Annotated in this window: 105 protein-coding genes, 3 tRNA genes and 1 pseudogene (2 of these 109 cut by a window edge); 76 read left to right on the top strand and 33 right to left on the bottom strand. The window is 59.0% G+C overall.

What is annotated here, in order from left to right; genetic code table 11:
- Together PSPTO_RS20095 and PSPTO_RS20090 are read right to left on the bottom strand one after the other, a co-directional pair.
- On the bottom strand, nt 1-348 hold the 5' portion of the coding sequence (locus PSPTO_RS20095; RefSeq protein ID WP_046463458.1) for an alkaline phosphatase family protein. 459 nt of this gene lie to the left of the window's left edge; only the first 348 of its 807 coding nucleotides appear in the window; it begins with the start codon at nt 346-348; its stop codon lies off the left edge, out of view.
- A gap of 77 nt (nt 349-425) precedes the next feature.
- A complete protein-coding gene (locus PSPTO_RS20090; RefSeq protein ID WP_011104766.1) occupies nt 426-1493 on the bottom strand; it encodes an ABC transporter substrate-binding protein in 1068 nt (355 codons plus the stop codon).
- 357 nt (nt 1494-1850) lie between these two features.
- Between PSPTO_RS20090 and PSPTO_RS20085 the strand changes: the two genes are divergently transcribed.
- The gene (locus PSPTO_RS20085; protein ID WP_011104765.1) at nt 1851-2570 is read left to right on the top strand and encodes a UTRA domain-containing protein; all 720 of its coding nucleotides are present in this window, start codon (nt 1851-1853) and stop codon (nt 2568-2570) included.
- A gap of 57 nt (nt 2571-2627) precedes the next feature.
- Here the strand turns inward: PSPTO_RS20085 and PSPTO_RS20080 are convergent, their stop codons facing one another.
- The 5 genes from PSPTO_RS20080 to minC all read right to left on the bottom strand — a co-directional run bounded on the left by PSPTO_RS20080 (nt 2628) and on the right by minC (nt 7051).
- Nucleotides 2628-3917 (bottom strand): M18 family aminopeptidase, encoded by a 1290-nt coding sequence (locus tag PSPTO_RS20080; RefSeq protein WP_011104764.1) that lies wholly within the window; start codon nt 3915-3917, stop codon nt 2628-2630.
- Nucleotides 3918-4288: 371 nt separating this feature from the next.
- Entirely contained in the window at nt 4289-4924 is a 636-nt protein-coding gene (locus PSPTO_RS20075; RefSeq protein ID WP_005770474.1) for an RluA family pseudouridine synthase, read from the bottom strand.
- A gap of 90 nt (nt 4925-5014) precedes the next feature.
- A complete protein-coding gene (gene minE, locus PSPTO_RS20070; protein WP_002552653.1) occupies nt 5015-5269 on the bottom strand; it encodes a cell division topological specificity factor MinE in 255 nt (84 codons plus the stop codon).
- Nucleotides 5269-6081, bottom strand: a complete 813-nt coding sequence (gene minD / locus PSPTO_RS20065) for a septum site-determining protein MinD (protein WP_003382726.1) — start codon at nt 6079-6081, stop codon at nt 5269-5271. Before minD ends, minE begins: the two co-directional genes overlap by 1 nt.
- Before the next feature lie 229 nt (nt 6082-6310).
- Nucleotides 6311-7051 carry a septum site-determining protein MinC gene (gene minC / locus PSPTO_RS20060; protein ID WP_011104763.1) on the bottom strand — a complete coding sequence of 247 codons (741 nt, stop codon included), beginning with the start codon at nt 7049-7051 and terminating at the stop codon, nt 6311-6313.
- Nucleotides 7052-7171: 120 nt separating this feature from the next.
- On the opposite strand from minC, the gene PSPTO_RS20055 reads away from it, so the two are divergent.
- Both PSPTO_RS20055 and PSPTO_RS20050 read left to right on the top strand, forming a co-directional pair.
- Nucleotides 7172-8104: a lipid A biosynthesis lauroyl acyltransferase gene (locus PSPTO_RS20055; RefSeq protein WP_007245818.1), complete on the top strand. Its 933-nt coding sequence runs from the start codon at nt 7172-7174 to the stop codon at nt 8102-8104.
- Nucleotides 8105-8136: 32 nt separating this feature from the next.
- Nucleotides 8137-9318, top strand: a complete 1182-nt coding sequence (locus PSPTO_RS20050) for a patatin-like phospholipase family protein (protein WP_007245819.1) — start codon at nt 8137-8139, stop codon at nt 9316-9318.
- Nucleotides 9319-9380: 62 nt separating this feature from the next.
- Here the strand turns inward: PSPTO_RS20050 and PSPTO_RS20045 are convergent, their stop codons facing one another.
- From PSPTO_RS20045 to PSPTO_RS20025, 5 genes are read right to left on the bottom strand one after another with little or no spacing between them, the layout of a single operon-like run.
- Nucleotides 9381-9617, bottom strand: a complete 237-nt coding sequence (locus PSPTO_RS20045) for a Rieske (2Fe-2S) protein (protein ID WP_005770478.1) — start codon at nt 9615-9617, stop codon at nt 9381-9383.
- The gene (locus PSPTO_RS20040) at nt 9601-10458 is read right to left on the bottom strand and encodes an iron-containing redox enzyme family protein (RefSeq protein ID WP_011104762.1); all 858 of its coding nucleotides are present in this window, start codon (nt 10456-10458) and stop codon (nt 9601-9603) included. Before PSPTO_RS20040 ends, PSPTO_RS20045 begins: the two co-directional genes overlap by 17 nt.
- A complete protein-coding gene (locus tag PSPTO_RS20035) occupies nt 10458-11255 on the bottom strand; it encodes a dihydrodipicolinate synthase family protein (RefSeq protein ID WP_011104761.1) in 798 nt (265 codons plus the stop codon). Before PSPTO_RS20035 ends, PSPTO_RS20040 begins: the two co-directional genes overlap by 1 nt.
- Complete coding sequence (locus tag PSPTO_RS20030) at nt 11245-11763, bottom strand: DUF6190 family protein (RefSeq protein ID WP_024668316.1); 519 nt, start codon at nt 11761-11763, stop codon at nt 11245-11247. The genes PSPTO_RS20035 and PSPTO_RS20030 overlap by 11 nt, the downstream gene beginning before the upstream one ends.
- Before the next feature lie 7 nt (nt 11764-11770).
- A complete protein-coding gene (locus PSPTO_RS20025) occupies nt 11771-12967 on the bottom strand; it encodes an aminotransferase class I/II-fold pyridoxal phosphate-dependent enzyme (RefSeq protein WP_007245823.1) in 1197 nt (398 codons plus the stop codon).
- Between the two features lie 219 nt (nt 12968-13186).
- Here PSPTO_RS20025 and PSPTO_RS20020 point away from each other — a divergent pair, with 219 nt between their 5' ends.
- Entirely contained in the window at nt 13187-13921 is a 735-nt protein-coding gene (locus tag PSPTO_RS20020; protein ID WP_011104760.1) for an acyl-homoserine-lactone synthase, read from the top strand.
- Here the strand turns inward: PSPTO_RS20020 and PSPTO_RS20015 are convergent.
- On the bottom strand, nt 13853-14596 hold the full coding sequence (locus PSPTO_RS20015; protein ID WP_011104759.1) for a helix-turn-helix transcriptional regulator: 744 nt from the start codon (nt 14594-14596) through the stop codon (nt 13853-13855). The two genes, PSPTO_RS20020 and PSPTO_RS20015, sit on opposite strands and share 69 nt — an antisense overlap.
- Nucleotides 14597-14886: 290 nt before the next feature.
- Here PSPTO_RS20015 and PSPTO_RS20010 point away from each other — a divergent pair, with 290 nt between their 5' ends.
- Nucleotides 14887-15990: a transketolase-like TK C-terminal-containing protein gene (locus tag PSPTO_RS20010; RefSeq protein WP_005770657.1), complete on the top strand. Its 1104-nt coding sequence runs from the start codon at nt 14887-14889 to the stop codon at nt 15988-15990.
- 2 nt (nt 15991-15992) lie between these two features.
- On the opposite strand, the gene PSPTO_RS20005 is transcribed toward PSPTO_RS20010, so the two are convergent.
- Nucleotides 15993-16445 carry a MarR family winged helix-turn-helix transcriptional regulator gene (locus PSPTO_RS20005; RefSeq protein ID WP_005770656.1) on the bottom strand — a complete coding sequence of 151 codons (453 nt, stop codon included), beginning with the start codon at nt 16443-16445 and terminating at the stop codon, nt 15993-15995.
- A gap of 144 nt (nt 16446-16589) precedes the next feature.
- Here PSPTO_RS20005 and aceE point away from each other — a divergent pair, with 144 nt between their 5' ends.
- A complete protein-coding gene (gene aceE / locus PSPTO_RS20000; RefSeq protein WP_011104758.1) occupies nt 16590-19259 on the top strand; it encodes a pyruvate dehydrogenase (acetyl-transferring), homodimeric type in 2670 nt (889 codons plus the stop codon).
- Between the two features lie 102 nt (nt 19260-19361).
- Here the strand turns inward: aceE and PSPTO_RS19995 are convergent, their stop codons facing one another.
- The 3 genes from PSPTO_RS19995 to PSPTO_RS19985 form a co-directional block, all read right to left on the bottom strand.
- Nucleotides 19362-20216 carry a pirin family protein gene (locus PSPTO_RS19995; RefSeq protein ID WP_005770654.1) on the bottom strand — a complete coding sequence of 285 codons (855 nt, stop codon included), beginning with the start codon at nt 20214-20216 and terminating at the stop codon, nt 19362-19364.
- Nucleotides 20217-20409: 193 nt separating this feature from the next.
- Nucleotides 20410-20820 (bottom strand): PA2817 family protein, encoded by a 411-nt coding sequence (locus PSPTO_RS19990; protein WP_005770653.1) that lies wholly within the window; start codon nt 20818-20820, stop codon nt 20410-20412.
- Nucleotides 20821-20896: 76 nt separating this feature from the next.
- Complete coding sequence (locus tag PSPTO_RS19985; protein WP_011104757.1) at nt 20897-23344, bottom strand: acyl-CoA dehydrogenase; 2448 nt, start codon at nt 23342-23344, stop codon at nt 20897-20899.
- Nucleotides 23345-23519: 175 nt separating this feature from the next.
- Between PSPTO_RS19985 and PSPTO_RS19980 the strand changes: the two genes are divergently transcribed.
- The 3 genes from PSPTO_RS19980 (at nt 23520) to PSPTO_RS19970 (ending at nt 26028) form a co-directional block, all read left to right on the top strand.
- The gene (locus PSPTO_RS19980; RefSeq protein WP_011104756.1) at nt 23520-24143 is read left to right on the top strand and encodes a glutathione S-transferase; all 624 of its coding nucleotides are present in this window, start codon (nt 23520-23522) and stop codon (nt 24141-24143) included.
- Nucleotides 24144-24310: 167 nt separating this feature from the next.
- The gene (locus PSPTO_RS19975) at nt 24311-25243 is read left to right on the top strand and encodes an ABC transporter ATP-binding protein (RefSeq protein ID WP_011104755.1); all 933 of its coding nucleotides are present in this window, start codon (nt 24311-24313) and stop codon (nt 25241-25243) included.
- Nucleotides 25240-26028, top strand: coding sequence for an ABC transporter permease (locus PSPTO_RS19970; RefSeq protein ID WP_011104754.1), 789 nt, complete (start codon nt 25240-25242; stop codon nt 26026-26028). Before PSPTO_RS19975 ends, PSPTO_RS19970 begins: the two co-directional genes overlap by 4 nt.
- A 33-nt stretch (nt 26029-26061) precedes the next feature.
- Here PSPTO_RS19970 and PSPTO_RS19965 read toward each other — a convergent pair whose 3' ends face one another.
- From PSPTO_RS19965 to PSPTO_RS19945, 5 genes are read right to left on the bottom strand one after another with little or no spacing between them, the layout of a single operon-like run.
- On the bottom strand, nt 26062-26961 hold the full coding sequence (locus PSPTO_RS19965; RefSeq protein ID WP_011104753.1) for a DUF6708 domain-containing protein: 900 nt from the start codon (nt 26959-26961) through the stop codon (nt 26062-26064).
- A complete protein-coding gene (locus PSPTO_RS19960) occupies nt 26958-27845 on the bottom strand; it encodes a hypothetical protein (protein ID WP_044392855.1) in 888 nt (295 codons plus the stop codon). Before PSPTO_RS19960 ends, PSPTO_RS19965 begins: the two co-directional genes overlap by 4 nt.
- Nucleotides 27842-31156, bottom strand: a complete 3315-nt coding sequence (locus PSPTO_RS19955; RefSeq protein WP_011104751.1) for a toxin VasX — start codon at nt 31154-31156, stop codon at nt 27842-27844. The genes PSPTO_RS19960 and PSPTO_RS19955 overlap by 4 nt, the downstream gene beginning before the upstream one ends.
- Entirely contained in the window at nt 31153-32004 is an 852-nt protein-coding gene (locus PSPTO_RS19950; RefSeq protein ID WP_011104750.1) for a DUF4123 domain-containing protein, read from the bottom strand. Before PSPTO_RS19950 ends, PSPTO_RS19955 begins: the two co-directional genes overlap by 4 nt.
- A complete protein-coding gene (locus tag PSPTO_RS19945; protein WP_005770647.1) occupies nt 32001-34028 on the bottom strand; it encodes a type VI secretion system tip protein VgrG in 2028 nt (675 codons plus the stop codon). Before PSPTO_RS19945 ends, PSPTO_RS19950 begins: the two co-directional genes overlap by 4 nt.
- A 237-nt stretch (nt 34029-34265) precedes the next feature.
- On the opposite strand from PSPTO_RS19945, the gene PSPTO_RS19940 reads away from it, so the two are divergent.
- The 7 genes from PSPTO_RS19940 to murB are packed head-to-tail and all read left to right on the top strand — an operon-like array spanning nt 34266 to nt 40683.
- On the top strand, nt 34266-36482 hold the full coding sequence (locus PSPTO_RS19940; RefSeq protein ID WP_011104749.1) for a DNA internalization-related competence protein ComEC/Rec2: 2217 nt from the start codon (nt 34266-34268) through the stop codon (nt 36480-36482).
- A 43-nt stretch (nt 36483-36525) separates the two neighbouring features.
- Nucleotides 36526-37242, top strand: a complete 717-nt coding sequence (locus PSPTO_RS19935) for a MotA/TolQ/ExbB proton channel family protein (RefSeq protein ID WP_007245835.1) — start codon at nt 36526-36528, stop codon at nt 37240-37242.
- Nucleotides 37239-37670 (top strand): ExbD/TolR family protein, encoded by a 432-nt coding sequence (locus PSPTO_RS19930; RefSeq protein WP_005770645.1) that lies wholly within the window; start codon nt 37239-37241, stop codon nt 37668-37670. The genes PSPTO_RS19935 and PSPTO_RS19930 overlap by 4 nt, the downstream gene beginning before the upstream one ends.
- On the top strand, nt 37670-38665 hold the full coding sequence (gene lpxK / locus PSPTO_RS19925) for a tetraacyldisaccharide 4'-kinase (RefSeq protein WP_005770644.1): 996 nt from the start codon (nt 37670-37672) through the stop codon (nt 38663-38665). The genes PSPTO_RS19930 and lpxK overlap by 1 nt, the downstream gene beginning before the upstream one ends.
- 17 nt (nt 38666-38682) lie before the next feature.
- A complete protein-coding gene (locus PSPTO_RS19920) occupies nt 38683-38868 on the top strand; it encodes a Trm112 family protein (RefSeq protein ID WP_003381112.1) in 186 nt (61 codons plus the stop codon).
- Nucleotides 38865-39629, top strand: coding sequence for a 3-deoxy-manno-octulosonate cytidylyltransferase (kdsB, locus tag PSPTO_RS19915; protein WP_005770642.1), 765 nt, complete (start codon nt 38865-38867; stop codon nt 39627-39629). Before PSPTO_RS19920 ends, kdsB begins: the two co-directional genes overlap by 4 nt.
- 34 nt (nt 39630-39663) lie before the next feature.
- Nucleotides 39664-40683 carry a UDP-N-acetylmuramate dehydrogenase gene (gene murB / locus PSPTO_RS19910; RefSeq protein WP_005770641.1) on the top strand — a complete coding sequence of 340 codons (1020 nt, stop codon included), beginning with the start codon at nt 39664-39666 and terminating at the stop codon, nt 40681-40683.
- A gap of 282 nt (nt 40684-40965) precedes the next feature.
- Here the strand turns inward: murB and rne are convergent, their stop codons facing one another.
- Nucleotides 40966-44295, bottom strand: coding sequence for a ribonuclease E (gene rne, locus PSPTO_RS19905; protein WP_005770639.1), 3330 nt, complete (start codon nt 44293-44295; stop codon nt 40966-40968).
- Between the two features lie 726 nt (nt 44296-45021).
- Between rne and rluC the strand changes: the two genes are divergently transcribed.
- Genes rluC through PSPTO_RS19890 form a run of 3 tightly spaced genes read left to right on the top strand, consistent with a single transcriptional unit; the run spans nt 45022 to nt 47652 of the window.
- On the top strand, nt 45022-45978 hold the full coding sequence (gene rluC, locus PSPTO_RS19900; protein ID WP_005619727.1) for a 23S rRNA pseudouridine(955/2504/2580) synthase RluC: 957 nt from the start codon (nt 45022-45024) through the stop codon (nt 45976-45978).
- Nucleotides 45968-46630, top strand: coding sequence for an HAD-IA family hydrolase (locus PSPTO_RS19895; RefSeq protein ID WP_005770637.1), 663 nt, complete (start codon nt 45968-45970; stop codon nt 46628-46630). The genes rluC and PSPTO_RS19895 overlap by 11 nt, the downstream gene beginning before the upstream one ends.
- A gap of 23 nt (nt 46631-46653) precedes the next feature.
- On the top strand, nt 46654-47652 hold the full coding sequence (locus PSPTO_RS19890; RefSeq protein ID WP_005770635.1) for a S49 family peptidase: 999 nt from the start codon (nt 46654-46656) through the stop codon (nt 47650-47652).
- 52 nt (nt 47653-47704) lie between these two features.
- On the opposite strand, the gene PSPTO_RS19885 is transcribed toward PSPTO_RS19890, so the two are convergent.
- Nucleotides 47705-48283: a Maf family protein gene (locus PSPTO_RS19885; RefSeq protein WP_011104746.1), complete on the bottom strand. Its 579-nt coding sequence runs from the start codon at nt 48281-48283 to the stop codon at nt 47705-47707.
- 106 nt (nt 48284-48389) lie between these two features.
- Between PSPTO_RS19885 and PSPTO_RS19880 the strand changes: the two genes are divergently transcribed.
- The 33 genes from PSPTO_RS19880 (at nt 48390) to PSPTO_RS19720 (ending at nt 77940) form a co-directional block, all read left to right on the top strand.
- A complete protein-coding gene (locus PSPTO_RS19880) occupies nt 48390-48917 on the top strand; it encodes a YceD family protein (RefSeq protein ID WP_011104745.1) in 528 nt (175 codons plus the stop codon).
- A 13-nt stretch (nt 48918-48930) separates the two neighbouring features.
- The gene (rpmF, locus tag PSPTO_RS19875) at nt 48931-49113 is read left to right on the top strand and encodes a 50S ribosomal protein L32 (RefSeq protein ID WP_002552688.1); all 183 of its coding nucleotides are present in this window, start codon (nt 48931-48933) and stop codon (nt 49111-49113) included.
- Nucleotides 49114-49117: 4 nt separating this feature from the next.
- A complete protein-coding gene (plsX, locus tag PSPTO_RS19870) occupies nt 49118-50140 on the top strand; it encodes a phosphate acyltransferase PlsX (RefSeq protein WP_057443174.1) in 1023 nt (340 codons plus the stop codon).
- Nucleotides 50141-50256: 116 nt separating this feature from the next.
- Nucleotides 50257-51195 carry an ACP S-malonyltransferase gene (gene fabD / locus PSPTO_RS19865; RefSeq protein WP_007245842.1) on the top strand — a complete coding sequence of 313 codons (939 nt, stop codon included), beginning with the start codon at nt 50257-50259 and terminating at the stop codon, nt 51193-51195.
- A gap of 15 nt (nt 51196-51210) precedes the next feature.
- Nucleotides 51211-51954 carry a 3-oxoacyl-ACP reductase FabG gene (gene fabG, locus PSPTO_RS19860; protein WP_005770626.1) on the top strand — a complete coding sequence of 248 codons (744 nt, stop codon included), beginning with the start codon at nt 51211-51213 and terminating at the stop codon, nt 51952-51954.
- Between the two features lie 192 nt (nt 51955-52146).
- Nucleotides 52147-52383: an acyl carrier protein gene (gene acpP / locus PSPTO_RS19855; RefSeq protein ID WP_003381096.1), complete on the top strand. Its 237-nt coding sequence runs from the start codon at nt 52147-52149 to the stop codon at nt 52381-52383.
- A gap of 113 nt (nt 52384-52496) precedes the next feature.
- Nucleotides 52497-53741: a beta-ketoacyl-ACP synthase II gene (gene fabF, locus PSPTO_RS19850; protein ID WP_011104743.1), complete on the top strand. Its 1245-nt coding sequence runs from the start codon at nt 52497-52499 to the stop codon at nt 53739-53741.
- Complete coding sequence (gene pabC / locus PSPTO_RS19845) at nt 53741-54556, top strand: aminodeoxychorismate lyase (protein WP_007245844.1); 816 nt, start codon at nt 53741-53743, stop codon at nt 54554-54556. The genes fabF and pabC overlap by 1 nt, the downstream gene beginning before the upstream one ends.
- Before the next feature lie 3 nt (nt 54557-54559).
- Nucleotides 54560-55699 carry an endolytic transglycosylase MltG gene (gene mltG, locus PSPTO_RS19840; RefSeq protein ID WP_005770618.1) on the top strand — a complete coding sequence of 380 codons (1140 nt, stop codon included), beginning with the start codon at nt 54560-54562 and terminating at the stop codon, nt 55697-55699.
- A 19-nt stretch (nt 55700-55718) separates the two neighbouring features.
- Nucleotides 55719-56351: a dTMP kinase gene (gene tmk / locus PSPTO_RS19835; protein ID WP_005770616.1), complete on the top strand. Its 633-nt coding sequence runs from the start codon at nt 55719-55721 to the stop codon at nt 56349-56351.
- Nucleotides 56344-57330, top strand: coding sequence for a DNA polymerase III subunit delta' (locus tag PSPTO_RS19830; protein ID WP_005770613.1), 987 nt, complete (start codon nt 56344-56346; stop codon nt 57328-57330). Before tmk ends, PSPTO_RS19830 begins: the two co-directional genes overlap by 8 nt.
- Before the next feature lie 34 nt (nt 57331-57364).
- Nucleotides 57365-57721, top strand: a complete 357-nt coding sequence (locus tag PSPTO_RS19825) for a PilZ domain-containing protein (RefSeq protein ID WP_003381088.1) — start codon at nt 57365-57367, stop codon at nt 57719-57721.
- Between the two features lie 14 nt (nt 57722-57735).
- Nucleotides 57736-58521: a TatD family hydrolase gene (locus tag PSPTO_RS19820; RefSeq protein ID WP_011104742.1), complete on the top strand. Its 786-nt coding sequence runs from the start codon at nt 57736-57738 to the stop codon at nt 58519-58521.
- 329 nt (nt 58522-58850) lie between these two features.
- Nucleotides 58851-59513, top strand: coding sequence for a LysE family translocator (locus PSPTO_RS19815; protein WP_011104741.1), 663 nt, complete (start codon nt 58851-58853; stop codon nt 59511-59513).
- A 119-nt stretch (nt 59514-59632) separates the two neighbouring features.
- On the top strand, nt 59633-60292 hold the full coding sequence (locus tag PSPTO_RS19810; RefSeq protein WP_005770607.1) for a TetR/AcrR family transcriptional regulator: 660 nt from the start codon (nt 59633-59635) through the stop codon (nt 60290-60292).
- A gap of 126 nt (nt 60293-60418) precedes the next feature.
- The gene (locus tag PSPTO_RS19805; RefSeq protein ID WP_005770603.1) at nt 60419-61021 is read left to right on the top strand and encodes a DUF4823 domain-containing protein; all 603 of its coding nucleotides are present in this window, start codon (nt 60419-60421) and stop codon (nt 61019-61021) included.
- Nucleotides 61022-61040: 19 nt separating this feature from the next.
- Nucleotides 61041-61601, top strand: a complete 561-nt coding sequence (locus PSPTO_RS19800) for a DUF1285 domain-containing protein (protein WP_011104740.1) — start codon at nt 61041-61043, stop codon at nt 61599-61601.
- A gap of 85 nt (nt 61602-61686) precedes the next feature.
- Nucleotides 61687-62700, top strand: a complete 1014-nt coding sequence (locus PSPTO_RS19795) for an aspartate-semialdehyde dehydrogenase (RefSeq protein WP_011104739.1) — start codon at nt 61687-61689, stop codon at nt 62698-62700.
- 109 nt (nt 62701-62809) lie between these two features.
- Nucleotides 62810-65653, top strand: coding sequence for a FimV/HubP family polar landmark protein (locus PSPTO_RS19790; protein WP_011104738.1), 2844 nt, complete (start codon nt 62810-62812; stop codon nt 65651-65653).
- Between the two features lie 160 nt (nt 65654-65813).
- Nucleotides 65814-66638: a tRNA pseudouridine(38-40) synthase TruA gene (gene truA, locus PSPTO_RS19785; RefSeq protein WP_005770596.1), complete on the top strand. Its 825-nt coding sequence runs from the start codon at nt 65814-65816 to the stop codon at nt 66636-66638.
- 60 nt (nt 66639-66698) lie between these two features.
- Complete coding sequence (locus PSPTO_RS19780) at nt 66699-67319, top strand: phosphoribosylanthranilate isomerase (protein WP_005619689.1); 621 nt, start codon at nt 66699-66701, stop codon at nt 67317-67319.
- 252 nt (nt 67320-67571) lie between these two features.
- A complete protein-coding gene (accD, locus tag PSPTO_RS19775) occupies nt 67572-68492 on the top strand; it encodes an acetyl-CoA carboxylase, carboxyltransferase subunit beta (RefSeq protein ID WP_005770594.1) in 921 nt (306 codons plus the stop codon).
- On the top strand, nt 68489-69793 hold the full coding sequence (gene folC / locus PSPTO_RS19770) for a bifunctional tetrahydrofolate synthase/dihydrofolate synthase (protein ID WP_011104737.1): 1305 nt from the start codon (nt 68489-68491) through the stop codon (nt 69791-69793). The genes accD and folC overlap by 4 nt, the downstream gene beginning before the upstream one ends.
- A complete protein-coding gene (locus PSPTO_RS19765; RefSeq protein ID WP_011104736.1) occupies nt 69777-70427 on the top strand; it encodes an SPOR domain-containing protein in 651 nt (216 codons plus the stop codon). Before folC ends, PSPTO_RS19765 begins: the two co-directional genes overlap by 17 nt.
- Nucleotides 70428-70545: 118 nt before the next feature.
- Complete coding sequence (locus PSPTO_RS19760; RefSeq protein ID WP_005770588.1) at nt 70546-71133, top strand: CvpA family protein; 588 nt, start codon at nt 70546-70548, stop codon at nt 71131-71133.
- A 12-nt stretch (nt 71134-71145) separates the two neighbouring features.
- Nucleotides 71146-72654 carry an amidophosphoribosyltransferase gene (purF, locus tag PSPTO_RS19755; protein ID WP_003381064.1) on the top strand — a complete coding sequence of 503 codons (1509 nt, stop codon included), beginning with the start codon at nt 71146-71148 and terminating at the stop codon, nt 72652-72654.
- A 20-nt stretch (nt 72655-72674) separates the two neighbouring features.
- A complete protein-coding gene (locus tag PSPTO_RS19750) occupies nt 72675-73886 on the top strand; it encodes an O-succinylhomoserine sulfhydrylase (protein WP_005770586.1) in 1212 nt (403 codons plus the stop codon).
- A gap of 50 nt (nt 73887-73936) precedes the next feature.
- Nucleotides 73937-74701, top strand: a complete 765-nt coding sequence (locus PSPTO_RS19745) for an SDR family oxidoreductase (protein ID WP_161633151.1) — start codon at nt 73937-73939, stop codon at nt 74699-74701.
- A 161-nt stretch (nt 74702-74862) separates the two neighbouring features.
- Nucleotides 74863-74938, top strand: a tRNA-Val gene (locus tag PSPTO_RS19740).
- 68 nt (nt 74939-75006) lie between these two features.
- Nucleotides 75007-75083: transfer RNA gene (locus tag PSPTO_RS19735), tRNA-Asp, on the top strand.
- A gap of 114 nt (nt 75084-75197) precedes the next feature.
- A tRNA-Asp gene (locus tag PSPTO_RS19730) sits at nt 75198-75274 on the top strand.
- 134 nt (nt 75275-75408) lie between these two features.
- On the top strand, nt 75409-76833 hold the full coding sequence (locus PSPTO_RS19725; RefSeq protein ID WP_054082654.1) for an IS1182-like element ISPsy6 family transposase: 1425 nt from the start codon (nt 75409-75411) through the stop codon (nt 76831-76833).
- A 282-nt stretch (nt 76834-77115) separates the two neighbouring features.
- Complete coding sequence (locus PSPTO_RS19720) at nt 77116-77940, top strand: DUF2242 domain-containing protein (protein WP_005760710.1); 825 nt, start codon at nt 77116-77118, stop codon at nt 77938-77940.
- Between the two features lie 209 nt (nt 77941-78149).
- On the opposite strand, the gene ilvA is transcribed toward PSPTO_RS19720, so the two are convergent.
- The 3 genes from ilvA to PSPTO_RS19700 form a co-directional block, all read right to left on the bottom strand.
- A complete protein-coding gene (ilvA, locus tag PSPTO_RS19715) occupies nt 78150-79664 on the bottom strand; it encodes a threonine ammonia-lyase, biosynthetic (protein ID WP_032645112.1) in 1515 nt (504 codons plus the stop codon).
- 566 nt (nt 79665-80230) lie between these two features.
- The gene (locus tag PSPTO_RS19705; protein ID WP_005769073.1) at nt 80231-81271 is read right to left on the bottom strand and encodes an AraC family transcriptional regulator; all 1041 of its coding nucleotides are present in this window, start codon (nt 81269-81271) and stop codon (nt 80231-80233) included.
- Nucleotides 81272-81273: 2 nt separating this feature from the next.
- Nucleotides 81274-82407 (bottom strand): hydrolase, encoded by a 1134-nt coding sequence (locus PSPTO_RS19700; protein ID WP_007245153.1) that lies wholly within the window; start codon nt 82405-82407, stop codon nt 81274-81276.
- A 205-nt stretch (nt 82408-82612) separates the two neighbouring features.
- Between PSPTO_RS19700 and PSPTO_RS19695 the strand changes: the two genes are divergently transcribed.
- The 6 genes from PSPTO_RS19695 (at nt 82613) to arsB (ending at nt 91508) form a co-directional block, all read left to right on the top strand.
- Nucleotides 82613-84652 (top strand): NADPH-dependent 2,4-dienoyl-CoA reductase, encoded by a 2040-nt coding sequence (locus PSPTO_RS19695; protein WP_011104734.1) that lies wholly within the window; start codon nt 82613-82615, stop codon nt 84650-84652.
- A gap of 25 nt (nt 84653-84677) precedes the next feature.
- Nucleotides 84678-85622: a 1-aminocyclopropane-1-carboxylate deaminase/D-cysteine desulfhydrase gene (locus PSPTO_RS19690; protein WP_011104733.1), complete on the top strand. Its 945-nt coding sequence runs from the start codon at nt 84678-84680 to the stop codon at nt 85620-85622.
- Nucleotides 85623-85769: 147 nt separating this feature from the next.
- Entirely contained in the window at nt 85770-87107 is a 1338-nt protein-coding gene (locus tag PSPTO_RS19685; RefSeq protein ID WP_011104732.1) for an MFS transporter, read from the top strand.
- A gap of 258 nt (nt 87108-87365) precedes the next feature.
- Complete coding sequence (locus tag PSPTO_RS19680; protein WP_011103120.1) at nt 87366-88388, top strand: IS110-like element ISPsy7 family transposase; 1023 nt, start codon at nt 87366-87368, stop codon at nt 88386-88388.
- A 631-nt stretch (nt 88389-89019) separates the two neighbouring features.
- Nucleotides 89020-90228 carry an MFS transporter gene (locus tag PSPTO_RS19675; RefSeq protein WP_005769084.1) on the top strand — a complete coding sequence of 403 codons (1209 nt, stop codon included), beginning with the start codon at nt 89020-89022 and terminating at the stop codon, nt 90226-90228.
- On the top strand, nt 90228-91508 hold the full coding sequence (arsB, locus tag PSPTO_RS19670) for an arsenical efflux pump membrane protein ArsB (RefSeq protein ID WP_005769085.1): 1281 nt from the start codon (nt 90228-90230) through the stop codon (nt 91506-91508). The genes PSPTO_RS19675 and arsB overlap by 1 nt, the downstream gene beginning before the upstream one ends.
- On the opposite strand, the gene PSPTO_RS19665 is transcribed toward arsB, so the two are convergent.
- A complete protein-coding gene (locus tag PSPTO_RS19665; RefSeq protein ID WP_011104731.1) occupies nt 91474-92457 on the bottom strand; it encodes a DUF1853 family protein in 984 nt (327 codons plus the stop codon). The two genes, arsB and PSPTO_RS19665, sit on opposite strands and share 35 nt — an antisense overlap.
- Nucleotides 92458-92854: 397 nt before the next feature.
- Between PSPTO_RS19665 and PSPTO_RS19660 the strand changes: the two genes are divergently transcribed.
- Entirely contained in the window at nt 92855-93922 is a 1068-nt protein-coding gene (locus tag PSPTO_RS19660) for a GGDEF domain-containing protein (protein WP_011104730.1), read from the top strand.
- 92 nt (nt 93923-94014) lie between these two features.
- Here PSPTO_RS19660 and PSPTO_RS19655 read toward each other — a convergent pair whose 3' ends face one another.
- Both PSPTO_RS19655 and PSPTO_RS19650 read right to left on the bottom strand, forming a co-directional pair.
- The gene (locus PSPTO_RS19655) at nt 94015-94215 is read right to left on the bottom strand and encodes a hypothetical protein (protein ID WP_046463340.1); all 201 of its coding nucleotides are present in this window, start codon (nt 94213-94215) and stop codon (nt 94015-94017) included.
- A gap of 278 nt (nt 94216-94493) precedes the next feature.
- The gene (locus PSPTO_RS19650) at nt 94494-94706 is read right to left on the bottom strand and encodes a hypothetical protein (RefSeq protein WP_046463339.1); all 213 of its coding nucleotides are present in this window, start codon (nt 94704-94706) and stop codon (nt 94494-94496) included.
- 242 nt (nt 94707-94948) lie between these two features.
- Here PSPTO_RS19650 and PSPTO_RS19645 point away from each other — a divergent pair, with 242 nt between their 5' ends.
- The 17 genes from PSPTO_RS19645 (at nt 94949) to PSPTO_RS19565 (ending at nt 113407) form a co-directional block, all read left to right on the top strand.
- On the top strand, nt 94949-95839 hold the full coding sequence (locus PSPTO_RS19645; protein ID WP_003382947.1) for an NAD(+) kinase: 891 nt from the start codon (nt 94949-94951) through the stop codon (nt 95837-95839).
- On the top strand, nt 95839-96810 hold the full coding sequence (locus PSPTO_RS19640; protein ID WP_011104727.1) for a metallophosphoesterase: 972 nt from the start codon (nt 95839-95841) through the stop codon (nt 96808-96810). The genes PSPTO_RS19645 and PSPTO_RS19640 overlap by 1 nt, the downstream gene beginning before the upstream one ends.
- Complete coding sequence (locus PSPTO_RS19635; RefSeq protein WP_046463338.1) at nt 96807-97679, top strand: rhomboid family intramembrane serine protease; 873 nt, start codon at nt 96807-96809, stop codon at nt 97677-97679. Before PSPTO_RS19640 ends, PSPTO_RS19635 begins: the two co-directional genes overlap by 4 nt.
- Nucleotides 97680-97707: 28 nt before the next feature.
- Nucleotides 97708-97968, top strand: coding sequence for a YeaC family protein (locus PSPTO_RS19630; protein WP_003382943.1), 261 nt, complete (start codon nt 97708-97710; stop codon nt 97966-97968).
- Entirely contained in the window at nt 97965-98798 is an 834-nt protein-coding gene (locus tag PSPTO_RS19625) for a DUF2797 domain-containing protein (protein WP_010208878.1), read from the top strand. Before PSPTO_RS19630 ends, PSPTO_RS19625 begins: the two co-directional genes overlap by 4 nt.
- Nucleotides 98799-98810: 12 nt before the next feature.
- On the top strand, nt 98811-101477 hold the full coding sequence (gene pepN / locus PSPTO_RS19620) for an aminopeptidase N (protein WP_011104725.1): 2667 nt from the start codon (nt 98811-98813) through the stop codon (nt 101475-101477).
- Nucleotides 101478-101735: 258 nt separating this feature from the next.
- Nucleotides 101736-102389: a YjfI family protein gene (locus PSPTO_RS19615; RefSeq protein WP_005769102.1), complete on the top strand. Its 654-nt coding sequence runs from the start codon at nt 101736-101738 to the stop codon at nt 102387-102389.
- Nucleotides 102390-102415: 26 nt separating this feature from the next.
- Nucleotides 102416-103123 (top strand): PspA/IM30 family protein, encoded by a 708-nt coding sequence (locus PSPTO_RS19610; protein ID WP_011104724.1) that lies wholly within the window; start codon nt 102416-102418, stop codon nt 103121-103123.
- Nucleotides 103124-103153: 30 nt separating this feature from the next.
- Complete coding sequence (locus tag PSPTO_RS19605) at nt 103154-103711, top strand: rhomboid family intramembrane serine protease (RefSeq protein ID WP_007245166.1); 558 nt, start codon at nt 103154-103156, stop codon at nt 103709-103711.
- 87 nt (nt 103712-103798) lie between these two features.
- Nucleotides 103799-104824, top strand: a complete 1026-nt coding sequence (locus PSPTO_RS19600) for an ion channel (protein WP_005769107.1) — start codon at nt 103799-103801, stop codon at nt 104822-104824.
- Nucleotides 104821-105477 (top strand): YjfK family protein, encoded by a 657-nt coding sequence (locus tag PSPTO_RS19595; protein ID WP_011104723.1) that lies wholly within the window; start codon nt 104821-104823, stop codon nt 105475-105477. Before PSPTO_RS19600 ends, PSPTO_RS19595 begins: the two co-directional genes overlap by 4 nt.
- 13 nt (nt 105478-105490) lie before the next feature.
- Nucleotides 105491-105916 carry a DUF350 domain-containing protein gene (locus PSPTO_RS19590; RefSeq protein ID WP_003382929.1) on the top strand — a complete coding sequence of 142 codons (426 nt, stop codon included), beginning with the start codon at nt 105491-105493 and terminating at the stop codon, nt 105914-105916.
- A 27-nt stretch (nt 105917-105943) separates the two neighbouring features.
- Nucleotides 105944-106690, top strand: coding sequence for a DUF1190 domain-containing protein (locus PSPTO_RS19585; RefSeq protein WP_046463337.1), 747 nt, complete (start codon nt 105944-105946; stop codon nt 106688-106690).
- A gap of 11 nt (nt 106691-106701) precedes the next feature.
- Complete coding sequence (locus PSPTO_RS19580) at nt 106702-107859, top strand: glutathionylspermidine synthase family protein (RefSeq protein WP_011104720.1); 1158 nt, start codon at nt 106702-106704, stop codon at nt 107857-107859.
- Between the two features lie 520 nt (nt 107860-108379).
- A complete protein-coding gene (locus PSPTO_RS19575) occupies nt 108380-109735 on the top strand; it encodes a DUF1329 domain-containing protein (RefSeq protein ID WP_011104719.1) in 1356 nt (451 codons plus the stop codon).
- Nucleotides 109736-109966: 231 nt separating this feature from the next.
- Nucleotides 109967-110989 carry a WD40/YVTN/BNR-like repeat-containing protein gene (locus PSPTO_RS19570; RefSeq protein WP_011104718.1) on the top strand — a complete coding sequence of 341 codons (1023 nt, stop codon included), beginning with the start codon at nt 109967-109969 and terminating at the stop codon, nt 110987-110989.
- 27 nt (nt 110990-111016) lie between these two features.
- Nucleotides 111017-113407, top strand: a complete 2391-nt coding sequence (locus PSPTO_RS19565) for an efflux RND transporter permease subunit (RefSeq protein ID WP_011104717.1) — start codon at nt 111017-111019, stop codon at nt 113405-113407.
- 299 nt (nt 113408-113706) lie between these two features.
- Here the strand turns inward: PSPTO_RS19565 and PSPTO_RS19560 are convergent, their stop codons facing one another.
- From PSPTO_RS19560 to PSPTO_RS19550, 3 genes and pseudogenes are all read right to left on the bottom strand, one after another.
- Nucleotides 113707-114147 carry a hypothetical protein gene (locus PSPTO_RS19560; RefSeq protein WP_074846395.1) on the bottom strand — a complete coding sequence of 147 codons (441 nt, stop codon included), beginning with the start codon at nt 114145-114147 and terminating at the stop codon, nt 113707-113709.
- Nucleotides 114144-115070 (bottom strand): annotated as a pseudogene (locus tag PSPTO_RS19555) (DUF6402 family protein). Before PSPTO_RS19555 ends, PSPTO_RS19560 begins: the two are co-directional and overlap by 4 nt.
- 6 nt (nt 115071-115076) lie before the next feature.
- Nucleotides 115077-115343 carry the 3' portion of a PAAR domain-containing protein gene (locus PSPTO_RS19550; protein ID WP_011104714.1) on the bottom strand. It continues 318 nt past the right edge of the window, so 267 of the gene's 585 nt are visible here — the last part of the coding sequence; the start codon falls outside the window, past its right edge; it ends in the stop codon at nt 115077-115079.

Here is a 115343-nt window from a genome sequence, read left to right as displayed (position 1 = left end):
GTCGGTGTGGCGGTCGCGTGCCGTGTCGAACGGCGTGCGGTTGTACAGTTCGCTGACCCAGTGATAAGCCGCCGCTGCCGTGCTCAGCCCGGCGTCGCGGGCATAGTGAAAGATGCTGCGTCCGCGGGACAGGCGCGAGACGTTGTTATGCACGACACCGCTGTCGATAGGCGCGACCCCGGTCAATATGCATTCATACAGCGGGCGGGAGAGGGCGGGCAACTCGCACTCCAGTTTGTACAGCGCTGCCCGGCCGGCATCATGCCAGGCCTGAAGATGGCCCATCGCGTGGCGCGCCACGTCGTAGTTGAGGCCATCGAGCACGATCAGGATGACGTTGTGTTTCATGGGCGACTCGCTTAGGCAAAACGGGCGAGACTCGCTCGCCCGGTGGACACGACTCATCCTTGAGTCGCAGTGGAGGATCAGTTCATCTCGATGATGACTTGTTCGTTCCACTTCTGAGGCAGGGCCTTGGAAGTCTTTTCCCAGGCTGCTGCATCTTTGATCGGTGTTACGTTCTTGTACTGTTCGTGCGGCAGCAACTTGGCTTGTACGTCTTCAGGAAGCTTGATGTGCTCGGCACGAATCGGGCGTGCATGACCACGGGCCAGGTTGATCTGACCGGCATCGCTGAAGGTGTATTCACGCGCCAGTTTGGCGGCGTTCGGGTGCTTGGCGTATTTGTTGATGATGGTGGTGTAACCGGAAATCACCGAACCGTCCGACGGGATCAGCACCACGTAGTCATCCGGTTTGGCCATCTTGGTCCGGTAGCTCAGGCCGTTGAAGTCCCAGACCACGCCGACTTCGATTTCGCCTTTTTCGATGGTCTGAATGGTCGGGTTGGCCAGCGACAGGCGTTTCTGCTTGGCCAGATCGGTGAACAGTGCCAGGCCTGGCTCTATGTTGCTTTCATCGCCTTTCATGGCGAAAGAAGCGGCCAGCACGCCGTTTGCGGCTTGCGCGGCGGTGCTCACGTCACCAATCGAGACTTTGTATTTGCCGGTTTTCAGGTCAGCCCAGCTTTTTGGAATTTCAGAGCCGTGCAGCAGGTTCTTGTTGACGATAAAGGCGATGGTGCCGGTGTAGGCCAGCGCCCAGTGGCCTTCCTTGTCCTTGGCCCAGTCCGGAATCTGCTCCCAGGTGGTTGGCTTGTAGGGTTGGGTCACACCTTTTGCGGTCGCTATGGGACCGAACGCAGCGCCGACGTCGCCGATGTCACCGCTGGCGTTGTCTTTCTCAGCCTCGAACTTGGCGATCTCCTGGGCCGAACTCATGTCTGTGTCCATGTGCTTGAGGCCGTATTTGGCTTCCAGGTCTTTCCAGATGCCGCCCCAGTTCGCCCAGTCATCCGGCATGCCGAGGCTGTTGACCGCGCCTTCGGCCTTGGCCGCCGCTTCCAGCGTTTTAAGATCTGTGTCCGCAGCCATGACCAAAGAACTCATTGCCATGGCTGAACCGAGGAGTGATGCCAACAAAAGATGTTTCATTCGGAGCTCCTAGTGCACTTCATTTTTGCCAGAAGTGTTCGTTGCGGATTGTTTGGTCTAGATCAGCAATACCTGAGCCAACTTAGGCCTGTTGCATGACATTTTCGTGTCGGATGCAGTAGGGAAGGACCTTTTTCATGCGGCTAAGGGTTGCCTGGCGCTAAGCGTAGACCATGGGCAAGTGCTTGCTTTGCAGGGCTTTGAGAGCAATTTTCAGCGCAGTTGGCATGGTTCGTGATTCGTTCTGTCACACGACAGTCATCTGGCCAGCCTAGGCTTGCGGCGATGGAGTCAAGGGCGGTTGTCGCACTGAGGTGTGCTCCGCAAGAGGGCTGGTCTAGTCCAGGCAGGTACAGAATGCGCGAAGATGTGCCACGAGCGGTAACGACGATCTGCAGTGCCTTGCAGGAGCAGATCGAACATGGCCTGTTGCCGCACGGCAGCAAACTGCCTGCCGAGCGCAAGCTCAGTGAGGTGTTCGACACCACCCGCATCACCCTGCGCGAGGCCCTCCTGCAACTGGAGGCTCAGGGGCTGATCTATCGGGAAGAACGTCGCGGCTGGTTCATCTCGCCGCCGCGTCTGGCCTATGACCTGATTCGGCGCAGTCATTTTCACGCGATGGTCTGCGCGCAGGGAAGGGTGGCGCACACTCAGTTGCTGTCGGCGCGTCTGCAACCGGCTTCAGCGATGATCTGCGAAATGCTGGAGCTGCCTGCACTGTCGAGCGTGATTCAGATCTGCCGCGCCCGGCGTATCGATCAGCGGCTGGTGCTCTACGTCGAGCATTACCTGAGGCCGGAATTATTCCCCGGTATCCTTGATCACGACCTGAACGAGTCACTTATCGAGCTATATGCCCGCTGTTATGACGTGCATTACGGGCCGGTACGTTTTGATGTGGTGCCGACCGCGTTGCATGCCGACGCGGCTGCCGCCCTGAAGGTTTCGCTTGGCAGCCCGGGCCTGCGCATTGCACGTGTCAATTATGATCGCAAAGATCGGTTGATCGACTGTGACCTCGAATACTGGCGCCATGATGCGATTCATGTGCGCGCGATGGTCCGAGACAACTGAAACAGGCGTTGCGGGCACCTGATGTCGCCCGCAACTCAGGTGTTTCAACGTTGCGGGTTATGGCAGCTCGTGACTGGCATAGAACGCGCCCAGCACTTTGACCAGATGCGCCAGATCATGGCTGCCGGCCAGTTCGCGAATCGAGTGCATGGCGAACGTCGGCAAGCCGATGTCTACCGTGCGAATACCCAGATGACTGGCAGTGATCGGTCCGATGGTCGAGCCGCAACCCATGTCACTGCGCACCACAAAGCTCTGCACCGGGACTTCTTCGGCCATACACAGATGGCGGAAGAAACCGGCGGTTTCGCTGTTGGTGGCGTAACGCTGGTTGCTGTTGACCTTGATCACCGGCCCGGCGTTGAGCTTGGGACCATGATTGGCGTCGTGCTTGTCAGCGTAGTTGGGATGAATGCCGTGGGCGTTATCGGCCGAGATCAGCAGCGACTTCTGAATCGTGCGCACGTAATCTTCGCTGCTTGGCAACAGGCGCTGAACGATCTGCTCGAGCATCGCACCGTCTGCGCCACAAGCGGAAGACGAGCCGACCTCTTCGTGATCGGTGCACACCAGCAGGGCGGTTTCGTCGCTCTCGGTGTTGAGCAGTGCCTGCATCCCGGCGAAGCACGACAGCAGATTGTCCAGACGAGCGCCCGCCAGGAAATCACCGTTGAGGCCGACCACCGCTGCGCTCTGAGTGTCGTAGAAGCTCAACTCGTAATCGAGCACCACATCGGCGTTCAGGCCATGTTCGCGTGCCAGTTGGTCAGTCAGAAGAGCGCGGAAGTCTGCGCGCTCGTCACCGGCCACCTGCGCAAGAATCGGCGGCAGTTCGTTCTGCGGATTGATCGTCCAGCCTTCGTTGGCCGTACGGTTCAGGTGGATGGCCAGATTGGGAATGACCGCAATTGGCAGCTTGAAGTCGATCAGCTGGCTTTCAACCTTGCCATCGCGACGGAACGTGACACGCCCGGCCAGCGACAGGTCGCGGTCGAACCACGGTGCCAGCAGCGCACCGCCGTAGACTTCGACACCCAGTTGCCAGAAGCCCTGGCGTTGCAATTCCGGCTGCGGCTTGACCCGCAGGCACGGGCTGTCGGTGTGCGCGCCGACCATACGGATGCCGCCGGTCAATGGCGACTGGCGACCCATTCTGATGGCGACAATGGAAGAATCGTTACGGGTAACGTAATAGCGGCCGCCGGTCTCGATGGCCCAGGTGTCGCGTTCGTCCAGACGCTGAAAACCCGCGGCTTCGAAGTGTTGCACAAGGGTGGCGGTGGCATGAAAAGGGGTAGGTGAGGCCTTGAGGAAATCGATGAGGCCTTTGTTCAACTCGTCGCGCATAAATAGCTCCAGACAGCAATGGCGCGAGTTTACCGCATTGGCTCATTTGCTGCCTTGGGTTGCGTTCGTCGTTATGCACGCGTCTCGATGATCCCGGAAAACGGAGCGGGGATTTTGCTGACTTTGATCCTTCAAAGTCAGTCGCCGAGGGGCGAAAAGGTGACTTGAGTCTTATTGAAATCTACCTGACATCGCAGAACCCTTGTGTGACGCGGAGCGCCACAAAGAGGACGCAGAGCGTCGGTACGATAATCAGTCAGATTTGCGTATAAAGATGAGCGTTGGAGTGCGCGGGACGAGAGGTGACTGGGCCGAACGCTTACCTTGTGAGCGCGTTTGCATGAGAGCCAGTCCGGGTGTTTAGCAACCCCTCAAAACGGCGCGGGGCATTCAAACGTCAAGCGTTCGCCAGTCCCAGGATGCGTAAAGCTCAGCATGCTGGCATGCAGGCACAGGCGTGGATACGCGGCCAGCGCCTCGGGATGTGCATACAGGCCATCGCCCAGCAGCGGATGCCCGATCGACAACATGTGCACACGCAATTGATGCGAGCGGCCGGTAATCGGCGTGAGTTCCACCCGGCAATGACTGTCATGCCGCTCTACAACCTTCCAGAACGTCAACGCGTGCTTGCCTGCTTCGTGATCCACCACATGTCGCGGCTTGGTCGGTGGGTCGTAACGCAACGGCAAGTCTATGCTGCCGCTGTCCAGCGACGGCTGGCCCCAGCACAGCGCTGTATAGGCTTTCTCGGTTTCGCGATCGTGAAACTGACGCGACAGTTCGCGATGCGTGTCAGCATCACGGGCCAGCAGGATGATGCCGGACGTTTCCCAGTCCAGACGATGGACAATTCGGGCTTCGGGGTAGCCGTTTTCCTGCAGGCGGGTAATCAGGCAATCCTTGTTGTCATCGGCGCGGCCGGGGACGGAAAGCAGCAGGGTAGGCTTATCGATCACCAGAACGGCAGCGTCCTGATGAATGATGCGGATGTTCGACAACGGCATGCAACGGCCTCGAAGCGCTAGAAACGCCAACGGCGGTAAAGGCGCAGCCCCATGAGGAGTGCACCGATACCGCCGCAAGCGATTGCCTGATCAGCGATCTGGCAGGGTGATATTGAGTTCCAGAATCGAACAGCTGCCCTGGCTTTCCAGAGCAACCTGAACCTGATCGGACTCGATATTGACGTATTTACGGATCACTTCCACCAGCTCTTTCTGCAGTGCAGGAAGGTAGTCCGGGGTACTGCGCTGGCCGCGTTCGTGCGCAACGATGATCTGTAGACGCTCTTTCGCTACCGAAGCCGTGCTTTCTTTTTTGCGGTCACGAAAGAAGTCAAAAATATTCATCAGTTACCCCCGAACAGACGTTCAAAGAATCCTTTTTTCTGTACATCCAGGAAGCGATGCTCCCGGTCCTTGCCCAGCAGGCGGTCAACGGCATCGCTGTAGGCCTGACCGGCGTCGCTCTGGTCGTCCAGAATAACCGGAACGCCCTGGTTGGAGGCCTTGAGGACAGCCTGCGACTCCGGGATCACGCCGAGCAGGGTAACGGCAAGGATTTCCTTGACGTCTTCAACGCCGAGCATCTCGCCTTTGCTGACTCGCTCAGGGTTGTAACGGGTCAGCAGCAGGTGTTCCTTGATCGGGTCTTCGCCACGCTCGGCGCGACGCGACTTGCTGGCCAGCAGGCCCAGCATGCGATCGGAGTCACGTACCGACGAGACTTCCGGGTTGGTCACGACGATGGCTTCATCAGCGAAGTACATCGCCAGATGAGCACCGGTTTCGATACCCGCCGGCGAGTCGCAGACGATGTATTCGAACGATTCCTTCAGCTCCATGAGGACTTTTTCAACGCCCTCCTTGGTCAGTGCATCCTTGTCCCGGGTCTGGCTGGCGGCCAGTACGAACAGGCCTTCGATCTTCTTGTCCTTGATCAACGCCTGTTGCAGGTTGGCTTCGCCATTGACCACGTTGACGAAGTCATACACGACACGACGCTCGCAACCCATGATCAGGTCGAGGTTACGCAGGCCGACGTCGAAGTCGACGATGACTGTCTTGTGGCCGCGCAATGCGAGGCCTGTACCGATAGCGGCGCTGGTGGTGGTCTTGCCCACACCACCCTTGCCGGATGTAACTACGAGAATCTTGGCCAAGGTGAATCACCCCTAGAGGAAAAGGACGTTTAGTCCCTGAAGAGCATCTCCTGGCGCAGCGTTTGTCGAAGAACTGGAAATCACGAGGCTTGATCCTGGAAAGGTAGCGTTAAGCTATTACTTTCGACTCATATACCGACTGCCAAGCAGTGCTTGTCAGAATTTCCTACAGCCTTCACGACATTTTCGCGACGAATCAGAGATGCTTTGAAAATTGCGGCAGTATCCGTTAAAGACGAATGATGTTCAACACATCACCGGACAGGCTGACCTGCACGGGCGAGCCCCATAACGGGTCTCGGCGCAGGTCTTCGGAAACCTTGTATTGCCCGGCAATGGAAATCAGCTCGGCGCTCAGTTGCTGACAGAAGATGCGTGCCTTGGTGTCGCCCTTGATTCCTGCCAGTGCTCTGCCGCGCATCGGGCCATACACATGGATGTTGCCATCGGCGAGAAGTTCCGCACCTGGGCTGACAGGCGCGACGACAACCAGATCGCCGCCCTGAGCATAAATCTGCTGGCCGCCACGCACCGGGGAGGTAATCACCCGGGTAGGCTTGATGAGCGGCTCGGGCGGTTTTTCCGGAAGTTTCTTCGGCGCTTCGGCTTCAATCGGGTCGATAACGCGCTCACGTGCGCCAGACGGCGGAAGTACCGGAAGATCGACGGCAATGGCCGCTGCGATGTCTTCGATCCGGTTGGCGCGGATGGCCAGCGTGCGCAGGCCGTGCTGGCGACAGATGCGCACCAGTCCCGGCAGGTCCACTGGGCCTTCGTTGGGCGCGAGCTTGTCGAGGGCCAGGATCAATGGCGTATTGCTGAAGAAATTGGGGGCCTGGGCCACTTTCGCGGCCAGTTGCCTGTCGAGCGCTTCAAGGTTGCTTCGGGCCAGCTCCATCACGGTGATGGCAAGCATGCTGCCCTTGAGCTGAAATACAGGTTCAGGGTTTGGCGATTCAATCTGGCTCATGGTTGATATACACAACAGCTTGTCGCTAAAAGTGCCGTGACTTATAGCGAGAACGCCCGCGAGCCGCAAGCGGGTAGAACCGTTGTAGAATGCTCGGCCTTTGTTCTGACGGAAGCCCAAATGGATCGCCCGCGCTTTAAAGCCAGTTTCCTTCACCCTCGTTTCTGGCCATTGTGGCTGGGGCTGGGGCTTTTGTGGCTGATCGTCCAGTTGCCGTTTCGCGTTCTGCTGATCATCGGCAGGGCGCTGGGGGCAGTCATGTATCGCGTGGCCACTGATCGAAAAAATATTGCGTCGCGCAATCTGGAGCTGTGTTTCCCTCATTTGTCTGCGGCCGAGCGCAAGCGCTTGCTGAAGGAAAACTTCGCTTCTACAGGCATCGCCTTCTTTGAAATGGCCATGAGCTGGTGGTGGTCCAGATCGCGTCTGGCGAAGCTCGCCCATGTCGAAGGGCTCGAGCACCTGCAACATGCCCAGCAGAAGGGCGAGGGCGTGATTCTCATGGCGCTGCACTTCACCACGCTTGAGATCGGCGCAGCGCTGCTGGGCCAGCAGCACACCATCGACGGCATGTACCGCGAACACAAGAGCCCGCTGTTCGACTTCATCCAGCGTCGCGGGCGCGAACGGCACAACCTTGACTCACTGGCTGTCGAGCGCGATGACGTACGTGGCATGCTCAAATTGCTGCGTGCCGGGCGTGCAATCTGGTACGCGCCGGATCAGGACTACGGCGCCAAACAGAGCGTCTTCGTGCCGCTGTTCGGCATTCAGGCGGCAACCGTGACCGCGACCAGCAAGTTTGCCCGACTGGGGCGCGCCCAAGTGGTGCCGTTCACTCAGCAGCGCCTGGCCGACGGCAGCGGCTATCGGTTGGTGATTCATCCGCCGCTGAAAGATTTTCCCGGTGAAAGCGACGAAGCCGATTGCCTGCGCATCAATCAATGGGTAGAAAGGGCTATCACAGAATGCCCGGAACAGTATCTTTGGGCCCATCGACGTTTCAAAAGTCGCCCGGCCGGTGAACCGAAGCTATACAAGAAACATAAATAAAAAGCGTCGTTGATCACCGAGGTCAGTTGTAGATGCCAGATCCCGCAGTAGTGACCCGTGCTGTAAGTGATGTCGAGCCTGTGACCGGGCTCATTTTGTCAGGTGGCGGTGCTCGTGCCGCTTATCAGGTGGGCGTACTTGCAGGCATTGCCGACCTGTTGCCGCCCGGGTCGCCGAACCCCTTTCCAGTCATCGTCGGCACCTCTGCCGGGGCCATCAACGCCGTCAAGCTGGCCAGTGGCGCCCTGCATTTTCGGATTGCCATTCACCAGTTGACCGAGTTCTGGCAGTCATTTCGCAGCCATCAGGTTTTACGCAGCGACTGGGGCGGGGTCATTCATCAGGCCAGCCGGTTTTTTGGCCGCAGCCTGATGGGCTTCGGGCGCAATATTCCGGTTGCCCTGCTCAATAGCTCGCCGTTGCGGGACCTGCTCAACGAGCGGCTGGACCTTTCCGGTATCGAAGCCGCCATTGACGCTCATCATTTGCGCGCCGTGGCGGTGACCGCATTTGGTTACGAATCAGGCCAGGCGGTCACGTTCTATCAAGGCCGCGGCACCATCGAACCCTGGCTGCGCCATCGGCGCATTGGTCGACCGACACAACTGACCGTGGATCACCTGCTCGCCAGCTCAGCCATTCCGTTGCTGTTCGCCCCGGTGATGCTGGACGATGAATACTTTGGTGACGGTGCGGTACGTCAGTCGGCGCCGATCAGCCCGGCGCTGCACCTGGGGGCCAATCGTGTTCTGGTCGTGGGCGTCAGTGGCAACCCGCGCGGGCTTAAAACCGAACGACCGGCACCGCGCCTGCCCGTTGGTGTGCAGCCAACGCTGGCACAGATCAGTGGCCATATGCTCAACAGCACGTTCATTGACAATCTGGAAAGCGATATCGAGTTGCTGGAACGCCTGAACATGGCCAGTTCGTTGCTGCCCGATGATCAGATCAGGCAACCGGGCATGGAGCCGGTCGAAGTGCTGGTCATTTCACCGAGCCGCCCACTGGACGAAATCGCCGCCCGGCACCGCCGCGAATTGCCCCCCGCACTCCGAACCTTCATGCGCGGTCCGGGCGCGACCAAGAGCAGTGGTGCCAGTGTGCTGAGCTATTTGTTGTTCGAGTCGGGCTACTGCAGCGAGCTGATTGAACTGGGCCGTCACGACGCCGTTGCCCAGGGTGCAGAATTGAAACGCTTCCTGCGCCTGAAATAACGCCTGCGCGGCAGAAGCAAACTCTGCCGCAAGGCGCTGTTATTCAGCCGGTACTCAAGGTGTTACTTGAGCCGCTGCACCTGTAACCGGCCACACGGCGGGCCACTCAACTGCTCGCCGGTTTCCAGGCTGAACACCGAAAAGTGCAGGGGGCAGGTGATGGACCTGCGCTGTTCATTGACCACCCCATGCTCCAGCCATCCTTCACGGTGCGGGCAGTTGCTCGGCACGCGATACTCCTCCTGATCGATGCGCACGGTGAAGGCCTCTGGGCGTCGAAACTCAGCAGGCTCGTTCAAGGATCGCCTCCTTGTTGAAATGCTTGAGACGACGGGCCTTGTCTACGGCCATGTCGAACGCCGAATTGGTGATCTCGCGGCCCATACAGATACCGCGCCAGGCTTTCACCGGGTCCAGATCTCCGCTGACGTCCATGGCCTTGAGCAGGCGCTGACCCTCGATGGCACGGAAAACGTCGATATGAACGTGTTCCGAATAGTAAGTGTGAGCCTGTATCTGCAAGCGCTCGCAGAGCTGGGTGTAACACTCGAAAAAGAACGGCACCACAGTCTCGAAGTATGTGATGACCCCAGCGAACCATGACGGGTCGTCGGCGCGCATCGCCAGCCAGCAGAACATATTGGGAAACGTGAAGCCGGCGCTGGAATTGGCCTCGACGTAGAACGGCAGGTCCAGCGGCATTTCCAGTTCGCTCAGCAAGTCTTGATAGAGCGTGGTATGCGAGCGTTTGAGATTTCCCGAGCCGAACTCGTCAATCATCATGCGCAGCATGGGCATCTGCGCGGGCAGGCTGAGTCTTGGCATCAGGTGGTAGAAGACCTGCGCTTCGGTCAGGCCATCCAGGGCAAACTCCTGAACCAGAATCCGGAACTCGTCGAGCGTCATGTCAGTGGCGACGTACTGGGCGCTGGGCGGTACTTCGCTGCTCTCCAGTTCGACCAGTTCAACCAGCTTCCTGCGCAGGCTGGCGAGGTCGGCCGGAGCATCCGCTGTCATGCTGCGTTCGATGGCGTCGTCGATCCAGCCTTGCTCGAAAGCAAGAATTTCCCGGGGGATGGGTACCAGCTTTTCGATAAGCGCCCGGTTGGCCAGAAACAGTTGCTTGTGCATGCTTTCCATCACGCCGCCTCCCTGGTCAGAACCCGGTCGCTGTTGATCACGCCACGGGCTTTGAGCTCGCGCTTGATCTGGGCGTACCAGTCCGGCGCGCTCAGCAGATAACGTTCGTTAAGCGTCGCGATTTCGTGACTGAGCGCTGGCTGTTGCCGGACAGTTGCTTGCCGACAGAGCAGTGGTTCCAGATTGGCGAGAGAAACCACATTGCCATCTGACTCCAGCTCCCCTGCCAGTTGCGTTTCCCAGCCGATGAAGTAGTCGACGCCCTGTTGCCGAATCGCGTCCACCTGATCCTGTGGGCGAGATATCGAAGGTGAGTCCTTGAGGCCGATGACCCTGGGCAACTGGGCAATGGCGTTGAGGGTGGCTAAGGACTTTTCGTTACCTGACAACGCGGCCTTGTTGTACATGAAGATGTCCAGCTGCGTCGCGTCATGAATGGCCTGGTAATGGTCGATAATCGCCTGCTGGCTGATGCCGGGTGTGAAGGGCGAGGTGAACATGACTGCCCGCGCGCCTGCCTCCTGAGCCAGCCGGGCAAAGTCCAGCACCTCTTGTGTGGAGCTGCGTTCAATCCCGGCGATGACCAGCTTGTCGCCTGCATGCCGTAGCGTCATTTCCAGCATTTGCAGCCATTGCTGGCGCGACAGCCGCCAGCCCTCTCCAGAGGTCAGGCACGGGATGTAGCCATCTACGTGGGGTGCCAGGCTGTTAAGGAGACGTTTCAGGCTGGTTTCGCAGACCTGTTCCTGCTCGTTCAGGGGCGTAATCAGCGGCACCAGAATGCTTTTACCCGACATGTTGGAAGTCCTCATTGCGGATCACCAGGGCGCACGACTGCTCATAGAGACGTTGCAGCATCTCCGGGAACGCAGGCCGTTCGGGCGTGTTTTCAAACGGCTGGAGGAAAGGCTGCAACACCTGCAGGCGCAGCAACTCCAGGTCGTGGGTATAAAACGGCAGTTCGTGCTCCAGCACCTGCGCCGCGAGCAGTTTCTTCTCGGCGGGCAAGCCCTTGAACAGCGAGTCATTGGCAGCGCGCTGGAGTACCTGTTCACTGCAGCCCTGGCGCTGGATGGCCATGTCGGTATGCAGCACATCCATGAACGGGTAATAAACGTCCTGCAGGGCTCGGCTTTTCTTCCAGATAATGGCGTCGCAGATGCCTACCTGGGCGAAATTCATCTGCACGCTGCTTGTGTAGAAACGCGAGAAAAACCCCAGGCATTTGTCGCGCACGCCAGGGTCTGCATGGTGCATACCCATGAAAACCGTTGCGTCGATCATTGGCAGGCGCAGGTTTGACATGGATCGCTCAGACATGGAAATGCTCCAGCGCATGGGCGATCATCTGGACGGCGGCATCGAACTCTTCCGGTTTACGTGCCAGCGCCAGCCGAATGTAACGCTGACCTTTTTCGGGCTGGCTCCAATAGAAGTATTTACCCGGCAGCACGTAGACGTCCCATTGCAGCAGATATGTTTGCAGCTCATCGGCGTCGATACCTGCCGGCAGAATCTCGAACCACGCGACGCTGGTGTCGATCATCGGCTGCATGTACTTCAACACCTTGCCCTCAAGACAGTCTCGAGCCCTGCGGCGGTTGACCTCCAGCACAGAGCGCACGGAGTTGAAGTCATCGTCGTTGCTGTCTTCGATATAGCGCGTCACCACGTTGAGGATGAACGGTGAGACGTTCAGTAGAACGCTGGTGACGATGCTGTAGATCTCGGCGTTGATGTCCTTGCTGGCCATGAGCGTGGCGCATTTGGTGTCTTGCAGGGGCCAGGTCTTGCCGGTGTCTTCCATGATCAGATAGCGCGTGCCGATATCGTCGAGTATCGCGTACGCGTCCACGCGCTCGCGTCCTGCGGCCATGAAAAACGAGGCGAAGCAGAAGTCGAGTATCAGCAGTTTGTTGTAATCCCGGCAGTACCTGGCCACTTCCACGAAGGTGTCCGGGCCGTCGGCAAACAGGCTTGAGCCGGTCGGATTATTGGGGTCCACAAGAAAGATGGCGTCCAGCCCGATAGCCGCTTTCTGCAGGTTTGCGTACACCTCGCTCGACGAGCTGAACAGGCTTTCATCCAGCGGCGACATGGGCACTTCCATGTGCTTCAACAGATCGTGCAGGTTATCGAAACACGGCTCGATCAGGCCCACACTCAGGGTGTTCTTGCGCAGGTACGTTGCGGTAATGTGCATGGCGATGGAGGCTGCGTAAACGAGGTAAATCTCGTCGTGGCGCTTCAGGGCATGGTGCTGTCCGTGGAAGGTAAAAAAGGCACGAATGAAAGCCTGCTCACTCTGGTATTGCGTCTGGTTCTGCGCCTGATACCACAGCTCGGGCAGGCTGGCGACGATCATGCGCTGGGTGTCGCTCTGATCCTGGTGCGTGTGGGCATCGGCCAGGTTGAAACGGGTCTTGAGGGCAGAAATTTCGTGTTGGGTAATATCTTCCAGAACAGGCATTGCTCTTGAAGAATCGATACTGGCTAACAAGCTATTCATACCATTATCCCTATGGTGTCGTTATTGTTTGAGCCGGAGCCGTTCCGGATGTCCAGAACGCCTGAGCAGATTTCCTTATTTTGGGCCGAAATAACACTGTACCTAGGTGCACGCACGCAGTTGTTATTGTTTCGAACGGTTTACCTGTTCCTAGGTACAGTAGATTTTAAGCGTTAAATACGTGATTCTTTCTACATGTTGCACAGGGTGGAGGGCGTTATGTCGAGCGGGTTTGAGTTTCAGGCGGCCAGTTACGTTCATATGCCCGTTGAGTTGCTGGAGTCGCTGTATTCCATGCGTAAGAATATTTTTTCAGACCGGCTTGAATGGAATGTTCGTGTCAGTGATACATTCGAGTTCGATGAGTACGACAATGCCGATGCGACGTACCTGGTCGGTAGCTGGAACGGCATTCCACTGGCCGGATTACGGCTGATCAACACCTGCGACAGCTATATGCTTGAAGGCCCTTTTCGCAGTTTTTTTGATTATCAGCCACCCAGGAATGTTCGCGTTGTTGAGTCCAGTCGTTTCTTTGTCGACACGATTCGCGCTCGTTCGCTGGGTATTGCGCATGCATCGCTGACCGGGATGCTGCTGTTCGCCCTGCACAACCACGTGGCGTCGTCTGGCCTGGATTCAGTCATCACGGTGGTCAGCAAGGCGATGGCGCGAATTGTGCGCAAAGCCGGATGGGTCTACAGGGTTCTGGCGACCGGAGAAGCAACGCCTGGCGAAACAGTGCTATTGCTGGAAATGCCCGTGACGGCTGATAACCACCGTCGCTTGCTCGATAACATTGCCCTCAGGCAGCGTGTTACGGATGACCTGCTGCGCTGGCCGATAGCGCTCGGTCCATCGGGTTGCGCGCAACGGGCCTGCGTCTCAGACCATGCCCATCTTGATGGCCTTGTAAACGGCCTGCTTTGCAGTGCGGACCTCGAGTTTGCTTGAGACGTTGGACATGTGAAATTTTACCGTGCGTTCCGATATGGAAAAGATCTCGGCGATTTCGCTATACGCCTTGCCCATTGCCACCCATTTCAGGATGTCTGTTTCGCGGCTGGACAACTTGCAATTCGCGGTGGGCGGAAAGAGTTCATGGGGCGCTCTGGTCTTGATCAGGCGATCGTGGAAGCGAATGAGGCTCATCTGAATATCAGCGGCCTTGTCACGGATGCGCTGGTCGAAGTCATGCTGCTGCTTGGCATTGCACAGGCTCAGAGCGGCAAAAAGCCCACTGGCATCGTGCAGGGTGAAAGTGGCCCCCGAGGACAATTGATATTTAGCCGATCGTTTCAGGAAATCATCGGTTTCGACGCACTGAACAGCGTTTCTGGCTTCCCTCCAGAAGAAGGGTGTAATGCTGTGCCAGGCATGTTTGATGATCGGGTCGATCAGGTGGTAGTTGGACGCAATATAAGATTTCAACCATGAGTCGGGATAATTGGAAAGGATGATGGGCTTGGCTTTACGGGCCTTGGGCGTGGTGAAATAGGCATACGTAAAGTCGCCAATATGATGCAGGTCGTTTTCAAAGTCTTCGATGAGTTGGCGAAGCGGAGCAGGGGCGCCGTTGATCTTTAACGGTGGACAGTCAAGTTGGTTTTTCACGGTATGAACCTCCATGTAATACCTTGTTTATTGTTTTGTTTTTTTCTCGGTTTGGCCGCACTCATTATCCTCATTTGTATTTTTAGTAGTACATGAAAACCTGAACCACGTGTGTTTTTTGTTATTGAACAAGGAGTTAGGTGTAAGAAATCTCATTCATCAGGCATTGGCAAGTGAACAGGTGCGTTTTCGAGCGCTGAGCCTTGTGGGGCAATCATGTGTGCATAAGGTTTTTGATTGCGATTGCAATCATATTCCCCGTCTCATTAAGCTGTAAGGTACTTGTCCGACAGCAAGGAGTCATGATGAACGCCGCAAATGGCCATCCGTTGGCAACGCAGACCCGGGCGGCAGCGCTGGCTTGCATGGAAAAGGTTCAGACAGTGGCAGGGCTTGGGTTGCAGGGGTGCTGTTCGCCGCTGTTCGCGATGGCCGACATCGTCGAGCGCCTGACCAGAGACCCGTCCACTTCACGTCGTGTATCGGTGGTGTGCGCCAGCAGGCACATGTCTAGTGAGCAGGAGGGCATGCTTTCCAGCGCCTGGCCTTTGAAGTTTGCCGCTCAGGCCGGTGCAATCGAACTGCCACTGATCTACATGATCAGCAGCGAAACTTCGGCTCAGTTGAGCGCTTTTACGTCGGAATCGTCCGAGCGTGGAATTTTCTGCAATGACATCGAGACGCTGCCTTCTCGCTGGCCCAAGGGTGCTCATCCCTGGTTGCCGCTGTGGTTGCTGTCGAATCGCAAATGCCAGCCTTATGACCCTGCTGATGCCTCCGAGGCGCGGGCGATCACGCTGCATGCGCTGCGCAGCCTCTACGTCGAAGGCCACAGCGGTTTCTACTACATGGCGCTGCATGACGAATCCAGTGACGCGGTCAGCGCGCTGAACGAGGCCCAGGTGGCGGCGGCGGTGCAGGGCATGTATCGGCTTGGCGATGCCGTTTCCGGTGATGCCGGCACGCGTGTGCGTCTGTTGGGGGCGGGGCTGGCGCTGCGCTCGGTGCGCCAGGCGGCAGGTTTGCTCAGGGAGCACTGGGCTGTCGATTGCGAAGTCTGGAGTTGCCCAAGCTATACCCGGCTGGCGCGCGAAGCCGGATCGGCCAGACGCTGGAACCGTTTTCATCCGGGGCAGGCCCGACGGTCCTGGCACTTGCGTGATTGCCTGGGTGAAAGGCAAGACGCTGTCGTGGCGGTCACCGGTTATCCGCAGGCCGTCGTGGAGCAGTTGCGTGAGTATATGCCCGGCCGTTTCATGGGTGTGGGCGCTGATTCTTCTGCGCTGCACGGCTTGGCTGCACTCAGCCCGGAGTGGATCGTGGTTCAGGCGCTCACCGCTCTCGCCGAGGGCGGGCAGCTGGGTTACGAGCCTTTTGAGCAGGCCCTGCAACGTTATCGGCTTGCCTGATGTCAGCCCTTGGCGCCGCTTTGCCGGGCTGCCAGCGCAGCACGCTCCAGTGCGTCGGCAAACACCTGGCGTTGCTGGCCGTCGAATTGCGCCAGAAACAGCTCGGCCACTGCCGTCTGGTAGATCTGCCACATCTGTTTGCGCAGCGTTCGGCCCTTCTCGGTAATCGCTGCGACAGCGCCTCGACCGTCACTGTCGGAGCGGCGGCGTTCCACCAGCCCTTCGCTTTCGAGGCGGTCGACAAGGCGGGTCAGGTTGTAGCGTTCGATGGCCATGACATCGGCCAGTTCATGCATGCGCCGCATGCCCTGAGGGCCGCTTTCCACGCCCCAGAGCGCGTCGTACCACGCGTAGGGTGGCAGTTCGGCTGCGGCCAGACGTCGTTCGATTTCGCGGATCAGACAGCGGTGCGCCTTGACGAATCTGAACCACGTATCCGGTTCGGCTGACGACATGAATCACCTGGATCTGAAGTTCTAGAGGGTTGCAATAGTAACCGAACGCGGGCTAAATTCCGGCATGTGATTGCAATTGCAATCAGATTTTTCAAGGCAGACGCCTGTCTGGCGTTCACTGCCGCATCAAAGTAGGAGACGACGATGGCACAGCAACCCCGGTTTCTTGACGAGGATCCGCAAGAAACCCGCGAATGGCTCGAATCGATCGAGTCGGTACTCAACAGTGAAGGGCGTCCGCGCGCGCACTACCTGATCGATCAGTTGCTGGACTTCGATGTCGCCCAACACGGCGATTTCTATGGTCGGGTCACGACGCCCTACGTCAATACCATTCCCCTCGACCGCCAGCAGCCTTATCCGGGCGATCTGCAGGTTGAAAAGCGCATCAATGCCTTCATCCGCTGGAACGCGCTGGCCATGGTGCTGCGTGCCGGCAAGCATTCCGGTGTCGGTGGCCACATTGCTTCCTATGCGTCTGCGGCAGTGCTTTACGATGTTGGTTTCGATCACTTCTTTCGCGGGCGTACCGAGCAGTTCGCCGGTGATCTGGTTTACATCCAAGGCCATTCCTCGCCAGGCATCTACGGCAGGGCTTATCTGGAAGGTCGCCTGAGCGAAGAGCAACTGGATAACTTCCGTCGCGAAACCGACCGCGACGGTATTTCGTCCTATCCGCATCCGCGTCTGATGCCGGACTTCTGGCAATTTCCCACGGTTTCGATGGGCCTGGGGCCGATTACGGCGGCGTATCATGCGCGCTTCATGCGCTATCTGGAAAACCGCGGGCTCAAGGAGCATCAGGGCCGCAAGGTCTGGGCATTCCTTGGCGATGGCGAAATGGACCAGCCCGAGTCTCAGGCAGCCGTTGCACTGGCCGGACGCGAAAAGCTCGACAACATCATCTTCGTCGTCAACTGCAACCTGCAACGTCTCGACGGGCCGGTGCGCGGTAACAGCAAGGTCATTCAGGAGTTCGAAAGCCTCTACCGCGCCGCTGGCTGGAACGTCATCAAGGTCATCTGGGGCGGCGGCTGGGATGCGCTGCTGGAGAAAGACAAGAGCGGTTTGTTGCGTCAGCGCATGATGGAATGCGTGGACGGTGAGTACCAGAACTACAAATCCCAGAATGGCGCTTACGTGCGCGAGCATTTCTTCGGCAAATACCCGGAGTTGCTGGAACTGGTCAGCGACCTGAGCGATGACGACATCTGGAAGCTCTCGCGCGGCGGTCACGACCCGGAAAAAGTCTACAACGCTTACGCAGCCGCCATGCGCCACCAGGGCGGACCGACCGTGATCCTGGCCAAGACAGTCAAAGGCTTCGGCATGGGTGAGGCGGGTGAAGGGCAGAACATCAACCATCAGTTGAAGAAACTGGGCGCTGATGCGATCAAGGCTTTCCGTGACCGTTTCGCGCTGGACATCACAGACGATCAATTGGGCGACATGCCTTACCTCAAGCCTGCCGAGGGCAGTACCGAGGCGCTATACCTCAAGGCCCGTCGCGCGCAACTGGGCGGGTACATTCCGGCGCGTTTCAGTGATGCCGCCACCTTGCAGGTCCCGCCGCTCTCGGCGCTGGATACCCAGCTCAAGAACACCGGCGATCGCGGTATATCGACGACCATGGCCTTTGTGCGCATCCTGTCGACGCTGCTCAAGGACCCGAACATCGGCAAACTGATCGTGCCCATCGTGCCGGACGAGTCCCGCACCTTTGGCATGGAGAACCTGTTCCGCCAGATCGGTATTCATTCCCACGTCGGTCAGTTGTACACGCCACAGGACGCGGGGCAACTGAGCTACTACAAGGAAAGCACAGACGGGCAGATCATGCAGGAAGGGCTCAACGAGTCCGGTGCCATTTCCTCATGGATCGCGGCCAGTACGTCCTATGCCAACCACGGCGTGATGACCGTGCCGTTCTATATTTTCTATTCGATGTTCGGCTTCCAGCGCGTGGGTGATCTTGCCTGGGCGGCGGGTGATGCCCGGGCGCGGGGGTTTCTGCTGGGGGCCACGTCAGGCCGGACCACACTGATGGGCGAGGGCCTGCAACATGACGACGGCCACAGCCATGTGATGTCATCGACGATACCCTGCTGCGTGTCGTACGACCCGACGTTTGCGTTTGAGCTCGCGGTGATCATTCAGGACGGCATGCGCCGCATGTTTGCCGAAAACGAAGACATTTATTACTACATCACGTTGCCCAACGAAAACTACCCGCACCCTGATCTGCCCGAAGGTGCCGAGCCCGGCATTCTCAAAGGCATGTACCCTTTGCAGGCCAGTGCATCGATCAACACCGGCAAGCACGTGCAACTGATGGGCTGCGGGTCGATCCTGCTGGAGGTCATCGCCGCCGCCCGCTTGCTGGAGGATGATTTTGGCGTGAGCAGCGAAATCTGGAGCGTCACCAGCCTTACCGAGCTGCGTCGTGAAGGCCAGGATGTGGAGCGCTGGAACCTGCTTAATCCCGAGCAGGAGCCGCGTCTGAGCTACGTGGAAAGCTGCCTGGCAGACAGGGAAGGGCCGGTTGTCGTGGCGACGGATTACATGAAGATATTCGCCGATCAGATTCGCCCGTTCGTGCCCCTGCGCCGCTTTGTGGCACTGGGTACCGATGGCTTTGGCCAGTCTGATACGCGTGAGTCGCTGCGTCACTTCTTCGAGGTAGACCGTTACTTCGTCGCGGTGGCGGCGCTAAAGGCGCTGGCCGATGACGGCAAGGTTGAACGCAAGGTCGTGGCGCAAGCCATCGAACGCTACAAAATCAACCCTGACAAGCAGAACCCGGTGCTGGTCTGAGGCTGGTTTAAAGGGGTTATGAAGGTATCGTCTGACCGGCCCTTTCGCTTGCTCATGAAAGGGCCGTTGAAGGCAGCCGATAATGTTGACGGCTGGACTCAGTCACGCCGTCAGACGATCTTCCCGGAAGTCACGCAGCGCCTGTTCGATCTCTTCACGGGTGTTCATAACGAACGGCCCGTATTGCACGATGGGCTCGCGCAGAGGTTTGCCTGCAATCAACAGCACTCGCGCACCGTGGGTGCTGCTGATCTGCAATTGACCTTCGCCAGACAGGCGCGCCATCTGGCGAGTAGCCACGGCTTGCGGGCTGCCCTCGATCTCGATACTGCCTTCGTACACATACAGCAACGCGAGGTGTCCTTCGGGCACCTGCGGGCTGATGCGACTGCCGGCGGGCATATGGAAGTCCAGGTACAGCGGCTCGGTGTCCGGGCGCTGCACAGCCCCGGCCTGTCGAACCGTGCCATCGTCGAAATGCCCGGCGATCACTACCACCTGCACACCGCCTTCGGTGGTCAGTCGAGGGACGTTTTCCGGCTGGATGTCCTGATAACTGGCTTCGTTCAGCTTATTCTTGCCCGGCAGGTTCAGCCATAGCTGAAACCCACGCATGGTGCCTTCTTCCTGTTCGGGCATTTCGCTGTGAATGATTCCGCGTGCTGCGGTCATCCACTGCACACCGCCACCCTGCAGCAGGCCGACATTGCCCATGTGGTCTTCATGGCGCATACGCCCTTCAAGCATGTAGGTCACGGTCTCGAAGCCGCGATGCGGATGGGGCGGAAAGCCTGCGATATAGTCGCCGGGCTTGTCCGATCCGAACTCGTCGAGCATCAGGAACGGATCGAACAGCTCGATGCCCCGGCCGCCGAAAACGCGCGTCAGTTTCACCCCTGCACCGTCTGAGGCAGGTTGGCCCGCCTGAATGGACAGCACTTTACGAAATTGAGTCATGTAAACAGAACACTCCTTATCAGATGATCGTGATAATGAGTGTCATGGTATGCGGGTCTGGTTGATAAACAGATTCAAATCCCGGGAGGGAATGATCGTATTTATCGATGTATTGCCGAGTGATGCCTGGTTATCAATCAGAATAAGCCTGCCCCGAAACAGCCTCCGGGACAGGTTTAAATGCTGCGGATGATCAGTGCGTGCTGCCCTGCGCCGACATGGACAACAGCTGTTTTTCCTGATTCCAGTCAAACGGCTCGTCGTTCTGTTCAGCTTCGTAACGGCGCTCTTCCAGGGCCTGATACAGTTCGATTTCATCATCGGGCATGAAGTGCAGGCAGTCACCGGCAAAAAACCACAGCAGGTCGCGAGGCACCAGGTGCGCGATTTGCGGGTAGCGCTGAATTACCTGGCACAGAATGTCCTGGCCCAGGTACTGGCTTTCGATAGGGGCCAGCGGCAGTTGCTCGACCAGTTCGTCGAAGCGCTCCATGAACAGCGCATGGCTTTCTTCCGGAACCTGCTCGGCCTCGCCCAGCGCGACCAGGATGCTGCGCAGGTGTGCCAGCAGGCCAAGTTGGTGATCGAGAGTGGCGTCGGCCATCGGGGTAATCCTCAAATGCAAAACAGGCGCGAGAGTATAAAGCTCTACGCGCCTGCTGTGTGGTGCGACCTGATGGTTAGCGGATTTTGCCCGCTGCCAGGGTCAGTTCTTCCTTGTCGAAATCATCGACATCGATCACTTTGCGACGGGCCGCTTCGGCTGTGCGCAGTGTCTGTGCCTCGTCTGCCTGCAACACACCGATGCGCAATGCAGCGTCGATGGCGTGCTCGCCTGCGGTCGGTTTGACCTGGCCGCTCTTGAGCGCCACTTGTAGCTTCTTGTGCAACGGATAAGCAGCGCTCAGCAGGTCAATGGCATGTTGCAGTGCACCCACCGGATCCTCTGCCGATTGCGGGCGATAGCAGCCTGCCAGCAACTCTTCCAGCGTCGGGTCACCCTTGGCGCGCCCCAGCACCTGTGCGACTTCGGCATCCAGCTTGTCCGAAGGGCCTTTGTGACGACGGCCGAACGGAAATACCACTGCGCGCAACAGCCCGCCCAGCAAGGGGTTGGGGAAGTTGCCGAGGATTTCGTCCATGGCGCGTTCAGAGTGCCCCAGGCTTTCTTCCATGGCCCAGCGAAACAGCGGGCTCATGTGATCCGGCGAGCCGAGATCGTGATAACGCTTGAGCGCTGCCGAGGCCAGGTACATGTGGCTGAGTACATCACCCAGCCGCGCCGACAGGCGTTCGCGGCGCTTCAGCTCGCCACCCAGCAGCATCATGCTCAAGTCCGCCAGCATGGCGAACGCTGCGGCCTGACGGTTCAGTGCGCGGAAGTAACCCTGGCTCAGGGCGTTGCCCGGCGCTCGTTCGAAATGGCCAAAGCCCAGGTTGAGAATCAAGGTGCTGGCGGCGTTGCTTACCGCAAAGCCGATGTGTTTGAGCAGCAGGGTGTCGAACTCAACCAGCGCTTGCTGCTTGTCTTCGCGTCCGGCCAGGGCCATTTCCTTGAGCACGAACGGGTGGCAACGAATGGCGCCCTGGCCGAATATCATCAGGTTGCGTGAAAGGATATTGGCGCCTTCAACCGTGATGAAAATCGGTGCACCTTGCCAGTTGCGGCCCAGGTAGTTGTTCGGGCCCATGATGATGCCCTTGCCGCCATGCACGTCCATCGCGTGGCCAATGCATTCGCGGCCACGTTCGGTCAGGTGGTACTTGAGGATGGCCGACAGAACCGACGGCTTCTCGCCCAGATCGACCGCATTGGCGGTCAGCATGCGTGCGCTGTCCATCAGCCAGGCATTGCCGCCTATACGCGCCAGTGCTTCCTGAATGCCTTCGAAGGCCGACAGTGGCACATTGAACTGCTCGCGCACCTTCGCGTACTGGCCAGTCACCAGGCTGGTGTACTTGGCAGCGCCGGTGCCGACTGCCGGCAGCGAGATCGAACGGCCTACCGAGAGGCAGTTCATCAGCATCATCCAGCCCTTGCCGAGCATCGGCTGGCCGCCGATCAGATAGCTCAGGGGCACGAACACGTCTTTGCCCGAGTTGGGGCCGTTCATGAACGCCGCGCCCAGCGGCAGGTGACGGCGGCCGATCTCCACACCGGGTGTTTCGGTGGGGATCAGTGCCAGGCTGATGCCCAGGTCCTCTTCCTCTCCCAGCAGGTGTTCCGGGTCGTACGCCTTGAATGCCAGCCCCAGCAGGGTGGCTACCGGGCCAAGGGTGATGTAGCGCTTTTCCCAGGTCAGGCGCAAACCGATGACTTCCTCACCTTGCCACTGGCCTTTGCAGATGATTCCGGTGTCGGGCATCGCGCCGGCATCGGACCCTGCCAGCGGGCCGGTCAGCGCGAAACAAGGGATGTCTTCGCCACGCGCCAGACGCGGCAGGTAATGGTTGCGTTGTTCATCGGTGCCGTAATGCAGCAGCAGCTCAGCCGGGCCGAGGGAGTTGGGCACCATCACGGTGGACGCCAGGTCGCCGCTGCGGGTGGCCAGTTTCATGGCCACCTGGGAGTGCGCGTAGGCCGAAAAGCCCTTGCCGCCGAACTCCTTTGGAATGATCAGCGCAAAGAAACCGTGCGTTTTCATGTGCGCCCAAGCTTCGGGCGGCAGGTCCATCGCCTGACCGATCTCCCAGTCGCTGACCATCGCGCAGAGTTCTTCGGTCGGGCCGTCGATAAAGGCCTGTTCTTCCTCCGTCAGTTGGACTTTCGGGTAGGCCAGGAGCTTGTCCCAGTCCGGACGACCGCTGAACAGCTCGCCGTCCCACCAGACCGTACCGGCATCAATGGCATCGCGCTCGGTTTCCGACATGGGCGGCAACACTTTCTGAAACCAGCTGAACATGGGCGCCGTGAAATGCTTGCGGCGCAGGTCTGGCAGCACCAGGGGCACGAACACTGCCAGCCACAGCACCCAGAACACAGTCAGCAGCCATCCTGGCGCGTGACTGAAAATGCCCATGGCCAGCAGATAGACGGCAACCACGCCTAGCGCCGGAAGCGGGGCGGTACGTCGATGAGCCAGCCAGGCAATGCCGACGACCAGCACTACAATCCACAACAACAGCATAAGTATTCCTCCGTGATGACAGCGGCCTTGGCAGCGGTCAAGAACTGGTCGCCAGGCAGTGATGAGACGACATCGATAGTGACCCTCGGTTGACGAGGAAGTTGCCGCTGTATGGGGTGCAGTATAGGGGTAGACTGGCGGGCGATTAATTTTCAGTGACTGCGAGGGGAACGCAATGCTCAAGATCTGGGGACGGAAAAATTCCAGCAATGTGCGCAAGGCACTCTGGATTGCCGAAGAAGTAGGCGTGCCGTACGAGACGCAGGATGCCGGTGGCGCGTTCGGGCTGGTCGACGAAGCCGCCTACCGCTCGAAAAACCCCAACGGCCGTATTCCCATGATCGAGGACGGCGATTTCGTGCTCTGGGAGTCCAACGCGATCGTGCGTTACCTGGCCGCCCGCCATGCCCCTGATTCTGACCTGTTTCCCGCTGATGTTCAGACCCGCGCTTCTGCCGACCGGTGGATGGACTGGACCACCTCGACCATCGCCGCTCCGTTCAGCCCGGTGTTCTGGGGCGTGGTGCGCACGCCGCCTGAAAAGCAGGACTGGCCGACCATCGAGCAAGGCATCAAAACGCTGCACGGCCTGCTGCTGGTTGCCGATGATGCCTTGTCTCGCCAGCCTTATCTGTCCGGTGAGACCTTCGGCATGGGCGACATTCCCTTGGGGTGCTTCGCCTACGGCTGGTTTGAAATGCCGATTGAACGTCCGCCGCTGCCTCACCTCCAAGCCTGGTACGAACGCCTCAAGACGCGCCCGGCTTATCGCAAGGCCGTCATGAGCCCGTTGACCTGACTGCTTTTCAAGGACTGGCCGGGCGTATGTCCGGCGCCTGATATTTACTATTAACAGATGTGTCTGTACTTGAATGACCCAGCCGCGCACCATGCCGGCTGGATCTTCACGACAGTTGGCTGCTCGCGGCCAGATCATTTCCTTTTCTGACGGGTACTTTCTCCGATATGTCTTCTGCTCTGTCCATTCGGCAGCTCACCAAAACCTACGGCAACGGTTTCCAGGCCCTGAGTGGCATTGATCTGGACGTTGCTGAAGGTGATTTCTTCGCTTTGCTCGGCCCTAACGGCGCAGGCAAATCCACGACCATCGGCATCATCTCGACACTGGTCAACAAGACCAGCGGCATGGTGAACATCTTCGGCCACGACCTGGACCGCGAACCCGCTGCGCTCAAGCGCTGCATCGGCGTGGTGCCGCAGGAATTCAATTTCAACCAGTTCGAAAAGACCTTCGACATCGTTGTGACCCAGGCCGGTTACTACGGCATCCCGGCGAAAATCGCCAAAGAACGCGCCGAGCAATACCTGACGCAACTTGGCCTGTGGGACAAACGTGACGTGCCTTCGCGCTCGCTGTCCGGCGGCATGAAACGACGCCTGATGATCGCCCGCGCGCTGATTCACGAACCGCGCCTGCTGATTCTCGATGAGCCCACCGCTGGCGTGGATATCGAGCTGCGCCGTTCGATGTGGACGTTTCTCACCGAACTGAACAAAAAAGGCATCACCATCATCCTCACCACGCACTATCTGGAAGAGGCTGAACAGCTGTGCCGTAACATCGGCATCATTGACCACGGGGTGATCGTGCAGAACACCGGCATGAAGCAATTGCTCAGCACCTTGACCGTCGAAACCTTCGTGCTGGACCTCAAAGCCTCGTGGCAAACCGCGCCGCAACTGCCTGGCTTCCCCAGCCGCTTGCTGGACAGCCACACCCTGGAAGTTCAGGTCGACAAGAACGTCGGTATCACCGCGCTGTTCAGCCAATTGGCCTTTCAGGACATCGAAGTGTTGAGCCTGCGCAATAAATCCAATCGCCTTGAGGAATTGTTCGTGTCCCTGGTGGAAAAAAACCTTGCGAAGGTGGCGCTATGACCGTGCAGAGCGGCGAGTTGCGCCCCAACCTGATTGCCCTGAAGACCATCGTGTATCGCGAAGTCCATCGTTTCATGCGGATCTGGCCGCAGACCCTGCTGCCGCCTGCGATTACCATGGTTCTGTACTTCGTGATCTTCGGTAACCTGATCGGCCGTCAGATCGGCGACATGGGTAGCTTTACCTACATGCAGTACATCGTGCCGGGGCTGATCATGATGTCGGTGATCACCAACTCCTATGGCAACGTGGTCTCGAGCTTCTTCGGCGCCAAGTTTCAGCACTCCATCGAAGAACTGATGGTGTCGCCGGTCTCGCCGCACACCATCCTGATCGGCTACACGCTGGGCGGCGTGTTGCGCGGTCTGATGGTGGGCTTCATCGTCACTATGCTGTCGATGTTCTTCACCGACCTGCAAGTGCACCACCTGGGCGTGACCATCGTCGTGGTCGTGCTGACGGCGACGATCTTCTCGTTGCTGGGTTTCATCAACGCAGTGTTTGCGCGTAACTTCGACGATATCTCGATTATCCCGACGTTCGTGCTGACCCCGTTGACCTACCTGGGCGGCGTGTTCTACTCGATCAACCTGCTGCCGCCGTTCTGGCAGACCGTGTCACTGGCCAACCCGGTCCTGCACATGGTCAACGCCTTCCGCTACGGCATTCTGGGTGTCTCCGACATCAAGATCAGCATCGCCCTGGCGTTCATGATCGTCGCGACCTTCGTCCTGTACTTCGGCTGCGCACGGCTGCTGGTGAGCGGGCGTGGTATGCGTCAGTAACATCGGGTGACGGTGACCCGCCTGTGTGGCGGGTCACTCGTTTATGGGGTGGCTTTCTTCATGGCGGGCGAAGGCAATTTCCAGCTCCGCAGAGCGGGTTGCCCACTGTTCGGGTGGTAAAGATTTTGACCATTCGACGATGTCTGGGTGTTCAAGGTCGGGTGGGGGTGAGAGCTTCAGGTTTTGCAGCTTTTCCGCCAGATAGGTGCCCAGAATCGTGATGAAGAATAAGCCGTGCAGCACATCGAACACATCACCTTTGCGCAGACTGGTGACGATTGATCCTATTTGCGTTTTTTCATAAGACATCGCGCCGACGCGGCTTTCAGGCACCGCCTCCTGCCCGATTTCCATGTAACTACGCATACACTCCCAGAGCGCCATGGCGGTTTCGCCCCCACCGCAATTGAAACCCATGCTGAAGTGCTTGTTGTCTTCTGATGCTTCGGCGTCAGGGTTTTCAAATCCGATGAAAAGCAGCCCCATTGTTACGCGACCTGCCTGACTGATGCTGGAGCACTGGGTGGCAGCCGCTGTGACTGACTCCCACGGGACGATCCAGTATTCACCGTTGTCACGAGGCACACAGACTTCACGGCGCTGACGATTGAAGCGGACGGGTGGGGGTGTTGGGCGAAGCAGGCCGTGAATGAGCATCAGGGTGGGGATGCCGGTGATAATTCCTCCCAGCCAAAGCAAATCGATATCGTTCAAGCCATAGGCCAGGCTGAGAAACATGATCATCATCGGCCATATCACCATCACCGCCGACCCAACGCTGTAGCAGCCAATATCGAGATAAACCTCGTTTTTGCGCCAGATGATGTTGAGTGAGTCGACGGGTTGCTGGCCGGTGGGTAGTGGCAGTGGTGCCAGATAGTCGTTTTGTGAAAACAGTTTCTTCTGGCGGGTGCCAGCGGGATGGCTGCTCATGATGTCGCTGCCTGCCGCGCCAGAGCGGCCAGTAGCTCAGGGGAGGGCGTTGCCCACTGTTCGGGTGGTAAAGATTTTGACCATTCAATGATGTCTGGGTATTCAAGGTCAGGTGGGGGTGAAAGCTTCAGGTTTTGCAGCTTTTCCGCCAGATAGGTGCCCAGAATCGTGATGAAGAATAAGCCGTGCAGCACATCGAACACATCACCTTTGCGCAGACTGGTGACGATTGATCCTATTTGCGTTTTTTCATAGGGCATCGCGCCGACGCGGCTTTCAGGCACCACCTCCGGTCCGATTTCCATGTAACTACGCATACACTCCCAAAGTGCCATTGCAGTTTCGCCCCCACCGCAATTGAAGCCCATGCTGAAGTGCTTGTTGTCTTCTGATGCTTCGGCGTCAGGGTTTTCAAATCCGATGAAAAGCAGTCCCATTGTGACGCGACCCGCCTGACCGATGCTGGAGCACTGGGTGGAAGCCGCTGTGACTGACTCCCAGGGGACGATCCAGTATTCACCGTTGTCACGAGGCACACAGACTTCGCGGCGCTGACGATTGAAGCGGACGGGTGGGGGTGTTGGGCGGAGTAGGCCGTGAATGAGCATCAGGGTGGGGATGCCGGTGATAATTACCCCCAGCCAAAGCAAGTCGATATCGTTCAAGCCGTAGGCCAAACTGATAAACATGATCATCATCGGCCATATCACCATCACTGCTGACCCCACGCTGTAGCAGCCAATGTCGATGTAAACCTCGTTTTTGCGCCAGATGATGTTGAGTGAGTCGACGGGTTGCTGGCCGGTGGGCAGTGGCAGTGGTGCCAGATAGTCGTTTTGTGAAAACAGTTTCTTCTGGCGGGTGCCAGCGGGATGGCTGCTCACCGTCTGATCCCGGGTTGCAGGAATACAGAGCACTGCTGTTCGCCCAGTTTGTAGACCTGAGCACTGTCCAGTTTCGGAGTGGGATCATTGCGCAGGGCGATAACGCCATTTTCGGGCGTTACAGTAAAGGCCAGACCTCGCGCGCCGCCGATGAAGCCTTGAACACCGTACAGCGCAGTAAATGGTGTCCCGTAGCGCACGCGCAACGACACGCTGCGTGGCAATGAGCCGAGTTCGCGATCGATACGCTTGAAAACACCGGTAAGACGCAGCCCTTGGCCTTGTGCTACGGGAATCCACTCGCAAGTGCTGTTTCTCAGCCAGTGAGCGCCCATGTTGCGCACGGTGTGAGGACGTTCGGTCAAGCCAGGCGCGCCACGTATTTCCAGCCAGAGCTGATAATCCATCGGGTCGCCGATCATCGACAGGTCCAGCCGGATGTTGTTGGGTGTCGCACCGGGCAGATCGATGGTCAGGGTCTTGATGTAGCCTTGGTAGGTTATTCCGTCGCGGTTGTCCGCCGGGAGAGCTTCTTCCTCTGCCGTGAAACTGATGCGGGGTGCGTAAAGAATGAGATAGAGGCGATCCAGCTCTTCCATCTGGCGCTTCTGACTGATGGGTGACCGGTCATGCGCACGTTGCCTGGACCAACAGCAATTACTCAAGAAGTTTTGTAACGGGGTTTGCTGAAGATACCAAGCGATCAGGTACAGAACGCCCAGTAGAGCAATGATCCAGATAATAGGCCCCATCCAAAGCATAAAACCTACAGTGGCTGCTTCGACAGAGATGATGCCGAGAAGGGCGCGCGAGGTGTAGGCGATCCCGACTATCGCCTGTGCACCGTAGGCCGCTACTTGTCCGCCTACCACGTTTTGGCGTATCTCCAGCCAGGGGTCGACAGAGTTTTGTGAGTTTTCAAGTTGTGTACTTAAAGATTTGAATTCTTTGAACGCAGCAGCAGCCGACAACCCCCCAATAATCCCCCCAAACAGAGTAATCGTCGGTGTCATCGCACTGCCCCTGCCCAGAACTTCTATCCCCATCCCCTTGCGCACCTGACTGTCCAGCACCGCAACCAATGCCGCCCCCCAATACAGCGCCGCAGAAGCCGTATCGTTGATCCTCTGCTCGTCCATCTTTTCAAGCGCACCGGCCTGATTCAGGTAGTTGTGGGTATTCAGGGTATTGAGCAGCAGCACGACCATTGGGGCCAGGCCGCCGCTGTTTTGTACGGCGGGTGAGTTGACGATTCTTGCGACCTGGCCGATGGAGATTGCGTGGGCGGTGCTTTTTACCCAGTGCACGAAGTCATTGATGCCGGGGCCGAAGGCCTGGAGCAGGCGGGTCCCGCCTTCGTTTATGACTCGGGTGCCTACTTCATTGCCCAGCCGGGCGGCCATGAGGATGGTGGTCCAGGCCCCGCTGAGGCGGTCGGTATGTTCACTTTTGAGCAGCAACAAGGCAGCGCCAAGACGTTTGACCAGCGTGCTCCAGACACCTGTGGCATCGCGAGCCATGTTGCTCATGTCGGAGAGAATCGGTTCGGCCAGATGCTCCAGTACTTTGGCCATGGCCTGACGTGCGTTGTCCTGGTTCTCCAGGCTCAGCGCGGCGAGTAGCTCGCCCAGTCGCGTTTCGCTATTGAGCGCGCCTTCAAGCGTCGGGCTCCAGGCAAAGAACAGTTGGCGTAGTGCGCCGGAATTTGCGCTGCGCACATACTCGGCGTATTGCTCGGCACCCAGGCTGCGCACACATTGCGCGCTCAGGCAGGCCATGGCCAGTTCATCCAGCCACAAACGGTGCGCGGGGTTGGTGTAATCCACGAACCATGTACCGCTCTGATGCCGTTTCAGAAACTGACTGCGATCCGCATAAAGTGTCGTGTGGCGGGCTTCCACGCGCTGGTAGTGGTCTGGCGCGGTCTGGTCCAGCCAGGCGTTCATCAACGGCAGGTCGATGTACTCGCCGACCTTGGCACTGACGTGATGGTTTTCCAGGTTGCTGACCTTTTCCTTCCGGTACTCGCGCACCACGCTTTCCACCTCGTCACTCAGGTCGGCGGGAATGAACGCTTTGACCGGCTCCACGGCTTCCTGGCGTTTGATCCGCAGCGCTTCGATAAGCCTGTCGGCCTGCTCGCGGCTGTACTGACGTCCTCTGCCGCGACTGACCCGGACCGCCTCTTTATTGAGTTCGTCTACACGCTGGCTGGCGTCCAGCAACAGTTGACCCTGCGCTGTCGTGATCTGAATATCCCGCTCGCGGTAGCGATACTTCAGCAGGCTTGCTACCTCGCCGGGCTCCTCGGTGACCAGGGTGCGAATGAAGCCGCCAATGCCCAGATGCAGGTTGTGATCCTCCTGCCATCTGGCGTGAGCGATTTCCACTTGCTCCTGCTCATGATTGATATCGCGCAGTACGCCCAGATCATCGTCCAGGCACGCGAATACCGACCATAAGCCCTGCGCCTGTTTGCGGGTATTTTCCAGCCAGGCCTGCGTGCGCAGGGCTTCCCAGGGCTGGGTGCTCCAGGCACCAGGCGCCACGTCATCTTCCCGGGCGTCGGGATAGTGCCTGGTCATGCTCTCACGCTCTTTATTATCGCGTGTCATCTTGACGTAGGCGTTGATGTTGGCGGAGGACGGGTCGCGTCTCATGACCTCGGCCAGTTTCTCGGTTTTTTCTCTGTTGAGCTCGCCGTTGCGCCGTTGATCGATTGTTACCGCCCAGGCAAAGGTGTCCGGTATCAGTTCGGCAATAACCTGCTCGGCTGCTGAAAGCGGTGGGCAGTGCGGGGCATGAAGAGCGTCGGCCACCTCGCGCAGGTCGATGGAGCGCATGTGTTGTTGGCGGACCTCCCGCTCGCTCAGGCGCGCGCAGTGCTTTACGTCAAGCGGCTGCTCGGTATAGAGCAGCCAGGTTTCATGAAGCTTGTCGAGGGCCAGACCCGACAGCGAGCCGCTTTCAATCGCCGTAGCATTGTCAGCCAGTGCCTGAGGCTCCAGCATGCCCTGTGCTGATACGGCAAAGCGTTGCAGCGGTCCATGCCGTTGCCATACATAGAGAAAACCGCTTCGCAGTTGCCGAGCAGCCATCGCGTGGCTTTGCGGCGTTACGCCGGGCTGAAAAGCGGAATGAGTGGCTGCTTGCTCCGCAAGTGCATAACGCACAGGCACCACAAACACCTTTGCCTGGCTGGCAGGACAGCTTGCCACCGGGCTGTTGATATCGTCGTGAGGTCTTGTGCTGGCTGCGCGGTCGGCGTCAGCCAGACGGATGATCGCTGTGTGGCTTTCCCGGTTACTCATACGGCAGACTCCATGTTGCGGATGAGTTGGCGGGGCAGTTCAGCAAGCAGCTCGTCCAGGCGCTCTTCGGGCGACATAAACCGCTTTTCGAGAATGACCTGATAAGGCGCATGAGTGTCGCCGTGAGGAAAGTTCGCACCCAGGCAAGCGAAAAGCGCGACCCAGCGGGTGACCTGACTGTCGGTGCTGTAGCCATGACGTGCCGCGCTTTTTCGGCAGGCTTTTGCCCATTGATGTCTTTCGTCGGGGCCAAGCCCCTCAAGTGTTTCAGGAAAGAAACGTTGGCAGTGATCAAGCAGGTGCCGGTCGAACCGCTCTTGCTGAGCCTGGCACAGGGTGTCGAGCTGTCTGCTGCCAAGGGTAAGCCAGGGCTTATCTGAATAGCGTGCAGCGCGTTGTTCTGGCCCGTGCCGACAGATCGACAGATCACTACCATCTCTCAGGGGGAGTCTGATCAAGTCGATGGGGCCCAGCATCGAATCAAGCTCATGGTTTTCCAGACTTGCCAGCCACAGTCGTGTAATGCGCGGATCGTAATAACGAAAAAGCACGGTCACACCACTGTCCAGTTGCACATGCACCAGGCTGCGCAAATGCTCGATGAGCTCGGATTCTTTGGCCGCAGATTCCAGCCAGATGCCCGAATCATCCCGCCATTGCTGCTTGAACATTTCCTGCAACGGTATGTTTGACGTGACCTCAACCAGCATGGGGCCGCAGTCTGCAAGCGTTTCGTAGGCGGTGTTCACATAGAGCGGTTGGCACCGGGCGAACTCTTTCATGTGCAGAAGGCGCTGGGCGAGATCGTTGATCAGGGCTGCATCCAGTAACAGATAAACGCGGCTCATGGTTGTTCTCCCTTCAACTTCAGGCAAATAGCACACACTGGAGCCGCTTTTGCTGCTGCATCCTGAAATGCCTGTTTCTGTGAGGCAAGAGAGGCGCTCAGTAGCGCCGCTACAGGCGTCGGCAGCCCTGATACAGAACGTGCCCCGATGAAAGGAACGCCCCCCGGATTGATAGGACTGCTGCTGAAAATACCGCCAGCGCCTATGACGATGTGCTGACCACCTGCCTTGAGGGTAAGGCTCGCACCTGCATCCAGAATCAGGTTGGTGCCAGCCTTGATATGAACCTGCTGTCCTGCTTCGGCGACCAGAATCTGTCCGGCATGCCAGTAACTGTTGTTGTCCACGTGCAGATAATCATCTGCTTTTACCCGGACTTTGCGGTCTGCCCCTACGGTGCGCCGTTCCTCTGTTTCTACAACGCTGATGCTATTGCCCTTGACGGTTTCCAGCCGGTCATTGCCCACTTCGATACGGCTGTCATGGTTGATTTTCTGTTCCATGTCACGTTGTGCGCGCACATAGATAAGCTCTTGCTCGCTACGGTCCTCCAGATAGAGTTCGTTGAAACCGCCGCCGTCAGGCGTGCTGCGGCTGCGAAAGACACTGCGGGTTTGATGGGCCGGGAGTTCGTAGGGTGCTGGATTCAGGCTGTTGGGCAGGCAACCGCTGACCACCGGCTGATCCGGGTCTCCATCGATAAAGGTCACCAGCACTTCCATGCCTACGCGCGGAATGGTGACGCTGCCGTGCATGTTCCCGGCCCATTGGGACGCAACTCTCAGCCAGGTGCTGCTTCGTGCGTTAAACGTGCTCTCACGGTCCCAGTGGAACTGAACCTTGATTCGGCCATGGCTATCGCAGTGAACCTGCTCCGATTCAGGGCCGGTGACACGGGCTGTCTGACTGCCGAAGATGCGAGGCTTGCGGTGCTTGAGAGCGGGCCTGAAAAATACGTTCCAGGGCGTTGCAACGAAACTGTTCCTGTAGCCCTGAGTGAAGTTCTCTCTATCAAGGATATTGCCAACGAGCGCTTCTTCCAGAACCTGCGGTTGTTTGCCCTGATGATGCACGCGTGTCAGTAGCCAGAGCGTGTTCCATTCTTTTCGAGGATGATCGCTGAGCTGCAGAAAATGCCCGCTGACCAGCGCGGGCTGGTCGCTTTTCCCCTCTGCCTTTTGATAGTCACAACGGTGGCGCTCCAGAGCGTGCTGGCTCAACAGTTGGCCTCGGTCGCGGGTGTGAAAACTACCCGGATAGGTGTAGTCCTCAAGGTCTGGTTGGACCTTGTCCTTGTCAGGATGGTAGTCGGCTTGCGGCTGCCATCCGGCGTTCTCGAAGTTGTAATCGCGCCTGGCGGTATGACTGGTGCGGGTTTCCAGGCGCGTGCCGAAGCTGCGGACAACGGGCTCGTCAGCAGCCATCCCGCTGTCTTGATGGTAGGCGGTGGCCCGTGCCAGCTTACGGAATATGCTCTGGTTATCGCCGAATACCAGAACATGGCTTTTGCGGCTGTGCTGGAAATGGAAGTGCATGCCTTCCTCTTCGCACAGGCGCTGTATGAAATGCAGATCGGTTTCCTGGTACTGCACGCAATACTCACGAGGCAAGTAGCACGTATTGAGTTGAAACTGATGCGCGCTTTCGAAAATACCGTGGTCCTTGAGCACCAGGCTGATGATTTGCGGAACGGTCAAGGACTGAAAAATGCGCTGATTGGTGCGGTGTGCCAGATAGCTAAAATGGGGAGCCAGCGTGACGCTGTAATGCGTCAGCCGTCTGCCCGAGTCACGTTGACTGACCTGATAGATCTGCCCGTGGATGCCTGATTCCATGCCGTCGAATGCCAAGAATGCCTGTTTGTGCAAAAGCTGCTCGAGGTCTGGGTCAGCGCATTCGCTGACCAGATCTATCGTGAACGCATAGGGCCTGCTGATGCCTTCCGTACCGTCGAAGGCAAGCACTTGAAATGCGTAGGGCGAGTCTTCGATAGTCAGACTGAAACGATGTTCTGGCGCAGGCATTTACGTGTCCCGGTCTACAGTTGTTTTTGGCGGGCGGCACGCTAACAATCCATCACCGAAAAAAATGCAGGAAATTTCCGAGTTTTAGTGCGGATAATGGACAGCTCCTTTCAAGGGCGAGTTTTTACGCTGTTGAAGCGCGCTGAATGACAGGTTTTCAAATCCCGCAACACACCATCGCTTCCGACATTTCAAGATTGCGCTGATCCTTGAAGCTTTCCGCTTCAAGGAACCACCATGCGCTCAGGGATGATCGCGCTCGCGTTGGGGCTGGTGGCCCTGCGCTTTCTGCCGGTTTTGCCGCCGATCTGGCTCTTGTTGCTAATGCCGATACTGGCGTTGATGCTGCTGCCGTTTCGCACCTATCCACTGGCGCTGTTCCTGCTCGGCTTCACGTGGGCGTGCGTTTCGGCGCAGTGGGCGTTGAAAGACCGTTTGCAGCAACGGCTGGACGGCCAGACACTGTGGCTGCAAGGCAAAGTGGCCGGTTTGCCGAGCGTTGCCGAGGGCGTGGTGCGTTTCGAGCTGGAACACGCCACGTCGCGGCGGGCGAAGCTGCCTGCGCTGATCCGTGTGGCGTGGTACGGCGGCCCTGAGGTGCGCAGCGGCGAGCGCTGGCGACTGGCGGTAAAGCTCAAGCGCCCCGGCGGGCTGGTCAACCCTGATGCTTTCGATTATCAGGCCTGGCTGCTGGCACAGCGCATCGGCGCGACCGGTACGGTGGTGGACGGTCGAAGGCTGGCGCCCGCGCATGCGGCCTGGCGCGACGGTATTCGTCAGCGTTTGCTGGCGGTTGATGCACAGGGCAGGGAAGGCGGGCTGGCCGCGCTGGTGCTGGGCGATGGCTCGGGGTTGTCGAGTGGCGACTGGCAGGTGCTGCAAGACACCGGCACCGTGCACCTGCTGGTGATTTCCGGTCAGCATATCGGCTTGCTTGCTGGCGTGATTTACGCGTTGGTCGCAGGTCTCGCCCGCTGGGGACTGTGGCCACGGGCTTTGCCCTGGCTGCCCTCGGCCTGTGCGCTGGCGTTCATTGCTGCGCTGGGCTACGGATTGCTGGCCGGTTTCGAGGTGCCGGTGCGGCGCGCCTGTGTGATGGTCGGCATGGTATTGCTGTGGCGTTTGCGCTTTCGGCATCTGGGCGTGGTCTGGCCGTTTTTGATTTCCTTCAACGCGGTGCTGATCGTTGAGCCGTTGGTGACGTTGCAGCCGGGTTTCTGGCTGTCTTTTGCAGCGGTCGGCATTCTGGTACTGATTTTCAGTGGCCGTCTGGGTAGCTGGAGCTGGTGGCAGAGCTGGACGCGCGCGCAGTGGCTGATCGCAATCGGCTTGTTGCCGATTTTGCTGGCGCTGAACCTGCCGATCAGCCTCAGCGGCCCGTTTGCCAACCTGCTCGCGGTGCCTTGGGTCAGTGTGATCGTCCTGCCGCCAGCACTGATCGGCACGTTGCTGCTGCCGGTCCCCGTTGTTGGCGAGGGCCTGCTCTGGCTGGCGGGAGGCGCGCTGCAATGGCTGTTCGTGTTTCTCGGTTGGGTGGCCGAGGCCTTGCCCGCCTGGCTGCCCAGTGCGGTGCCTGGCTGGGCATGGCTGTTGAGTCTGCTCGGGGCCTTTGTTTTATTGCTGCCCAAAGGTGTGCCGCTGCGCCTGTTGGGCTGGCCATTGTTGTTGCTGTGCGTGTTTCCGCCGCTCAAGTCTGTGCCGATGGGGCAGGTCGAGGTGTTGCAACTGGACGTGGGGCAGGGGCTGGCGATTCTGCTGCGCACCCGCAATCACACACTGCTCTACGATGCAGGGCCGCGTTTCGGTGAGTTCGATATCGGCCAACGGGTGGTCGTGCCGGCGATGCGCAAGTCCGGTGTTCGTCACTTGGATCTGATGCTGATCAGCCATGCCGATGCGGATCATGCCGGCGGGGCGGCAGCGGTTCATCGGGCATTTCCGGTGAACCGCGTGCTGGGCGGGGAACTGACCCGGCTCGCCCCGCAACTCGATGCCCGGCTGTGTGAGAACAACGAGCGCTGGGAATGGGATGGCGTGGTGTTTTCCACCTGGCGCTGGGAGCAGGCGCCCAACGGTAATGCCGGGTCCTGCATGCTGAGCGTCGACGCCGGTGGTGAGCGTCTGCTGCTGACGGGCGACATTGATGTGCACGCCGAGTGTGCGGCAATGGACAGCGGTTTTGACCTTCGTGCCCACTGGTTGCAGGCTCCGCATCACGGCAGCCGCAGTTCATCCTCCAAAGTGTTTCTGCAGGCGGTTGCGCCGCTGGGCGTGCTCATTTCCCGCGGGCAGAACAATGCCTTCGGTCATCCGCATCCGTTGGTCATGTCGCGGTACCGATGGTTGGGAATTACCCACCATGACAGCGCCGAACTAGGTGCCATCAGTCTGCAACTGGGGGCGTTCGGCCAGCCTCGGGCGGAGCGGGCTCAGCGGCGTTTCTGGCGTGACTGAGTGAAGGGATATCGATCGAGGCGTTCGGCACTTGGCGACCCCTATGATAGAGTGGCGCCAATTTTTCGAGGGAGTGATCACTGTGTGGGAACTGGTCAAATCGGGTGGCTGGATGATGCTGCCGATCATTTTGAGCTCCATCGCCGCTGCCGGCATTATCATCGAACGCCTGTGGACCCTGCGCGCCAGCCGCATCGCGCCGCCGCACCTGCTGGGTCAGGCGTGGCAGTGGATTCAGGAAAAGAAACTCGATAACGAAAAGCTCAAGCAGTTGCGCGCCGACTCGCCGCTGGGCGAAATCCTTGCCGCTGGCCTGGCCAATTCCAAGCATGGTCGCGAGATCATGAAAGAATGCATCGAAGAAGCCGCCGCCCGTGTCATCCATGACCTGGAGCGCTACCTGAGCGCGCTGGGCTCTATCGCCGCGATGGCCCCGTTGCTCGGTTTGCTCGGGACGGTGCTGGGCATGATCGAGATCTTCGGTTCGTTCAACAGCACCGGTGCAACGGCCAATGCCGGTGTGCTGGCAAGCGGTATCTCCAAGGCACTGATCTGTACCGCATCGGGCCTTATCGTCGCGATCCCGGCGATCTTCTTTCACCGCTTTCTGCAAAGCCGTGTCGATGAACTGGTGGTCGGCATGGAGCAGCAGGCGATTCGTCTGGTTGAAGTGGTGCAGGGCGACCGTGATGTCGATCTGATCGACGCCAAAATCGACCTCAAGTCGCTGGCCAGGGCAGGCGGGAGCAAGAAGAAGTGAAATTTCGCCGCCGCAGGCCCCGGGAAAACATCGACATCAATCTGGTCTCGCTGATCGACGTGGTGTTCATCCTGCTGCTGTTCTTCATTGTGACCACCACCTTCACCCGTGAAACCCAATTACGGGTGGACCTGCCGCAGGCCGTCACCGGTACGCCCGATGTGGACGCCGCTGCGAAGCATCTGGACATCGCCATCAATGCAGACGGCATTTTTTCCCTGAACAACCAGCTCTTGCCGAAAAACGATCTGGCGACCTTGATCGACGCGCTGCAACGCGAGTCGGCGGGCGATACCAGCCTGCCGCTGTCGATCAGTGCAGACGGCAAAACCCCGCATCAATCGGTCATCACCGCGATGGATGCGGCGGGCAAACTGGGGTTCAGTCACCTGCGCATGACCACTGTCGAGGCCACACCGGCTAACTGATGGCACTTACCGACCGCTTGCTTGATGCCTGGTACAAGGGCCACCCTGCGCTGACGCTGCTGCGGCCACTCGAAAGCCTTTATCGACGCGTCGTGGATGGCAAGCGGGCGAAATTTCTGGCTGGCGAGGGCGATATCTATCGGGCGCCGGTGCCGGTCATCGTGGTGGGCAACATCACGATTGGCGGCACCGGCAAGACTCCGCTGATTCTGTGGATGATCGAGCACTGTCAGCGTAAAGGCCTGCGTGTCGGCGTGGTCAGTCGCGGCTACGGCGCCAAACCGCCAAGCCTGCCCTGGCGCGTTCAGCCTGATCAAAGTGCCAGCGAAGCGGGTGACGAGCCGTTGCTCATCGTGCAGCGCAGTGGCGTGCCGCTGATGATCGACCCTGATCGCAGCCGCGCCGTACAGGCTTTGCTCGCTGCCGAGCCGCTGGACCTGATTCTTTCCGACGATGGCCTGCAACATTACCGCCTGGCCCGTGACCTTGAGCTGGTACTGATCGATGCCGCCCGCGGCCTCGGCAATCGCCGCTGTTTGCCGGCCGGCCCTCTGCGCGAACCGGTCGAACGTCTGAGCAGTGTCGATGCCTTGCTGTACAACGGTGCGACGGCGGATCGCGATGACGGCTACGCCTTTACGCTCAAGCCGTCGGCGCTGATCAACCTGCGCAGCGGCGAGCGCCAGCCGGTCAGCTATTTTCCGGCCGGACAGGCGCTGCACGCGGTCGCCGGAATCGGCAACCCTCAACGTTTCTTCAACACCCTCGAAGGACTACACTGGCGACCGGTGACTCATGCGTTCGCCGACCATGCGCTCTACAGTGTGCAGGCGCTGACGTTCACACCCGCATTGCCCTTGGTCATGACCGAGAAGGATGCGGTGAAATGTCGTGCTTTCGCAGCGGATGACTGGTGGTATCTGGCAGTCGATGCAGTACCGTCCGATGCCTTTGTCGGCTGGTTCGATGAGCAGTTGTTACGTCTTTCTCCATGATTGCTTCAGGATCTCCTATGGACACCAAATTACTCGACATCCTCGCTTGCCCGATCTGCAAGGGGCCCTTGAAGCTTAGCGCCGACAAGACCGAGCTGATCAGTAAAGGCGCAGGCCTTGCCTATCCGGTTCGCGACGGCATTCCGGTGATGCTCGAAAGCGAAGCCCGCACCCTGACCACCGATGAGCGGCTGGACAAATGACGGCAGCGTTCACCGTTGTCATCCCGGCGCGTTACGGCTCCAGCCGCTTCCCCGGCAAACCGCTGAAAACCATTGCTGGCAAACCTATGGTTCAGCTTGTCTGGGAGCAGGCGCGCAAAAGCAGTGCCGAGCGCGTGGTGATCGCCACCGATGATGCGCGCATCGTCGAGGCTTGCCGCGCATTTGGCGCCGAAGTATTGCTGACCCGCGATGATCATAATTCCGGCACCGACCGGCTGGCTGAGGTGGCCACGCAACTGGGGCTGGCAGCTAACGCGATTGTGGTCAATGTTCAGGGCGACGAGCCGCTGATCCCGCCTGCGGTGATCGATCAGGTGGCGGCCAATCTGGCGAAGCATCCCGAGGCTGGCATGGCGACACTGGCCGAGCCCATCGACGATGTGGCTGCGCTGTTCAACCCCAATATCGTCAAGGTCTCGACCGACATCAATGGCCTGGCGTTGACGTTCAGTCGCGCGCCGTTGCCCTGGGCGCGTGATGCGTTGGCCAGAAGCAAGGACGAGTTGCCTGCAGACGTGCCGTATCGTCGTCATATCGGCATCTATGCCTACCGTGCGGGCTTTCTGCATGACTTCGTCAGTTGGGGGCCGTGCTGGCTGGAAAACACCGAAAGCCTCGAGCAACTGCGTGCGCTGTGGAATGGCGTCCGCATCCACGTCGCCGATGCACTTGAAGCGCCACCGGGTGGTGTCGACACCCCCGAAGACCTTGAGCGCGTAAGACGCCTTCTGGAGGCGTGATGCGGGTTATTCAGCGGGTGGGGAAGGTAAGGGCATGACCTTGCACGTGCAGTCCGCGGTTTCCTTGAGGCCGTTCAATACCTTTGGCGTTGATGTTCAGGCGCGGTTGTTTGCCCAAGCGCGCAATGACGACGAAGTTCGTGAGGCTCTGGCTTATTCGGCCGAACATGACGTGCCGCTGCTGGTGATCGGCGGCGGCAGCAACCTGCTGCTCAGTGGTGATGTGCAAGCTTTGGTGCTGCGCATGGCCAGCCGCGGCATTCGCATCGTGCGCGAAGATTGTCTTGAAGCGATTGTCGAGGCGGAGGCGGGCGAGCCCTGGCATCCGTTTGTACAGTCTTGCCTTGAACTGGGGCTGGCGGGGCTTGAAAACCTCAGTCTGATACCCGGTACTGTCGGCGCGGCACCGATGCAGAATATCGGTGCTTATGGCGTCGAGATCAAAGACGTTTTTCACGGCCTGACGGCGCTTGATCGTGAAACGGGTGAGCTGCGCGAGTTTGCTCTGCAGGACTGTGCGTTTGGCTATCGTGACAGCGTATTCAAGCATCAGCCCGGACGCTGGCTGATCCTGCGCGTGCGCTTCAAGCTTTCGCGCGAAGCCAATCTGCACCTTGAATACGGGCCGGTTCGTCAGCGTCTCGACCAACTGGGTATCGATAAGCCGACCCCCTTCGATGTCAGTCGGGCAATCTGCGCCATTCGCAGTGAAAAGCTGCCTGACCCTGCGGTATTGGGCAACGCAGGCAGCTTTTTCAAGAACCCACTGGTTGCTGCCGAGTTGTACGCAACGATCAAAAGCCAGCATCCGGGCGTAGTGGGCTACCCACAGGCCGATGGCCAGGTGAAGCTCGCGGCGGGTTGGCTGATCGAGCAGGCTGGCTGGAAAGGCTACCGTGATGGCGACGCCGGGGTGCACAAGCTCCAGTCGCTGGTGCTGGTTAATTACGGGCACGCCAGTGGGTTGCAGCTATTGAATCTGGCACGCCGCATCCAGGCTGATATCGTCGAGCGTTTCGGTGTTGAACTGGAGATGGAGCCGAATCTCTACTGAGGTCGGACGGCCACCTTTGTAGTGAAACCGGGCGACGCTTTGCTCGTCCGCGATCTCTGGAAATGTAGTAGCGGACTCGTCCGCGATGGGCTGCGGAGCCAAGACCGGCCATCCTGGTTGTATCTGGTGCACCGAGGCAGCTGGTTTTGCTGCCGGTTTCGGCAGTTCGCGGACAAGCGAAGCGTCGCCCGGTCCGCTCCTACAGTCGATGTGTTTCCCTGAATCACAGACGTAAAAAAGCCCCGCCTGTCTGCACAGGCGGGGCTTTTTCATGGGCCGGGATTAAACGAGGGGTTTAGGCTCGGTTTCTTTCTCGGCTTCATGGTGCGGCTGAACTGCAGGTTGCTCAGTTGTCGCCACGTCAGTCTTTTCCTCGGTGGCCTGGGAAGGCTGGGCCGATTCTGCTTGCGCGCTGGCAGCAGTTGTTTCCTGCTGGCGGCGTGCTTCTTCTTCGCGCTTGCGGCGACGAACTTCACGTGGATCGTTCGGTGCACGGCCGGTGCTGCTGACCGGTACAGCCGGTGTTTCGACGATCACTGGTTCCTGCTCTGCTGGTGCAGATGCTTGTTCCTCGACAGCGGCTTGAGGCGCGATGTAAGGAGCAGGCTCGTCTTTCACGAACGCAGCAGGCTCGGCAGCAGGTGCCTCGACAGGCGTTGGCAGTTCGGATGATTCAGTGGCTGGCACTTGCTCATGAGCCGCTGCTTCGACCGGCGCTTGTGGCGCAGGTGCAGGCGTTGGCGTGAACGGCACGACGCGCTCTGCGTGAGGTGCTTCGAACAGCTCGGTCTGCGCGGCAATAGCCGGGGCTTCGACCGCTGCAGGCTGAACTTCCACTTCCGGAGCAGGCTGAGCAACTGGCGCATCGTCTGCAACCGGCGCTTCAACAGCAGGCACTTCGGCCGTCTGCTCTGCTGCCGGTGCTTGAGGTGCTGGCGTTTCAACTGCCGATGTTTCAGCTACCGGTGCTTCGACCGCAGGTGTTTCGACAACAGGAGCATGGGCAACAGCAGCCTGTTGCACAGGTTCTGCGGCTGGAGCGCTTTGGGTGGTGCTGTTTGCGCGCTCTGCCTGCTGGTGCGCATCGGCTTCGGCCGTGGCGCTGATTACACCGCTTGCTGCCGCGGCGGTGAAGCCCAGACCCGCCGACAGATCGGTGGCGCTATTATCTTCGTCGTTAACGGTTTCTTCAGCGCCGTTTTCTTCCGAACCGTTCTCTTCAGAACCTTCGATCACGTTGCCGTTGGCATCACGCTGACGCTCGCGACGGTTGCTGCGACGACGCTGACCGCGGGAACGGCGGCGAGGACGATCACCTTCGCTGCCATCGTTGCCATCCTGATTGTCGTCGTTGGCCTGTTCGTCGTTGAGCAGCACCTCCTCTTCTTCGCTCACGGCAACCGCAGCCTGTTCGGCGCGTGGTTGACGTTCTTCACGCGGTGCGCGCGGTTGGCGTTCTTCGCGTGGCGCGCGTTCAGGGCGCTCCTCACGAGCCAGGTTCACGGCAGGACCGGCCTGGGCTGCGGTGGCGACTGCGTCCAGAGGCTCACGCAGTTCGCGGACCGGACGATCTTCACGGGCTTCACGCGGCTTGCGCTCACGGGATGTACGTGCCGGACGCTCTTCGCGCGGGGCTGACTCTTCGCGGGCTTCACGAGGCTCGCGAACGGCGCGTTCTTCACGCGGTGCACGTTCTTCACGGGGCGCACGCTCTTCGCGCGGTGCGCGTTCTGCACGTTCTTCGCGGGGCGCGCGCTCTTCACGAGGCTTGCGCTCTTCGTCGCGACGATTGTTGCGGCCGCGGCTCTGTTGACGACCGTTGCGACGCTCTTCATTGCGGGCCGGGCGCTGTTCGGCAGCAGGTTTTTCAACCACAGCCGGTGCAACAACAGGCTCTTCCTTGGTCGCGAACAGGCTGACCAGCGATTTCACCAGACCCTTGAACAGGCTTGGCTCGTGAGCGACAGGCGCAGGCGTTGGAGCAGGCGCAGCGACTTCCACCGGAACAGGTGCGTTGGCACGTGCCGGGGCTGTCTTGACGGCGGCTTCCTGGCGAACCAGGGTGCGGGTTGCTGCGGCCAGTGGGGCAATTTCTTCCACTTCGGCAGCGGCAGCGGCAATCTCGTAGCTGGTCTGGCTGTTGTGCGCTTCCGGGCTGTCGTCACGCAGACGCTGAACCTCGAAGTGCGGCGTTTCGAGCTGGTCGTTCGGCAGAATGATGATGCGCGCACGGGTGCGCAGTTCGATCTTGGTGATCGAGTTGCGCTTCTCGTTGAGCAGGAACGCAGCCACCGGGATCGGCACCTGAGCACGTACTTCTGCGGTACGGTCTTTCAGGGCTTCTTCTTCGATCAGGCGCAGGATGGCCAGCGACAGCGATTCGACGTCACGGATGATGCCGGTGCCGTTGCAGCGCGGGCAGACGATGCCGCTGCTTTCGCCCAGCGATGGGCGCAGGCGCTGACGGGACATTTCCAGCAGACCGAAGCGCGAGATGCGACCGACCTGAACGCGGGCGCGGTCGGCTTCGAGGCTTTCGCGGACTTTTTCTTCCACGGCGCGCTGGTTCTTGGCCGGCGTCATGTCGATGAAGTCGATGACGATCAGGCCGCCGATGTCACGCAGACGCAATTGGCGGGCGATTTCCTCAGCCGCTTCAAGGTTGGTCTGCAGGGCGGTTTCTTCGATGTCGCTGCCTTTGGTGGCGCGCGCCGAGTTGATGTCGATGGACACCAGGGCTTCGGTCGGATCGATAACGATGGAACCACCGGAAGGCAGTTCGACAACGCGCTGGAAGGCGGTTTCGATCTGGCTTTCGATCTGGAAGCGGTTGAACAGCGGCACGCTGTCTTCGTACAGCTTGATCTTGCTGGCGTACTGCGGCATCACCTGGCGGATGAAGGTCAGGGCTTCTTCCTGGGCTTCGACGCTGTCGATCAGGACTTCACCGATGTCCTGGCGCAGGTAATCGCGGATGGCGCGGATGATGACGTTGCTTTCCTGGTAGATCAGGAAAGGCGCCGAACGATCCAGGGACGCTTCCTTGATAGCGGTCCACAGTTGCAGCAGGTAATCGAGGTCCCACTGCATTTCTTCGCTGCTACGGCCAAGGCCGGCAGTACGAACGATCAGGCCCATGTCGGCAGGAGCGATCAGGCCGTTCAGCGCTTCACGCAGTTCGTTGCGCTCTTCGCCTTCGATACGGCGCGAGATGCCACCGGCGCGAGGGTTGTTCGGCATCAGAACCAGATAACGGCCGGCAAGGCTGATGAAGGTGGTCAGGGCTGCACCCTTGTTGCCACGTTCTTCTTTCTCGACCTGAACGATGACTTCCTGGCCTTCGCTCAGGACGTCCTTGATGTTGACGCGGCCTTCTGGGGCTTTCTTGAAGTACTCGCGGGAGATTTCCTTGAGGGGCAGAAAGCCGTGGCGCTCAGAGCCGAAATCGACAAAGGCAGCCTCAAGGCTGGGTTCGATACGAGTGATCCGGCCTTTATAGATGTTGGCCTTCTTCTGCTCGCGTGCACCTGACTCGATGTCCAGGTCGTAGAGGCGCTGGCCGTCTACCAGTGCAACACGCAACTCTTCGGGTTGAGTTGCGTTAATCAGCATTCTTTTCATGTAGTACCGTCGGTTTCCGGGCTGCCGGAAACGGCGTTCGGCACACACGACTTCTCACGGTCGGTGTCAGGGCGCGTCAGGAGTGGTTGGCCACTCCAGTGTCTAGCGAGGTCCTCGCCCAGAGGGGGCGGAGGGTCGCGACGACGTTTCCTGCTTGCTGTGGTGGCATAAGACACCCTTTTCAGCAAAAGCTTTGTCAGGAGGAGGAATCGACCATCGGTAGCGGACGAGATGAAGCGTCTAAAACAAGCCTTGTGCTACACAGTCCGATGGTTGTGCGTCTCCACCCTACACGTATCCCTGATAATTCGGGTGCTGCCGCGCGCAGAATCCGCAGCGGGTTGGCATTTACCGCGATCTTCGATAGGGAAGGTCGCGCATCATGGCTTGAGGCGTTGTTCCCGAAGCATTCGCCCGTAGCGTCTGGAAGCGACTGCACTTTGTGAACTGGCCATGGACTGTCCGCACTGGTCGCGAGCTGTCTGCTCTGCGATCAGGCGTGTTTCCGGCCTCATGTCACCTGCGCTTGTTACGCTTCCAGCTTGCTCCGTTGTCACCGAACACTGCGTAGGACGGCCTCCCGTCCTTGTGAATTGCGTTGGTCAGGGCCGGTTGTCAACCGTTGGTCCGCTGTCCGGCCGCTTTTGGCGGCGTTCGCGACTATAGCAGCAATCATTAAGTGCTTCAAATCCATAAAAAATTGTTATGATTTGCGGCATGACGAATATTGCCCCTCCAACCCCCGGCGTTCAGCTGGTTGAGGTTGCGCCGGAACTTGCCGGTCAACGCATCGATAATTTTCTGATCACTTATCTCAAGGGTGTGCCCAAGACCTTGATTTACCGCATTTTGCGCAAAGGCGAAGTGCGTGTGAACAAGGGCCGGATCAAGCCCGAATATAAGTTGCAGGCAGGCGATATCGTGCGCATTCCCCCTGTGCGCGTGCCTGAGCGCGACGAGCCCGTGCCGGTTGCGCAGGCGCTGTTGCAGCGCCTCGAGGCGGCGATTGTCTACGAAGACAAGGCGCTGATCGTGCTCAACAAGCCTGCGGGCATTGCTGTGCACGGTGGCAGCGGCCTCAGTTTCGGCGTGATCGAAGCCTTCCGCCAGCTGCGCCCGGACGCCAAGGAGCTTGAACTGGTGCATCGCCTCGATCGCGACACCTCGGGCCTGCTGATGATTGCCAAGAAGCGCAGCATGCTGCGTCACCTGCACGAAGCCCTGCGTGGCGACGGTGTCGACAAACGTTACATGGCACTGGTTCGCGGCAACTGGGCCACGGCGCAAAAGCAGGTGCGCGCACCATTGCTCAAGAGCAATCTGCGCTCCGGCGAGCGGATGGTCGAAGTCAACGAGGAAGGCAAGGAGGCGCTGACGCTCTTCAAGGTGCTGCGTCGTTTCGGCGACTTCGCCACGATGGTCGAGGCCAAGCCGGTGACCGGGCGTACTCACCAGATCCGCGTGCACACACTGCACGCCGGTCATGCCATCGCGGGCGACACAAAGTACGGCGACGAGAGTTTCAGTCGTGAGATTCGCGATCTGGGCGGCAAGCGTCTGTTTCTGCATGCCTATATGCTGACCGTGCCGATGCCTGATGGCAGCAAATTGAATGTGCAGGCACCCGTCGACGAGATGTGGGCAAAGACAGTGGAGCGTCTGAGTGCAACGTGATTACGATCTGTTGATTTTCGACTGGGACGGCACGCTTGCCGATTCGGTCGGGCGAATTGTGCTGTCCATGCGGGCAGCGGCGCTCGAAGGCGGGCTTGAGATCCGCGACGACTTGGCCATCAGGGGTATTATCGGTCTGGGGTTGCCTGAGGCAATTCGCACCCTCTATCCGAAGATCAGCGACAGTCGTCTGAACGAGTTCCGCCAGCACTATGCCGACAGCTACATGGCAATGGATAACGAACCTTCGCCTCTGTTCGACGGCGTTGTGGAGTCGATGCTGGCGTTTCGCGAGGATGGCTATCGGCTGGCGGTCGCCACCGGCAAGGCGCGGCGCGGGCTTGATCGGGTGCTGAAAGCCAATGGCTGGCTGGACTATTTTGATATCACGCGGGCCGCCGACGAGACGGCCAGCAAGCCTGATCCATTGATGCTCAACGAGATCATGGCGCACTGTGATGTGGCGCCGCAGCGTTCGCTGATGATTGGTGATGCGTCGTTCGATCTGTTGATGGCACGCAACGCAGGTATGGATTCGGTCGCGGTGGGCTATGGCGCGCAGCCGCTGGATTCATTGCGTGAATTCGGTCCGCGTCTGGCCATCGAGCATTTTTCCGAGCTGCGTACCTGGCTGAACAGGCGCAGCGTCTAGTTTTCTGTGAGGGTGAGTGAAGCATGTCTGACGAATGGAAAGCGCCTGTCTCGCAAAAAACGGACGAGGCCATTGAGAGCAGGGAAGAGGCCAAAAGCTGGAAACTTCTTGAAAAGACGCTGCTGGCCAGCGTGCAGGAACAGCGACGTGCACGCCGCTGGGGGATTTTCTTCAAGTTGCTGACGGTCGCGTTTCTGTTTGTAGCGATCGTCTTGCCGATGCTGGACTTTGAAGGCGGTGCATCTCGCCGTTCCAGTCACACCGCATTGATCGACGTGCAAGGCGTAATTGCCGACAAGGAATCGGCCAGTGCCGAAAACATTACCACGGCACTGCGCGACGCGTTTGGGGATGAGAAAACCAAAGGTGTGATTCTGCGTATCAACAGCCCGGGCGGCAGCCCTGTGCAGTCAGGCTACGTTTATGACGAGATCCGTCGTCTGCGTGCCGAGAAGCCAAATATCAAGGTGTATGCCGTCATTACCGATCTGGGCGCCTCAGGTGCTTATTACATTGCCAGTGCTGCCGACCAGATCTATGCCGACAAGGCCAGTCTGGTGGGTTCCATCGGTGTGACGGCAGCCGGTTTCGGCTTTGTCGGCGCCATGGAAAAGCTGGGTGTTGATCGTCGTACCTACACGTCGGGTGAGCACAAGGCGTTTCTAGACCCGTTCCAGCCGCAGAAGGCCGATGAAACGCAGTTCTGGCAGAGCGTGCTGGACACCACTCATCGCCAGTTCATTGCCAGCGTCAAGCTGGGTCGCGGTGATCGCCTGAAAGACAAGGATCATCCGGAGATGTTTTCCGGGTTGGTCTGGACCGGCGAGCAGGCCGTGGCGCTTGGGCTGGTCGATGGCCTGGGCAGTGCCAGTTATGTGGCGCGAGAGGTGATCAAAGAGAAGGACATCGTCGAGTACACCGTCGAAGAGTCGCCTTTTGATCGTTTTTCGAAAAAGCTGGGCACCAGTATCGCCGAGCGGATTGCCATGCTTGTCGGCTTTGGTGGTCCGAGCCTGCGCTGATCGTAAGCGAGCGAGACGGAGCCCGACCAATGGTCGGGTTCTTTGTCTGCACTCAAGGCACGCTCACGCCTTCCTTTATTAGCATGTCTACCAGGCGAATCAGTGGCAGGCCGATCAGGCTTGTTGCGTCAGCACCTTGCGTGCTGCGAAACAGGCTGACCCCCAAGCCTTCGGCCTTGAAGCTGCCAGCGCAATCGTAAGGCGTTTCTGCACGCAGGTAGCGTTCGATGCTGGCCTGGTCGAGTTCGCGCATGTGCACCGTGAAAGGCACGCAGTCGACCTGGCATTCGCCTGTCGAGCTGTTGAGCAGGGCGAGGCCGGTCAGAAACGTCACGCGGGTGTCGCTGGCCGCCGTCAGTTGTTCCCGTGCCCGCTCGAACGTGTGCGGCTTGCCCAATATCTGTCCGTCGAGTACCGCGACCTGATCGGAACCGATGATCAGGTGTCCTGGATACTCGCTCGCGAGTGCCTCGGCTTTCTCGCGGGCAAGCCGCTGCACAAGGTCGTGAGGGGTCTCGCCGGGGCGATGGCTTTCATCGATATCCGGCGACTCGCAGGCGAACGGCAGGCGCAGGCGGGCGAGCAGTTCGCGGCGGTAGGGGGAGCTGGAAGCAAGGAGCAGGGATGGCATGCGGTTCTCCGTAGGCTGAGTGTTGATTCTAAAGAGTGACCAGAGTGACGAACAGGCCTGAATTTCCTTTGACATGCCAAGGGGGCATCCCTAGAATGCTGCGCCTATGTTGAATGACCCGATTCCATCTCACGTTGACCCGCGCAAATTGTCTGATCGCGGCACTACCCTTCAGGGTGAAGTGCTGCTGGGCGATTTGAAGAGACTCTGCGACCCGCTTGCCGACACTGTCGGTACGGTGCAGGCGAAATTCATTTTTGAGCGCGACGAACGCCGATCAGTGGTTATCCACAGTTCGATAGACGTCTCGGTCAAGATGATCTGCCAGCGTTGTCTTGAGCTGGTCACCCTGCCGATCCACAGCGAATGCAGTTATGCCGTGGTGAAAGAGGGTGCGAATACCCAGTCGTTACCGAAAGGTTATGACGTGCTGGAACTGGGCGAAGATCCTTTGGATCTGCTGGCATTGATCGAGGAGGAGCTATTGCTCGCCTTGCCCATTGTGCCTGCTCATCATCCTGAAGAATGCCAGCAACCGGCGGGTCTCGATGAGCCCGAACCGAGCGTGGACGAGGTAACGCGGTCCAACCCGTTCAGTGTATTGGCGCAGTTAAAGCGTGACCCAAACGTTTAGGAGTTAATCAATTATGGCTGTTCAGCAGAACAAAAAATCCCGCTCTGCCCGTGACATGCGTCGTTCGCACGACGCTCTTGAGGCAAGCACTCTGTCGGTAGAAAAGACCACTGGTGAAATTCACCTGCGTCACCACGTATCGCCAGAAGGCGTATACCGTGGTCGTAAAGTGATCGACAAGGGCGCTGACGAGTAATTTCTTGTCCGCTCCGATCATCGCGATCGACGCAATGGGCGGGGACTTCGGTCCCCGCAACATTGTTCAGGCAAGCCTTGCGTGCCTGACAGCTACACCCTCGCTGCATCTGGCCCTTGTCGGCCAAGCCTCCCTTATTGAAGAGCTGATTGCCTCCCATGCTGCTGTGGATCGCTCGCGGCTGCGCGTCGTTAATGCCACTGAAAGCATTGCCATGGATGAGCGTCCGTCTCAGGCCCTGCGTGGCAAATCCGATTCTTCCATGCGTGTTGCCCTTGAGCTTGTCTCCAGTGGTCAGGCCCAGGCATGTGTCAGTGCCGGCAATACCGGTGCGCTGATGGCGCTGTCCCGCTACGTGCTCAAGACCTTGCCCGGGATCGACCGGCCCGCGATGATCGCGGCCATTCCTACCCGGACCGGTCACTGCCAGCTATTGGACCTGGGCGCGAATGTCGATTGCAGCGCCGAGGCGCTCTATCAGTTCGCGGTGATGGGTTCTGTACTGGCCGAGACGCTGGGCGTTACAAAGCCCAGGGTTGCCTTGCTCAACGTAGGTACGGAAGACATCAAGGGCAATCAGCAGGTCAAGCTGGCTGCCGGTCTTTTGCAGGCGGCCGCCGGGCTCAACTACATTGGCTACGTTGAAGGTGACGGGGTGTATCGCGGGGAAGCTGATGTGGTGGTGTGTGACGGCTTTGTCGGTAACGTGTTGCTCAAGTCGAGCGAAGGTCTGGCAACGATGATTGCCGCCAGAATCGATGCGCTGTTCAATCGCAACTTGCTGAGCAGGGCGGTCGGAGCGCTGGCCTTGCCATTGCTCAGGCGGCTGCAGATCGATCTTGCGCCTGCCCGCCATAACGGTGCAAGTCTGCTCGGATTGCAGGGGGTCGTGGTGAAAAGCCATGGTTCTGCCAGTGTTTCAGGCTTTCAGAGTGCGATTCAGCGAGCGATCGTCGAATCGCGCGAAGACCTGCCGCAGCGACTGAAGGGGCGTCTTGAAGTGATGTTCGCGGACGGACGAACCTGAAAATGTGACGCATCAGACTGGTCAGTCATCCAACCGATCAGTCATGTAAAATCGAACTCCTGCGTCCGGCGTGTCCGGACGCTCATTTTGGCGACAATAATTCAGAGGCTTGTCAAATGTCTGCATCCCTCGCATTCGTCTTTCCGGGTCAAGGATCGCAATCACTCGGCATGCTCGCCGAGCAAGGCGCGCAGCATCCATTGATCCTCGACACTTTCGAGCAGGCTTCCGAAGCCCTTGGCTACGACCTGTGGGCGTTGACCCAAAGCGGTCCGGCCGAGTTGCTCAATCAGACCGACAAGACCCAGCCTGCCATTCTGACCGCTTCGATCGCCTTGTGGCATGTATGGCTGGCCGAGGGCGGTGCGGTTCCTGCGTTTGTTGCCGGTCACAGCCTGGGTGAATACAGCGCGCTGGTTGCTGCGCAAAGCCTTAGCCTGGCCGATGCCGTGAAGCTCGTCGAGCGCCGCGGCCAGTTGATGCAGGAAGCTGTGCCAGCCGGTCAGGGCGGCATGGCAGCCATTCTGGGTCTTGATGACGCCGACGTCATCGCTGCCTGCGCTGAAGCGGCACAAGGTGAAGTTGTCAGTGCCGTGAATTTCAACTCGCCGGGTCAGGTGGTCATTGCCGGTTCCGCCGAGGCCGTCAAGCGCGCCATGGAGCTGTGCAAGGCGCGAGGCGCCAAGCGTGCCTTGCCGTTGCCGGTCAGCGTGCCATCACACTGCGAACTGATGCGTCCTGCTGCAGAGCGTTTCGTCGAGGCGGTCGAAGCCATTGAATGGCAAGCGCCCTCGATAGCGTTGGTGCAGAACGTCAGCGCCAGCGCGGTCAGTGACCTGGCGACGCTCAAGCGTGATCTTCTGGAACAGTTGTACAAGCCGGTTCGCTGGGTTGAATCCATTCAATGTCTGGCGAGCCACGGTGCAACCCGGCTTGTGGAATGCGGGCCGGGCAAAGTGCTGGCTGGTCTGAACAAGCGTTGCGCCGAAGGCGTGATTACTTACAACCTTGACACCCCGGACGCCTTTGCCGCCGCACGCGCGGCACTGGCCTGATTAGGAGACGCCTGTATGAGCCTTCAAGGTAAAGTTGCACTGGTAACCGGTGCCAGTCGCGGTATTGGTCAAGCCATTGCGCTTGAGTTGGGACGCAATGGTGCGGTCGTTGTAGGCACTGCGACCTCCGAGTCCGGCGCCGAGCGCATCAGCGCAACGTTCAAGGAAAGCGGCATCGAAGGCTTTGGCCTGATGCTGGATGTCTGCGATGCAGAGTCTGTGAGTTCTGTTCTGTCGACCATTCAGGAGCGCGTAGGCGCACCGTTGATTCTGGTCAATAATGCCGGTATCACCCGTGATAACCTGGTGATGCGCATGAAAGATGACGAATGGTACGATGTCGTCAATACCAACCTGAACAGCCTTTTCCGTCTTTCCAAGGGTGTTCTGCGCGGCATGACCAAAGCGCGTTGGGGACGAATTATCAGCATTGGTTCGGTTGTGGGTGCCATGGGCAACGCCGGTCAAGTAAACTATGCTTCCGCGAAGGCCGGGCTGGAAGGTTTCAGCAGGGCCTTGGCCCGTGAAGTCGGGTCGCGTGCAGTGACCGTGAACTCGGTTGCACCAGGTTTCATCGACACCGACATGACGCGTGAGCTGCCAGAGGCTCAGCGTGAATCACTGATTACCCAGATACCCCTGGGCCGTCTGGGGCAGGCAGAAGAGATTGCGCACGTAGTCGCTTTTCTTGCTTCCGAAGGCGCAGGTTACGTTACCGGGGCTACAATCCCGGTCAACGGCGGCATGTACATGAGCTGATGTGGCGATCTGTTTCAAAAAAATGTCATACGATTTTGTCTAAAATCCGTTATAAAGCTGCAATCTATGAATGGGTGAAGGTACGGTTGGGCATAAGGGGAGAGCGTTAAGCTTGAAATTCGCAAAACCTCTTCTATACACTTACCCACTGGCCAGATGCCTGAACATTTCCACTAGGAGTTAAAACTAGGTATGAGCACCATCGAAGAGCGCGTCAAGAAAATCGTTGCCGAGCAACTTGGCGTCAAATCAGAAGAGGTTGTCAACACTGCTTCTTTCGTTGAAGACCTGGGCGCTGACTCCCTGGACACCGTTGAGCTGGTAATGGCTCTGGAAGAGGAATTCGAGACCGAAATCCCTGACGAAGAAGCGGAAAAGATCACGACCGTTCAAGCAGCAATCGACTACGTCAACAGCCATCAGGCTTAAGATTTGTAATCGCTGACTGCTGTCACGGGAAAACCGCACTGCTTTAATCGGCGTGCGGTTTTTTCTTTAAAAACGCTGTGATTGTTCTGTAAACAAGAGAGAAGGAGAGTCCTGTGTCGCGTAGACGCGTCGTGGTCACCGGGATGGGCATGCTTTCGCCACTGGGCAATGACGTGCCCAGCAGTTGGCAAGGCATTCTGGCGGGCCGCAGTGGCATTGGCCTTATCGAGCACACGGACTTGTCAGCCTTCACCACCCGTTTCGGCGGTTCGGTCAAGGGTTTCAACGTCGAAGAATACCTGGCGCCCAAAGAAGCGCGTCGGCTCGATCTCTTCATTCAGTACGGCCTCGCAGCCAGCTTTCAGGCGGTGCGTAACGCCGGCCTTGAAGTCACTGATGCAAACCGTGAGCGCATCGGCGTGGCAATGGGTTCGGGCATCGGTGGTCTGACCAACATCGAAAACAGCAGTCGTCTGCTGCATGAGCAAGGTCCAGGGCGGATTTCTCCGTTTTTTGTGCCAGGCTCGATCATCAACATGATTTCCGGTTTCCTGTCTATCCATCTGGGTGCACAGGGGCCTAACTACGCCATCGCCACAGCGTGCACGACCGCGACTCACTGCATCGGCATGGCGGCGCGCAACATCGCCTACGACGAAGCTGACGTGATGATTGCCGGTGGTGCTGAAATGGCAGCCTGTGGCCTCGGTCTGGGCGGCTTCGGCGCTGCACGCGCGTTGTCGACCCGCAACGACGACCCCACGCGTGCCAGCCGTCCGTGGGACAAAGGCCGTGACGGTTTCGTGCTGTCCGACGGTGCCGGTGCGATGGTGCTTGAAGAACTCGAGCACGCCAAAGCGCGCGGCGCGACCATCTATGCCGAACTGGTCGGGTTTGGCATGAGTGGCGACGCCTATCACATGACCTCCCCGCCTGATGACGGTGCCGGCGCCGCACGTTGCATCGTCAACGCCCTGCGTGATGCCAAGGTCAATGCGGATCAGGTGCAGTACATCAACGCACACGGTACCTCGACACCTGCGGGCGATCTGGCCGAGGCATCTGCGATCAAGTCGGTGTTCGGCGATCACGCCTACAAGCTGGCGGTCAGCTCGACCAAGTCGATGACCGGCCACTTGCTGGGGGCTGCCGGTGCGGTCGAGGCAATTTTCAGCGTGCTGGCAATGGTTGATCAGGTGGCTCCGCCGACCATCAATCTGGATGAACCGAGCGAAGGCTGCGACCTGAACTTTGTGCCTCACGAAGCGCGCCGGATGCCGATTGATGTAGTCCTGTCGAACTCCTTCGGGTTCGGTGGCACCAACGGCTCGCTGGTGTTTCGTCGGTTCGCCGAGTAATGCTCGCGTGGGTTGATGGCTGCTGCGCAGACACCCTGTCTGTCAAGGACAGGGGGCTTGCGTACGGTGACGGAGTGTTTGAAACCGTCGCCGTCAAGGGCGGTCAGCCATTGCTTCTTGAGCGTCACTTGCAGCGTCTCGAAAACGGCTGTCAGCGCCTGGCAATTGCAATCGATCAGGTGCTGGTCCGCACAGAAATGACCCGTTTCGCTGCCGAACTTGGCGACGGGGTCATGAAGCTGATTCTCACCCGTGGCGACAGCCAGCGCGGTTATGCCCCGGCTCCCGATACCCAATCACGTCGAATTCTACTGGGCAGCCCCGCGCCGGCTTACCCGGTTGCGCATGCCGAGCAGGGCGTGCGCCTGTTTGCCTGCCAGACCCGTCTGGCCGAGCAGCCGCTGCTGGCCGGGCTCAAGCACCTGAATCGCCTTGAACAAGTGCTGGCGCGTTCCGAATGGAGCGACAGCGAACACGCCGAGGGGTTGATGTGCGACACCTCCGGGCGGCTGATCGAAGGTGTTTACAGCAACCTGTTTCTGGTCAGCGCCGGGCGCCTGTTGACCGCTGACCTGAGCCGTTGCGGGGTCGCAGGCGTGATGCGCGCCGAGTTGCTCGATCAGGCACGAAACCTGGGTCTGGCTGTCGATATCCGGGACGTGCACTTGTCCGACCTCGAAGCGGCGGACGAAGTGTTTCTGTGCAACAGCGTCTACGGCGTCTGGCCAGTGTGCAGGTTTGCAGCGCTGAACTGGCCGGTTGGTCCGCTCACCCGTAAACTGCAAGGCATCGCTCGCGCCCTTCTGGATATCTGATTCGTGATCCGAAAATTATTGGTGTTGCTGGAAACCGCCATCGTTCTGGCGGTCCTGCTGCTCGGCTTTGCTTTCTGGCAGCAGAAAGAGGCGCTGAACCAGCCGCTCAAGGTGGCTCAGGAGCAATTGCTCGATGTTCCGGCTGGCTCCACGCCCACCGGCGTTCTCAACCGCTTGCAAGCCGATGGCGTGATCAAGGACGCTTTCTGGCTGCGCCTGTACTGGCGTTTCAACCTTTCGGGGCAGCCCCTGCACAGCGGTGAATACCGCATGCTGCCGGGCATGGACGTCAACGCCCTGTTCGATGTCTGGAAGCGCAAGGAAGTCGTGCAGTACAGCCTGACGCTGGTTGAAGGCTGGAATTTCCGTCAGGTTCGCGCTGCGCTGGCCAAGCAGGCCAAGCTCGATCAAACGCTCGCGGGGCTGTCCGACAGTGAGTTGATGGCGAAAATCGGCCACCCCGACGTGTTCCCTGAAGGCCGCTTCTTCCCAGACACCTACCGCTACGTGCGCGGCATGACCGATGCCGAATTGCTCAAACAAGCCTATAACCGCCTGGAAGAAGTGCTGGATGAGGAGTGGCAGGCAAGATCGTCAGAAGCGCCTTATTCCAATCCTTATCAAGCCCTGATCATGGCGTCGATGGTCGAGAAGGAAACCGGTGTGCCTCAGGAGCGCGGGCAGATTGCAGGCGTATTCGTGCGCCGCTTGAAGCTGGGCATGCAACTGCAGACCGACCCGACCGTGATCTATGGCATGGGCGAGCGCTACAACGGCAAGTTGACCCGCGCCAATCTCAGAGAGCCCACGCCCTACAATACCTACGTAATAGCCGGTATGCCGCCGACACCGATTTCGCTGGTGGGGCGCGAGGCCATTCATGCTGCGCTCAACCCGGTGGCGGGCAGCAGCCTGTATTTCGTCGCCAAGGGTGACGGCAGCCATGTGTTTTCTGACGATCTTGATGCGCACAATTCGGCTGTGCGTGATTATCAGCTCAAGCGCCGTGCCGATTACCGCTCGAGCCCCGCGCCTGCTGCGGCACCGGCTCCGACAGGGGAACCTGCCGCCGATTCGCCTGCTTCACCACCCGAGCCCGAGACTGCACCGGATGCCCCGCAGTCCGAGCCGGATACGCAATAATGACGACTAAGGATGACCTGTGACTGGCTTGTTTATCACTCTTGAAGGTCCGGAAGGTGCAGGCAAAAGCACCAATCGCGACTATCTGGCGGCGCAACTGCGAGCGCAGGGTGTTCAGGTATTGCTGACCCGCGAGCCGGGCGGTACGCCGCTGGCCGAGCGTATTCGCGAGCTGCTGCTGGCCCCCAGTGATGAAGGCATGAGCGCCGACACCGAGCTGTTGCTGGTGTTCGCTGCACGTGCGCAACATCTGGCCGAGGTCATCCGTCCCGCGCTGGCGCGTGGCGAAGTGGTGCTGTGTGACCGGTTTACCGACGCAACCTACGCCTACCAAGGGGGCGGGCGTGGCCTGTCTCACGAGCGTATCGCAGCGCTGGAACAGTTTGTTCAAGGCGACCTGCGCCCGGACCTGACGCTGGTGTTCGATCTGCCGGTGGAAATCGGCTTGTCACGCGCTGCGGCACGGGGGCGGCTGGATCGTTTCGAGCAGGAGGGCCGAGCTTTCTTCGACGCTGTGCGCAGCACCTACCTGAATCGTGCGAAGGCTGAACCCGCGCGCTATCGCCTGGTGGATGCCGCGCAAAGTCTGGCTGACGTGCAGGCTTCGCTCGATAAGCTGCTGCCTGAGTTGCTGGAGCTGCAACGTGGCTGAGGCCTACCCCTGGCAGGAATCACTCTGGCAGCAGATGGCCGGTCGTGCGCAGCACGCTCACGCTTATCTGTTGCATGGCCCGGCAGGTATCGGCAAGCGGGCATTGGCCGAGCGCCTGATGGCCAGCTTGCTGTGCAGGGCACCCGAAGGGCTTGAGGCCTGTGGGCACTGCAAGTCCTGCCTGTTGCTGGTGGCCGGCAGCCATCCGGACAATTACGTGCTGGAGCCCGAAGAGGCCGATAAGCCGATCAAGGTCGATCAGGTGCGTGATCTGGTCAGCTTTGTCGTACAGACCGCACAGATGGGCGGGCGCAAGGTGGTGCTCGTCGAACCGGTGGAGGCGATGAACGTCAATGCCGCCAACGCCCTGTTGAAAAGCCTCGAAGAGCCGTCGGGCAATACCGTCCTGCTGCTGGTCAGCCATCAGCCAAGCCGCTTGTTGCCAACCGTCAAAAGTCGCTGTGTGCAGCAAGCCTGCCCACTGCCAGGCGAGCAGATGAGTCTGGACTGGCTGAGCGGCGCCTTGCCTGATTGTACAGCCGAAGAACGCTTCGAACTGCTGACACTGGCCGCCGGCTCGCCGCTGTTGGCGGTGTCGCTTCACGCCCAAGGCGTTCGCGAACAGCGTGCGCTGGTAGTGGAGGGGGTCAAGAAGCTGCTCAAGCAGCAACAATCGGCCACTCAGTTGGCTGAAGGCTGGAAAGACATTCCGCTGTTGCTGCTGTTTGACTGGTTCTGTGACTGGTCGCATTTGATCCTGCGCTATCAGATGACGCAGGATGAAGAGGGCCTTGGTCTGGGTGACATGCGCAAGGTTGTGCAATACCTTGCGCAGAAGTCGACGCGCGGCAAGGTGCTGGATATTCAGGACTGGGTGTTGGCGCAACGACAGAAAGTCATGTCCAAGGCCAACCTTAACCGGGTATTGCTGCTCGAAGCATTGCTGGTGCAGTGGGCAGGGTTGCCGGGACAGGCGTAGACTCTGCAGTATTCGGAAACGTCGAGGTGTTGTCATGAGTTTGCCGCTGAGCACAGGTCCACGTAATGGCATTCTGTCCCTGACCATCAAGGACAAATCCGTGCTGTACGCCGCCTACATGCCGTTCATCAGAAATGGCGGGCTGTTCATCCCCACCAGCAAGAGCTACAAGCTGGGCGACGAGGTGTTCATGCTGCTCAACCTGATGGACGAGCCGGAGAAGGTTCCGGTAGCCGGGCGCGTAACCTGGATCACGCCCAAGGGTGCACAGGGCAACCGCACTGCTGGCGTCGGCGTGCAGTTCAATGACGGCGACAACACCGCACGCAACCTGATCGAAACTCACCTGGTCGGCGCTCTCAAGTCCGATCGTCCGACCCACACGATGTAGTTGTTTTTCAGCCCATGCTTGTAGATTCCCATTGTCACCTTGATCGTCTCGATCTCACCCAGCACGACGGTTCCCTCGATGCAGCCCTTGAGGCAGCGCGGGGCAGGGGTGTCGGGCATTTTCTATGCATAGGCGTCAGCGCTGACAACGCAGGTGCGGTCAAGGCACTTGCCGATCGTTATGCCGACGTTGATTGCTCGGTCGGCATTCATCCGCTGGACGTGAAACCGGGTGAGATGCCGCCGCTGGACTGGTTGCTCAAGGAGCTGGATCACCCGCGTGTGGTGGCCATTGGTGAAACCGGTCTGGACTACCACTACGAGCCCGAAGCCGCCGAGCTGCAGCAGGCGTCTTTTCGCGTGCACCTGGAAGCGGCCAGCGTGACCGGCAAGCCTGTGATCATCCACACCCGTGGCGCGCGCGCCGACACACTGAGCCTTTTGCGAGAAGCGGCGCTGCCCCAGGCGGGCGTGCTGCATTGTTTCACCGAAGACTGGGACATGGCCAAAGCCGCGCTGGACATGGGCTATTACATCTCGCTTTCCGGCATCGTCACCTTTCGCAATGCCGACGCCTTGCGTGACGTGGCCCGGCAGGTGCCTGCTGATCGCCTGCTGGTCGAGACAGACTCTCCGTATCTTGCCCCGATCCCTTATCGGGGCAAGCCGAATCTGCCGCAATACGTGCGTGAAGTGGCTGAGTTTCTGGCGATGCTGCGTGGCGAAAGCTATGAGCGTTTCGCCGAACAGACCACCGCCAACTTCGCCCGCCTTTTCCCGTTGGCGCACCTTCAGCGCTGATTGCCCCGTAAAACGATAGCGGCTGAATCGCAGGCAAAAAAAACCCGGATTCTGGGGGGTGAAGCCGGGTTAAGACCATTAGGAGTAAAACAAAGGTGCGCTGATCCATTGGCACCTCCACTGGCGAGTCATTTGGGGGATATGACGCGTCAGCGCTTATAAGTATTGCTCAGGACGGGCCGCCGTCCAGTGTCTTTTGGTCGTTTTTTAAACAGTTTTGGAATACCAAAGCGCTTCTTGAGTCCTCGAAAAGCACTTGCGCGTCTTCAGAGCGCGCAGCGAAGGGGTCAGTGTGCCAAGGGTTTTCAGCGTTTGCCCGGAGTTGTCAGGTGGAGTTTTCCAACGGTTTTCTGTTGAGTCTGTCGTTATGCCTGGACATAGGTCTGGCCAATATCGCCATGATCACGCTGTCGATGCAGCGCGGTTTTGCCAAGGGCTTATGGCTGGGGCTGGGGACCTGCGTCGGCGATCTGGCGTATGCGATTCTGGCCATGCTCGGCATGGCGGTGCTGCTCCAGTATGAAGCCGTGCGCTATGTGCTCTGGCTCGGCGGAACTGCGGTGCTGGCCTGGTTTTGTTTCAAGATGGTCATGAGCTCTACGACGGTCAGTGCCGGTCTCGATAATCAGGAGGTCCAGTCGGACAAGTCCAGCCTGTCGCTTTTCCTGCGCGGGATCTTTCTGGCAATGTCGTCACCCAGCGCCATCCTCTGGTTCGCTGCCGTCGGCGGTGCGCTCATCGCTCGGCAAGGCTCTGATCTGCTCAGCGCCTCGACCTTTCTTGCCGGGTTCGTTGTGGCGGGTGTCGTCTGGTCGATCTCGCTGTGCGCACTGGCTCATCAAGGCGGGCGTTTTATGGGCGAAAAGATGTTGCGCTGGTCCTACATTGCCTCGGCGCTGATCTTTGCCTATTTCACCCTCTACGTCGTGATCAGCGGATACCTGGAATTTGTCGCCGTCTCACCTGCGTTGCCTGCGTTGCCTGCGTCGTAGGATGGCGTCGATTTGCGTCCTGAAGTGTTCGTATAGGTCATAAAGATGGATGATCCGTGCAATTTAGCGCCGATTGGGCATAATACCCGGCTTCGATTTCGATCCTGACAGACCTCCTTATGCAGAAAGAACCTCGTAAGGTCCGTGAATTTCGCCGCCGTGAGCAGGAAATTCTCGACACCGCGCTCAAGCTGTTCCTGGAGCAGGGCGAAGACAGCGTCACTGTCGAAATGATTGCGGACGCCGTCGGCATTGGCAAAGGCACCATCTACAAGCACTTCAAGTCCAAGGCGGAAATCTACCTGCGCCTGATGCTCGACTACGAGCGGGATTTGAATGAGCTGCTGCATTCTGCCGATGTCGACAAGGACAAAGAGGCGCTTTCGCGTGCCTATTTCGAATTCCGCATGCGTGATCCTCAGCGCTACCGCCTGTTTGATCGCCTGGAAGAAAAGGTGGTCAAGGGCAATCAGGTGCCTGAGCTGGTCGAGGAGCTGCACAAGATCCGCGCCTCCAACTTCGAGCACCTGACGCTGCTGATCAAAGGTCGCATCACCGAAGGCAAACTCGAAGACGTCCCGCCTTACTACCACTACTGTGCCGCTTGGGCGCTGGTGCACGGCGCGGTTGCGCTGTACCACTCGCCGTTCTGGAGCAACGTGCTGGAAGATCAGGAAGGCTTCTTCAATTTCCTCATGGACATCGGCGTACGCATGGGCAACAAGCGCAAGCGCGACACCGACGTCCCTGCAGAGCCCAAGCCTGACCCTGACGTCTGATAAGGCGTCAGTCCGGTCCGGAACACCTGCTTCAATGCTTTGCTGCTGGCTGCGTCAGAGATGGCGCGGAAGCTGCATCCGACGACCATTCGCCGGTTTTCCGTCACCGGCATCTGGGAGGGGATGATGCGTAGCCTGATTCTGCTGCTCACGCTTTTGGCGTTGAGCGGCTGCATGAAAGTCAGTGACATGGGTGAAGGTGTTCGTGAGCAATTCAGCGATGCAGGCCTGCTCGACCACAGCAGTACCCGCCGCACTGCCAACTGGCGCGTGCAGCCTGACTCGTTCATTTACATCGCCCAAGGTGCATTCGTGCCGCCTGGCAGGGCCTACCCGCGTCCTAACGTGGTGGCTGAAGAAGCGTTCAAAGGCTTTATCGAATACTTCCCCATGGTCCGTCGTGCCCGTGCGCCGCTGGGGCTGGATGAGGCCATGGTCGAGGCGCGCAGTGCCGGCGCGCATTATTTGCTCTACACCCGTTTCGCCAAGGCTGACGATCGCATCGGCAACGGGGATCAGTGGTCCGACCAGGAAGCGGTGGATCGCCTGGGCGTCGACAGCGGCGTCATCCAACTGATGCTGATCGAGACCAGCACCCGCTACCTCATTGACAGCGCGCGTATTCGCAGCCGTGGCGGATTGCTGACGCTTTACGACACAAACCCCGAAGATTTGCTCGGCCCGCCACTTGAGGACTACGCTCGTACCTTGTTAGGCGTCGAACGCTAAACCCCGTCAAGGAGTAAGAATGACCGAATCAGGCAAGGCAGGTGATCTGTTTGCGCAGATCCCCAAAACCAAGGGGTTGCCGCCTGTGCATCTGTGGAACCCGAATTTCTGTGGCGATATCGACATGCGTATCGCCCGCGACGGCACCTGGTACTACCAGGGCACGCCGATCGGTCGCAAGCCGATGGTCAGGCTGTTCTCCACCATCATGCGCCGCGACGGCGATGACTATTTCCTGATTACCCCGGTAGAAAAGGTTGGCATCAAGGTCGATGACGCGCCGTTTGTCGCGATCAGCCTTGAGGTGCAAGGCGAGGGGGAAGGGCAGGTGTTGCGTTTTTCGACCAATGTCGAGGATCAGGCCGAGGCCGGGCCGGATCATCTGTTGCGGGTGCTCATAGACCCCCACACTCAGGAACCGGCACCTTATATTCATGTGCGCAACAACCTTGAAGCGCTGATTCATCGCAACGTTTTCTATCAGATGGTCGAGCTGGCCGTCTCCCGAGAGCTCGACGGGCAGCAATGGCTGGGCGTCTGGAGTCACGGTGTATTCTTTCCAATAGGCCTTGAGCCTTGAAATACACGGCTTTTTATTCCCTTGAATTGCCTGTTGGCGGTGCGGCAGTTAAAGTGCCGCTCCCTGATTTTCCTGAGGTTTTTGCATGAGCCAGTCCTTTGATATCGCCGTAGTCGGCGCGACCGGCACTATCGGCGAAACCGTTGTTCAGGTTCTGGAGGAGCGTCATTTTCCGGTGGGCAATCTGCACTTGCTGGCGAGTATCGAATCAGCCGGCCATTCAGTGCCGTTTCGCGGCAAGAACGTGCGTGTGCGTGAAGTCGATGCGTTCGATTTCAGCCAGGTCCGGCTGGCATTTTTTGCCGCAGGCCCGGCCATCAGCCGCAGCTACGCTGAAAAGGCGATCGCGGCAGGCTGCTCGGTGATAGACCTCTCGGGCGCATTCCCGTCCGCACAGGCTCCCAATGTCGTGCCGGAAATCAATGCTACGCTTTTGAACACTTGCGGCGTCGCGCCCCACCTGGTTGCCAGCCCGAGTGCGTCTGCCACGGCGGTTGCGTTGGCGCTGGCCCCGTTGCGCGCGCTGCTCGATATTCAGTCTGTAGCGGTAACTGCCTGCCTGGCAGTGTCTGCATTGGGGCGTGAAGGTGTCAGTGAGCTGGCGCGCCAGACCACTGAACTGCTGAACGTGCGCCCGCTGGAAACACGCTTTTTTGATCGCCAGATGGCCTTCAACGTACTTGCCCAAGTGGGCAAGCCGGATGAGTCGGGTCATTTGTCGCTGGAAAAACGCCTGGTTGACGAGTTGCGCGAACTGTTGGCGCTGCCTTCGCTCAAAGTATCGGCCACCTGCATTCAGGTGCCGGTTTTCTTCGGTGACAGTTTCACGGTAGCGCTGCGCACTGCCGGGCCGGTTGACGTGGTGGCAGTCAACGCCGCGCTTGAGTCTGCTGACGGGATCGAGCTGGTCGATGCGGGTGATTACCCGACGCCGGTTGGCGATGCAGTCGGTCAGGATGTGGTCTACGTCGGGCGGGTCCGGGCCGGAACAGATGATCCTGAGCAACTCAATCTGTGGCTGACCTGCGACAACGTGCGCAAAGGCGCGGCGCTCAATGCTGTGCAGGTTGGCGAATTGTTGATAAAAGACTATGTGTAAAAGATACTTGGCAACAATTTGAATGATTGTTTAAGCGGCGACACGCCTTACACCCAAATGCAGGACTACCTCTCCGGATGTCGGGGAATCTTTAAACAAGGGATGGGCTATGGTTCAGGTTCGTAAACTGGTATTAGCAATCGCTGCGGCTTCAGCGCTGTCATCGGGTATGGCGCAGGCGCTGGGGCTCGGGGAATTGTCGGTCAAGTCGACCCTGAATCAGCCATTGGTAGCGGAAATCGAGTTGACCGATGCGCAGGGGCTCAACGCAGCGCAAGTTGTGCCGAGCCTTGCAACCACGGCCGATTTTGCGCAGTTGGGTGTCTCCCGCCAGGAACTGCTAAACGACCTGACGTTCACTCCGGTGATCGACCCCAACGGCAGAAGCGTGTTGCGGATTACGTCCAGCAAGCCTGTGCGCGTCCCTTATGTGAAGTTTCTGGTTCAAGTGCTCTGGCCCAATGGCCGGTTGGTGCGTGACTACAGCCTTCTGCTCGACCCGCCGAAGTATTCGCCTGAAGCCGCTGCAGCGGCAGCCGCTCCGGCCCCTGCGCCAGCAGCGGCCCCGGCAGCGCCTGCGCAACTGGCGACAGTGGCACCGTCAACAGAGGCTGCGGCACCCCAGGCTCCAGCCCCGGCACCTGCCGCTACCCCCGCCGCAGTGCCGGCACCTGCCGCTGACAAGCAGGCTCAATACGTCACCGCCAACAACGATACCCTGTGGGAAATTGCCGCGAAGGTGCGTACCGGTGGGACTGTTCAGCAAACCATGCTGGCGATTCAGGCGCTTAATCCGGATGCTTTCATGGGCGGCAACATCAACCGCCTGAAAAAGGGTCAGGTGCTGCGCCTGCCGACCCCGCAGCAGACCACCGCACTGCCACAGCCGCAGGCGATTGCCGAGGTTTCCCGTCAATACAGCGCCTGGCGTGAAGGTCGGCGTTTGCCGACCGGTACGCGTCAGGTCGATGCCACCCGGCGTGATCGGGCCGGTGCGGCGCCTTCAAAGGTTGATACTTCCGATAATCTCAGCCTGGTCTCGGCAGGTGGCAAACCGGCCGCCAAAGGTGGGGCGGGCGACGCTGACCTGGGCAATAAGCTGGCCGTGGCACAGGAAGCGCTCGATACCACGCGCCGTGACAATGCCGAGCTGAAAAGCCGCATGAACGACCTGCAAAGCCAGCTTGACAAGCTACAGCGTCTGATCGAGCTGAAAAACGGTCAACTGGCCAAAATGCAGGCCGCCGGAGCAGCGGTTCCGCCTGTGGCAGCAACCCCTGAAGCTACGACCCCGGCCAATGCGGCAGTGCCTGCTTCGCTGGTCGATGCCAATGGTGCTCCGGTCAAGCCGGCTGGCGAAATCGCCCCGGAAGACGCGTTGCCGGCAGGTGCTGCCCAGGTTGCAACACCTGCGGCGGATCAGCCACTGGCCGTTGAGCCTGTGGCCGCTACCGAAGATGACGACATGCTGCAAAAGGCACTCGACAACCCGATATTGCTGGGGTTGATCGGCGGTGCTGCGTTGTTGATTCTGGCCTTGCTGTTGTTGTTTCTGGCGCGTCGTCGTGCGGCGAAAGCGGAAGCCGAAAAACACAAGCGCATGGCACGAGCGCTGGCTGAAGAATCCGATTTCGTTTCAGACATGGACATGGACGCACCGCAAGCCAGCTTCGACGGGCTTGACGTGCCGCCGCCCAATGTTCGTATGGGCGCAGGTGCTGCTGCCGGAGCCGCCGCTGCTCGCGAGCGTTCGGCTGATCCGCTGGTGCAGGCCGAGATCCATATTGCTTACGGGCGTATGAATCAGGCTGTCGAACTGCTCGAGGAAGCGGTCAAGGACGATCCGGCGCGCGATGATATTCGCCTCAAGCTGATGGAAATCTATGCTGAACAAGGCAATAACAAAGCCTACGCCGCGCATGAGCGCAAGCTGGTGGCTGCGGGAAAGCGTGAAGCTGAGGTCGAGCAGCTGGAAGAACGTCACTCGACCCTGAAGCCTGTTGCACCGGTTGTCTTGCCGGTCGCGCCGCAGGCTTCTGAACCTGCCCCTGCACCTGCGTCGGCTGCCCCTGCAGTTGCCGCCGCGGCAGTAGCAGCCAGTGCGGCTGCATTGGCGGCGGAGCTTGATGCCAAATATGTAGAAGAGTTGCTGGCCGATGACTCGGCTGAACAGCCGCCTGAGCCGGTTGCCGAGCCTGAACCTGTTGTGGTCCCTGAGCCCGAGCCGCTGGCCGCTGCGCCTGTCGAGGAAGAGGACCCGTTCGATCATGACTTTGATCTTAGCCTGGACGAGTTCGATGAAACGACCACGCCGCAAGTCTCCACGGTCGACAATCTTGATGATCTGATGCTGGACGAGCCCGCGCTGTCGGCGGTGCCTGACGATGAGCCGTTGAGCTTCGAGTCGATCATGCAGCAGCAGGAAGAGGCCCGGGCCGCGACGACGCCTGAAGACCTTGCCGATTTTGACCTGGATCTTTCCGAAGAGGATCCTGCGCTCAAGAACGAGGACGACTTCCTGCTGGGCCTTGGCAGTGAGCCGCTTGATCTGGGCGAAACAAAGCCTGTACCGCCGATCAGCGACGATCTGGAGCTTCCCGAAGACTTCGATCTTTCGCTGGCAGACGAGATTGAAACCGATCAGGCCAGCCAGGCGTTCGCCACCGAAATCGACGACGTCAACGCCGAACTGGACCGTCTTGCGCAAAATCTTGAGCATCCGCCGCTGGATGAGCCAAGGTTCACCGCCGAAGATGCAGCGGCACTGGATGACGAGCCGGACTTCGACTTCATGGCCGGTACCGACGAAGCGGCAACCAAGCTCGATCTGGCGCGTGCCTACATCGACATGGGTGATGCGGACGGTGCTCGTGACATTCTTGATGAAGTGGTCACCGAGGGCGATGACGGGCAGAAAAGCGAAGCGCGGGAGATGCTTTCGCGGCTGGCGTGATTGCACCGGTTTCAACCTGCAAACGGCCGCCTCTGCGGCCGTTTGCGTTTCAGTCGCCCGGCTTGAGTGGCGTGTTTTTTTTGCGACCGTATAATGGCCGACTTTTCGCGAACCGACAGGCTGTAGCATTTTGGCGAACATAGATAACCCGGTTGCCGAAATGGCTGCCGAGGGCTTTTCCCGAATCGCGTTGGGCGTCGAGTACAAAGGCTCGCGCTATTGCGGCTGGCAGCGCCAGGCCTCCGGTGTGCTGACGGTGCAGGAAACCCTTGAAAATGCGTTGTCCAAGGTTGCGGCTTCACCCGTCTCGCTGATGTGTGCCGGGCGTACAGACGCGGGCGTGCACGCCTGCGGGCAGGTGGTGCATTTCGATACCCAGGCCGAGCGTTCACTGAAAGCCTGGGTCATGGGCGCCAACATCAACCTGCCTCACGACGTCAGCGTGTCGTGGGCCAGGGTTATGCCTGCCACGTTTCATGCGCGCTTCAAAGCCATCGCCCGTCGTTATCGCTACGTGATCTACAACGATCAGATCCGCCCGGCGCACCTGAATCAGGAAATTACCTGGAACCACCGCCCGCTGGACGTCGAGCGCATGGCGCAGGCGGCGGAGTATCTGGTGGGGACGCATGACTTCAGCGCCTTTCGTGCCGGTCAGTGCCAGGCCAAGTCGCCGATCAAACAGTTGCACCACCTGCGCGTGACCCGGCACGGCAAGATGATCGTGATCGATGTACGCGCCAATGCCTTTTTGCACCACATGGTGCGCAATATCGCCGGCGTACTGATGACTATCGGGGCCGGTGAGCGCCCGGTCGAATGGGCGCGTGATGTGCTTGAAAGCCGCGTTCGGCGTACCGGCGGAGTGACGGCTCATCCGTATGGTCTGTACCTGGTTCAGGTCGAGTACCGTGACGAATTTCCGTTACCCGAGCGCTACATCGGTCCGCACTTTCTTACAGGCTTTACAGAATTGGACGGCTGACGACCCGAGCAGCATTTGCTAACATCCGGGACTTTCCGAAAGGCCTGAGGTTTTCACGATATGTCAGCCGTTCGCAGCAAGATCTGCGGGATTACCCGCATAGAAGATGCGTTGGCTGCGGCCGAGGCGGGGGCCGACGCGATCGGTCTGGTGTTTTACCCCAAAAGCCCGCGCGCAGTGACGGTGCTGCAGGCTCGCGCGATCATCGCCGCGCTGCCGCCGTTCATTACCACTGTCGGCCTGTTCGTCAATGCCAGCCGCTGCGAGCTCAACGAGACGCTGGATGCGGTTGCGCTGGACATGCTGCAGTTTCACGGCGACGAAACACCAGAGGAATGCGACGGTTATCATCGCCCGTACATCAAGGCGCTGCGGGTCAAGGCCGGTGATGACATTGCCCAGGCGTGCCGGACTTACCGCAATGCGCGCGGCGTACTGCTCGACACCTACGTAGAAGGCGTGCCCGGCGGTACGGGCGAAACCTTCGACTGGGCGTTGATTCCGGACGACCTGGACAAGCCGGTCATACTGGCAGGTGGCCTGACCTCGGCCAATGTGGCGCAGGCCATTGCTCAGGTCCGGCCCTACGCTGTGGATGTCAGCGGCGGAGTTGAAAAGAGCAAGGGCATCAAGGATAGGGAAAAGATCCTGGCATTCATGAGTGCGGTGCACGGCACCTGATGTGACGGTTGTTGTTCGGCCGCCGTCCATAAGCCTGTTCCCGCCGCAAGAATTGCGGGTCGAATCAAGTAAGCGGTGGTGCCGATGCGCAACGCCGTCATTGTGAAAAACCGGGGTGAGGGGTGTGCAGGTCTGGCCATGTGCCGATCGCTGCCCTTTCATCATCGTCCACACACGAATTTATCCGAGGGCATGCGGCTGGCGTGTAGTTTGTCAGTCGTTCGAGCCACACCGGTACTGGAGATATAAAGCATGAGCAACTGGTTGGTAGACAAGCTGATCCCATCGATCATGCGTTCCGAGGTCAAGAAGAGCTCGGTACCCGAAGGCCTCTGGCACAAATGCCCGTCCTGTGATGCCGTGCTCTATCGCCCGGAGCTGGAAAAGACCCTGGACGTCTGCCCCAAGTGCAACCACCACATGCGCATCGGCGCACGCGCACGTCTGAACATCTTTCTGGATGTCGACGGCCGTGAAGAGCTGGGAGTCGATCTGGAGCCGGTAGACCGTCTGAAATTTCGCGACGGCAAGAAGTACAAGGACCGCCTGACGGCTGCACAGAAGCAGACCGGTGAAAAGGACGCGCTGATTTCCATGAGCGGCACCTTGCTGGGCATGCCGGTCGTCGCTTCGGCATTCGAGTTCTCGTTCATGGGCGGCTCGATGGGCGCCATCGTCGGCGAGCGTTTCGTCCGTGCTGCCAACTATGCACTGGAAAACCGCTGCCCGATGATCTGCTTCGCCGCCTCAGGTGGTGCGCGGATGCAGGAAGCACTGATCTCCTTGATGCAGATGGCCAAGACTTCGGCTGTTCTGGCACGTCTTCGTGAAGAAGGGCTGCCGTTCATCTCGGTGTTGACCGACCCTGTCTACGGCGGCGTTTCTGCCAGTCTGGCCATGCTGGGCGACGTGATCGTTGCCGAGCCCAAAGCACTGATCGGTTTTGCCGGCCCGCGCGTCATCGAACAGACCGTCCGCGAAAAACTGCCCGAAGGCTTCCAGCGCAGCGAGTTCCTGCTGGACCACGGTGCCATCGATATGATTATTGCGCGAAGCGAGCTTCGTCCGCGTCTGGGCAACCTGCTGGCGCAGATGATGAATCTGCCGACGCCACGCTTTGTCGCACCGGTCATCGAACCTATCATCGTTCCGCCGGCACCGGCCACGATATGACCCCTACGTCCCTGGGCGACTGGCTCGCCTACCTGGAACAGCTGCATCCGTCAGCCATTGACATGGGCCTGGATCGGTCGCGACAGGTAGCGCTGCAAATGGGCCTGATGCGCCCGGCGCGTCGGGTAATCACTGTAACGGGCACCAACGGCAAGGGCTCTACCTGCGCCTTCGTCGCTGCCTTGTTGCAGGCCCAGGGTCTTAAAGTCGGTGTTTACAGCTCTCCGCACCTGATCCGCTACAACGAGCGGGTGAAAGTGCAGGGCGTCGAGGCCACCGACCTTGAATTGTGCGATGCCTTCGCGGCAGTTGAAGCGGCGCGTGGCGATGTCACCCTGACGTATTTTGAAATGGGCACGCTGGCGGCGTTCTGGCTGTTCGAGCGGGCTCAGCTCGACGCGGTTGTGCTGGAAGTCGGGCTGGGTGGCCGTCTGGATGCGGTAAACCTGATCGATTCGGATCTGGCGCTGGTCACCAGTATCGGCGTCGATCACACCGAGTACCTGGGTGATACGCGTGAGTCAGTCGCGTTCGAGAAGGCCGGCATCTTCCGTGCGGGCTGCCCGGCGTTGTGTGGCGATCCTTCTCCCCCTGAACCGCTGCTGGCGAAAGCCCACGAGCTTGGCTGCCCATTGCTGTTGCGCGGTCGGGACTTCGACCTTTCGATAGGCGACGACAGCTGGGACTGGCGCGGCGTTGCTCATGGTGAGCAGATAGAGCTGTGCGGCCTGCCACTGCTCGACCTCCCCATGCAGAACGCTGCGTTGGCGCTACAAGCGTTCGCCTTGCTGGGGTATCCACTCCAAACAGATGCAATCGGGCAGGTTCTTGCGCAGACCCGGCTTGCCGGTCGTCTTGATCGCCGAGCCGTGCGCTGGCACGGCAAGCAGCTCAATCTGCTCCTCGACGTCGGCCATAACCCGCACGCAGCACATTTTCTGCAGCGGCGCCTCGCCCGTCGGCCAGTGTCTGGCAAACGTTTTGCGGTGTTCGGTCTGCTCAACGACAAGGACCTTGATGGCGTGGTCGCGCACTTGGCGCCGGTTATTGCAGACTGGGCCGTTGCGCCGCTATCCACCTCGCGCAGTCGCCCGGCAGAAGACTTGCATTCGGCATTGCAGAACCTTGGCGCTCGCGTGACGTCCTATCAGAGTGTTGCGCAGGCATTGGACGCTCAGTGTGCGCACGCCACGCCCGATGACGAAATTCTGCTGTTCGGATCTTTTTACTGTGTTGCCGAGGCTCTGGAATGGTTGGCCCGGCACACCGATGAGGAAGCTGCAAATGGCTTTGCTGGATAACGTAGTCAAGCAGCGAATGGTCGGAGCGCTGGTGCTGATCGCTGTTGCGGTCATCTTCCTGCCGATGCTGTTCACGCGTGAAGATGAGACGCGCCAGGTTCAGGTCGAAGCGCCTTCGGCTCCTCACGCACCTGCCGTTTCACAGGTCAAGGTCGATCCTGTGCCGGTTCCGGAGCCTCAGGTCCTGCCTCAGGAGCCCGTGCCGGGCGACGCTGACATGGGTAGCAACAATCAGCCACCCGCCATGCCGATTGCACCGGCCCCGACTGCACCGGCAACGGCTCCTGCATCAAAGCCTGCGGCCAAGCCGACACCAGCGCCTGCGCCTGCGGCAACTGCGCCCGCACCGGCTCCTGCCAAGCCAGCCGCACCTGCCGGGGTAGATGCCAACGGTCTGTCGATCAGTTGGTCGGTTCAACTGGCGAGCATGTCCAATCGAGCCAATGCCGATAATCTGCAAAAGACGCTGCGCACCCAGGGCTACAACGCCTATATCCGTACTGCTGATGGCGTGAACCGGGTGTTTGTCGGTCCGTTGATAGAGCGCGCCGAAGCCGATCGCCTGCGTGATCAGCTCGACAAACAGCAGAAGCTCGAGGGTATTGTGGTGCGCTTCCAGCCTGAACGGGGCTGACCGTCCGGCACCTGGTGCCGCTGCCGTGAAGGAAAATGCCTCCCGCCGGTAATCGCTGCTTACCGGCAGGCGGGCGCTCTGCTAAAATGCGCCGCCTTATCCGTCTGCAGGCTGCAACGTGCCATTTACTCCGGTTGACTGGGCAATTCTGGGAATTGTCGCCATCTCCGCCCTGATCAGTCTGAAACGCGGCTTCGTAAAAGAAGCACTGTCGTTGACGACGTGGATCATTGCAGGCGTAGTGGCCTGGATGTTTGGTGCAGGGCTGTCGCAGTATCTGGTCAATTACATAGAAACACCCTCGGCGCGCGTCATAGCGAGCTGCACCATCCTTTTCGTCGCCACCCTGTTGGTGGGCGCCATGGTCAATTTTCTGATAGGCGAGCTGATTCGCGTCACTGGGCTTTCCGGGACCGATCGCTTTCTGGGTATGGTCTTCGGCGCAGCGCGCGGAGGCCTGCTGGTCGTTGTAGCGGTAGGGCTATTGAGCCTGGGGCCGGTACAACAGGATCAATGGTGGCAGCAGTCCAGGCTGGTGCCGCAATTTCTCATCGTCGCTGACTGGTCGAAAAACCTGATTCTCGGGATGTCCAGCAAGTGGCTCGCCAGCGGCATCAGCGTACCCGCTGATCTGCCGTTCAAGGAACAGATCCTGCCGCCTACACTGCCGCAGGATGTGCTCGGTAAATCCAGTTCCACTAAGTAGGGGTTGTGTCGCATGTGTGGCATCGTCGGTATCGTCGGCAAGTCGAACGTCAATCAGGCGCTGTATGACGCGCTTACCGTCCTCCAGCACCGCGGCCAGGACGCTGCCGGTATCGTAACCAGCCACGATGGCCGGTTATTCCTGCGCAAGGACAACGGATTGGTGCGTGATGTGTTTCATCAGCGCCATATGCAGCGCCTGGTCGGGCATATGGGCATCGGTCATGTGCGTTATCCAACGGCGGGCAGTTCGACTTCGGCCGAAGCCCAGCCGTTCTACGTCAACTCGCCTTACGGCATCACGTTGGCGCATAACGGCAACCTCACCAACGTTGAGCAACTGGCCAAGGAGATTTACGAATCCGACCTGCGCCATGTGAACACCAATTCCGATTCGGAAGTGCTGCTCAACGTTTTTGCCCATGAACTGGCCGTGCGCGGCAAGTTGCAGCCGACCGAAGAAGATATCTTCGCGGCCGTGACCGACGTGCACCATCGCTGCCGTGGCGGCTATGCGGTCGTGGCAATGATCACCGGCTACGGCATCGTCGGTTTCCGTGACCCGGATGCCATTCGTCCTATCGTGTTCGGCCAGCGTCATACTGACGAAGGTGTCGAGTACATGATCGCGTCGGAAAGCGTCTCGCTGGACGTGCTGGGCTTCACCCTGATTCGCGACCTGGCACCGGGCGAAGCGGTCTACATCACCGAAGACGGCAAGCTGCACACCCGTCAGTGTGCGGCCAACCCCAAGTATGCGCCGTGCATCTTCGAGCACGTCTATCTGGCACGTCCGGACTCGATCATCGATGGCATCTCGGTCTACAAGGCGCGTCTGCGCATGGGCGAGAAGCTGGCTGACAAGATCTTGCGCGAGCGCCCGGATCACGACATCGATGTGGTCATCCCCATTCCAGACACCAGCCGTACCGCTGCGCTGGAACTGGCCAACCACCTGGGCGTCAAGTTTCGCGAAGGTTTCGTCAAGAACCGCTACATCGGCCGGACCTTCATCATGCCGGGTCAGGCAGCGCGCAAAAAGTCTGTTCGCCAGAAGCTCAACGCAATCGAGCTGGAATTTCGCGGCAAGAATGTGATGCTGGTGGATGACTCCATTGTGCGTGGCACGACCTGCAAGCAGATCATCCAGATGGCCCGCGAAGCCGGTGCCAAGAATGTCTACTTCTGTTCGGCTGCCCCGGCAGTGCGTTACCCCAACGTCTACGGCATCGACATGCCGAGTGCTCACGAGCTGATCGCTCACAACCGTTCCACCCAGGACGTGGCCGACCTCATCGGTGCCGACTGGCTGGTCTATCAGGATCTGAATGACCTGATCGAAGCGGTCAGTGGCAGCAAGAAGATCAAGATCGACAACTTCGACTGCTCGGTTTTCGACGGCAAGTACGTGACCGGTGACATCGACGAGCACTACCTGAACAGGATCGAGAGCGCGCGCAACGACGCCTCCAAGATCAAGACCCAGGCAGTGAGTGCGATCATCGATCTGTACAACAACTAATTGAACAAGGAGTGGGCGGCATGACTCAGGAATGGGATGCAGGTCGGCTGGACAGCGACCTTGAAGGCGTGGGTTTCGATACCCTCGCCGTACGTGCCGGGCAACACCGCACCCCGGAAGGTGAGCATGGCGACCCCATGTTCTTTACCTCCAGCTACGTATTTCGCACGGCCGCGGATGCTGCCGCGCGTTTTGCAGGCGAGGTGCCGGGTAACGTCTATTCGCGTTACACCAACCCGACCGTACGCTCCTTTGAAGAGCGTATTGCCGCGCTGGAAGGCGCAGAGCAGGCCGTTGCCACCGCTACAGGTATGGCGGCAACTCTGGCGGTGGTGATGAGTTTGTGCAGCGCCGGTGATCATGTGCTGGTGTCGCGCAGCGTATTCGGCTCGACCATCAGCCTGTTCGACAAATATTTCAAGCGTTTCGGCATTGAGGTGGATTACGTTCCGCTGGCAGAGTTGAGCGGTTGGAATGCGGCGATCAAGGCCAACACCAAAATGTTGTTCGTCGAATCGCCTTCCAACCCGTTGGCCGAGCTTGTGGACATCGCTGCGCTGGCCGAGATTGCCCACGCCAAGGGCGCGATGCTGATCGTCGACAACTGTTTCTGCACGCCAGCCTTGCAGCAGCCGCTGCTGCTGGGTGCCGACATTGTCGTGCACTCGGCCACCAAGTTTATCGACGGCCAGGGTCGTTGCATGGGCGGTGTGGTTGCCGGTCGCAGCGAGCAGATGAAAGAAGTGGTGGGCTTTCTACGTACCGCCGGGCCGACGCTCAGCCCCTTCAATGCGTGGATCTTCCTCAAGGGCCTCGAAACCCTGAACCTGCGGATGCGCGCGCACTGCGCCAATGCCCAGGCGCTGGCCGAGTGGCTCGAGCAGCAGGACGGCATCGAAAAGGTCCACTACGCAGGGCTCGAGAGCCATCCGCAGCATGAGCTGGCTAAACGTCAGCAAAAGGGCTTTGGCGCCGTGGTGAGCTTTGAGGTCAAGGGCGGCAAGGACGGCGCATGGCGTTTCATCGATGCCACGCGGTTGATCTCCATTACTGCCAACCTGGGCGACACCAAGACCACGATCACGCACCCGAGCACCACGTCCCATGGCCGTCTGGCGCCTCAAGAGCGTGAGGCGGCGGGTATTCGCGACAGCCTGATTCGGGTTGCTGTGGGGCTTGAAGACGTGGCTGACCTGCAGGCTGACCTGGCCCGTGGTCTGGCGGCACTGTGAGTGACACGGCCAGTCACACGACCACTGGCGAGACAGGCGAGGAGTGGGCGCTGAAATTTGCCAGCACCCATAACGGACGTGTCGCGCTGGTGACCGGGGCTGCTCGCGGCATCGGGCTGGGCATTGCGGCATGGTTGATTGCCGAGGGCTGGCAAGTTGTTTTGACTGATCTGGACCGTGCGCGTGGCTCGAGAGTGGCCAGTGTGCTGGGTGAAAACGCCCTGTTCATTGGCATGGACGTCGCCAGTGAAGAGCAGGTCGCAGCGGGCGTGGCCGAAGTGCTCAGGCAGTTCGGTCGTCTGGACGCGCTGGTGTGCAATGCGGCGGTCGCCGATCCACACAACACCACGCTGGAAAGCCTTGAGCTATCGCACTGGAATCGGGTGCTGGCGGTCAATCTTGGCGGCCCCATGTTGTTGGCCAAGCATTGCGCGCCTTACCTGCGCGCGCACTGCGGCAGCATAGTAAACCTGACGTCCACTCGCTCCCGTCAGTCCGAGGCCGACACCGAGGCCTACGCGGCCAGCAAGGGCGGTCTGATGGCCCTGACGCATGCGCTGGCGATCAGTCTGGGGCCGGAGATCCGTGTCAATGCCGTCAGCCCGGGCTGGATCGACGCGCGCGACCCGTCGTTGCGAAGGGCCGAGCCGCTGTCCGAGACCGATCACGCCCAGCATCCTGCTGGCAGGGTAGGGACGGTGGAAGATGTTGCGGCGATGGTCGCCTGGCTGCTGTCCCGAAATGCAGGTTTCGTTACCGGGCAGGAATTTGTGGTCGACGGCGGCATGACCCGCAAGATGGTCTACGCCCAATAGTGTGCCGAGGCGTTTCGCACCGTCTGCCGGGATTGGCTCTTTGTTGTGCTTTTGATGTGTGGTAGCGGTTTAGCGATTGAGGCGATTTTTTAAAAAACTTCAATCAGGCTATTGACTTAGGTTCGTTAGGTGCGTAAATTTCGCGGCCTCAACGAAGCAAAGGGTGATTAGCTCAGCTGGGAGAGCAGCTGCCTTACAAGCAGCGGGTCGGCGGTTCGATCCCGTCATCACCCACCATCGTTGAGTTTGAAAGCTGAAGTATGAGGGCTTTCAAACGCGGTACACAGGACGCAAGTCCACAATGCGCAGCGGTAGTTCAGTCGGTTAGAATACCGGCCTGTCACGCCGGGGGTCGCGGGTTCGAGTCCCGTCCGCTGCGCCATTTTTGTACAGATCGGGTTAGCCGGATCTGCGATTGAAAAGCCCAAGGCTCTTTCAATCACAAGTACAGAAGCAAGCTACAAAAGGTTTGTTTCAAACAGGTTTACAGCGATACGCAGCGGTAGTTCAGTCGGTTAGAATACCGGCCTGTCACGCCGGGGGTCGCGGGTTCGAGTCCCGTCCGCTGCGCCATACACCGCTTCAAGGCCCTTGAACTCCTTGAAGCAAACAAAAAAGCGACCTCAGCAGACTGTGTGAAAACCTAGCAATCTGCGCAGCGCTCAAAGAAAATGCTCCGTATCGAAAGATACAGAGCATTTTTCGTTATGGCCTACATCCAAGGTGAGTCCCGCAGCCAGACCAGCCTATTCCCGGTCTCGCTGGAAGAGTTGATCCCCGAGGATCACCTCGTTCGTGTCATTGACCTGTACGTTGCCAAGCTCGATCTGGTGCAACTGGGCTTCGATAAAGCGATTCCAAAAAGCACGGGGCGCCCTGCTTATGATCCCGCCGATCAGCTAAAACTCTACCTCTACGGCTATTTTCAGCGGATTCGCTCATCGCGACGTCTTGAAGCCGAGTGTCAGCGCAACATCGAAGTGATGTGGCTGATCAACCGGCTCAAGCCCGACTTCAAGACCATCGCCGACTTTCGCAAGAACAATAAACCCGCCTTCATCGCGACCTGCCGTGCTTTCGTTCGATTTTGTCGCACAGCAGGCTTGATCGCCGGTGAATTGGTGGCCATCGACGGCAGCAAGTTTCAGGCGGTCGCCTCCTCACGGCGTCATGTGAATTTGAAGCAGCTCAAGCGCCAGGAAGAAAAACTGGATAAGCGCATCGCTCAGTATCTGGCCGAGCTGGATGAGGCCGACAAGGCTGAAACCACAGATTCAATTGATCGCAGCGCAATCAAAGCAGCACTGGCACAGCTTGAGGCTCGACAACAGGATAATCAGAGTTGCCAGGCACTGATGCGTTCGATGGGCATCGAGCAGTTCAACACTCATGAAAGCGATGCCCGAATGATGCGCACGGCCAAAGGGCCACGTGTGGCCTACAACGTGCAAACCGTCGTGGACGCCGAGCATTGCCTGATTTTGCATCATGAGGTCACCCAGGATGGCGATGACCGAAAGCAACTGGAGCCGATGGCCAAGGCCGCCAAAGCAGAGTTACAGCAAGATGAGCTGACGGTCACTGCCGATGCCGGCTACTCCAATGGCAAGCAGTTTCAGGCCTGCGAGGATGCTTCGATTACGGCCTATGTACCGCCCAATCGTTCGAAAAACCCTGGCAGTCATGAAGAGCAGCTCTTTGAGCGAAAAGACTTTATCTATGAGGCCGGACACGATCGTTTCCAGTGTCCGGCAGGCAAATGGTTAACGCTAAAACAGCACAACAAAGGTGATCGGATCTATCAGGCTGAGGTCGATGACTGCGCCAACTGCGCGCTGAAAACGCAATGCACTCGAGCCCAGCGCCGTTATGTCTCACGACATGCCCATGAAGAGGCTTTCGAGCGGATGGAGCAAAGAATGCAGGCGCATCCTGAGATGATGGCCAACCGAAGATCCATCGTTGAGCACCCCTTCGGCAACCTCAAGCAATGGCTATTTGGTAATGGCCGTTTCTTGCTGCGACAACTGGAGGGGACAAAAGCTGAAATGGCCTTGGCGGTGAATGCTTATAACCTGAAACGAGCGATTAAAGTGCTCGGTGTGCGCCATCTGATGGCTTTGATGGGCTGAGCGGTCATTTTTTCGTCTGCTGCCAATACAAAACAAAACGCCCCGAACAAGTCGGGGCGTTTGCTTGGGCCTTCATCAGTGTGTTTTCACACAGTCTGTCAGGGTCGCTTTTTTGTTGTCTGCGTTTTGGTCGGTTACGCATCCGGCCTGTCCTCTGGATCAGGTAGGATGTCCAAATCCTTTTGCGCTGTACGTTGATACAACGTCTGCCTTGTTGCAGACTTACCGCCATTTCCCAGTTCGCAGTCTTGCTGGCAGTCTTTTCCTTCCTCAGGATTTTCGATGTTTAAGCTATTGACCCTTCGTACCGCATTCTGGACTTCGGTCCTGCTGATGGCAGCAGGCTGTTCATCGCCCAAACAGGCGATTTATGACCATGAGCACTTCGATGACGCCGGGACTTTCTCGCGCAGTTATCCTGCGACTGATCTGGCGTATTGCGAGGCGGGGCGGCGTGCTCTGCTGAGTCAGGGCTACATCATCACCAGCAACGATCCGAAAATGGTCGCAGGCCGCAAGAGTTTTCAACAGACCGGTGATACCCATATCGAGATCAGCTTCAATCTGGTGTGCGCGGCTGACATGAAAGATGGCAGCGCCACCATGTTCGCCAACGCTTTGCAGGACCGTTATGCACTGAAGAAGACCAACAACTCGGCAAGCCTCGGGGTGGGCGTGCTGGGCTCTGTATCGATGCCGATAGGCTCTACCGATGACTCGATGGTCAAGGTCGCCAGCGAAACGGTTTCTTCGGCGAAGTTTTATGAGCGTTTTTTCGGTCTGGTGGAAAACTTCCTGCCACCGGAAGTGAAAAAGGCAGCGCATATCGTCGAGAAGCCCAAGGCTGATCTGGGCGTGCCTGATGCAGCACCTGCTGCTGTGGCGCCGGTCAAAGCGGCCGAGCCCGCCAAACGGGTACCAGAAGCCAAGGAGTCATCACCCAAGACCGAGCCCGCCGCAGAGCCTGCCACGCCGCCTGCAGCAAGTGAGCCCATGCCCGCGCCAACCGAGCCTGCGTCGTTCAAGGCCGAAACCATCGACACCCCAGCGGCGGAGCCTGCAGAAAGCACCACGCCAGCGCCAGTCGAGCCCACACCTGCGCAATAAGGTGCGTACACATAATGTGTGCGGACCGGGCGACGCTTCGCTCGTCCGCGAACTGCCGGGAACCGGCAGCAAAGCCGGTACACACGGTACATCAGCTGCAACCGAGGTGGCCTGTTTTGGGGCCGCTTCGCAGCCCTTCGCGAACAAGCGAAGCGTCGCCCGGTCCGCTCCCACGCCCTTCGGGTAGAAGCCCGCTCTGCGTCCAGGCGTCAGCCCAAAAACAGCCGATACGCCGGGTTCTCGCTCTCGTCCCAATACCGATAACCAATCTCGTCCAGCGCCGCGCCTACCAGGTGCCGCTCTTCCTCGGGCACCACCAGACCCGCCACCACCCGGCCATCCGCTGCCCCGTGGTTGCGGTAGTGGAACATCGAGATGGTCCAGCGCCCGCCCAGCCGGTTGAGGAAGTTGAACAGCGCGCCCGGCCTCTCCGGGAACTCGAAACGCAACACCACCTCATCGTTGACCCGCTCGGCATGCCCGCCAACCATGTGGCGGATGTGCAGTTTGGCCAGTTCGTTGTCGGTCAGGTCCAGCACCGGAAAACCCTGCCCGGTGAGACTGGCGACCAGCGCGCTGCGTGGGTCGTTCTCCGGGTGAGTCTGCACGCCGACGAAGATATGGGCTTCACGGTCGGTGTGGTAGCGGTAGTTGAATTCAGTGATCTGGCGCTTGCCGATGGCTTCGCAGAACGCCTTGAAGCTGCCCGGCTGCTCGGGAATGGTCACGGCAATGATCGCCTCGCGGCCTTCGCCCAGTTCGGCACGCTCGGCCACGTGGCGCAGGCGGTCAAAGTTGACGTTGGCGCCGGAGTCGATGGCCACCAGCGTCTGGCCGGTCACGCCGCGCTGCTCGACGTACTTCTTGATGCCTGCAACACCCAGCGCACCCGCAGGCTCGGTGATCGAGCGGGTGTCGTCGTAGATGTCCTTGATCGCCGCGCAGATTTCGTCGGTGCTGACGGTGATCACTTCATCGACGTAATGACGGCACACTTCAAAGGTGTGATAACCGATCTGCGCCACCGCCACGCCATCGGCAAACAGCCCGACCTGGCTCAACACCACGCGCTCGCCCGCCGCCATCGCCGCTTGCAGGCAGTTGGAGTCGTCGGGCTCGACGCCGATGACCTTGATCTCAGGCCGCAGGTATTTCACGTACGCTGCAATCCCTGCAATCAAGCCGCCGCCACCGACCGGCACAAAGATCGCGTCCAGCTTCCCCGGCTGCTGACGGAGGATTTCCATCGCCACAGTGCCTTGCCCGGCAATGGTGTCGGGGTCGTCATACGGATGGATGTAGACGAAGCCTTGTTGCTCGACCAGTTTCAGCGAATAGGCCAGCGCTTCAGGGAAGGAATCGCCGTGCAACACCACCGTGGCACCGCGGGAACGCACCCCTTCGACCTTGATTTCCGGGGTGGTGCGCGGCATGACGATGGTGGCCAGAATGCCCAGCTCTTTCGCCGCCAGCGCCAGGCCCTGGGCGTGATTGCCCGCCGAGGCCGTGACCACGCCGCGTGCGGCCTCTTCTGCGGTCAATTGGGCGAGCTTGTTGTACGCGCCGCGAATCTTGAAGGAGAACACCGGCTGCAAATCTTCGCGCTTGAGCAGCACCTGATTGCCCAGCCGCTCGGACAGCTGGCGGGCGCCATGCAGCGGGGTTTCGACCGCTACGTCGTAGACGCGCGAGGTGAGGATTTTGCGGGCGTAGTGATTGAGCAGATCGGTCATCGCGTCGTTCCTTCAGGCGACGTGCTGACGCACAACGCTGCGAAGTGCGGCACGCCGATGATCGGGTTCAAGGAGGCGAGAAGGGCGATAGCGCGAAGGGAAATGATCATGTCTGACTCCTGGTTGAGTAATGTTGCCCAGGAGACAGAAAAAACCCGCCTCCAGGGCGGGTTTTTTGCAAACGTCGGCTAACCCGCCATGACTGGAATGACGGTAATAATAATCTGGCCGAGGTTTTGCTTGATGAGGTTCATGGGCCTGAGGTTAGGTCGACACAGGCACGCAAGTCAATAGGCGTGTCGGTCAGGCAGGTCGAGATCAGCGCTTAATCGGCCACGATCTTTTTCGTCTGTTTGATAGGGATCAACATTTTTATTTCACATTGGCACTTTAATGTTGATCTTGCGGTCAGTTATTTCAGCTTTAATTATTCAGCATACTCAACCCGCCAAGAGGGCAAAGAAATGGACGAATACCAGGAAGAACTACTCGAATACCGTGCATCGGAACTGGACCCGGTAGAGCCTGCCGACGACGCTACCGAGTTATGACAGGCTTCAGGCGCTTTGGCGCTGGCTGCGGCGGAACTCTCCCGGAGTCTGTCCGTTCCAGCGTTTAAAGGCGCGTTGAAAGGCCTCGGCAGAGGCAAACCCCAGCAGGTAGGCGATCTCCCCGAACGCCAGTTCTGTGTCCCGTATATACGTCATTGCCAGATCGCGTCGTGTGTCATTGAGCACCGCGCGAAAGCGTGTGCCTTCCTCGGCCAGCTTGCGGCGCAGTGTCCAGGTTGGCAGCTTGAGTCGCGCCGCCACTTCCTCCAGATCCGGTTCCCGCCCGCCGTTCAATAGCGGCCCGAGCAATTGAATGATGCGTTCACGAAGGCTGCGGGTGCGGGTCTGTTGCTCCAGCTCCCTTTCGCACAATTGCAGCAAATGCCGCCAGGTACTCGGACAATGGTCCGGGTTGCGTAAGGCCAGACTGGTCTGATCGAGACGTAGCTGATTGGTGGCCGCCGCAAACATCACCGGGCTGTCGCTGAGGATTGCGTATTGCGCTGCATAGGCAGGTGCGTCGAATTCGATTTCAATGCGCTGTGCACGCAGCTCGGTGCCCGCCAGGGTCGCCAGTTGCGCGATCCAGCCGCTCAGAATCGAGTCGACGACAAAGCGGTTGTAGGCGTTGTACGGGCTGATGGAGTAAAAGCGCATCCACGCGCCTTCGGCATCTTCGTGAAAGCTCGACTGCCCGCGATAGTTGGAGCCATACAGCGGCTCGAAGCGTATCAGCGTGCGCGCCGCCTCGCGCACAGTCGGTGCCTGAGCGGCCGTCACGCCCGCAAGGCCTGCCTGGGCGAAACGGCTGAGCTGGCCCATGCGCAGGCCCAGTCCGGGCTGGCCGGTGAGCTGGATGGCAGCGTGCCCAAGGCGCATGTAGCGCGGGATCGACAGGCGCGCACCCGCCTGACTCAAGCGCGTCGGGTCTAGCGCGTATTGCTCCAGCAGCGGGCCAGGGTTTTTGTCGAAACTGATGACGGCATCAGTCAGGCTCTGGATGAAACCCACCGACAGATCACCGAGGCGCAGGGTCAATGTCGGCATGCTCAAAGCCAGAGGTTGATCAGGCGGGCGACCTCAGCCGTGCCATCGCCCTGCGGCGGTTCGGCGAGGGTCTGACCGCCGTGGCTGGCAAAGCTTTGCCCGGCCACGCTGTGGTTCCAGAACTGGCCGCGCGTGAAGACGCTGACCCCTGCCTGCGCAGTGCTTTGCGGGGCACGACTGGTGAGGGTCAGACGGTGCCAGGCGTCGCCTTCGCTGGAGTGCTCGGTTGCCATGTCGATGCTTGAATGCCGAGGCTTTTGCCAGGGCTCGGACCAGCCGGTCTTGCCGATGACCAGCGCGGGTACGGCGATCAGTTCGGCGCCGCTCTGACTCAGGCGTGCGTAGTTGTCCGGGTACCAACTGTCGCTGCCGATCAGCACCGCCAGGCGTCCGGCCGGCGTATCGATCACATTCAACGGCGCGTCGCTCGCCGAGTGTACGTAGCGTTTCTGAAAACGGTCCGGGTACAACTGGCGTTGAGGTTGCCCGATCGGCCGGCCATCGCTGCCGAAGGTCAGGCTGCAATTGTACAGCGCGCCATTGCCTGCTTTCAGTTGGCCGCCTTCGACGCTGGGGTCTGGCAGCACGATGGAGCCGGCCACCAGAGTCACCCCGAACTCTTTCGCCAGACCACCGAACAGTGCTTGATAGTCCCGCGCCATGGTAAGGGCCTTGATGCGCAGGTGCGTGTCATCCATGCGGTTGCGGCCTTCGGCGCCGAGCATCGCCGCAACGAATTGCAACGGATTGCTCCAGGACAGCCACTCCATTGCTTCGTCTACGGTCGCGGCCTGATAAAGCTGATCCTTCTCGCCACTGGCGAACAGCCAGGTGCCGATGTGTTCCGGCAGCACCACCACCGTTTTGGGGTTGATCAGCCCGTAATCACGCGCCTGTTGCAGGTAGGCCGCCAACTTGCGGTGCAGTCGGTCAAGGTTTTGATAATCGGTAGGGAACAGCACCGGCTCGATGCCCAGCAGGTTTCCGCGCTCGCTGGGTTCGCCTTCATTGATAGCCAGACGAATGCGCAGGTCGGACAGGTAGTGACCCGCCGGACGTTGTTCGGTCCAGATTGCATAGCTGACGAGGCTGACGACGCTCAGCAGGATCAGGCAGGTGGCGAAGAATTTGCGCATAAAGAGGCTGAAAGGCTGCCATCGGGAAATTGTCGACTAGGGTAGGACTACGCTGGGCGCTTGCCAAGTGCCGCTGCGCGTTTGGATCAATAACTTGTCACTTTGGGTCATTGAGTGTGACAAGGTGGCTGTTTACTGTGGCGCAATAAAGCAAAGGACACACAGAGGTCCTTGTTTCCCGTGATTGACTCGATGGAGCTTTGCCATGACCGCTGCTCACTATCCGCACCTGCTGGCCCCGCTGGACCTGGGTTTCACGACCTTGCGCAACCGCACCCTGATGGGCTCGATGCACACCGGGCTTGAAGAGCGGCCGGGTGGCTTCGAGCGCATGGCGGCCTATTTTGCCGAGCGGGCACGTGGCGGCGTTGGTTTGATGGTGACCGGTGGCATTGCGCCCAACGAGGAGGGCGGTGTTTACGACGGCGCGGCCAAACTCACCAATGCCCAAGAAGCAGAGCAGCATCGCATCGTCACTCAGGCGGTTCACGAGGCCGGCGGCAAGATCTGTCTGCAGATACTGCATGCCGGTCGCTACGCCTACAGCCGCAAGCAGGTTGCGCCGAGCGCCATTCAGGCCCCGATCAACCCGTTCACGCCTCGCGAACTGGATGAAGAGGGCATCGAAAAGCAGATCGCCGATTTCGTCAACTGTTCGACCCTGGCCCGAAGTGCCGGGTATGACGGCGTCGAAATCATGGGGTCGGAAGGTTATTTCATCAATCAGTTCCTCGCCGCCCACACCAACCACCGCACTGATCGCTGGGGTGGCAGCTATGAAAACCGCATGCGTCTGGCGGTCGAGATCGTGACCCGGGTGCGTGAAGCGGTCAGTGCGGATTTCATCATCATCTTTCGCCTGTCGATGCTGGACCTGGTGGCGGGCGGCAGTTCCTGGCAAGAAATCGTCCAGTTGGCCAAGGCGGTCGAGCAGGCGGGTGCGACGCTGATCAACACCGGCATCGGCTGGCATGAAGCGCGAATTCCGACGATCGCCACCAAGGTGCCGCGCGCGGCATTCAGCAAGGTCACCGCCAAGCTGCGTGGCTCGGTAAACGTTCCGCTGATTACCACCAACCGCATCAACACTGCGGAGGTTGCCGAGCGCATTCTCAGCGAAGGCGACGCCGACATGGTCTCGATGGCGCGGCCGTTTCTGGCCGACCCTGAGTTCGTCAACAAGGCTGCTGCAGGCCATGCCGAGCGGATCAACACTTGCATTGGCTGCAATCAGGCCTGTCTGGATCACACTTTCGGCGGCAAACTCACCAGTTGCCTGGTCAACCCGCGCGCCTGCCACGAGACCGAGCTCAATTACCTGCCTGTTCTGCAAATCAAGAAGATTGCCGTGGTGGGCGCAGGTCCCGCCGGTCTGGCTGCGGCAACGGTGGCCGCACAACGCGGGCATGAGGTGACGCTGTTTGATTCGGCCAGTGAAATCGGCGGCCAGTTCAATATCGCCAAGCGTGTGCCGGGCAAGGAAGAGTTTTCCGAAACCCTGCGTTATTTCCGCAACAAGATGCAGGAAACCGGCGTGCAGTTGCGCCTCGGCACCCGGGTGAAGGCTCAGGATCTGCTCGGCGCAGGCTTCGACGAAGTGATTCTGGCCACCGGCATCGCGCCGCGCACCCCCGCGATCCCCGGCATCGACAACCCCAAGGTACTGAGCTATCTGGACGTGATTCTGCAACGCAAACCGGTCGGGCGCAGTGTGGCGGTGATCGGTGCGGGCGGTATCGGTTTTGATGTGTCGGAGTTTCTCGTGCATCAGGGCGTGGCCACCAGCCTTGACCGTGACGCATTCTGGAAAGAGTGGGGCATCGACACGACGCTTGAGGCGCGTGGTGGTGTGGCCGGGATCAAGCCTGATGTGCATGCCCCGGCGCGCCAGGTGTTTCTGTTGCAACGCAAGCACTCCAAGGTCGGCGATGGTCTGGGCAAGACCACCGGCTGGATTCACCGCACAGGGCTGAAAAACAAGCAGGTGCAGATGCTCAACGGCGTGCAGTACCTGAAAATCGATGACGCCGGGTTGCACATTCGCATTGGCGAAGACGGTGAAGAAACGCTGCTGGCGGTGGACAACATTGTGATTTGTGCCGGGCAGGACCCGTTGCGCGAACTGTATGACGATCTGGTCACGGCCGGACAAAGCGTGCACCTGATCGGCGGGGCGGATGTTGCTGCCGAACTGGATGCCAAGCGTGCCATCGATCAAGGCTCGCGACTGGCCGCTGCGCTCTGATTCTGCTTGCCTGTAAACTGCGCGGATGATTTCTGACGCTCTTGGCTGGCAACCCACTGCTGCGCTGCAACGCTTGAGCCTGCCCTGGCTGCAACACGCCGGGGTCGAGGTTGCGATGCTGCGCCTGGACCGGATCGATACGCTGATCAGCGGCAACAAATGGTTCAAGCTCAGCGATCACCTCAAACAGGCCGTCACAGTCGGTGCGCAAGGTGTGATCAGCCTCGGCGGCGCACATTCCAACCACTTGCATGCCCTGGCCGCAGCGGGCAAACGCTTCGGCTTCCCGACGGTTGGCCTGCTGCGCGGTCATGCTCAGCAGACGCCGACGGTGCTGGACCTGCAAGCCTTTGGCATGCAACTGCACTGGCTGGGTTACACCGGTTATCGAGCGCGACATGCTGCAGATTTCTGGCAGCCCTGGCAGGCGCGCTATCCCGAGCTGTATCCAATTGCCGAAGGGGGCGGCAGACTTGCCGGTGCTCTGGGCTGCGCACGGTTGCGAGAGATGGTCGATAGCCAGCTCGGCCAGATGGATTGGGATGACTACCACGGCTGGTGGCTTGCTGCCGGAACGGGCACCACTGTGGCCGGTCTGCTGCTGGCCGAGGCGGGCGCGCATCCGGTGTATGGCGCGATGGCGGTGCCGGATGATCATGGGATCGCTGAAAACATTATGGCTGTGCTGGGCGAGGCCGCCGGGTCGCAGGAAAAAGCCGCGTCGGAACTGCCCGCTGCCTGTGTTCTGCTCGACGCCAGCCGTGGCGGTTTCGCCAGAACCGACCCTGCCTTGCTCGATTTCATCGCCAGCAGCGAAGTGCAGGGCGGCGTATTTCTTGAGCCGCTGTACACTGGCAAGGCGCTGCTGGCCCTGCATGATGAGGTGCTGGCCGGCCGTTTCGAGCCTGGCACCCGGCTGGTCTTCGTTCATACCGGCGGCCTGCAAGGGCGACGCGCGATGGGGCTGTAGGCCTCATGGCAGAGCCTCTGGCATGAATTCTGCGCGGTTCGATGGCAAGACGTCGGCCCTGACTACGTGGAGGACACTTCTGGAGTGAAGCCTGCAGGTCGCTGTCTTGATAATCGATCCCTTCCAGATCAAGACGCCGAGGTCAGCATGACAACCACCGCCGCAGAGCACGTCGATCCTGCCACGCTGAAAAAAGTCATTGTCGCTGCGGCCATCGGCAATTTCGTCGAGTGGTTCGATTTCGCCGTGTATGGCTTTCTGGCCACCACCATCGCCCTGCAATTTTTCCCCAGCGGTGACAGCAGCGCAGCGCTGTTGAAAACCTTCGCCGTGTTTGCCGTCGCCTTCGCATTTCGACCGCTGGGCGGGGTGTTTTTTGGCATGCTGGGTGATCGCATCGGGCGCAAGAAGACCCTGGCCATGACCATTCTGCTGATGGCCGGCGCCACCACGCTGATCGGTTTGCTGCCGACGTATGCAGCGATTGGCGTGATGGCGCCGATTCTGCTGACCATCATTCGTTGTGCGCAGGGTTTCTCGGCCGGTGGGGAATATGCCGGGGCCTGCGCTTACCTTATGGAGCATGCGCCGCGTACTCAGCGGGCCTGGTACGGCAGCTTCGTCCCGGTCTCGACGTTTTCGGCCTTCGCCGCCGCTGCCGTGGTGGCTTATGCGCTGGAGTCGTCCCTGTCGACCGAGGCGATGGGCAGTTGGGGCTGGCGCCTGCCGTTTCTGATCGCCGCCCCGCTGGGGCTGGTCGGCTTGTACCTGCGCTGGAAACTCGACGAGACCCCGGCGTTTCAGGCGGTGGCTGAAGGGCACGCAGTAGCGCACTCGCCACTCAAGGACACTTTGCGCCATCACGCAGCCGCTATGTGCTGCCTGGGGGCGTTCGTATCATTGACGGCGCTGTCGTTCTACATGTTCACCACCTATTTTGCGACGTACCTGCAGGTGGCCGAAGGCCTGAGCAGGGCGACCGCGCTGCTGGTGTCGTTGATCGCACTGGCATTCGCCGCCGCGCTCTGTCCGCTGGCCGGTGCCTATTCAGACCGGGTAGGACGGCGGGTCACAATGGCGACTGCCTGCATCCTGCTGATGGTTGTGGTGTTCCCGTCATTTTTAATGGCCAACTCCGGCTCGTTCATCGCCTCGATCATCGGCGTCATGCTGCTGGCCGTGGGTGCCGTGCTGTGCGGCGTGGTCACGGCTGCGCTGCTGTCGGAAACCTTCCCGACCCGCACCCGCTACACCGCCTCGGCGATCACCTACAACATGGCCTACACCCTGTTCGGCGGCACCGCACCGCTGATGGCAACCTGGCTGATCAGCGTCACCGGCAGCAACCTGTCGCCAGCGTTCTACCTGATTGCCGTAGCCGTGCTAGCAATGGCAGGCGGCCTGGCATTGCCCGAGACCTCGAAGATCTCGCTGCATGACGTGCCGGTTGCGGGCAAAGGGGCAGTGACGGGTTCGATGGCGTGAGGGTCTCGGGGTCACGCTTTGCGTCAAATATGTGCTGCAGCACAACGCCATACCTTGCCCGTAGCCACTGCACATAAACGAAAGCTTTTTCATCACGGTGGCACTGACGACGCAGAGTGCGACGTCAGTGTCAGGGCAAAGGAACCCGACGAAGTCGGGCCGGAAACGGAGCGGTGATAATGAGATGGTCAGCCCGATCCGAGAAACCCGGAGTGTCTACACTTTCCGGGTTTCTCTCTAACGTCGAGGAGATCACTCATGAAAAACGGCCTCAAGCTCTTAGGCATCGACATTGGTAAAAACAGTTTTCACCTCATAGGCCATGATGCAGGCGGCCACCAAGTATTACGCAAGTGCTTCAATCGCAATCGCCTTCTGCAGTTTGCGGCTCAGATTGAACCCTGCACCATTGCAATGGAGTCGTGCGGTGGCTCTCACTGGCTTGCCAGGAAACTCGCCTCGCTGGGGCACCGGGTGAAGTTGATTGCTCCGCAACATGTGAAGCCCTACGTGACGGGCAACAAGAATGACTTCATCGATGCCGAAGCTATATGCGAGGCGGCCTCCAGACCACGTACTCATTACGTTGCCGTCAAGACTGTGGAGCAGCAGGTACTATCTGTACAACATCGTCTTCGCGAGTCACTGGTTTGCCACCGTACTGAAGCCATCAACAGGGTGCATGGTTTTTTGCTTGAGTTCGGAATTGCCTTGCCAGCCACCAAGGCAGCGATCGCCAAAGTGCCTGAGCTGATTGACGATTCACGTAGCGACCTGCCGCTGCAGTTCAAAAGGGTCATGGAGCATTTGCTGGAGGATATTCATCGCCTTGATACCGAAATAAAGGCCTGTGATGCGCAAATCAAGCAGCAACTGGCGCAAGACGATGCTGGTACACGCTTGATGACGATTCCTGGCATTGGTCCTATTACCGCCAGCGCATTTGTAGCGGATCTGGGTGACGCTTCCAATTTTCGAGCCTCACGAGACCTTTCCGCTTTTCTGGGGCTGGTTCCCAGACAGTTCTCTACAGGCGGGAGACCCGTATTGCTGGGTATCAGCAAGCGAGGTGACAGGCACCTGCGAACCCTGTTGGTGCAAGGTTCTCGAGCGCTCATGATTCGAATAGAACGCCGCGATGATGCCCTTGGGCAGTGGGTAAGAGACTTGTTGGCACGCAAGCATCCGAACAAGGTGGCATGTGCTTTAGCGAACAAGCTGGCAAGAATCGTATGGGCGGTGCTCAGACGAGGTAGCACTTACAACGCATCAATGATCTGAGTAGGACATAGGCGTACCGGCTTTTGCGACGCAGTGATGATGACGATAAACAGCTCATGGCCAGACTGAAAACCTGATAAGCAATGCAGCCTTCGAGGCTTTAGGGATTTTTGAGGACAGTAAGGCGGCGAATACTCATCAAGGGCCGGGCAGCGAAATTGCCCAGAATGAGCCCGGATACATTAGCGCAAGCATGCTTTACCGCTCATCGAACTGCGATTGCAGGAGGTGGGCTGACCATACATTTGCTTACTTTGGTCCCTCAAAGTAGGGCGCCGAGAGGCGAAAAGGTACCTTGAGTCGTAAACAAACATCACTGACCTTGCAGAACCGCAGTGTGACGCGGAGCGCCACAAAAAGGACGCAGAGCGTCCAGAACGGCATGCGACGCGGAGCGTCGCACGATAGTTGAAAGAAAGTGCTTTTTTATCGCGGTGGCACCGACGACGCAGAGTGCGACGTAAAGAACCGAGAGGTGTCCGCCAGAGCACCTCTCGATCCATCAGCAAAAACGCAACAAAACGTGGCACAGTCGCCCCGAAAAATGGCACATTGGCGCCCCCAGGCGCATGTGACACATTTTGTAATCATCCGTCCGGGAGACCTGAAAACCTTTTTATGGATGAATATCATGGCGACCAGCGCTCAGCCCGCAACGGCGACGGCCTCGACCACCCCCCAAACCAGCCCGCTGGTCATGCGCATCATCGGGGCAGTTGCCCTCGCACACCTGATCAATGACCTGATCCAGGCCATCCTTCCGTCGATCTACCCGATGCTCAAGGCCAGCTACGACCTGAGCTTCACCCAGATTGGCCTGATTACCCTGACGTTTCAGATCACCGCATCGTTGCTGCAACCGTGGGTCGGTTATTACACCGACCGCCACCCCAATCCACTGGTACTGCCCGTCGGGTCGATCTGCACGCTGATCGGTATCGTGATGATGTCGGTGGTAGGCAGCTTTCCATTGATTCTGCTGGCGGCAGCCCTGATCGGTATTGGCTCATCGACGTTTCACCCGGAGGCCTCGCGCATCGCACGACTGGCGTCCGGCGGGCGCTTCGGGCTTGCGCAATCGACTTTTCAAGTGGGCGGCAATACCGGCTCCGCGTTCGGGCCATTGCTGGCAGCGGCGATCATCATCCCGTTCGGTCAGGGTAATGTGGCCTGGATCGGCCTGTTCGCGCTGTTTTCCCTGGGCTTGCTGTACGCGATCAGCCGCTGGTATCGCGCGCACCTCAACCTGTTCAAGCTCAAGGCCGGCCAGGTGGCGACTCATGGCCTGTCGAGAAAACGCGTGATCGCCTCGCTGGCAGTGCTGGCGTTTCTGGTGTTCTCCAAGTTTTTCTACATGACCAGCCTGACCAGCTACTTCACGTTCTACCTGATCGAGAAGTTCGACCTGTCGGTCGCCAGCTCGCAGTTGCACTTGTTTCTGTTTTTGGGCGCAGTGGCAGCCGGGACATTCTTCGGTGGCCCGATTGGCGACCGCATCGGCCGTAAGGCGGTGATCTGGTTTTCGATCCTCGGCGCTGCGCCGTTCACCCTGGCGCTGCCGTACGCGGACCTGTTCTGGACCAGTGTGCTCAGCGTGATCATCGGTTTTGTGCTGGCCTCGGCGTTCTCTGCCATCGTGGTGTATGCCCAGGAACTGGTGCCTGGCAACGTTGGCATGATCGCCGGGATCTTCTTCGGCCTGATGTTCGGCTTCGGCGGCATCGGTGCTGCCTTGCTCGGCTACCTGGCTGACAGTCATGGCATTCTGTTCGTCTACACGCTGTGTTCATACCTGCCGCTGCTCGGCATTCTCGCGATTCTTCTACCCCGGACCAAGTAATGCTCATAGCCACGCTGATCTTCCTGTTTACCATCACGCTGGTCATCTGGCAGCCCAAGGGGCTTGGCGTCGGCTGGAGTGCGGTGCTCGGGGCAGGGCTGGCGTTGCTGACCGGCGTGGTGCACCTGGGCGACATTGCCGTGGTGTGGGGCATCATCTGGAATGCCACGGCGACTTTCATTTCGCTGATCATCATTACGCTGTTGCTGGATGAGGCCGGTTTCTTCGCTTGGGCGGCGCTGCACGTCGCGCGCTGGGGCAAGGGTAAAGGTCGTCGTCTGTTTGCCTTGTTCGTGCTGTTCGGCGCGCTCGTGTCGGCGTTGTTCGCCAACGACGGTGCCGTGCTGATCCTCACTCCTATCGTCATCGCCATGATGCTGGCGTTGCGCTTTTCCGCTGCTTCTACCCTGGCCTTCGTAATGGCAGCCGGCTTCATCGCCGACACGGCGAGCCTGCCGCTGGTGGTGTCGAACCTGGTCAACATCGTTTCGGCGGACTACTTCAAGATTGGTTTCAACCGCTACGCCGCCGTCATGGTGCCGGTGAATCTGGCCAGTGTTGCCGCCACCCTGGCCGTGCTGATGTGGTATTTCCGCCGCGATATCCCCCGTGAATTCGAACCCGAGCATCTGGACAAACCCGAGACGGCCATTCATGACCGGGCGACGTTTCTGGCCGGCTGGGCGGTATTGCTGATTTTGCTGGTCGGCTGTTTTGCCCTTGAGCCACTGGGCATTCCGATCAGCGCGATTTCTTCCGTGTGTGCGTTGCTGTTGCTGGCCATCGCCGCCAAAGGGCACACGATCAAGACGCGCAAGGTGATGAAAGAAGCGCCGTGGCACATCGTGATCTTTTCCCTGGGCATGTACCTGGTGGTATATGGCCTGCGTAACGCCGGGCTGACGAATTATCTGGCTGATCTGCTGGACTGGTTTGCCGGCTACGGAATCTGGGGCGCGGCGATGGGCACCGGGCTGATGACGGCGTTCCTGTCATCGATCATGAACAACATGCCGACGGTACTGATCGGGCTGCTGTCCATCGACGCAAGCCACGCCCGCGGGGCGATTCAGGAAGCGATGATCTACGCCAACGTGATCGGCAGCGACCTGGGGCCGAAAATCACCCCGATCGGCAGTCTGGCTACGCTGCTCTGGCTGCACGTGCTTGAGCGCAAGGGCATCACCATCAGTTGGGGTTATTACTTCAAGGTCGGCATCGTACTGACCTTGCCGGTCTTGTTGATCACGCTGGCGGCGCTGGCGCTGCGATTGAGCTGAAAGCATGGCTGGTGTCGGCCAGGTTAGGCCACATGTCCGACACCAGAAACAGGCGCTCGGCTTCTTCCCAGTGGCCCTCGCTGTTCTCGCTCAGGCGCACCAGCAATTGCGCCGGGGCCAGCGGATCGAGCTCGCTCAGCCAGTCTTGCAACTGCCCGTCGCTCCAGGTCTCGGCGTAACGCGCTGGAGCCAGCCAGGCGTGGCGCGGCAGCGGTTGCCAACGGCCAGGTGTGCTTTGTGCCAGAAACGCTTTCCAGTCACGCTGGTGCAGCCAGCGCCCTTTGAGGTGCCGGGGATGAACGCCTTCAGGAGAGGAGCACGAACCGGGCCACGGATACAGCAGGTAGCCACCCAGCCACAATTTCGCGCTGAAAGCCTCGACGCCCAGCGCCGCCAGTGCCTCACGGCTTTCCGGGCGAGCTGACATCGGCAACTGGTGCTGACTCAGGTGCGCAAGCTTTCGGTCCAGCCGGTCATTGCAGCCAGGTCCTAGCCAGCAGGCCGGATCGCGGCCGTCACTGTCCTGCGGCCCCAGGTAAAGCTTGATTGCCAGCTCGATGTGATGCACGCCGTCACGATCACGCAGCAGCATGTCCAGTTCGCCAAGCGTCTGGCCGCCGAGCCGGATCGGCAGGTTGGCGGCAATGATCTCCACCCCCGGCGCGTGTTGTACTGCGAACTGCCAGAGCCGTTCGTAATAGCGGCCCAGTCGCCGGGTTGCCGCCAGCGCCAGCCAGTCTTCCAGCGGGCCGCTGTCACGGTCGAGGCGCCAGAGGAAGTCTGCGAGTTGTTCCGGGGCATTTACCCACTCGCTGCCGGCCAGCGGATGGCGCTGCGCCCAGGGCGCGGTTTCAAGCATGGGTGGCGCGAGTATCACCCAGGCAAGGTCGCGCACCTCGGGGTGGCGCAATTGGCGGGGCAGGTCGATCAGGCTGGGAAATAGAGTCATGCACCGAGGATAGCGTGAGTCAGTGCTCGCAGGCAGTCTGTTTGCGCACAGGCGGCGAAGCTTTCATACGCAGGCCTGTAACCGTTTGTCGGTATCATTCGTGATTCTTTAATCAAGAGACCGATTAATTACAGCGCAGATTAATCATGGGGGCAGGGCAAGCGTCGGTTGAAAAGTCTTTTGATAAGGCCGTGCGTACGGTCTGTCAAATAGGTGCTGTATTTTTCCTGCTTGAAATATCAGCGATATTTGTAAATCATGTTTATTCATTCCGTCTGTTTCAAGTGTGATCAAGCCGGGTGATTATGAAAATTCGGTCGACTCTTTTGCCGCGTGGGTTAAGCGGTATTTTTGCGGCAGATGTTCCTCTCGGGAAACTGGATGCCTGGAGTTGTCTATGAATGGTGAAATGCAGACACGGATAAAGCATCTGCTCTCGCCCGCCATTGCGCTTGTGCAATGTATTGCGATTGTCTGTTGGCTGGCTGTCCTGATCGTCACGCCGAATGTTAATTGCGGCGCTCGCGAGATCGCCTTGACCACGGGGCTGGTGCTGACCTGCTGGTGGCAATATCGCGCCACGCATTTCAGCGTCTGGCGTGGTGTGGGCATGGCTTCGGTAATCATCGTGGCCCTGAGCTTTTCGCGGGCCAGTCAGTTGAACAGCGAACTGGGTATCAACTGGGCATTGCCGATCGCGCTCATGATCATCCTGTGCTCGACATTGTTGGTGGTATATACCCGCGACTATCTGTTTGTGTCGGTGCTCTCCTGGATCATTCTTTCTCCCGCGCAGGGTATCGACACGGACAGTGCCGCCTATGTATTCATGATGCTGTTCTTTGTTTCGTCGATTGCTCTGGGTGTCGTACTGAATCACACCTACACCCGAACCCTGCGCAAGGTGTTGACATTGGAAAGCCGGTTTCGCGAACTGTCGCTGACCGATGACCTGACCGATATATTGAATCGCCGGGCATTGATGCTGGCACTCGATGAACAGCTGGCGAATAACAGTGGCGGTTATTTTCTGATGCTCGACATCGATAATTTCAAAACCATCAACGATCAGTTCGGGCATGACGCAGGCGATGAAGTTTTGCGTCTCATGGCGTCATGCCTGCAACAAACGCCGGGAAGTCTTGCGTTCGGTCGCATGGGGGGAGAGGAGTTTGGCGTCATTCTTCCTGTTTCCGGTGAGCCTGTGGCCTGTGACTATGTACTGCGCCTGCTGGACACCATCAGAAGATCGCCGGCGGTCAGTTCTCTGACCTGCAGTGCAGGGCTTGCCGACATCGATGCGAACTCGACCAGTTCGCAAGTGCTCAAGACGGCTGACATCAATATGTATCAGGCCAAGCGGGAGGGTAAGGACCGGGCATTCTGGAGGGGTGTGCCGATGACTGACTTGCCAGCGCAAGGCCCGATGGGTGAGGGCGAAGAGGTTCGGGCGTTGGCGCCGTAGTGTTTTTGTTCAGACGCGGCGAAACAGGGCCGAAGCCCCGTTGGGTAGATTTGGAATAATCATCGGTCGTCCTGGCAGGCTGTGAACATGAATTACAAAACGGCAGGCTTGTGCACTCCGAGAAAATCATCCTCTTCAACAGGATAGGGTGAGAACCGATTCACATCGGTTGCCCCTTTGGCATTCAAGTCGATACGGCCGTTGGCATCAATGTGGATCGTGGTAGTTGGCCATTTTGGATCAATGTTCACGCAGCCGCTGATTCCTGCGTTGTCCCACCATTGGAAATGCATGAAGAAATCTTTTTTTGAAATATGTGGCCGGCATCCGAGATTGCCCCGCCAGGCGATATACCCCCTCTGCTTATACGGTGATCGGTGATCCATGTATAACGAACCCCTCTGGCCGCTTTATCTGAATAATAAACCCTTACTTCAGGGGTCGCAAAATCCCGTAGCGCCAGGATGAAAAAATGGCGGTTAACCTTGGGGAGCGAATCAGTGTATTGAATATGATTTTTCGATTCATATTTTGCTCTTTTTTATAGACTCGTCAAAGCATGTGTGCAATCTCAGCGCGTCTCCCCATTGATCGGCAGGGACATCATCCATTGTCGGGTTTCTTGCGCAGCGTCGTATTTGAGCAGTTTCTTCAACTTCTGGACGGTGGGATGTAGAAGGTTTCGGTTCATCTCGTCAGCGATGTAACGGGTCAGTTCTGCCATCTGATCCGGGTGATTGCAGACCGGCTCTGTGGTCGTATCGGGAGTGACGGGCAAGAACACTCCGCGTCCTCGCCTGTTTTTGCCTTGCCTGACCTTCGCTCGCCGACTTTTCGTACAGAGCCTTGGTGCATTGAAAACGGACGAAACTAGAGAATATTCTCTGCCGGGTATGTAAGGCGATTCCGAGAGATTTGAGCGAATCAACGTCTTTTCGATGGATCTTTGCGTGCCGGTTTGCCGCTGCCTTGCCGTTTCGCCCATAATCGCTGCTTTAAGTCGTCTCGAACCGCAGCAGGAGCCTCATGGAGCAATTTCGAAATATCGGCATCATCGGTCGCCTCGGCAGTGTTCAGGTGCTCGATACCGTACGCCGACTCAAGAGATTCCTGCTGGACCGGCATCTGCATGTCATCCTCGAAGAGACCATTGCCGAAGTCCTGCCCGGTCATGGCCTGCAGACTTCGTCGCGCAAGATGCTTGGCGAGGTCTGCGACATGGTCATCGTGGTCGGTGGCGATGGCAGCCTGTTGGGTGCTGCGCGTGCCCTGGCCCGGCACAATGTGCCGGTGCTGGGCATCAATCGCGGCAGCCTGGGCTTTCTGACCGACATCCGCCCCGACGAGCTGGAGGTCAAGTGCGCCGAAGTGCTCGATGGGCATTATCTGGTCGAAAACCGCTTCCTGCTGCAGGCCGAAGTGCGCCGCCACGGTGAAGCCATCGGCCAGGGCGATGCGCTCAACGACGTGGTACTGCACCCCGGCAAGTCCACGCGCATGATCGAGTTCGAAATCTACATAGACGGCCAGTTTGTCTGTAGCCAGAAGGCCGACGGCCTGATCGTCGCGACACCGACCGGTTCGACCGCCTACGCGCTGTCGGCGGGCGGGCCGATCATGCACCCCAAGCTGGACGCCATCGTGATCGTGCCGATGTACCCGCACACGCTGTCCGGGCGGCCCATCGTGGTTGACGGCAACAGCGAGCTGAAAATCGTCGTGTCCAAGGACATGACCATTTATCCGCAAGTGTCCTGCGACGGGCAGAACCACTTCACCTGCGCACCGGGTGACACCATTACGGTCAGCAAGAAGCCGCAGAAGCTGCGCCTGATTCACCCGTTGGATCACAACTATTACGAAGTCTGCCGCACCAAGCTCGGCTGGGGCAGCAGGCTCGGCGGCGGGGGCGATTAATGCTCGATCCGGCGCGTGGCTATGATCTGATCGGTGACGTGCACGGGTGCGCCCATACCCTGGAGCACTTGCTGGAACTGCTGGGCTACCGTCTGCAGGCTGGCGTGTGGCGCCACCCTGAGCGCATCGCGATTTTCCTCGGCGACATCATCGACCGAGGGCCGCGTATTCGCGAATCGCTGCACATCGTGCGCGACATGGTTCAGGCCGGGCAAGCGTACTGCATCATGGGCAACCATGAGTTCAATGCGCTGGGCTGGATGACACCGGCGCTGCCCGAGAGCGGTCACCTGTTTGTGCGCGAGCACACCCCGCGCCATGCCCGTTTGATCGGCGAAACACTGGCGCAATTCGAAGCATATCCGGATGAATGGAACGAGTTCGTCAACTGGTTCTACGAGCTGCCCCTGTATATTGATGCCGGACGTTTCCGAGTGGTGCACGCCTGCTGGGACGCGACCCTGATCGACCCGTTGCGCGGCCTGCACGGGACCGGCTGCATCGACAGGCATTTTGTGCAAGCGTCGGCAGTGCCCGGCAGTTTCGCCAGCAACGTGTTCAACCGCCTGTTGCGAGGCACCGACATGCGCCTGCCGCATGGCCTGACCCTGACCGGTGGCGACGGGCTGACGCGTGAGTTCTTCCGCACCAAGTTCTGGGAAGATAACCCGCAGACCTACGGCGACGTGGTCTTCCAGCCCGACGCTCTGCCCGAAGGCGTGGCCAAGACGCCATTGTCCACGTCCGAAAAAAACGCATTGCTGCGCTACGGCAGCAACGAACCGCTGCTGTTTGTCGGTCATTACTGGCGCAGCGGTATCCCCGCACCCATCCGGCCGAACCTGGCATGCCTGGATTACAGCGCGGTGCTCTACGGCAAGCTGGTCGCCTATCGGCTGGATCAGGAAACACACGTCGATCCGGACAAATTCGTCTGGGTCGATGTTCAGCGTCCCGAGGTTTCACCATGAGTCCCGTTGCCGTCTTGCGTTTGCCGCTGACTACCGATCTGAGCGGTTTTGTTCGTTTGTTGCAGCGCTTGCAGATCCCTCACCGGGTCAGCGAAGAGGCTGGTGAGCAGGTGCTCTGGGTTCCGGACGCCGAGCGGCTGGCCGATGACGTGCGGGACTTGTATACGCGCTTTCCCGAGGGGGACGAACACGTTCAACTGGCCGACGCTTCCCAGGCGCCCACGTACAAGGCTCCGGGCCTGATCGAGCAGTTGCGCAACAGCCCGGTGACAGCGCTGGTGCTGATGGTCACTTTGCTGGTGGCGGGCCTGACGCTGTTGGGCGACAACCTGGACGCCATCCGCTGGCTGACTTTTCAGGATTTTCGTATCAATGGCGAATACGCGACGTTTCTGCCGTTGCCTGAAACGCTGGCTTCCGGGCAATGGTGGCGCATCGTCTCGCCGATGCTGATCCACTTCGGCATTCTGCATCTGGCCATGAACGGCATGTGGTTCTGGGAGCTGGGCCGGCGCATCGAAATTCGTCAGGGCAGCGTGTCCCTGTTGTTGCTGACGCTGCTGTTTTCAGCGGTTTCCAACTACGTTCAATACCTGTTCAGCGGTCCAAGCCTGTTCGGCGGCCTGTCTGGGGTGCTGTACGGGTTGCTGGGTCATTGCTGGATCTATCAAATGCTGGCACCCAACCCGGTTTACCGGCTGCCACGTGGCGTGTTGATCATGATGCTGGTCTGGCTGGCGCTGTGCCTGTCCGGTCTGGTGAGCATGCTCGGCTTCGGCGAGATCGCCAACGGTGCGCATGTCGGCGGGCTGATCATCGGCTGTATCACCGGCCTTTTCGGTGGTGCGATTGCACGCCGCAAGGCCTAGAATCACTGGCTACTTTCTGGAGTGCCCTATGTCGTCTTTTATAGAAATGATTGAAAACATCACCCCGGATGTCTACGAGAGCCTGAAGCTGGCCGTGGAAATCGGCAAATGGTCCGATGGCCGCAAGCTGACTCAGGAACAGCGTGAACTGTCGTTGCAGGCGTTGATCGCCTGGGAAGCGCAGAACCTGCCGGAAGACCAGCGCACGGGCTACATGGGGCCGCAGGAATGCGCTTCAAAATCGGCGCCTGTGCCTAATATCCTGTTCAAATCGGATGCCATTCATTGATCGAAATTGGTCGCGGAGCTGTCAACAAAATGTCGGCGCGTCAGGATGACGCGTCGTTTGTGCAATACGCTTTTCGCCTGGGCGACACCGAGATCGCGGTCAACCCGCTGATCGGCAAGACGCTGCGGCTGGAGTTTCTCGGCGCCATTCACTGCAGTCATTGCGGGCGCAAGACCAAATCCAGTTACAGCCAGGGTTATTGCTATCCGTGCATGCTCAAGCTGGCGCAGTGCGACATATGCATCATGAGCCCGGAAAAATGCCACCACGATCAGGGCACGTGCCGTGATCCGTCGTGGGGCGAGCAATTTTGCATGACTGATCACATTGTTTATCTGGCCAACTCGTCAGGCGTGAAGGTGGGCATCACCCGGTCCACTCAACTGCCGACCCGCTGGCTGGATCAGGGCGCAAGCCAGGCGCTGCCGATCCTGCGCGTGGCCACCCGGCAACAGTCGGGCTTCGTCGAAGACCTGCTGCGCAGCCAGGTAGCCGATCGCACCAACTGGCGTGCGCTGCTCAAAGGCGACGCTCAGCCTGTCGATCTCAAGGCCATTCGCCAGGAACTGTTCGACAGCTGCGGCGCCGGGCTGCTTGGATTGCAAGAACGATTCGGTCTGCAAGCCATCCAATTGCTACATGACGCCGAGCCTGTCGAGTTTCGTTACCCGGTCGAGGCGTATCCGACCAAGATTGTCAGCTTCAACCTGGACAAGAACCCGATTGCCGAGGGCACGCTGCTGGGGATCAAGGGCCAATACCTGATTTTCGACACTGGCGTGATCAACATTCGCAAATACACGGCCTATCAACTGGCCGTGCATCAGTAGAAGGATTCCAGCATGCGCACCGAACAACCGAAAATGATTTACCTGAAGGACTACCAGGCTCCCGAGTACCTCATCGATGAGACGAACCTGACCTTCGAGCTGTTCGACGACCACTCGCTGGTCCACGCCCAACTGGTCATGCGCCGCAACCCGGAGCGTGGCGCAGGCCTGCCGCCGCTGGTGCTGGACGGCCAGCATCTGGAACTGGTTTCGGTGAAACTGAGCGACATCGAGCTGGGCGCTGCTGATTATCAACTGACAGACGATCACCTGACGCTGCATCCACAGGCCGAAAGCTTCACGGTCGACAGCACCGTGCGCATCCATCCTGAAACCAATACCGCGCTGGAAGGCCTGTACAAGTCCAGCGGCATGTTCTGCACCCAGTGTGAGGCCGAGGGCTTTCGCAAGATTACCTACTACCTCGACCGCCCTGACGTGATGAGCACATTCACCACCACGCTGAGCGCCGACAAGCAGAACTTTCCGATCCTGCTGTCCAACGGCAACCCGATTGCCAGCGGCGAAGAAGAGGGCGGACGGCACTGGGCGACCTGGGAAGACCCGTTCATGAAGCCAGCCTACCTGTTCGCGCTGGTGGCCGGTGATCTGTGGTGCATCGAAGACACCTTTACCACCATGAGTCAGCGGGAAGTGACCCTGCGCATCTATGTCGAGCCAGAAAACGTCGATAAATGCCAGCACGCCATGACCAGCCTGAAAAAATCCATGCGTTGGGATGAAGAGGCCTACGGTCGCGAGTATGACCTGGATATCTTCATGATCGTGGCGGTCAACGATTTCAACATGGGCGCGATGGAGAACAAGGGCCTCAACATTTTCAATTCCAGCGCCGTGCTGGCCCGCGCCGAAACGGCTACTGATGCCGCGCACCAGCGCGTCGAAGCGATCGTCGCCCATGAATATTTCCACAACTGGTCGGGCAACCGCGTGACCTGCCGTGACTGGTTCCAGCTGTCACTCAAGGAAGGCTTCACGGTGTATCGCGACGCCGGTTTCTCGGCCGACATGAACTCGGCCACGGTCAAGCGTATTCAGGACGTTGCTTACCTGCGCACCCACCAGTTTGCCGAAGATGCCGGCCCGATGGCCCATGCCGTGCGCCCGGACAGCTTTATCGAAATTTCCAACTTCTACACCCTGACCGTGTACGAAAAAGGTTCGGAAGTGGTCGGCATGCTTCACACCCTGCTGGGGGCTCAAGGCTTTCGCAAGGGCAGCGACCTGTACTTCGAGCGCCACGACGGCCAGGCAGTGACCTGCGACGACTTCATCAAGGCCATGGAAGACGCCAATGGCGTTGACCTGACCCAGTTCAAGCGCTGGTACAGCCAGGCGGGCACGCCGCGTCTGGCGGTCAGCGAGTCGTATGACGCTGCTGCGAACACCTACAGCCTGACCTTCCGCCAGAGCTGCCCGACCACACCGGGCCAGCCTGGTGATCAGAAACAGCCTTTCGTGATTCCGGTCGAGCTGGGCCTGCTGGACAGCAAAGGTGGCGAGATCGCCCTGCGCCTGGCCAACGAAACCGCCGCAACCGGCAGCACGCGGGTGCTTTCGGTGACTGAGGCCGAGCAGACGTTCACCTTTGTCGATCTCGCTGAAAAGCCACTGCCGTCCTTGCTGCGTGGCTTCTCGGCACCGGTCAGGCTGAGCTTCCCGTACGACCGCGACCAGTTGATGTTCCTGATGCAGCACGACAGCGACGGCTTCAACCGCTGGGATGCGGGCCAGCAACTGTCGGTTCAGGTGTTGCAGGAACTGATCGCTCAGCACCAGCAAGGTCAGCCACTGGTCATGGATCAGCGCCTGATTACCGCACTGGGCACCGTACTGGCGGATGAGCAACTTGATCAGGCCATGGTCGCGGAAATGCTTTCACTGCCGGGCGAGGCTTACCTGGCCGAGATCAGCGAAGTGGCCGATGTCGATGCCATTCACGCTGCTCGCGAATTTGCTCGCCAACAACTGGCCGATGGCCTGTTTGACAGCCTGCTGGCGCGCTACAAGGCCAACCGCGAGCTTTCCAAGGCCACGCCATACGTTGCCGAATCTGCGCATTTCGCCCGTCGCGCGCTGCAGAACATCGCGCTGTCGTACCTGATGCTCAGCGGCAAACCTGAAGTGCTGGCGGCGACCATCGACCAGTTCGACACCAGCGACAACATGACCGAGCGCCTGACGGCACTGGCCGTGCTGGTCAATTCGCCGTTCGCTGAAGAGCGCGACAAAGCGCTGGCCGTGTTCGCTGAGAACTTCAAGAACAACGCGCTGGTCATGGATCAATGGTTCAGCGTCCAGGCGGCCAGCACCCAGCCGGGTGGCCTGCAACGCGTACAGGAATTGATGAAACATCCTGCCTTCAGCATCAAGAACCCGAACAAGGTCCGCGCCCTTATCGGCGCGTTTGCCGGGCAGAACCTGATCAACTTCCACGCTGCGGACGGCTCTGGCTACCGCTTCCTGGCGGACCTGGTCATTGAACTGAACGCCCTGAACCCACAAATCGCCTCCCGCCAACTGGCCCCTCTGACCCGCTGGCGCAAATACGACAGCGCCCGTCAGGCGCTGATGAAAGCAGAGCTGGAGCGCATCCTCGCCTCCGGCAAACTGTCGGCGGATGTGTATGAAGTGGTGAGCAAAAGCCTGGCTGAATGAGGGTTGATGCGGTGCTGATTGCGTAAATGGCACGCTCAGGAAAGGCGCTATCTGCTGATGTGGGTAGCGCCTTTTTTGTGTCTTTCGCCCCGATTTATTCGGTGCCTGATGATCCGTCTTCGTGGACAAGTCCACTCCCACAAAGGCTCATACGCACAGGTTGTCCTGAAAAAATCTCACATGTGAGGTATATCCATCCTTGGAGGCATCTGATACGTTGCTCACCTGATCCACGGCCAGCAGCAAGGGGAAGCGCCAATGCCTCGTAAAACCCAAGGCGACAACGCAACAGTCCCGGCCAGGGTTTCCAAAAGCTCCACCGATTACATGCGAGAAATGCGTCTGCGACTCAAGGATGCGGGGCTGGTCAAGCGGGAGTTCTGGATCCGGCCCGAGAATGTCGATGCCCTGCGTGGCATTGAAAAAGCCTTAAGACAGCCCTTTTTGGGCGAGAGGATCAAATTGGAGGATTTCATGACCGAGAATACCCACTGGACCATCAGCTCTTTGCAGAAGGCTCTTTGTGAACTGGATCTGGTGACTCAGGGCCAGATCGAACTGGACGTCACCGAAGGTGATGCCTCGGGCATCAGGCTGACCATGACCGGCCACGGCGACCTGCCGATCTATATCGCAGTGGAAGGCGAACAGATTCTGGCCGACGCGACCTTGATCGAAGTGAACAAGATCAAGAATGTGCAGGCGTTCAACGATGTCGTGCTGCGCAGTCGCGATCTGTTTCCGCTGTCATCGGTCGGTATCGAAAAACTGGGCGACGGCCAGGAAGTTTACTGCCTGTTTGGCGCGCTGAGCGCTGCTTCGTCGCTCACGGTGGTTGTGCAGGAAATTCTCACCCTCGCGGACAACGTGATCCGTGCGGCCGACGCTTTTGAAGATCATTTCATCTACTGAACAGCGCTGTCAGGCGGAGAACATTCATGACTACAAGTATCTGGAAAAAACTGGTGACCGCCGTTCGTGGTGGCGCTTCCGAAGTGGGCGAGTCGATTGCCGATGCCAATGCCATTCGCATTCTGGATCAGGAAATCCGTGACGCCGACAACGCGCTGGTCAAGGCCCGCGACGGGCTGATCACCATCAAGGCCAAGCACAAGCTCTCGGCGCAGCGTCTTGAAGAACACGCCACCAGCATTGCCAACTGGGAAGGCCGCGCCATGCAGGCCCTGAACAAGGGCGAAGAAGCGCTGGCCGTTGAATGTGCCAGCAAGATTGCCGAGATCGAAGCCCTGCGTGACCAGGAGCAGGAGCTGGCCGATCAGTTCGGCAAGCAGGTCAGCCTGTTGCAGGAGCAGGTGATCAAGGCCGAGTCGCGAATCAAGAGCCTCAAGCAACAGGTCGAGATGGCCAAGGCCCGTGAAACTGTCCAGCGCGCCCGCGTTGCGACGGCCACTGCAACCGGTGGCGCGAGTGGTTCGGTCGAGACTGCAGTGGGTTCGCTGGCGCGCCTCAAGCAGCGCCAGGACGAACAGGATGCCAAGCTGGAAGCGGCCGAAGAACTGGCCAGCCAGTCCAGCGGCAGTGACCTTGAGCGTCGTTTGCAGGACGCCGGTATTGGTGCCAAAAGCGGCGGCGCGCAAGATGTGCTGGCACGCCTGAAAGCCAAAAACCAGACGCCGGCGCAGTAATCGACGCAGCCAGGCAGGCGAGGGTGGAGAATGGCGTTTTCCAAACGACTCAAGGTCATCCTCGCCCTGTCGGCCGTGTTGATTGTGGTGCAGGCAATCAACTCGATCACGGGCAATAGTCTGGTTCATTTCGGTATCATTCCGCGCAGCCTTGACGGGTTGCGCGGAATTGTTTTTGCTCCCTTTCTGCATGGCTCGATTCAACACTTGCTCAGCAACCTGTTGCCGTTCATTGTGCTGAGCTGGCTGGTGGCTACCGAGGGTGTCAGGCGTTATGCCTGGGTCGCCGGGCTGATTTGCCTGCTGGGCGGGCTGCTGGTCTGGAGTTTTGGTCGCAACAATATCCATGTCGGCGCAAGCGGTCTGATCTTCGGTTTGTGGGCTTATCTGCTGGCGCGGGCGTGGTATCAGCGCAGCCTCGCCAGCGTGCTGTTGGCGCTGATTGTGCTGGCCGGTTACAGCGGGCTGGTTTTCGGCTTCGTGCCGGTGGCCGGTGTTTCGTTTGAATCACACATCGCCGGGGCGTTTGCCGGGGTTTGTGTGGCGTGGCTGATGCATTCCAGGGCATTGCTGGCAGAAAAGGCCTGATGCACTGCGGCTGTTATCGATGACGGTTGACCGGGAAGACCCTGTTGACCCGTAGGGAAGTGGAACCTGGCTCAAGGATTTGAAAGGATGACTCTGCTCCTGTTACTTCGGCGTCACACCTCGTCGTTTTTCGAGCGTTTCGGCTGGGCTGGCATCGGCATGCTGTTACTGGTGCACTATGGCGTTTCCTGGCTGTTGCTGACGCTGGCCGGTGAAGAGCACCTGTTGCAGGGGGCTGACTTCACTTATTTCTACCTCACCACTGCGACCACCGTCGGCTATGGCGATCTGTCGCCCAAGTCAGGGTGGGGCAAGCTGGTCACCACCACCTGGATCATGCTGGGTGGCATTGCCTTGCTGACCACGGTCATCGGCAAGGCGTCGACGTCGGTCGGTGATATCTGGAGAAGGAACATGAAAGGACAAGGCGATTGCTCGGCGCTGACAGGCCATACAGTGTTGGTTGGCTGGGACGGAGAAGCCAGCGAGCGTATCGTCGAGCTGCTCGGTCAGGACACCTCTACCAGCCGGGCCGGGCTTGTTATCTGCGACTCGATCATCACGGAAAACCCGCTGCCGGGCAGGGCGTCGTTCATCAAGGGCGATTCTCTGGATTCGCCGGCGGTGCTGAGCCGCGCGGGGGTTGTGGGCGCGCAGAGAATTCTGGTCCACACCCAATCCGACAGCCTGACACTCGCCATCGTACTGACGCTCAAAAGCCTCGGGCCGACCGGTCATGTGGTCGCGCACTTCAATAATTCCGAACGGGCCGCGCTGGCCAGAACCTACGCGCCCGAGCTGGAATGCACCTCGAACATGGCCATTGAAATGCTGGTTCGCTCCGCGCAGGACCCAGGCTCGAGTTCGGTGATCACCGAGCTGTTGTGTGTTGGCGTGGGTGCCACGCAGTACCGTCATGTGTTGCCTGCCGACTTCGCCTGCTCCTGCGGCGAGCTGTACATACGCATGCGCCAGGAATTCAATGCCACGCTGATTGGTTATCGCTCCTCAACCATGCAGCAGTTCGAGATCAATCCGGCCAACGATATGTCTATCCTGGGCGGGGAAATTTTCTACATTGCCTCCAGTCGACTTCAAGGAAACGCACTATGAGCTGGTTCAAACGTGCCATGGGTCTGCAAGCACCCAAGGCGTCGGGTCGTGAGGGTGACGCGTCGGCCAACCCGCTGGGGCTGGCCTCCGGGCGGATGTTATGCCTGGACAGCTCATTGAAGCTGTTGCTCGACGGGCATTCGGAAGTGGTCGTGCCTGGTGATGAAAAGGTCTGGGCCGTAGGGCGTGTCGATCTGGGCCAGGCGATGGCCCTGCATCGTTTCTACCTCGATAACGAGGATTACTTTCTGCAAGTGGTCAGCAACGGCCCCAACCCGGAAGACGTTCAGGACATCATCCTGTTCGGTTATTACAGCGCCGAGCCGATCACCAACAAGGATGAGCTGCTGCGCCTGACCGGCCCGTCGTCGAAGATCGGCCTGCCCACCTACGAGCACGATGGCGAGGAATTCGAGCGGCAATGGGGCACTTCACCGGGCCAGACCGAACTGACGCCCCTGGACGAAGATATCGTCAGCCCTGATGCTGCCTATCGCGTGAAACACCTGAGCATGCTGTACGCCCGCGAAACGGGACTGATAAACCGCCGTGAGTTTCTGCTGTTTTCCGTGGAGGAAGACGAAGAGGGCAGCATCACGCTCACCACGGCGGTTGGCATAACGCTGCAATCCACTGATATCAACGTTCTCTGACAAGGAAATTCTCATGATCGACGCGCTGCGTATGTCGCTCAATGCCACCGCTGTATTCGGCTTCGTTATGTACATTCTGGTGGCGGCGATTCTGTTCGCCCTGTTCCAGTTCATCTACAGCAGGATTACGCCGCACAAGGAGTTCGCGCTGATCCGCGAAAACAACAGTGCCGCCGCGCTTGCGCTGGGCGGTTCACTGATCGGTTTCGCGTTGCCGGCCAGTAACATCATCACCTACAGCATCAGCATTCTGGACGTCATCGTCTGGGTGGTGATTGCCGCCGTGGTGCAGTTGTTGGCGTTCGGCGTCACCAGCCTGGTGCTCAAGGGCCTGTCGACGCGCATCGCCAAAGGCGAAATGGCCGCCGCTATCTATTCGGCCAGCGTCGCAATCAGCGTCGGTCTTCTCAACGCCGCCTGCATGACCCCTTCGGTCTGACGGCAGCCTTGGACAAGGAGACTCACGATGAGACGTAGTTCAGTAAAGCTGGTGCTCGCCAGCACGCTTCCCCTGGCTCTCGCCGCCTGTGGCCCGTCGGAAGACAAGGACACTTTCAACGCAAAGGCCAACTTCAGTTCGGTGCAGGAATGCGTCGATGCCAAGGTGCCGGTTAATGTCTGTTCGGATGCCTACATGCAGGCGCTGTCCGACCATCGCCGCATCGCGCCGACCTACGATGACAAGGCGTCTTGTGACGCTGACTTCATACCGGATTATTGCCAGGTCACTTCGGACGGCAAGTACGTGCCGAAGCTCGGCGGCTTCGAACTGGGTTTTTCCGGGCATGTGCCCAAAGAGGCGCTGGACCGGGCCAATCAGGAAGTCGCCCAGTCCGCGCCCGCAGGCATGAGCGGCACTACCGGGCTGATGGCCGGTTTGCTGATCGGCAATTTGCTCAATAACGGTTTCGGTGGTGGCAGCCGTTATTACTCGCAGCCTATCTACCAGACACGTGATGACCGTGGCGGTTATTACAGCTCATCCTTGCCCAGCCAGATTGATCGCGGCAAGACCTTCGGCCGTTCGAGTCAGGCGCAGTCCAGCCCGGACCGCAGCTATGGCAAAAGCACGCTGGGGCGCAACCTGGGCAGTTCAGGTTCTGGCTCGTCGTCGGTGTCATCGACCATTTCGCGTGGCGGTTTCGGCAGTCAGGCTTCGGCACGCAGCGGCTGGGGCGGCAAGAGCAGCAGCGGCAGCAGTTTCGGAGGCTGACGGAGCGCGCCATGAAAAAGATCAGCATCGAAGAACGCCCTGACTGGCGTGCCACCGCCGAACGTGAAGGCTTCAACTTTCACACCATCGACGGCGAGCGCTACTGGGATGAGCGCGGTTATTACCTGTTCACCGAACAGCAGATTACCCGCGATCTGGAAGCGCCGACCCAGGCGCTTCACCAGATGTGCATGGATGCGGTGGCGCGGGTGGTGGACAGTGAAGAGCTGCTGCACCAGTTGGCCATTCCACCAGCGTTTTTCGATGTAATTCAGACATCATGGAAGCAAGGGCACCCACATCTTTACGCACGCTTTGACTTCGCCTACGACGGTACGGGCCCGGCAAAGATGTACGAGATCAATGCCGATACCCCGACCAGCCTCATGGAGGCTGGCGCGTTTCAACTGCTCTGGCTCGAAGAGCAGATGGCGCGTGGGGTATTGCCGGCGCATGCCAGCCAGTTCAACTCGATTGCCGAGGACCTTGTTCGCGCCTTCGCCGAGTTTCCGGGGGCAAGCCCGTTCTACTTTGCGGCGATGTCCGGCTCTGTCGAGGACCGTGTCACCACCGATTTCCTGAGGCGCATGGCCGCGCACGTCGGTATCGATGCCAGGCACATCGACATCGAGGACATCGGGCTCAATGACCAAGGGCGTTTTGTAGACCTGGACGGGCGCTGGATCGAGCGCTTGTTCAAACTGCATGCGTGGGAACATATCTTTCACGAGGCATTCGGCAAGAACGTTACGGCCAGCGGCACCCAGTTTGTCGAGCCTGCGTGGAAGGCGATCCTCAGCAACAAGGGGATCTTGCCGTTGTTGTGGCAATTCAATGAAGGCCATCCGAACCTGCTGCCTTCGCGAGTTGATCAGGACGTCACGAAACCGGTGCCCAAGGGGTGGGTGCGCAAGCCGTACTTTTCCCGCGAAGGCGCCAACATCGAAATGCGCACGCCGGGCGACCAGGTCATTGCGGTCGATGGTCCTTACACCGATGCGCCTTACATTCTTCAGGCGTACTCGCCACTTCCGAAGTTTGGCGACAGCTACACACTGATCGGCTCGTGGGTTATTGGCGACCTGGCATCAGGAATCGGCATTCGTGAAGATGACAGCCTGATCACCAAGGATACCAGCCGGTTCCTGCCCCACGTAGTTATCGATTAAACCCTTGTTTATTGAAAAAGGTGTTACTGATGAAAGATAAGTAACACCTTCGCTGTTACCGTCGGTTTTTTCTGCGCTCGATAACCGGTAAACACGCCAGGTTTTTTCATGGATGTCTGACAATTAAACAGGCCGCACCCACGGTGTTGTGTTCTGAAATATAAGTCGTTCGCTTTTCGTCTGATCTGTACTTTATACAAAATAAGATCTGTTGTTTTTTCTCGTGTTGGCATTCAGGTTGCAGTGTTGTGGGCACTCCTGGATGCCTGTCCTGTCGACGTGTTTAGTGCGTGTTTTAAGTTCTGGAAGTTTCCTACAACTTGACGTAAGGCATACAGATTTTTGCAGGATCACACGCTGGCTGAATGCCTTGCTTGTCTCTTGACGATAATGGCGCGGTGCAGTCGTTACGTTCGTCGCACTAACAATAATACCGTTTACAACGGAAACAGCACCGGTCTGTGTGTCAGCCCATTGTCCGGGGTTGGTCAGGCAAGCCGGTCATGTAAGGAGAACCAACATGTTCACGAAACACCTGATGGGGGTCGCGCTGGTGCTGCTGCTCGCGATCAACACCAGCCTGGCCGGCGATGTCACGCTGCTGGGCAGCCGGCTGACGCCTCTCGGCGGCGAGATGGCCGGTAACGACGCCGGAAGCATACCGGCCTGGAGTGGCGGAATTACCCGCCCGCCGCCCGGTTATAAAGGCTCCGGTACACGGCATGTCGATCCGTACGCCGCTGACAAGCCTCTGTTCACCATCACCCACGCCAATCTGGAACACTACCGCGCGCGGCTGACGCCTGGGCAAGTGGCGATGTTCGAGACCTATCCCGACACTTATCAAATGCCCATTTACCCGACCCGGCGCTCCGGGTCGGCGCCACAATGGGTATACGACAACACGCGCCGCAATGCCGAAAAAGCCAGGTTGATCGCTGATGGCAACGGCTTTGTCGATGCCTACGGCGGAATACCGTTTCCTGTTCCGGAAAAAGGCATTCAGGCCATATGGAATCATATCGCCCGCTATCGCGGTCATTACGTGGTGCGCAAAGCCTCAGAAGTCGCGATACAGCGTGACGGTAGTTTCAAACCGGTCATCACGCGGCAGGAAATCCTGTTCCGTTTCTATGACCCGCGCGGCAGCTTCGCCAGTCTGGACAATGTGCTGTTCTACTACCTGTCGTTCACCCAGTGCCCGGCGCGCATGACCGACTCGGCGGTGCTGGTCCATGAAACGCTGGATCAAGTGCAGGAACCCCGGCAGGCGTGGGCCTACAATGCCGGGCAAGGGCGGGTGCGACGTGCACCGAGCCTGGCTTACGACCTGCCGATCCCGGCCTCGGATGGCCTGCGCACGGCAGATGATACCGACATGTTCAACGGCTCACCGGACCGTTATGAATGGACGCTGATGGGCAAGCGCGAAGTGTATATCCCTTACAACAATTATCGGATTTCCAGTCCCGATATCGCCTACCGGCAGCTGCTGCAGGTCGGGCATATCAACCCGGCGTATACGCGCCATGAACTGCACCGGGTGTGGGTGGTGGAGGGCAGGCTCAAACCCACGGCGCGGCATGTCTATTCGCGGCGCACCCTGTATCTGGACGAAGACAGCTGGCAGGCCGCAATCGTCGATCAGTACGACGGTCGCGGTCAGTTGTGGCGGGTCTCCATGGCCTACCTGAAAAACTATTACGAGCTGCCTACCACATGGTCTGCACTGGATGTGTTTCATGACCTGCAAGCGCGGCGTTATCACGTCCAGAACCTGGAAAATCAGGCGCCCGGCACCAGCGACTTCTCCCAGCCTGTGCCCGGTGCAAACGCCTTCAAACCGGCTGCGGTGCGCCGGACAGGCTTTCGCTGACGACCTGTGCAATGACGGTCTGGCGGACTTGGTCGATCAGCAATCGTGATGATTGATCAATCACATCCTGCGCGCTTAACAAAATATAACGACATGCTGATTGTCAGGCATTTGCAAAACTGCCTAGGATGGCCGAGCTTCCAGAAAGGCGGGGCCAGACGCTTGCGGACGTCCGGTTCAAGACGCGCTGATTGGTAACAGCCACCTGATAATAAGAAAGGGGAGAAGTCCATGCGTGAGCCTTTCCACTGGCGCACTCGGTTATGCACGGGCATGTCCCTGGTGATCTTTACGTGCTGCTCGTTTGCCGATTCGGCTCCCGTTGCCGCTGCGGACACCGCCGCGTATGCCGTCGAATCAGCCAAAGCCTCACGCGGCCTGTTGCTGGATGTCGCCCATGCCGGTGCACGCCTGGTCGCAGTGGGTGATCACGGGCATATTCTGTATTCCGATGACCAGGGCAAGACCTGGAGCCAGGCCCGAGTGCCGACCCGCCAGCTACTGACGGCGGTGTTCTTCGTCGATGAGCAGCACGGTTGGGCGGTCGGCCACGATGCGCAAATCCTCGCCAGCAGCGATGGCGGCAAAAGCTGGAACAAACAGTTCGAGGACTTGAAGCGCGAAGCACCGTTGCTGGATGTCTGGTTCAAGGACCTCAACAACGGTTTCGCCATTGGCGCGTATGGCGCGTTGCTCAACACCGGCGACGGCGGCCGGCATTGGCAGGACGTCAGCGACCGGCTGGACAACGAAGACCAGTACCACCTGAACGGTATCGCTCAGATAAAAGACGCAGGGCTGTTTATCGTCGGTGAAGCGGGCAGCATGTTTCGTTCTCGCGACGAGGGGCAAACCTGGGAAAAGCTCGAAGGTCCTTATCAGGGCTCGTTGTTTGGCGTCGTCGGCACCGCGCAGCCTGCCACGTTGCTGGCTTACGGTCTGCGCGGCAACCTGTTTCGCTCCAGTGATTTTGGTGACACCTGGCAACCCATCGAACTGAACGGCGCACGCGGGCCGGTCGAGTTCGGTCTGGCCAGCGCCACGTTGCTGACCGATGGCACATTGGTGCTGGTCGGCAACGGCGGCAGTGTCATGCGCAGCACTGATGACGGTGAGACATTCGAGGTCTTCAACCGCCCCGATCGCATTTCGCTGGCGGGAGTCACCGCTAATCTTCAAGGCAATCTGATTCTGGTAGGACAGGGCGGCGTACGCGTCACCTCGCCGACGGGCGCCGAGACGACCCAACAATAAGACCTTTCAGGGCGGGGACCTTCAGGCATGAGCAATCTTCAACACCCAGCACATTCAGATGACAAGGCAACCTTTCTTGAGCGCCTGATTTTCAATCATCGTCCGGCCGTGATTATCCTCTGCCTGCTGGCGAGTATTTTTCTGTTCTGGCAGGCCACGCAGGTTCGGCCTTCCACCAGTTTCGAAAAGATGATCCCGCTGTCTCATCCGTTCATTCAGAACATGATGAAGCACCGCAACGATCTGGCGAACCTGGGCAATACGGTGCGCATTTCCGTAGAAGCGGTGGATGGCGACATTTTCGCCAAAGAATATATGGAGACCCTGCGCCAGATCAGTGACGAAGTATTTTACATTGCCGGCGTGGACCGTTCCGGTCTTAAATCGCTCTGGAGCCCCAGCGTGCGCTGGACCGAAGTTACCGAGGAGGGCTTTGCCGGGGGCGAAGTCATTCCACAGAGCTACAACGGCTCGGACGCCAGTCTTGATCAGTTGCGCAACAACGTGCTCAAGTCCGGGCAGGTAGGGCGGCTGGTCGCCAACGACTTCAAGTCGAGCATCGTCGACGTGCCGCTCCAGGAGTCGTACCCGGACCCGGCCGATCAGGGCAAGTTGCTGGCGCTGGACTACCAGCAGTTCTCTCATCAGCTTGAAGAAAAGATCCGCGACAAGTACCAGGCGCAGAACCCGAACATCAAGATTCACATTGTCGGTTTCGCCAAAAAAGTCGGCGACCTGATCGACGGATTGTTCATGGTGGTTATGTTCTTCGGCATCGCCTTTCTGATCACGCTGGTGCTGCTGATCTGGTTCACCCGCTGCATCCGCAGCACCGTCGCAGTGCTCAGCACCACGCTGATTGCAGTGATCTGGCAGCTGGGCCTGATGCATGTGGTGGGTTTCGGTATCGACCCCTATTCGATGCTGGTGCCGTTTCTGATTTTCGCCATCGGTATCTCGCACGGCGTGCAGAAGATCAACGGGATTGCCCTGCAATCCAGCGAGGCCGAAAACGCCCTGACCGCTGCGCGTCGCACGTTTCGCCAGTTGTTCCTGCCGGGCATGATCGCGATTCTGGCGGATGCGGTCGGGTTCATTACCTTGCTGATTATCGACATCGGTGTGATCCGCGAACTGGCCATTGGCGCGTCCATTGGTGTGGCGGTGATCGTTTTCACCAACCTGATCCTGCTGCCGGTGGCCATTTCCTACGTGGGCATCAGCAAAAGGGCTGTCAGTCGCAGCAAGCAGGACGCGGTGTCCGAGCATCCTTTCTGGCGACTGCTGTCGAATTTTGCCAGCGCCAAAGTCGCGCCGGTCTCGATCGCGCTGGCAGTGCTGGCCTTTGGTGGCGGCCTTTGGTACAGCCAGAACCTGAAAATCGGCGACCTGGACCAGGGTGCACCGGAGCTGCGCCCTGACTCGCGCTACAACAACGACAACGCGTTCATCATCAAGCACTACTCCACCAGTTCCGACGTGCTGGTGGTCATGGTCAAGACTCCGCCCGAGGGCTGCTCGGCGTATTCGACCCTGTCGGCGATCAACGAACTGGCCTGGAAGATGGAGAACACCCAAGGCGTGCAGTCGGCCATTTCGCTGGTGACCGTTTCCAAGCAGGTCATCAAAGGCATGAACGAGGGCAACCTGAAATGGGAAAGCCTGTCGCGCAACAAAGACGTGCTGAATAACTCCATCGCCCGCGCTGATGGCCTCTACAACACTGATTGCTCGCTGGCCCCGTTGCTGATCTTCCTCAACGATCACAAGGCCGAAACCCTCGACCGCGCCGTGCACGCGGTGCAGGATTTCGCCAGGCAAAATGACAAACCAGACATGCAATTTCTGCTGGCTGCCGGCAACGCCGGGATCGAAGCGGCGACCAACGAAGTCATTAAACAGTCCGAGCTGGTGATTCTGGTGCTGGTGTACATCTGCGTGGCCGCCATGTGCATGATCACCTTCCGCTCCTGGGCGGCGACTTTGTGCATCGTCCTGCCGCTGGTGCTGACGTCGGTACTGGGTAACGCACTGATGGCGTTCATGGGCATCGGCGTCAAGGTCGCGACCCTGCCGGTGGTGGCGTTGGGCGTGGGCATCGGCGTCGATTACGGTATCTACATCTACAGCCGCCTGGAAAGCTTCCTGCGCGCCGGTTTGCCCTTGCAGGAGGCCTATTATCAAACCCTGAAATCCACCGGCAAGGCCGTGCTGTTCACCGGCCTGTGCCTGGCCATCGGTGTGTGCACCTGGATTTTTTCGGCGATCAAGTTCCAGGCCGACATGGGCCTGATGCTGACCTTTATGCTGCTGTGGAACATGTTCGGCGCACTGTGGCTGCTGCCAGCGCTGGCGCGGTTCCTGATCAAACCGGAGAAGATGGCGGGGAAGGTGGGCAACTCGCTGTTTTCGCATTGAGCCCGTGGCGGCCTGTCACTCTGCGTCCTATTGCGGCGCAGAGTGTCGAAAAGTGCGTTTCCATGCTGGATGCTACTACTATCGTGCGACGCTCCGCGTCGGCATGCCTGCTTGGACGCTCTGTGTCCTCTTGGCCCTTGGAAATGGCGCGGTTGAGCCATCGTCTTCGTGATCAATCCGCCCCGGTCCACACAGTGCGGTTTCAGCTGCGCTTTCCGGACTCTTCAAACTTATGCATAACGCTGTGGGCGGAGCACGGGAACGATGATTAAAAACGCCCAGCGTCGTAATGCTCCCCGTCATTGAGGCTTCACGCGAGTAGGGCGATCACCCATGCAATCAGGAGCATTGGGTCCTATGGAGATCAAACCGGACATCACATCTCCCGATCCACTTCCCCATGACAGTTTTCCGCTCGCTGACTCCAGATCGTAAATTTTCGTCTCTGAAATCAATACGCCAGTGCGGTGATCATAAAGTCGAAAAAAGGCTGGGTAGCCCCACCAGGGAAACCACTTGGGTGGTTGATCTTCGTTGGGGTCGGATTTACGATGAAACATCATCGGTAAGATCCAGAATGGTTTGAGTATATCTACTCGATAACATCCCCCCGGGCTTATGTGCGGGCCGCTCGATTTTTCAGCCAATCCTTTTTCCCACCATTCAGAAGCTATCCAGAGACTGCTTGCGATGATAACGTATGTTAAAAAAAATACTATTGGGCGAGATGATTTTTTCAAGACCACGTTCCAAGCTCAATGATCTGATCTGATTTTTTCCACAGTATGTCTGAATAAATCATGAAATCACCCCCTTTGAGTTTTTTCGCTCGATATCTTTGAAAGTCTGCGTTTGTGATTGCAGCAAAAGGTCCATCTTTCAGTCTGACTATTAAGTTTCCGTGCGGGTGCAAGGTTATGATTGTTTCTGCTTTGGTAAGTACGCGATCTTCTGTCCATGTGCCTAAATATTGTAGGCCGTTGAAGTCGTAATGGTCTCGGATATAAAAGCCCATATGCTCAATTTGAAAGTAGTGCTTGCGCTGTTGAGTGGCAGAAATTTCCCGGCTGAATGTTTTTCCTGTTACACCGATTTTAAGCGTTGCAAAGCCTAACGCTCCGTACATATCGTCTAGCGCATTCCAAGCGCTACCAAACTCAGCGAAATTTACTTGCGAACAAGCGTCCATTTGTCGGGCGGACATCATGCTTGAACCCAATCGGCATTCAATGTGATCACTCCAGCCAGCTTCCTTTAGCAGATCTTTCAAACGTTTGACGGCGTTAACTGTGTTTAATCTCGATTCTGCTTCCTCAACAGCCTGCCTGCAACGCTCAAACTGCATCGCCCATTCCATCTTCACGATGCTCTCATCGCATTACGCGGGAGACAGGCTCATCGGGTCCGGCTGTGTTTCCCGCACCTTCCACTCCGCCGGCATCTCCCACGCAGGACTGTCAAACCACCGCTGCATTAGCTCTGCTGCCGTGTCCCATCCCATGTTGCGCATGGCTCCGGGGATGCGGGACAGGGCCAGGTTTTCGATGATGACCTTTTTAGGCGGTGTGTCCAGAGGTGCGTAGGTGCGCGAGATACCCTGTGGCAGGGCGAAGTAGGTGTCGGGACCCAATGCGTTAGTGCGTTGAAAATCATTCAGTGACATGTGTCGTTACTCCATCATCGGCAAAGGGGCGAATGTCGCGGGTTGCAGCGTAATGGGCGCTGTGCTGCAGTGGCTTCGGCTATTGCCTTGGCTATCAAGCGCGCCGCAGGCAGTGCACTGATCGTCTTGTAAAATCACATAACCCATATGCCCAAGACTGACGTGCTGATGAGTGGTGAATTGAAAGCGCTCATTGAAGTCAGGTAGCTGTTGCTGGCCCACCAACGAATTAACCGACTGCACCCCCCCATCCACCACACACTCGCTGGCCAC

This window comes from Pseudomonas syringae pv. tomato str. DC3000 (assembly GCF_000007805.1).
In the GTDB taxonomy this organism is placed as follows: domain Bacteria; phylum Pseudomonadota; class Gammaproteobacteria; order Pseudomonadales; family Pseudomonadaceae; genus Aquipseudomonas; species Aquipseudomonas avellanae.
The sequence above is the reverse complement of the archived record's forward strand: the minus strand, read 5'-3'. Positions and strand labels throughout refer to the sequence as shown.

Coding starts and splice junctions, on each gene's coding strand:
- PSPTO_RS19680 (WP_011103120.1), top strand. CDS start 87,366: ATGAAAAACGGCCTCAAGCTCTTAGGCATCGACATTGGTAAAAACAGT.
- PSPTO_RS20025 (WP_007245823.1), bottom strand. CDS start 12,967: ATGAATAGCTTGTTAGCCAGTATCGATTCTTCAAGAGCAATGCCTGTT.
- PSPTO_RS20030 (WP_024668316.1), bottom strand. CDS start 11,763: ATGTCAAACCTGCGCCTGCCAATGATCGACGCAACGGTTTTCATGGGT.
- arsB (WP_005769085.1), top strand. CDS start 90,228: ATGCTCATAGCCACGCTGATCTTCCTGTTTACCATCACGCTGGTCATC.
- PSPTO_RS19955 (WP_011104751.1), bottom strand. CDS start 31,156: ATGAGTAACCGGGAAAGCCACACAGCGATCATCCGTCTGGCTGACGCC.
- PSPTO_RS19570 (WP_011104718.1), top strand. CDS start 109,967: ATGCGTGAGCCTTTCCACTGGCGCACTCGGTTATGCACGGGCATGTCC.
- PSPTO_RS19810 (WP_005770607.1), top strand. CDS start 59,633: ATGCAGAAAGAACCTCGTAAGGTCCGTGAATTTCGCCGCCGTGAGCAG.
- PSPTO_RS19945 (WP_005770647.1), bottom strand. CDS start 34,028: ATGCCTGCGCCAGAACATCGTTTCAGTCTGACTATCGAAGACTCGCCC.
- PSPTO_RS19640 (WP_011104727.1), top strand. CDS start 95,839: ATGCTCGATCCGGCGCGTGGCTATGATCTGATCGGTGACGTGCACGGG.
- fabG (WP_005770626.1), top strand. CDS start 51,211: ATGAGCCTTCAAGGTAAAGTTGCACTGGTAACCGGTGCCAGTCGCGGT.
- aceE (WP_011104758.1), top strand. CDS start 16,590: ATGGCACAGCAACCCCGGTTTCTTGACGAGGATCCGCAAGAAACCCGC.
- PSPTO_RS19990 (WP_005770653.1), bottom strand. CDS start 20,820: ATGGCCGACGCCACTCTCGATCACCAACTTGGCCTGCTGGCACACCTG.
- PSPTO_RS19790 (WP_011104738.1), top strand. CDS start 62,810: ATGGTTCAGGTTCGTAAACTGGTATTAGCAATCGCTGCGGCTTCAGCG.
- PSPTO_RS20055 (WP_007245818.1), top strand. CDS start 7,172: ATGGATCGCCCGCGCTTTAAAGCCAGTTTCCTTCACCCTCGTTTCTGG.
- PSPTO_RS19820 (WP_011104742.1), top strand. CDS start 57,736: ATGCTTGTAGATTCCCATTGTCACCTTGATCGTCTCGATCTCACCCAG.
- PSPTO_RS20075 (WP_005770474.1), bottom strand. CDS start 4,924: ATGCCGTTGTCGAACATCCGCATCATTCATCAGGACGCTGCCGTTCTG.
- folC (WP_011104737.1), top strand. CDS start 68,489: ATGACCCCTACGTCCCTGGGCGACTGGCTCGCCTACCTGGAACAGCTG.
- PSPTO_RS19610 (WP_011104724.1), top strand. CDS start 102,416: ATGACTACAAGTATCTGGAAAAAACTGGTGACCGCCGTTCGTGGTGGC.
- acpP (WP_003381096.1), top strand. CDS start 52,147: ATGAGCACCATCGAAGAGCGCGTCAAGAAAATCGTTGCCGAGCAACTT.
- PSPTO_RS19660 (WP_011104730.1), top strand. CDS start 92,855: ATGAATGGTGAAATGCAGACACGGATAAAGCATCTGCTCTCGCCCGCC.
- PSPTO_RS19565 (WP_011104717.1), top strand. CDS start 111,017: ATGAGCAATCTTCAACACCCAGCACATTCAGATGACAAGGCAACCTTT.
- PSPTO_RS19980 (WP_011104756.1), top strand. CDS start 23,520: ATGCTCAAGATCTGGGGACGGAAAAATTCCAGCAATGTGCGCAAGGCA.
- PSPTO_RS19580 (WP_011104720.1), top strand. CDS start 106,702: ATGAAAAAGATCAGCATCGAAGAACGCCCTGACTGGCGTGCCACCGCC.
- PSPTO_RS19920 (WP_003381112.1), top strand. CDS start 38,683: ATGGACACCAAATTACTCGACATCCTCGCTTGCCCGATCTGCAAGGGG.
- PSPTO_RS20020 (WP_011104760.1), top strand. CDS start 13,187: ATGTCGAGCGGGTTTGAGTTTCAGGCGGCCAGTTACGTTCATATGCCC.
- truA (WP_005770596.1), top strand. CDS start 65,814: ATGGCTGCCGAGGGCTTTTCCCGAATCGCGTTGGGCGTCGAGTACAAA.
- PSPTO_RS19590 (WP_003382929.1), top strand. CDS start 105,491: ATGATCGACGCGCTGCGTATGTCGCTCAATGCCACCGCTGTATTCGGC.
- PSPTO_RS20015 (WP_011104759.1), bottom strand. CDS start 14,596: ATGGAGGTTCATACCGTGAAAAACCAACTTGACTGTCCACCGTTAAAG.
- PSPTO_RS19940 (WP_011104749.1), top strand. CDS start 34,266: ATGCGCTCAGGGATGATCGCGCTCGCGTTGGGGCTGGTGGCCCTGCGC.
- rne (WP_005770639.1), bottom strand. CDS start 44,295: ATGCTGATTAACGCAACTCAACCCGAAGAGTTGCGTGTTGCACTGGTA.
- PSPTO_RS19800 (WP_011104740.1), top strand. CDS start 61,041: ATGACCGAATCAGGCAAGGCAGGTGATCTGTTTGCGCAGATCCCCAAA.
- accD (WP_005770594.1), top strand. CDS start 67,572: ATGAGCAACTGGTTGGTAGACAAGCTGATCCCATCGATCATGCGTTCC.
- PSPTO_RS20040 (WP_011104762.1), bottom strand. CDS start 10,458: ATGGAAAGCATGCACAAGCAACTGTTTCTGGCCAACCGGGCGCTTATC.
- fabD (WP_007245842.1), top strand. CDS start 50,257: ATGTCTGCATCCCTCGCATTCGTCTTTCCGGGTCAAGGATCGCAATCA.
- PSPTO_RS20005 (WP_005770656.1), bottom strand. CDS start 16,445: ATGTCGTCAGCCGAACCGGATACGTGGTTCAGATTCGTCAAGGCGCAC.
- PSPTO_RS19970 (WP_011104754.1), top strand. CDS start 25,240: ATGACCGTGCAGAGCGGCGAGTTGCGCCCCAACCTGATTGCCCTGAAG.
- PSPTO_RS19975 (WP_011104755.1), top strand. CDS start 24,311: ATGTCTTCTGCTCTGTCCATTCGGCAGCTCACCAAAACCTACGGCAAC.
- minC (WP_011104763.1), bottom strand. CDS start 7,051: ATGAGCCAGATTGAATCGCCAAACCCTGAACCTGTATTTCAGCTCAAG.
- pabC (WP_007245844.1), top strand. CDS start 53,741: ATGCTCGCGTGGGTTGATGGCTGCTGCGCAGACACCCTGTCTGTCAAG.
- PSPTO_RS20090 (WP_011104766.1), bottom strand. CDS start 1,493: ATGAAACATCTTTTGTTGGCATCACTCCTCGGTTCAGCCATGGCAATG.
- rpmF (WP_002552688.1), top strand. CDS start 48,931: ATGGCTGTTCAGCAGAACAAAAAATCCCGCTCTGCCCGTGACATGCGT.
- murB (WP_005770641.1), top strand. CDS start 39,664: ATGACCTTGCACGTGCAGTCCGCGGTTTCCTTGAGGCCGTTCAATACC.
- PSPTO_RS19600 (WP_005769107.1), top strand. CDS start 103,799: ATGACTCTGCTCCTGTTACTTCGGCGTCACACCTCGTCGTTTTTCGAG.
- PSPTO_RS19675 (WP_005769084.1), top strand. CDS start 89,020: ATGGCGACCAGCGCTCAGCCCGCAACGGCGACGGCCTCGACCACCCCC.
- PSPTO_RS19655 (WP_046463340.1), bottom strand. CDS start 94,215: ATGCATTTCCAATGGTGGGACAACGCAGGAATCAGCGGCTGCGTGAAC.
- PSPTO_RS19765 (WP_011104736.1), top strand. CDS start 69,777: ATGGCTTTGCTGGATAACGTAGTCAAGCAGCGAATGGTCGGAGCGCTG.
- PSPTO_RS19705 (WP_005769073.1), bottom strand. CDS start 81,271: ATGCCGACATTGACCCTGCGCCTCGGTGATCTGTCGGTGGGTTTCATC.
- PSPTO_RS19935 (WP_007245835.1), top strand. CDS start 36,526: ATGATAGAGTGGCGCCAATTTTTCGAGGGAGTGATCACTGTGTGGGAA.
- pepN (WP_011104725.1), top strand. CDS start 98,811: ATGCGCACCGAACAACCGAAAATGATTTACCTGAAGGACTACCAGGCT.
- PSPTO_RS20010 (WP_005770657.1), top strand. CDS start 14,887: ATGAACGCCGCAAATGGCCATCCGTTGGCAACGCAGACCCGGGCGGCA.
- PSPTO_RS19995 (WP_005770654.1), bottom strand. CDS start 20,216: ATGACTCAATTTCGTAAAGTGCTGTCCATTCAGGCGGGCCAACCTGCC.
- PSPTO_RS19825 (WP_003381088.1), top strand. CDS start 57,365: ATGAGTTTGCCGCTGAGCACAGGTCCACGTAATGGCATTCTGTCCCTG.
- PSPTO_RS20050 (WP_007245819.1), top strand. CDS start 8,137: ATGCCAGATCCCGCAGTAGTGACCCGTGCTGTAAGTGATGTCGAGCCT.
- PSPTO_RS19575 (WP_011104719.1), top strand. CDS start 108,380: ATGTTCACGAAACACCTGATGGGGGTCGCGCTGGTGCTGCTGCTCGCG.
- PSPTO_RS19700 (WP_007245153.1), bottom strand. CDS start 82,407: ATGCGCAAATTCTTCGCCACCTGCCTGATCCTGCTGAGCGTCGTCAGC.
- PSPTO_RS19890 (WP_005770635.1), top strand. CDS start 46,654: ATGTCTGACGAATGGAAAGCGCCTGTCTCGCAAAAAACGGACGAGGCC.
- lpxK (WP_005770644.1), top strand. CDS start 37,670: ATGGCACTTACCGACCGCTTGCTTGATGCCTGGTACAAGGGCCACCCT.
- PSPTO_RS20085 (WP_011104765.1), top strand. CDS start 1,851: ATGCGCGAAGATGTGCCACGAGCGGTAACGACGATCTGCAGTGCCTTG.
- PSPTO_RS19750 (WP_005770586.1), top strand. CDS start 72,675: ATGACTCAGGAATGGGATGCAGGTCGGCTGGACAGCGACCTTGAAGGC.
- PSPTO_RS19780 (WP_005619689.1), top strand. CDS start 66,699: ATGTCAGCCGTTCGCAGCAAGATCTGCGGGATTACCCGCATAGAAGAT.
- PSPTO_RS19630 (WP_003382943.1), top strand. CDS start 97,708: ATGTCGTCTTTTATAGAAATGATTGAAAACATCACCCCGGATGTCTAC.
- PSPTO_RS19695 (WP_011104734.1), top strand. CDS start 82,613: ATGACCGCTGCTCACTATCCGCACCTGCTGGCCCCGCTGGACCTGGGT.
- PSPTO_RS20035 (WP_011104761.1), bottom strand. CDS start 11,255: ATGTCGGGTAAAAGCATTCTGGTGCCGCTGATTACGCCCCTGAACGAG.
- PSPTO_RS19965 (WP_011104753.1), bottom strand. CDS start 26,961: ATGAGCAGCCATCCCGCTGGCACCCGCCAGAAGAAACTGTTTTCACAA.
- PSPTO_RS19795 (WP_011104739.1), top strand. CDS start 61,687: ATGAGCCAGTCCTTTGATATCGCCGTAGTCGGCGCGACCGGCACTATC.
- purF (WP_003381064.1), top strand. CDS start 71,146: ATGTGTGGCATCGTCGGTATCGTCGGCAAGTCGAACGTCAATCAGGCG.
- PSPTO_RS19665 (WP_011104731.1), bottom strand. CDS start 92,457: ATGACTCTATTTCCCAGCCTGATCGACCTGCCCCGCCAATTGCGCCAC.
- kdsB (WP_005770642.1), top strand. CDS start 38,865: ATGACGGCAGCGTTCACCGTTGTCATCCCGGCGCGTTACGGCTCCAGC.
- PSPTO_RS19645 (WP_003382947.1), top strand. CDS start 94,949: ATGGAGCAATTTCGAAATATCGGCATCATCGGTCGCCTCGGCAGTGTT.
- minE (WP_002552653.1), bottom strand. CDS start 5,269: ATGAATATTTTTGACTTCTTTCGTGACCGCAAAAAAGAAAGCACGGCT.
- PSPTO_RS19885 (WP_011104746.1), bottom strand. CDS start 48,283: ATGCCATCCCTGCTCCTTGCTTCCAGCTCCCCCTACCGCCGCGAACTG.
- PSPTO_RS19690 (WP_011104733.1), top strand. CDS start 84,678: ATGATTTCTGACGCTCTTGGCTGGCAACCCACTGCTGCGCTGCAACGC.
- PSPTO_RS19950 (WP_011104750.1), bottom strand. CDS start 32,004: ATGAGCCGCGTTTATCTGTTACTGGATGCAGCCCTGATCAACGATCTC.
- PSPTO_RS19880 (WP_011104745.1), top strand. CDS start 48,390: ATGTTGAATGACCCGATTCCATCTCACGTTGACCCGCGCAAATTGTCT.
- PSPTO_RS19605 (WP_007245166.1), top strand. CDS start 103,154: ATGGCGTTTTCCAAACGACTCAAGGTCATCCTCGCCCTGTCGGCCGTG.
- PSPTO_RS19805 (WP_005770603.1), top strand. CDS start 60,419: ATGCGTAGCCTGATTCTGCTGCTCACGCTTTTGGCGTTGAGCGGCTGC.
- PSPTO_RS19615 (WP_005769102.1), top strand. CDS start 101,736: ATGCCTCGTAAAACCCAAGGCGACAACGCAACAGTCCCGGCCAGGGTT.
- PSPTO_RS19595 (WP_011104723.1), top strand. CDS start 104,821: ATGAGCTGGTTCAAACGTGCCATGGGTCTGCAAGCACCCAAGGCGTCG.
- PSPTO_RS19685 (WP_011104732.1), top strand. CDS start 85,770: ATGACAACCACCGCCGCAGAGCACGTCGATCCTGCCACGCTGAAAAAA.
- PSPTO_RS19635 (WP_046463338.1), top strand. CDS start 96,807: ATGAGTCCCGTTGCCGTCTTGCGTTTGCCGCTGACTACCGATCTGAGC.
- rluC (WP_005619727.1), top strand. CDS start 45,022: ATGACGAATATTGCCCCTCCAACCCCCGGCGTTCAGCTGGTTGAGGTT.
- PSPTO_RS19985 (WP_011104757.1), bottom strand. CDS start 23,344: ATGCTGTTGTTGTGGATTGTAGTGCTGGTCGTCGGCATTGCCTGGCTG.
- PSPTO_RS19720 (WP_005760710.1), top strand. CDS start 77,116: ATGTTTAAGCTATTGACCCTTCGTACCGCATTCTGGACTTCGGTCCTG.
- PSPTO_RS20080 (WP_011104764.1), bottom strand. CDS start 3,917: ATGCGCGACGAGTTGAACAAAGGCCTCATCGATTTCCTCAAGGCCTCA.
- PSPTO_RS19585 (WP_046463337.1), top strand. CDS start 105,944: ATGAGACGTAGTTCAGTAAAGCTGGTGCTCGCCAGCACGCTTCCCCTG.
- PSPTO_RS19725 (WP_054082654.1), top strand. CDS start 75,409: ATGGCCTACATCCAAGGTGAGTCCCGCAGCCAGACCAGCCTATTCCCG.